Origin of the sequence: Promicromonospora sp. NPDC019610, from assembly GCF_044389365.1 — a bacterium.
GTDB lineage: Bacteria > Actinomycetota > Actinomycetes > Actinomycetales > Cellulomonadaceae > Promicromonospora.
On sequence record NZ_JBIRXX010000003.1, the window covers coordinates 730,723 to 846,065 of the forward strand.

General features: G+C 72.3%; 93 protein-coding genes (2 of these 93 only partly in view). 74 read left to right on the plus strand and 19 right to left on the minus strand.

The window, feature by feature from the left end:
- The 9 genes from atpA to ACH45N_RS24395 all read left to right on the plus strand — a co-directional run.
- On the plus strand, window positions 1-203 hold the final stretch of the coding sequence (atpA, locus tag ACH45N_RS24355; protein ID WP_397398524.1) for a F0F1 ATP synthase subunit alpha. The gene continues 1,423 nt to the left of window position 1, outside the view; the window shows 203 of its 1,626 coding nt (coding positions 1,424-1,626); its start codon lies off the left edge, out of view; the stop codon is at window positions 201-203.
- A 2-nt stretch (window positions 204-205) separates the two neighbouring features.
- Complete coding sequence (locus tag ACH45N_RS24360) at window positions 206-1,099, plus strand: F0F1 ATP synthase subunit gamma (protein ID WP_397398525.1); 894 nt, start codon at window positions 206-208, stop codon at window positions 1,097-1,099.
- Window positions 1,100-1,156: 57 nt separating this feature from the next.
- Window positions 1,157-2,641, plus strand: coding sequence for a F0F1 ATP synthase subunit beta (atpD, locus tag ACH45N_RS24365; RefSeq protein ID WP_397398526.1), 1,485 nt, complete (start codon window positions 1,157-1,159; stop codon window positions 2,639-2,641).
- 104 nt (window positions 2,642-2,745) lie between these two features.
- The gene (locus tag ACH45N_RS24370) at window positions 2,746-3,006 is read left to right on the plus strand and encodes a F0F1 ATP synthase subunit epsilon (protein ID WP_397398527.1); all 261 of its coding nucleotides are present in this window, start codon (window positions 2,746-2,748) and stop codon (window positions 3,004-3,006) included.
- A gap of 12 nt (window positions 3,007-3,018) precedes the next feature.
- Window positions 3,019-3,444, plus strand: coding sequence for a DUF2550 domain-containing protein (locus ACH45N_RS24375; RefSeq protein WP_020017630.1), 426 nt, complete (start codon window positions 3,019-3,021; stop codon window positions 3,442-3,444).
- Complete coding sequence (gene nucS / locus ACH45N_RS24380) at window positions 3,444-4,139, plus strand: endonuclease NucS (RefSeq protein ID WP_397398528.1); 696 nt, start codon at window positions 3,444-3,446, stop codon at window positions 4,137-4,139. Before ACH45N_RS24375 ends, nucS begins: the two co-directional genes overlap by 1 nt.
- A 114-nt stretch (window positions 4,140-4,253) precedes the next feature.
- On the plus strand, window positions 4,254-5,534 hold the full coding sequence (locus ACH45N_RS24385; RefSeq protein ID WP_397398529.1) for an N-acetylglucosamine-6-phosphate deacetylase: 1,281 nt from the start codon (window positions 4,254-4,256) through the stop codon (window positions 5,532-5,534).
- Between the two features lie 24 nt (window positions 5,535-5,558).
- Window positions 5,559-6,179: a DUF402 domain-containing protein gene (locus ACH45N_RS24390; protein WP_397398530.1), complete on the plus strand. Its 621-nt coding sequence runs from the start codon at window positions 5,559-5,561 to the stop codon at window positions 6,177-6,179.
- An 87-nt stretch (window positions 6,180-6,266) separates the two neighbouring features.
- On the plus strand, window positions 6,267-6,932 hold the full coding sequence (locus ACH45N_RS24395) for a GNAT family N-acetyltransferase (protein ID WP_397398532.1): 666 nt from the start codon (window positions 6,267-6,269) through the stop codon (window positions 6,930-6,932).
- Here ACH45N_RS24395 and ACH45N_RS24400 read toward each other — a convergent pair.
- Entirely contained in the window at window positions 6,925-9,402 is a 2,478-nt protein-coding gene (locus ACH45N_RS24400; protein ID WP_397398533.1) for a beta-glucosidase, read from the minus strand. The two genes, ACH45N_RS24395 and ACH45N_RS24400, sit on opposite strands and share 8 nt — an antisense overlap.
- Window positions 9,403-9,649: 247 nt before the next feature.
- Here ACH45N_RS24400 and ACH45N_RS24405 point away from each other — a divergent pair, with 247 nt between their 5' ends.
- From ACH45N_RS24405 to ACH45N_RS24415, 3 genes are read left to right on the plus strand one after another with little or no spacing between them, the layout of a single operon-like run.
- Window positions 9,650-11,302, plus strand: coding sequence for an extracellular solute-binding protein (locus ACH45N_RS24405; RefSeq protein WP_397398534.1), 1,653 nt, complete (start codon window positions 9,650-9,652; stop codon window positions 11,300-11,302).
- Window positions 11,299-12,264: an ABC transporter permease gene (locus ACH45N_RS24410; RefSeq protein ID WP_397398535.1), complete on the plus strand. Its 966-nt coding sequence runs from the start codon at window positions 11,299-11,301 to the stop codon at window positions 12,262-12,264. The genes ACH45N_RS24405 and ACH45N_RS24410 overlap by 4 nt, the downstream gene beginning before the upstream one ends.
- Entirely contained in the window at window positions 12,261-13,298 is a 1,038-nt protein-coding gene (locus ACH45N_RS24415) for a carbohydrate ABC transporter permease (RefSeq protein ID WP_397398536.1), read from the plus strand. Before ACH45N_RS24410 ends, ACH45N_RS24415 begins: the two co-directional genes overlap by 4 nt.
- 20 nt (window positions 13,299-13,318) lie before the next feature.
- On the opposite strand, the gene ACH45N_RS24420 is transcribed toward ACH45N_RS24415, so the two are convergent.
- Complete coding sequence (locus tag ACH45N_RS24420; protein WP_377229602.1) at window positions 13,319-14,335, minus strand: LacI family DNA-binding transcriptional regulator; 1,017 nt, start codon at window positions 14,333-14,335, stop codon at window positions 13,319-13,321.
- Window positions 14,336-14,538: 203 nt separating this feature from the next.
- Here ACH45N_RS24420 and ACH45N_RS24425 point away from each other — a divergent pair, with 203 nt between their 5' ends.
- The 10 genes from ACH45N_RS24425 to nrdF all read left to right on the plus strand — a co-directional run bounded on the left by ACH45N_RS24425 (window position 14,539) and on the right by nrdF (window position 27,344).
- Window positions 14,539-15,843 (plus strand): ABC transporter substrate-binding protein, encoded by a 1,305-nt coding sequence (locus ACH45N_RS24425; RefSeq protein WP_397398537.1) that lies wholly within the window; start codon window positions 14,539-14,541, stop codon window positions 15,841-15,843.
- Entirely contained in the window at window positions 15,836-16,813 is a 978-nt protein-coding gene (locus tag ACH45N_RS24430; RefSeq protein WP_397398538.1) for a carbohydrate ABC transporter permease, read from the plus strand. Before ACH45N_RS24425 ends, ACH45N_RS24430 begins: the two co-directional genes overlap by 8 nt.
- Window position 16,814: 1 nt before the next feature.
- Window positions 16,815-17,711, plus strand: a complete 897-nt coding sequence (locus tag ACH45N_RS24435; protein WP_397398539.1) for a carbohydrate ABC transporter permease — start codon at window positions 16,815-16,817, stop codon at window positions 17,709-17,711.
- Between the two features lie 46 nt (window positions 17,712-17,757).
- Window positions 17,758-20,034 (plus strand): alpha-xylosidase, encoded by a 2,277-nt coding sequence (gene yicI, locus ACH45N_RS24440; protein ID WP_397398540.1) that lies wholly within the window; start codon window positions 17,758-17,760, stop codon window positions 20,032-20,034.
- Entirely contained in the window at window positions 20,031-21,467 is a 1,437-nt protein-coding gene (locus ACH45N_RS24445) for a GH1 family beta-glucosidase (protein ID WP_397398541.1), read from the plus strand. The genes yicI and ACH45N_RS24445 overlap by 4 nt, the downstream gene beginning before the upstream one ends.
- A gap of 114 nt (window positions 21,468-21,581) precedes the next feature.
- Entirely contained in the window at window positions 21,582-23,024 is a 1,443-nt protein-coding gene (locus ACH45N_RS24450) for a serine hydrolase domain-containing protein (protein ID WP_397398542.1), read from the plus strand.
- A gap of 414 nt (window positions 23,025-23,438) precedes the next feature.
- Window positions 23,439-23,681 carry a glutaredoxin-like protein NrdH gene (nrdH, locus tag ACH45N_RS24455; RefSeq protein ID WP_020017613.1) on the plus strand — a complete coding sequence of 81 codons (243 nt, stop codon included), beginning with the start codon at window positions 23,439-23,441 and terminating at the stop codon, window positions 23,679-23,681.
- 35 nt (window positions 23,682-23,716) lie between these two features.
- Complete coding sequence (gene nrdI, locus ACH45N_RS24460; protein WP_377229609.1) at window positions 23,717-24,151, plus strand: class Ib ribonucleoside-diphosphate reductase assembly flavoprotein NrdI; 435 nt, start codon at window positions 23,717-23,719, stop codon at window positions 24,149-24,151.
- Window positions 24,152-24,189: 38 nt separating this feature from the next.
- Window positions 24,190-26,295, plus strand: coding sequence for a class 1b ribonucleoside-diphosphate reductase subunit alpha (nrdE, locus tag ACH45N_RS24465; RefSeq protein WP_397398543.1), 2,106 nt, complete (start codon window positions 24,190-24,192; stop codon window positions 26,293-26,295).
- Between the two features lie 68 nt (window positions 26,296-26,363).
- On the plus strand, window positions 26,364-27,344 hold the full coding sequence (gene nrdF, locus ACH45N_RS24470) for a class 1b ribonucleoside-diphosphate reductase subunit beta (RefSeq protein ID WP_285108366.1): 981 nt from the start codon (window positions 26,364-26,366) through the stop codon (window positions 27,342-27,344).
- A gap of 630 nt (window positions 27,345-27,974) precedes the next feature.
- Here the strand turns inward: nrdF and ACH45N_RS24475 are convergent.
- The gene (locus tag ACH45N_RS24475) at window positions 27,975-28,928 is read right to left on the minus strand and encodes an NmrA/HSCARG family protein (RefSeq protein ID WP_397398544.1); all 954 of its coding nucleotides are present in this window, start codon (window positions 28,926-28,928) and stop codon (window positions 27,975-27,977) included.
- 181 nt (window positions 28,929-29,109) lie between these two features.
- Here ACH45N_RS24475 and ACH45N_RS24480 point away from each other — a divergent pair, with 181 nt between their 5' ends.
- The 3 genes from ACH45N_RS24480 (at window position 29,110) to ACH45N_RS24490 (ending at window position 31,025) form a co-directional block, all read left to right on the plus strand.
- Entirely contained in the window at window positions 29,110-29,466 is a 357-nt protein-coding gene (locus tag ACH45N_RS24480; RefSeq protein WP_397398545.1) for an ArsR/SmtB family transcription factor, read from the plus strand.
- Window positions 29,467-29,800: 334 nt separating this feature from the next.
- Window positions 29,801-29,941, plus strand: coding sequence for a hypothetical protein (locus tag ACH45N_RS24485; RefSeq protein ID WP_397398546.1), 141 nt, complete (start codon window positions 29,801-29,803; stop codon window positions 29,939-29,941).
- 157 nt (window positions 29,942-30,098) lie between these two features.
- On the plus strand, window positions 30,099-31,025 hold the full coding sequence (locus ACH45N_RS24490) for a DUF6891 domain-containing protein (protein ID WP_397398641.1): 927 nt from the start codon (window positions 30,099-30,101) through the stop codon (window positions 31,023-31,025).
- An 82-nt stretch (window positions 31,026-31,107) separates the two neighbouring features.
- Here ACH45N_RS24490 and ACH45N_RS24495 read toward each other — a convergent pair whose 3' ends face one another.
- Both ACH45N_RS24495 and ACH45N_RS24500 read right to left on the minus strand, forming a co-directional pair.
- A complete protein-coding gene (locus tag ACH45N_RS24495) occupies window positions 31,108-31,785 on the minus strand; it encodes a response regulator (protein WP_397398547.1) in 678 nt (225 codons plus the stop codon).
- On the minus strand, window positions 31,782-33,527 hold the full coding sequence (locus tag ACH45N_RS24500) for a sensor histidine kinase (RefSeq protein ID WP_397398548.1): 1,746 nt from the start codon (window positions 33,525-33,527) through the stop codon (window positions 31,782-31,784). Before ACH45N_RS24500 ends, ACH45N_RS24495 begins: the two co-directional genes overlap by 4 nt.
- Window positions 33,528-33,668: 141 nt before the next feature.
- On the opposite strand from ACH45N_RS24500, the gene ACH45N_RS24505 reads away from it, so the two are divergent.
- Window positions 33,669-34,382 (plus strand): phosphatase PAP2 family protein, encoded by a 714-nt coding sequence (locus ACH45N_RS24505; RefSeq protein WP_397398549.1) that lies wholly within the window; start codon window positions 33,669-33,671, stop codon window positions 34,380-34,382.
- Here ACH45N_RS24505 and ACH45N_RS24510 read toward each other — a convergent pair.
- Both ACH45N_RS24510 and ACH45N_RS24515 read right to left on the minus strand, forming a co-directional pair.
- The gene (locus tag ACH45N_RS24510) at window positions 34,324-34,848 is read right to left on the minus strand and encodes a phosphoribosyltransferase (protein WP_397398550.1); all 525 of its coding nucleotides are present in this window, start codon (window positions 34,846-34,848) and stop codon (window positions 34,324-34,326) included. The two genes, ACH45N_RS24505 and ACH45N_RS24510, sit on opposite strands and share 59 nt — an antisense overlap.
- A 126-nt stretch (window positions 34,849-34,974) precedes the next feature.
- Window positions 34,975-35,952 (minus strand): FKBP-type peptidyl-prolyl cis-trans isomerase, encoded by a 978-nt coding sequence (locus ACH45N_RS24515; RefSeq protein WP_397398551.1) that lies wholly within the window; start codon window positions 35,950-35,952, stop codon window positions 34,975-34,977.
- Window positions 35,953-36,104: 152 nt separating this feature from the next.
- Here ACH45N_RS24515 and ACH45N_RS24520 point away from each other — a divergent pair, with 152 nt between their 5' ends.
- The 3 genes from ACH45N_RS24520 (at window position 36,105) to ACH45N_RS24530 (ending at window position 38,144) form a co-directional block, all read left to right on the plus strand.
- Window positions 36,105-36,404 carry a hypothetical protein gene (locus tag ACH45N_RS24520; protein WP_397398552.1) on the plus strand — a complete coding sequence of 100 codons (300 nt, stop codon included), beginning with the start codon at window positions 36,105-36,107 and terminating at the stop codon, window positions 36,402-36,404.
- Window positions 36,405-36,495: 91 nt separating this feature from the next.
- Window positions 36,496-37,269: an alpha/beta hydrolase gene (locus ACH45N_RS24525; RefSeq protein ID WP_397398553.1), complete on the plus strand. Its 774-nt coding sequence runs from the start codon at window positions 36,496-36,498 to the stop codon at window positions 37,267-37,269.
- A 47-nt stretch (window positions 37,270-37,316) separates the two neighbouring features.
- Window positions 37,317-38,144 carry an alpha/beta fold hydrolase gene (locus tag ACH45N_RS24530; RefSeq protein WP_397398554.1) on the plus strand — a complete coding sequence of 276 codons (828 nt, stop codon included), beginning with the start codon at window positions 37,317-37,319 and terminating at the stop codon, window positions 38,142-38,144.
- A 75-nt stretch (window positions 38,145-38,219) separates the two neighbouring features.
- On the opposite strand, the gene ACH45N_RS24535 is transcribed toward ACH45N_RS24530, so the two are convergent.
- Window positions 38,220-39,773 carry a DivIVA domain-containing protein gene (locus ACH45N_RS24535; protein WP_397398555.1) on the minus strand — a complete coding sequence of 518 codons (1,554 nt, stop codon included), beginning with the start codon at window positions 39,771-39,773 and terminating at the stop codon, window positions 38,220-38,222.
- A gap of 338 nt (window positions 39,774-40,111) precedes the next feature.
- On the opposite strand from ACH45N_RS24535, the gene ACH45N_RS24540 reads away from it, so the two are divergent.
- The 4 genes from ACH45N_RS24540 to ACH45N_RS24555 all read left to right on the plus strand — a co-directional run bounded on the left by ACH45N_RS24540 (window position 40,112) and on the right by ACH45N_RS24555 (window position 44,659).
- Complete coding sequence (locus ACH45N_RS24540; RefSeq protein ID WP_397398556.1) at window positions 40,112-41,557, plus strand: hypothetical protein; 1,446 nt, start codon at window positions 40,112-40,114, stop codon at window positions 41,555-41,557.
- Window positions 41,554-42,561: a hypothetical protein gene (locus ACH45N_RS24545; protein ID WP_397398557.1), complete on the plus strand. Its 1,008-nt coding sequence runs from the start codon at window positions 41,554-41,556 to the stop codon at window positions 42,559-42,561. Before ACH45N_RS24540 ends, ACH45N_RS24545 begins: the two co-directional genes overlap by 4 nt.
- 43 nt (window positions 42,562-42,604) lie before the next feature.
- The gene (locus tag ACH45N_RS24550; protein WP_397398558.1) at window positions 42,605-43,633 is read left to right on the plus strand and encodes a hypothetical protein; all 1,029 of its coding nucleotides are present in this window, start codon (window positions 42,605-42,607) and stop codon (window positions 43,631-43,633) included.
- A gap of 63 nt (window positions 43,634-43,696) precedes the next feature.
- Window positions 43,697-44,659: a tetratricopeptide repeat protein gene (locus tag ACH45N_RS24555; RefSeq protein WP_397398559.1), complete on the plus strand. Its 963-nt coding sequence runs from the start codon at window positions 43,697-43,699 to the stop codon at window positions 44,657-44,659.
- 117 nt (window positions 44,660-44,776) lie between these two features.
- Here the strand turns inward: ACH45N_RS24555 and glgB are convergent, their stop codons facing one another.
- The 5 genes from glgB to ACH45N_RS24580 all read right to left on the minus strand — a co-directional run bounded on the left by glgB (window position 44,777) and on the right by ACH45N_RS24580 (window position 53,904).
- Window positions 44,777-47,140: a 1,4-alpha-glucan branching protein GlgB gene (gene glgB / locus ACH45N_RS24560; RefSeq protein ID WP_397398560.1), complete on the minus strand. Its 2,364-nt coding sequence runs from the start codon at window positions 47,138-47,140 to the stop codon at window positions 44,777-44,779.
- 144 nt (window positions 47,141-47,284) lie between these two features.
- Window positions 47,285-48,106: a hypothetical protein gene (locus ACH45N_RS24565; protein ID WP_397398561.1), complete on the minus strand. Its 822-nt coding sequence runs from the start codon at window positions 48,104-48,106 to the stop codon at window positions 47,285-47,287.
- Between the two features lie 301 nt (window positions 48,107-48,407).
- Complete coding sequence (locus ACH45N_RS24570; RefSeq protein ID WP_397398562.1) at window positions 48,408-49,901, minus strand: aminoglycoside phosphotransferase; 1,494 nt, start codon at window positions 49,899-49,901, stop codon at window positions 48,408-48,410.
- Entirely contained in the window at window positions 49,898-51,802 is a 1,905-nt protein-coding gene (treS, locus tag ACH45N_RS24575; protein WP_397398563.1) for a maltose alpha-D-glucosyltransferase, read from the minus strand. The genes ACH45N_RS24570 and treS overlap by 4 nt, the downstream gene beginning before the upstream one ends.
- Entirely contained in the window at window positions 51,799-53,904 is a 2,106-nt protein-coding gene (locus ACH45N_RS24580) for an alpha-1,4-glucan--maltose-1-phosphate maltosyltransferase (protein ID WP_397398564.1), read from the minus strand. The genes treS and ACH45N_RS24580 overlap by 4 nt, the downstream gene beginning before the upstream one ends.
- Before the next feature lie 133 nt (window positions 53,905-54,037).
- On the opposite strand from ACH45N_RS24580, the gene glgP reads away from it, so the two are divergent.
- Both glgP and ACH45N_RS24590 read left to right on the plus strand, forming a co-directional pair.
- The gene (glgP, locus tag ACH45N_RS24585; protein WP_397398565.1) at window positions 54,038-56,623 is read left to right on the plus strand and encodes an alpha-glucan family phosphorylase; all 2,586 of its coding nucleotides are present in this window, start codon (window positions 54,038-54,040) and stop codon (window positions 56,621-56,623) included.
- Window positions 56,624-56,715: 92 nt separating this feature from the next.
- Entirely contained in the window at window positions 56,716-56,913 is a 198-nt protein-coding gene (locus ACH45N_RS24590) for a ferredoxin (RefSeq protein WP_397398566.1), read from the plus strand.
- Here ACH45N_RS24590 and ACH45N_RS24595 read toward each other — a convergent pair.
- Window positions 56,888-57,187, minus strand: a complete 300-nt coding sequence (locus ACH45N_RS24595; protein ID WP_397398567.1) for a hypothetical protein — start codon at window positions 57,185-57,187, stop codon at window positions 56,888-56,890. The genes ACH45N_RS24590 and ACH45N_RS24595 overlap by 26 nt on opposite strands.
- Window positions 57,188-57,324: 137 nt before the next feature.
- On the opposite strand from ACH45N_RS24595, the gene fdxA reads away from it, so the two are divergent.
- The 18 genes from fdxA to ACH45N_RS24685 all read left to right on the plus strand — a co-directional run bounded on the left by fdxA (window position 57,325) and on the right by ACH45N_RS24685 (window position 79,890).
- Window positions 57,325-57,642 (plus strand): ferredoxin, encoded by a 318-nt coding sequence (gene fdxA, locus ACH45N_RS24600; RefSeq protein ID WP_020017584.1) that lies wholly within the window; start codon window positions 57,325-57,327, stop codon window positions 57,640-57,642.
- A 1-nt stretch (window position 57,643) separates the two neighbouring features.
- Complete coding sequence (dapC, locus tag ACH45N_RS24605) at window positions 57,644-58,774, plus strand: succinyldiaminopimelate transaminase (RefSeq protein ID WP_397398568.1); 1,131 nt, start codon at window positions 57,644-57,646, stop codon at window positions 58,772-58,774.
- 115 nt (window positions 58,775-58,889) lie between these two features.
- Window positions 58,890-60,197 (plus strand): citrate synthase, encoded by a 1,308-nt coding sequence (locus ACH45N_RS24610; RefSeq protein WP_397398569.1) that lies wholly within the window; start codon window positions 58,890-58,892, stop codon window positions 60,195-60,197.
- Window positions 60,198-60,323: 126 nt separating this feature from the next.
- Entirely contained in the window at window positions 60,324-60,740 is a 417-nt protein-coding gene (locus tag ACH45N_RS24615; RefSeq protein ID WP_397398570.1) for a MarR family transcriptional regulator, read from the plus strand.
- 123 nt (window positions 60,741-60,863) lie between these two features.
- A complete protein-coding gene (locus tag ACH45N_RS24620) occupies window positions 60,864-61,343 on the plus strand; it encodes a hypothetical protein (RefSeq protein ID WP_397398571.1) in 480 nt (159 codons plus the stop codon).
- A gap of 14 nt (window positions 61,344-61,357) precedes the next feature.
- Complete coding sequence (locus ACH45N_RS24625; protein ID WP_397398572.1) at window positions 61,358-61,621, plus strand: hypothetical protein; 264 nt, start codon at window positions 61,358-61,360, stop codon at window positions 61,619-61,621.
- Window positions 61,618-61,959, plus strand: coding sequence for a rhodanese-like domain-containing protein (locus ACH45N_RS24630; protein ID WP_397398573.1), 342 nt, complete (start codon window positions 61,618-61,620; stop codon window positions 61,957-61,959). Before ACH45N_RS24625 ends, ACH45N_RS24630 begins: the two co-directional genes overlap by 4 nt.
- Window positions 61,960-62,037: 78 nt before the next feature.
- Complete coding sequence (locus ACH45N_RS24635; RefSeq protein ID WP_397398574.1) at window positions 62,038-65,286, plus strand: hypothetical protein; 3,249 nt, start codon at window positions 62,038-62,040, stop codon at window positions 65,284-65,286.
- On the plus strand, window positions 65,286-68,141 hold the full coding sequence (locus ACH45N_RS24640; RefSeq protein ID WP_397398575.1) for an FtsX-like permease family protein: 2,856 nt from the start codon (window positions 65,286-65,288) through the stop codon (window positions 68,139-68,141). The genes ACH45N_RS24635 and ACH45N_RS24640 overlap by 1 nt, the downstream gene beginning before the upstream one ends.
- Window positions 68,142-68,156: 15 nt before the next feature.
- Window positions 68,157-69,173: an ABC transporter ATP-binding protein gene (locus ACH45N_RS24645; protein ID WP_397398576.1), complete on the plus strand. Its 1,017-nt coding sequence runs from the start codon at window positions 68,157-68,159 to the stop codon at window positions 69,171-69,173.
- Window positions 69,170-69,871 (plus strand): ABC transporter ATP-binding protein, encoded by a 702-nt coding sequence (locus ACH45N_RS24650; RefSeq protein ID WP_397398577.1) that lies wholly within the window; start codon window positions 69,170-69,172, stop codon window positions 69,869-69,871. Before ACH45N_RS24645 ends, ACH45N_RS24650 begins: the two co-directional genes overlap by 4 nt.
- A gap of 94 nt (window positions 69,872-69,965) precedes the next feature.
- Complete coding sequence (locus ACH45N_RS24655; RefSeq protein WP_397398578.1) at window positions 69,966-70,466, plus strand: hypothetical protein; 501 nt, start codon at window positions 69,966-69,968, stop codon at window positions 70,464-70,466.
- Between the two features lie 389 nt (window positions 70,467-70,855).
- Window positions 70,856-72,547, plus strand: a complete 1,692-nt coding sequence (locus ACH45N_RS24660; RefSeq protein WP_397398579.1) for an ABC transporter substrate-binding protein — start codon at window positions 70,856-70,858, stop codon at window positions 72,545-72,547.
- A gap of 153 nt (window positions 72,548-72,700) precedes the next feature.
- A complete protein-coding gene (locus ACH45N_RS24665; protein ID WP_397398580.1) occupies window positions 72,701-73,627 on the plus strand; it encodes an ABC transporter permease in 927 nt (308 codons plus the stop codon).
- Window positions 73,620-74,579 carry an ABC transporter permease gene (locus tag ACH45N_RS24670; RefSeq protein ID WP_397398581.1) on the plus strand — a complete coding sequence of 320 codons (960 nt, stop codon included), beginning with the start codon at window positions 73,620-73,622 and terminating at the stop codon, window positions 74,577-74,579. The genes ACH45N_RS24665 and ACH45N_RS24670 overlap by 8 nt, the downstream gene beginning before the upstream one ends.
- Window positions 74,576-76,321, plus strand: a complete 1,746-nt coding sequence (locus ACH45N_RS24675; RefSeq protein ID WP_397398582.1) for a dipeptide ABC transporter ATP-binding protein — start codon at window positions 74,576-74,578, stop codon at window positions 76,319-76,321. Before ACH45N_RS24670 ends, ACH45N_RS24675 begins: the two co-directional genes overlap by 4 nt.
- A 205-nt stretch (window positions 76,322-76,526) precedes the next feature.
- On the plus strand, window positions 76,527-78,470 hold the full coding sequence (gene typA / locus ACH45N_RS24680; protein WP_397398583.1) for a translational GTPase TypA: 1,944 nt from the start codon (window positions 76,527-76,529) through the stop codon (window positions 78,468-78,470).
- 34 nt (window positions 78,471-78,504) lie between these two features.
- On the plus strand, window positions 78,505-79,890 hold the full coding sequence (locus ACH45N_RS24685; protein WP_397398584.1) for a PIG-L family deacetylase: 1,386 nt from the start codon (window positions 78,505-78,507) through the stop codon (window positions 79,888-79,890).
- Between the two features lie 132 nt (window positions 79,891-80,022).
- Here the strand turns inward: ACH45N_RS24685 and ACH45N_RS24690 are convergent, their stop codons facing one another.
- Window positions 80,023-80,592 carry a hypothetical protein gene (locus ACH45N_RS24690; protein WP_397398585.1) on the minus strand — a complete coding sequence of 190 codons (570 nt, stop codon included), beginning with the start codon at window positions 80,590-80,592 and terminating at the stop codon, window positions 80,023-80,025.
- Window positions 80,593-80,685: 93 nt separating this feature from the next.
- On the opposite strand from ACH45N_RS24690, the gene ACH45N_RS24695 reads away from it, so the two are divergent.
- The 5 genes from ACH45N_RS24695 to ACH45N_RS24715 all read left to right on the plus strand — a co-directional run bounded on the left by ACH45N_RS24695 (window position 80,686) and on the right by ACH45N_RS24715 (window position 87,741).
- On the plus strand, window positions 80,686-81,048 hold the full coding sequence (locus ACH45N_RS24695; protein WP_397398586.1) for a hypothetical protein: 363 nt from the start codon (window positions 80,686-80,688) through the stop codon (window positions 81,046-81,048).
- A 448-nt stretch (window positions 81,049-81,496) separates the two neighbouring features.
- Window positions 81,497-84,868: a VanW family protein gene (locus ACH45N_RS24700; protein ID WP_397398587.1), complete on the plus strand. Its 3,372-nt coding sequence runs from the start codon at window positions 81,497-81,499 to the stop codon at window positions 84,866-84,868.
- Window positions 84,869-84,908: 40 nt separating this feature from the next.
- On the plus strand, window positions 84,909-85,748 hold the full coding sequence (locus ACH45N_RS24705) for a hypothetical protein (protein ID WP_397398588.1): 840 nt from the start codon (window positions 84,909-84,911) through the stop codon (window positions 85,746-85,748).
- On the plus strand, window positions 85,745-86,728 hold the full coding sequence (locus ACH45N_RS24710; protein ID WP_397398589.1) for a prephenate dehydratase: 984 nt from the start codon (window positions 85,745-85,747) through the stop codon (window positions 86,726-86,728). Before ACH45N_RS24705 ends, ACH45N_RS24710 begins: the two co-directional genes overlap by 4 nt.
- Complete coding sequence (locus ACH45N_RS24715; RefSeq protein ID WP_397398590.1) at window positions 86,725-87,741, plus strand: prephenate dehydrogenase; 1,017 nt, start codon at window positions 86,725-86,727, stop codon at window positions 87,739-87,741. The genes ACH45N_RS24710 and ACH45N_RS24715 overlap by 4 nt, the downstream gene beginning before the upstream one ends.
- A 202-nt stretch (window positions 87,742-87,943) precedes the next feature.
- On the opposite strand, the gene ACH45N_RS24720 is transcribed toward ACH45N_RS24715, so the two are convergent.
- Entirely contained in the window at window positions 87,944-89,659 is a 1,716-nt protein-coding gene (locus ACH45N_RS24720) for an FAD-binding dehydrogenase (protein ID WP_397398591.1), read from the minus strand.
- A 46-nt stretch (window positions 89,660-89,705) separates the two neighbouring features.
- Window positions 89,706-92,024 (minus strand): glycogen debranching protein GlgX, encoded by a 2,319-nt coding sequence (glgX, locus tag ACH45N_RS24725; protein WP_397398592.1) that lies wholly within the window; start codon window positions 92,022-92,024, stop codon window positions 89,706-89,708.
- 71 nt (window positions 92,025-92,095) lie between these two features.
- On the opposite strand from glgX, the gene ACH45N_RS24730 reads away from it, so the two are divergent.
- The 10 genes from ACH45N_RS24730 (at window position 92,096) to ACH45N_RS24775 (ending at window position 105,525) form a co-directional block, all read left to right on the plus strand.
- Window positions 92,096-92,926, plus strand: coding sequence for an electron transfer flavoprotein subunit beta/FixA family protein (locus ACH45N_RS24730; RefSeq protein WP_397398593.1), 831 nt, complete (start codon window positions 92,096-92,098; stop codon window positions 92,924-92,926).
- Between the two features lie 57 nt (window positions 92,927-92,983).
- The gene (locus tag ACH45N_RS24735) at window positions 92,984-93,961 is read left to right on the plus strand and encodes an electron transfer flavoprotein subunit alpha/FixB family protein (RefSeq protein ID WP_397398594.1); all 978 of its coding nucleotides are present in this window, start codon (window positions 92,984-92,986) and stop codon (window positions 93,959-93,961) included.
- A gap of 206 nt (window positions 93,962-94,167) precedes the next feature.
- Entirely contained in the window at window positions 94,168-95,364 is a 1,197-nt protein-coding gene (locus ACH45N_RS24740; RefSeq protein ID WP_397398595.1) for a ThiF family adenylyltransferase, read from the plus strand.
- A gap of 224 nt (window positions 95,365-95,588) precedes the next feature.
- On the plus strand, window positions 95,589-97,754 hold the full coding sequence (locus tag ACH45N_RS24745; protein WP_397398596.1) for a PhoX family protein: 2,166 nt from the start codon (window positions 95,589-95,591) through the stop codon (window positions 97,752-97,754).
- A 152-nt stretch (window positions 97,755-97,906) separates the two neighbouring features.
- Window positions 97,907-98,935, plus strand: a complete 1,029-nt coding sequence (locus tag ACH45N_RS24750) for a hypothetical protein (RefSeq protein ID WP_397398597.1) — start codon at window positions 97,907-97,909, stop codon at window positions 98,933-98,935.
- The gene (locus ACH45N_RS24755; RefSeq protein WP_397398598.1) at window positions 98,932-100,512 is read left to right on the plus strand and encodes a CoF synthetase; all 1,581 of its coding nucleotides are present in this window, start codon (window positions 98,932-98,934) and stop codon (window positions 100,510-100,512) included. Before ACH45N_RS24750 ends, ACH45N_RS24755 begins: the two co-directional genes overlap by 4 nt.
- A 58-nt stretch (window positions 100,513-100,570) precedes the next feature.
- On the plus strand, window positions 100,571-101,857 hold the full coding sequence (locus tag ACH45N_RS24760) for a cysteine desulfurase family protein (RefSeq protein ID WP_397398599.1): 1,287 nt from the start codon (window positions 100,571-100,573) through the stop codon (window positions 101,855-101,857).
- On the plus strand, window positions 101,854-103,038 hold the full coding sequence (mnmA, locus tag ACH45N_RS24765) for a tRNA 2-thiouridine(34) synthase MnmA (RefSeq protein ID WP_397398600.1): 1,185 nt from the start codon (window positions 101,854-101,856) through the stop codon (window positions 103,036-103,038). Before ACH45N_RS24760 ends, mnmA begins: the two co-directional genes overlap by 4 nt.
- 143 nt (window positions 103,039-103,181) lie before the next feature.
- A complete protein-coding gene (locus ACH45N_RS24770) occupies window positions 103,182-104,219 on the plus strand; it encodes a hypothetical protein (RefSeq protein ID WP_397398601.1) in 1,038 nt (345 codons plus the stop codon).
- 262 nt (window positions 104,220-104,481) lie between these two features.
- Window positions 104,482-105,525 (plus strand): hypothetical protein, encoded by a 1,044-nt coding sequence (locus ACH45N_RS24775; RefSeq protein WP_397398602.1) that lies wholly within the window; start codon window positions 104,482-104,484, stop codon window positions 105,523-105,525.
- 75 nt (window positions 105,526-105,600) lie between these two features.
- Here the strand turns inward: ACH45N_RS24775 and ACH45N_RS24780 are convergent, their stop codons facing one another.
- A complete protein-coding gene (locus ACH45N_RS24780) occupies window positions 105,601-107,760 on the minus strand; it encodes a prolyl oligopeptidase family protein (protein ID WP_397398603.1) in 2,160 nt (719 codons plus the stop codon).
- 324 nt (window positions 107,761-108,084) lie between these two features.
- On the opposite strand from ACH45N_RS24780, the gene ACH45N_RS24785 reads away from it, so the two are divergent.
- The 5 genes from ACH45N_RS24785 (at window position 108,085) to ACH45N_RS24805 (ending at window position 112,465) form a co-directional block, all read left to right on the plus strand.
- Window positions 108,085-109,761, plus strand: a complete 1,677-nt coding sequence (locus ACH45N_RS24785) for an ATP-binding protein (RefSeq protein WP_397398604.1) — start codon at window positions 108,085-108,087, stop codon at window positions 109,759-109,761.
- 17 nt (window positions 109,762-109,778) lie between these two features.
- A complete protein-coding gene (locus ACH45N_RS24790; RefSeq protein WP_397398605.1) occupies window positions 109,779-110,171 on the plus strand; it encodes a roadblock/LC7 domain-containing protein in 393 nt (130 codons plus the stop codon).
- Window positions 110,172-110,281: 110 nt separating this feature from the next.
- Window positions 110,282-110,635: a DUF742 domain-containing protein gene (locus tag ACH45N_RS24795; protein WP_285107739.1), complete on the plus strand. Its 354-nt coding sequence runs from the start codon at window positions 110,282-110,284 to the stop codon at window positions 110,633-110,635.
- Window positions 110,616-111,227: a GTP-binding protein gene (locus ACH45N_RS24800; protein ID WP_397398606.1), complete on the plus strand. Its 612-nt coding sequence runs from the start codon at window positions 110,616-110,618 to the stop codon at window positions 111,225-111,227. The genes ACH45N_RS24795 and ACH45N_RS24800 overlap by 20 nt, the downstream gene beginning before the upstream one ends.
- Window positions 111,228-111,274: 47 nt before the next feature.
- Window positions 111,275-112,465: a cytochrome P450 gene (locus tag ACH45N_RS24805; protein ID WP_397398607.1), complete on the plus strand. Its 1,191-nt coding sequence runs from the start codon at window positions 111,275-111,277 to the stop codon at window positions 112,463-112,465.
- 187 nt (window positions 112,466-112,652) lie between these two features.
- Here ACH45N_RS24805 and ACH45N_RS24810 read toward each other — a convergent pair whose 3' ends face one another.
- Window positions 112,653-114,182, minus strand: a complete 1,530-nt coding sequence (locus tag ACH45N_RS24810; protein WP_397398608.1) for a flavin-containing monooxygenase — start codon at window positions 114,180-114,182, stop codon at window positions 112,653-112,655.
- Between the two features lie 157 nt (window positions 114,183-114,339).
- Between ACH45N_RS24810 and ligA the strand changes: the two genes are divergently transcribed.
- Window positions 114,340-115,343, plus strand: the beginning of a protein-coding gene (gene ligA / locus ACH45N_RS24815) for an NAD-dependent DNA ligase LigA (RefSeq protein WP_397398609.1). The gene runs 1,405 nt beyond the window's last position; 1,004 of the gene's 2,409 nt are visible here — the first part of the coding sequence; its start codon is at window positions 114,340-114,342; the stop codon falls past the right edge of the window.

The following is a 115,343-nucleotide window of genomic DNA, read 5'->3' on the forward strand; positions in this document are numbered from 1 at the left end:
ACCTGCGCCGCAAGACGGACGTGCTCTCCACGATCCGCGAGACCGGCAAGCTGGAGTCCGACACGGAGGAGGCGCTCAGCGCCGCCGTGGACGACTTCCGTGCCGGCTTCCAGCGGGCCGACGGCACCGCGCTCGTCGGTGGTGAGGTCGAGGGCGACGTGGACGTCCAGCAGGAGCAGATCGTCGTCAAGAAGAAGGCCTGACCGTGGCCGGTGGAGCTCAGCGCATCTACAAGGCGCGGATCAAGTCGACGCAGTCGCTGAAGAAGATCTTCCGCGCGCGTGAGCTGATCGCCGCGTCCCGCATCGGCAAGGCCCGGGCGGCGGCAGCGGCGGCGGCGCCGTATGCACAGGCGATCACCCGCGCGGTGTCGGCTGTCGCGTCGCACACCGACGTCGACCACCCGCTCACGCGGGAGGAGGGCGGCAACCGCGTCGCCGTCCTCGTGGTCTCCTCCGACGCAGGCATGGCCGGCTCCTACCCGATGGCGATCGTCCGCGAGGCCGAGAAGCTCATCGGGCAGCTGACGGCCGAGGGCAAGGAGGTCGTGCTCTATGTGGCCGGCCGCCGCGCGATCGCGTACTACACGTTCCGCGGGCGGGAGATCGCCAAGAGCTGGTCGTACGGTTCGGAGAAGCCGACGCGCGAGGCGGCCGAGGACATCGCGGAGACGCTGCTCGAGGTGTTCCTCGCGGAGGAGCCCGACGGCGGTGTCAGCGAGCTGCACGTGGTCTCCACGCTGTTCGTCAACATGGTGACGCAGCGCGCCCGCGTGGTGCGCATGCTGCCGCTCGAGGTGGTCGAGGGCGTCTCCGAGGCCGACGAGCACGAGGCCCTGCCGCTCTACGACTTCGAGCCGTCGCCCGAGGCCGTGCTGGACGAGCTGCTCCCGCGCTACGTGCAGCAGCGCATCTACGCGATGCTGCTCGACGCCGCCGCGTCCGAGCTCGCCGCGCGGCAGCGGGCCATGCACACGGCGACCGACAACGCCGAGGACCTGATCCGCACGTACACCCGACTGGCCAACCAGGCCCGCCAGGCCGACATCACCCAGGAGATCAGCGAGATCGTCTCCGGTGCTGACGCCCTGGCGTCCTGAACCAACCGAAAAGACTCCCCGCCGGAGGACCCTCCGGCCCACCGAAGCGAGGCAACCATGACCGCCACCACCGTGGAATCACCTCACGGCGCGGCCCCGACCGAGCCGGCAACTGGCCGGGTCGCTCGGGTGATCGGCCCCGTCGTGGACATCGAGTTCCCCGAGGACGCGATCCCCGACATCTACAACGCGCTGACCGTCCAGATCGACCTGTCCGGCCAGGGCGAGGACGAGAACACGTTCACCCTGACCCTCGAGGTCGAGCAGCACCTGGGCGACTCCCTGGTGCGTGCCATCGCGCTCAAGCCGACCGACGGCCTGGTCCGCGGCGCCGTGGTGACCGACACGGGCGAGCCCATCAGCGTGCCCGTCGGCGACATCACCAAGGGCCGCGTCTTCAACGTCACCGGCGAGGTCCTGAACCTCGCCGAGGGCGAGAAGTTCGAGGTCACCGAGCGCTGGCCGATCCACCGCAAGGCGCCGGCCTTCGACCAGCTCGAGTCGAAGACCACGATGTTCGAGACGGGCATCAAGTCCATCGACCTGCTGACCCCGTACGTGCAGGGTGGCAAGATCGGTCTCTTCGGTGGTGCGGGCGTCGGCAAGACGGTCCTCATCCAGGAGATGATCCAGCGTGTGGCCCAGGACCACGGTGGTGTGTCGGTGTTCGCCGGTGTCGGCGAGCGCACCCGTGAGGGCAACGACCTGATCGCCGAGATGGACGAGGCGGGTGTCTTCGACAAGACCGCCCTCGTCTTCGGCCAGATGGACGAGCCGCCGGGCACGCGTCTGCGCGTGGCCCTGTCGGCGCTGACGATGGCGGAGTACTTCCGTGACGTGCAGCAGCAGGACGTGCTGCTCTTCATCGACAACATCTTCCGCTTCACGCAGGCCGGTTCCGAGGTCTCCACGCTGCTCGGCCGTATGCCGTCCGCCGTGGGCTACCAGCCGAACCTGGCCGACGAGATGGGCCTCCTCCAGGAGCGCATCACCTCGACGCGTGGTCACTCCATCACGTCGCTGCAGGCCATCTACGTGCCGGCTGACGACTACACAGACCCGGCCCCGGCCACGACGTTCGCCCACCTGGACGCGACGACCGAGCTCTCCCGTGAGATCGCGTCGAAGGGTCTGTACCCGGCGATCGACCCGCTGGCCTCCACCTCGCGCATCCTCGACCCGCGGTACGTGGGCCAGGAGCACTACGATGTGGCCACCGAGGTCAAGTCGATCCTGCAGCGCAACAAGGAGCTGCAGGACATCATCGCCATCCTCGGTGTGGACGAGCTCTCGGAGGAGGACAAGACGGTCGTCGCGCGTGCGCGTCGCATCCAGCAGTTCCTCTCCCAGAACACCTACATGGCCGAGAAGTTCACGGGCGTGGTGGGCTCGACGGTGCCGCTGTCGGAGACCATCGAGGCGTTCAAGAAGATCTGCGCCGGTGAGTTCGACCACATCGCCGAGCAGGCCTTCTACAACATCGGCGGGCTTGAGATGCTCGAGGAGAACTGGGCACGGATCCAGAAGGAGTACGGGGCCTGAGGTCTCGTCCGTCCCCCCGTGCGTGATGCCGCCCCGCCGGACCCCTTAGAATCGGGCAACCCGGCAGGGGTGGCAGCACGCCCGCTACATCGGAAGGAGCTCTCGTGGCAGAGCTGAGCGTGGACCTCGTGTCCCTGGACCGCAAGGTCTGGAGCGGCGCGGCGACGCAGGTGAGTGCGCCGTCCGCCGACGGCCAGATCGGCATCCTGGCGAACCACACGCCGCTGCTGGCGGTGCTTCGCCCCGGTACCGTCAAGGTGCAGACGGCGTCGGGCCCGGCCGTGGAGGCCCAGGTCACCGGCGGCTTCGTGTCCGTGGACAACAACCTCGTCACCCTCGTGGTCGACGAGATCTCCCTGGTCTGAGGGAGAGCGCGCGTGCCGGGCGTCGTATGGATCGCGATTGCGGTACTCGGGGCGCTCGCGCTCGTGATCGCGGCCGGGATCTCCCGGCTGCGGACCCTCTCCCGGAGGGTCGGATCGTTCGACTGCAGTGCCCGGGCGACCGGTAACCCCGAGGGTTCCTGGACGCCGGGCATCGCGCAGTACGCGGTGGGCCGGATCGAGTGGTGGCGGTGCTGGTCGCTGTCACCCCGTCCGGCCCGCACGTGGTACCGGGAGCGGCTCACCGTGACGAGCCGCACCCCGCTGGACCCGGACGAGCGTGGTCAGGGCGACCACTACCTCGTCCAGTGCCGGTACGACGGGCTCGACTTCGAGCTCGACCTCGCTGCCGGCGACTACTTCGGCCTCGCCTCCTGGCTCGAGGCCGCCCCTCCCGGACGACAGGATCTGGTTCTCTGATGCGGCTGGTCGTGGCAGACTGCTCCGCCCTCTACACGGGCCGCCTGACCGCGATGCTCCCGCCGGCGACGCGGCTGCTCGTGGTCAAGGCTGACGGCAGCGTGCTGATCCACTCGGACGGCGGCTCGTACAAGCCGCTGAACTGGATGAGCCCCCCGTGCACCCTGACGGTGCGCGAGCCTTCCGCTGAGGCCGCCGAGCGCGGGGTCACCGAGGTGTGGACCGTCCAGCACGCCAAGTCGGACGACCGGCTCGAGGTCGAGCTGTTCACCGTGCACAGCGACTCCGCCCACGACCTGGGCATCGACCCGGGCCTCGTGAAGGACGGTGTGGAGGCGCACCTGCAGGAGCTGCTCGCCGAGCAGATCGCGCTGCTGGGCGCCGGGCACACCCTGGTCCGGCGCGAGTACCCCACGGCCATCGGCCCGGTGGACATCCTCGCGCGGGACGGCTCCGGCTCCACCGTCGCGGTGGAGATCAAGCGCCGCGGCGACATCGACGGCGTCGAGCAGCTCACGCGGTACCTGGAGCTGCTCAACCGTGACCCCCTGCTGGCCCCGGTCCAGGGGGTCTACGCGGCCCAGGAGATCAAGCCGCAGGCCCGCGTCCTGGCGAAGGACCGCGGCATCAAGACGCTTCTGCTGGACTACGACGCCATGCGCGGCGTCGACGACCCGACGTCCCGCCTCTTCTAGGACTCACCCCTTCCGCTGAGTGCGGGCTATCTGCGGCTACGAAACGATTCGATGCCGCAGATATCCCGCACTCAGCGGGGCAGGGTGGGGTGTGGTGGGTGGCAGGATGTCCGTGTGTCTGAATCCCTTGTCGTGCGTGGGCGGTTGGTGCTGAGTTCTTCCGTGGTGGACGACGGCGTGCTCGTCGCCCACGGCGGGCGCGTCGCGTTCGCGGGGTCGGTGGTCGACGCCCTCGAGGCCGGCCACGGACCCGCCCTCGACGGTGTGCCGCCCGCACCCGGGACGTTCGTGCTGCCGGGGCTCGTGGACCTGCACAACCACGGCGGGGGCGGCGCCTCGTTCCCGGACGCCACCTCGGCCGACGAGGCGATGGTCGGGGTGCTGGAGCACCGCGCCCACGGCACCACCACCCTGCTCGCGTCGCTCGTGACGGCCCGGCCGGAGGTGCTGCTGCGGCAGGCCGCGGTGCTGGCCGAGCTCGCCGAGGCGGGCGAGATCGAGGGCCTGCACGCGGAGGGGCCGTTCCTCTCGTACCGGCGCCGGGGCGCCCACAACCCGGCTGACCTGCAAGAAGGCAGCGTCGAGCTGGTCCGTGACCTGGCCGCGGCCGCCCGGGGACACCTGCGCACCATGACCGTCGCGCCGGAGGTGCCCGGCGTGACGGGACCCGGGGGCGTCGCCGAGGCGCTGGTCGAGGCGGGCGTGCTGCCCTCCCTGGGCCACACCGACGGCAGCACCGAGCAGGCCGAGGCGCTGATCGAGCAGGTCACGGCGGCGCTGCGGGCGGCGGGCCACACGGCGGACCACCCGGCGGGCCGGACACCCGGACCCATGACCGCCACCCACCTCTTCAACGGCATGCGCCCGCTGCACCACCGCAAGCCGGGTCCGATCGCGGCCTGCCTGGCGGCGGCGTCCCGCGGCGACATGGTCGTCGAGCTCGTCGGCGACGGCGTGCACCTCGACCCCGCGACCGTCCGCTCGGTGTTCGACACGGTGGGCCCGGACCACGTGGTGCTCGTGACCGACGCGATGGCGGCGGCCGGCGTGGCCGACGGCCGCTACGAGCTGGGCCCGATGTCGGTGGTGGTGCACGACGGCGTCGCCCGGATCGCCGCTCCCCGGGCCGCCCCCGGCGAGCCGGAGGAGGAGGGGCCCATCGCCGGCGGCACGGCGCACCTGATCGACGTCGTGCGGCACGCCGTGCGCGGCGGCGTCCCCCTGGTCGACGCCGTGCGCTCGGCGACGGCGGTGCCCGCCCGGGTGCTGGGGCTGGCCGGCGAGGTCGGCACCCTGGCGCCCGGTGCCCGCGCCGACGTGCTGGTCACGGACGCCGACCTGCGGCCCGTCCGCGTGCTGCGCCACGGTGTTGACGTCGATGTCGCCGGGGCGTAACTCGTCGCTGTTAGCGTTCCGGCCATGACGTCTCCCGTTTTCCGGCCCGGTCAGACGGTGGTACGCCGCGAGATCATGCGCGGCGAGCCCTGGATCGCGATCCCGCAGGTCTGCGTGCAGGACGACGGCGACCTGCTCGTCACCTACACGCCCGGCGGCACACCGCTGGCGTACCCGGCCTCGGGCACCTTCCCGGTGGGGGAGCACCCCTGGAAGCTGGCGGGCAGCACGCGCTGGCGCGGCCACGGGCGCCTCGAGCTGCACTGGGCCGGCGTGGAGCACTCCCTCTTCCTGTTCTGGGACGGCCCCGAGCGTGCGTTCCAGGGCTGGTACTTCAACCTGGAGGACGCGCCGCGCCGCACCGCGATGGGGTTCGACACGCTCGACCACGAGCTGGACGTGTGGTGGGCGGCCGACGCCGAGACCTACGAGTTCAAGGACGTCGTCGAGTTCGAGGAGACCGGCCCCGACCGGTACCCCGGCCGGATGGAGCAGATCCGCGCCGAGGGCGCCCGGATCGCCGGGCTGCTCGACGCCGGCGAGCTCTGGTGGGACAAGGCCTGGGCCGACTGGACGCCCGACACCTCGTGGGAGCCCCGCGAGGTGCCGGCCGGCTGGGAGGGCGTGCCGTTCGAGGCGCGCTGACCGACGACCTGCCGGCACGGCCGAATCGCCCGGAGATACCACCCCAATTCCGGTGGCAACCCGGGTCGCGGGCGCTACGGTCGGACCGTGCCCTCTTCCGTCCCGCCCGCCTCCACGCCCCGACCCGCCGCACCGCCGCCCGGCCCGGGCTCCGCCGGCCCGGCCGACGGCCTGCCCGACCGCCTCCCGCGCGCCTACCGCGCCGACCCCCGCTGGCCGGTGGTCACCTCACGCCTCACGCTCCGTCCAGTCGCCCCGGACGACGCGGAGGCGTTCTTCGCCTGGCGCTCCCGCCCCGACGTGGTGCGGTTCATGTACCAGCCGCCCTGGGACCGCCAGACGGCGGACGTGAAGCTCCGCACCTGGTCGAGCGCACCGTTCGAGGAGCCGGGCGACGTGCTGGTGCTCGCCGTCGAGTCGGACGGCGACGTCATCGGCGAGACCATGCTCAAGTGGGCGGTCGGTCCCCGGCAGGCCGAGGTCGGCTATGCCCTGCACCCCGACGTCGGCGGCCACGGGCTGGCCACCGAGGCCGTGCGGGCCACCCTGCGGCTGGCCTTCGAGTCCTACGGCTTCCACCGCGTGTTCGCGCGCATCGACGAGGAGAACCTCCCGTCCGTCCGCGTGGTCCAGCGGCTGGGCCTGCGGCAGGAGGCCCGCCTCGTGGAGAGCGACGTGCGCGACGGCGGATGGTCCACCGAGCTGGTCTTCGCCATCCTCGACCGGGAGCACGCCGAGCGCGAGCTCAGCTGAGGGCCAGCTCGGCCCGCACCCGCAGGTCCCCGGCCGACGGCCCGGACGCCACCGTGTACGTGCCCGGCTGCAGCACCATGGCGCCGTCGTGCCGGACGGCGAGCGCGCCCAGGTCCAGCGGCACCGGCACCTCGGCGGTCGCGCCCGGGGCGAGCCGCACGCGCGCGTGGCCCAGGAGCTGGCGCCGGGCGGCAGGCACCGGCAGGTCGGGCGACAGGCCGTGCACGGCGACGAGCTCGTCCACAGGGCGCTCGCCGGTGTTGCGCACCGCGACCACGGCGGTGATCCCGTCGCCCTGCTCCGGCCCGGCCCCGCCGGTGGCGCCGGTCCCGCCGGCCCCGCGTTCCAGCCGCAGGCCCTCGTAGGCGACGGTCGTGTAGCTCAGCCCGTGCCCGAACCAGTACGCGGGCTCGCCCGCCAGGTGCCGGTAGGTGACGCCCTGGCGGGCCACGTCGTAGTCGAACAGGTCGCCCACCTGGGCCTCGGTGGCCGGCCAGGTCTGCGCGAGCCGCCCGTACGGCTCCGCATCGCCGGACAGCACGTCCACCAGGCCGTTCCCGGCCTCCTGCCCGCCGTGCGCGGCCCACACCAGCGCCCCGGTGCCCGCGCCGTCCTCCCCAGCCGGCGCGTCGGGCACCCCCGGTCCCAGCACGTACGGGTACGACGACGTGATGACCAGCACCGCCGCCGGGCACGCCTCGCGCGCGACCCGCCAGGTCTCGGCCATCTGCTCCGGCAGCGCGAGCGACGTCCGGTCCTCGGTCTCGCGCCCGCCCAGGTGCGGGTCGTTGCCCACGGCCACGAGCACGACGTCGGCGGCCGCCGCGACCCGGGCCACCTCGGCGTGCCCCGCGACGACGGTGCGCCACGCGAACCGCTCGGCGTCCGCGAGCCGTGTCGCCTCGGCCACGAGCAGCCCGGACCCGAGCTGCACCCGGACCCACCGCCCGCTCGCGACGTGCAGCAGCGACCACGTCCCGTCGGCGTGGTGGTGCCGCCGGAACGACTCCTGCACCACCCAGCCGCCGACCCGTTCGGCGTCGGCGGCCAGGATCCAGCCCGCGCCCGTCAGGAGCCGGCCCGAGGCGACCGACCGGAGCGTCAGCAGGCCGTCGCCCCAGTCGGTCATGTCCAGGTGGGTCGCCGGCCCGGCGTCCGGCGCGGACACGCTCACCTCGCCGTCGGCGGTGACCGTCACGTACCGGCCGGAGGACGTGGCGCGCAGTGCCACCCGGTCCGCGCCGTCGACGACGTCCACGACGGCGCCGGGGTAGCGCTCCGCGACGGCCCGGGCGAGCGGGACGGCGTACGGCGGGGTGCCGGAGTACCAGTCGGTGAGCACCCGGTCGGCCAGGGGGCCGACGACGGCGATGCGGCCGGGCGCGCCCAGCGGCAGCGTCCCGTCGTTGCGCAGCAGCACCACGGACTTCGCCGCCGCCTCGCGCGCCAGCACCCGGTGCTCGGGCAGGTCGATCGCGTCGGGGCCGATGCCCGCGTACGGGTCCGCGCCGCTGTCGAGCTCGCCCGTGCGCAGCCGCAGCTCCAGCAGGCGCAGCGCAGCGGTGTCGACGTCGTCCTGGGTCAGCAGCCCGGCCGCCAGGGCCTCGCGCAGCCGGTCCAGCGTGAGCGACGGGTCGGTGTCGTTGTCCGTGAACGAGTCGAGGCCCGCGCGCACGGCCGCGGCGTGGGCCTGGGCGTGGGAGTCGAAGGCCCGCTGGACGGTGACCAGGAAGGTGGGCGCGCCGGCGTCCGACACCACGGCCACCGACCCGGGCGCCCACGAGCGCAGCTCGGCCAGCAGGTCGCCCGACGTGTGTGCCGGAACTCCGTTGACCAGGTTGTACGACGGCATCACGGCGCCGGCGACACCCGCCTCGACCGGGCCGCGGTAGGCGGGCAGCTCGTACTCGTACAGGGTGCGCTCCGACAGGTTGGACGACGTCGCCGAGCGGTCGGTCTCGTTGCCGTACCCGAGGAAGTGCTTGAGCGCCGGGACCGTCTTCCAGACCGTCGGGTGGTCCCCGCGCAGCCCGGAGCAGTACGCCGTCGCGAGCTGCGAGACGAGCCGCGGCTCCTCGCTGTACCCCTCCTCGCCGCGGCCCCACGCGGGGTGCCGCAGCGGGTTCACCACGGGCGCCCAGACGTTCAGGGAGACCGCCGGGTCGGCGGCGTGCTTGGCCCGCAGCTCGGTGGCGACCAGGTCACCGAGGCGGCGGAGCAGGTCGGTGTCCCACGTGGCCCCCAGACCCACGGGCTGGGGCAGCACGGTGGCGCGGCCGAGCCACGCGACGCCGTGCAGCGCCTCGGCGCCCGTGTGGAAGGGGGCGAGGCCGAGCCGCTCGATCGCGGGCTGGTGCTGGTGCAGCAGGGTCAGCCGTTCGTCGGGCGTGAGGCGGTCCAGCAGGTCGCGGGCCCGGTCGGTGAGCTGCGCGGCGGGGTCGCGGAAGAGGGGGTGCATCTGGTTCGGCACGTCGTCGTGCTCCCTTGGCGTCGGGGTGGCGCGGGCGGTCTGCGTCCGGTCGAAGAGTAGGCCCGGTCCTCGAAACGGTTCAATGGTCAATTGCCCAATTCTGGGCGAATCATTGCCTCGACTTCTGCGTTTGCCCTACTGTTCTGGCAACGATGGAGGTCGAAGCGCTTCGACGTCGAGGTGTCCGAATCTCCAACGTGTCCGGGCACACAGACGTGCCGCGCTGTCCACAAAGGAGTGAAGAGCCATGACAGGACCCCACCTGACCGGCGGGCTCAGCCGCCGGTCGTTCCTCGGTTTCCTCGCGGTCGGCGCCGGCGTCGTCGGCGTCCCGTCCCTGCTCACCGCCTGCACCACGGGCGCGGCGGGTCCCGCGCAGGGCGGCGCCACCGTGAGCTCGGGCGTGCTGCCCACCTACGTGCCGGTCGAGTACGTCAAGCCGGACTTCCCCTCGGTCAACGGCTCCACCGCCGGTTATGCCGCGATCCCGGACGAGCTGGTCACGGCCTTCGAGACGCCGCCCGGGTCGGGCGGCAGCTACACCGCGATGACGCCGCTGTGGAGCGCCATCCCCAAGACGTCCGGCAACCCCTACTTCGACGCCGTGAGCGAGGCGATGGGCACCACCGTCGAGTTCCAGATCTCCGACGGCAACACCTACGGCGACAAGCTCGCGGCCGTGCTCGCCTCCGCGAAGGACGTGCCGGACTGGGTCTGCGTGCCCACCTGGAACTTCCCGCCGCGGTTCGCGCAGGCCGTCGACGCCCTCTTCGAGGACCTCACGCCATACCTGTCCGGCGACAACGTCACGAAGTACAAGAACCTCGCCAACATCCCCACGGACGCCTGGCGCTACGGCGTCTTCAACGACAAGCTCTACGGCCTGCCGTTCCCCGGGGAGCTGGTCCACCTCGCGACGTTCTACCGGGCCGACCTCTTCGCCGAGCTCGGCATCACCGAGCAGCCGCGGGACGCCGACGAGTTCATCGAGCTCGCCAAGGAGCTGACCGACCCGGGCAGGAAGCGCTGGGGCTCGGCCGACCAGTGGATCACGGCGAACATGATGTTCGCGGTGCCCCCGGAGAAGGGCTGGAAGCTGGCCGACGACGGTTCGCTGGTCAGCCGCGTCGAGTCCGAGGAGTACCGGGCGGCGCTGGACTGGCAGGCCCGGCTGTACAGGTCGGGCGCGGTGCACCCGACGGCCGTGGCCGACAAGCCCGAGGAGATGAAGCCCCTCTTCGAGTCGGGCGAGATCCTGATCGTCAACGACGGCGTGGGCGGCTGGCACGAGTCCCTGGGCCGCGTGCTGCCGAGCAACCCGGGCTTCGACCCGCGGCCGTTCGACCCGTTCGCCCACGACGGCGGCACGCCGCGGATCTGGAAGGGCGCCCCGGCGGACATGTTCTCGTTCCTGAAGAAGCGGGACGACAAGGCGCAGATCGAGGAGCTCCTGGCCGCCGCCGACTTCCTCGCCTCGCCGTTCGGCACCACGGAGTTCCAGCTCGTCAACTTCGGCGTCGAGGGCGAGCACTACGAGATCGACGGCGACGGCCTGCCCCGCGCGACGGACGCCGCGGCCGACGACGTCGCGCCGTCGTACATCTTCCTCGTGGACCCGCCGAAGGTGAACGCGCAGGTGCAGTTCGAGGGCTACGTCGAGGCCTACTGCACGTGGATGGCCGCCGCCTCCGAGTACGTCGAGGAGCCCCTCTTCTACGGCCGGCAGATCACGGAGCCGTCGCAGTTCGCGTCACTCGGCACGCCGTTCGTCGACCTGGAGAAGGACATCGCGCGCGGCCGTAAGACCCTCGCGGACCTGGACGACGCCGTGGAGACGTGGCGCAGCAGCGGCGGTGAGGAGCTGCGCGCGTTCTACCAGGACATCCTGGACGAGCAGTGAGCACCTCGACCTCACCGGCGTCCGGCCCGCCGGCCGCGGCGCCGCGGCGCAGGGTCCCCTGGACCGTCCGGGCGCGGCGCGACCGCACGCTGCTGATCATGGTGGCCCCGGCCGTGCTGCTGCTGGCCGTGTTCGCCTACGTGCCGATGCTCGGCAACGTGGTGGCCTGGCAGGACTACTCGCCGTACGTCGGCATCCGGGAGAGCCCGTTCATCGGGTGGGCCAACTTCGCGCGTGTGCTCACCAACCCGCTGTTCCTCGACGCCGTGGCGAACACGCTGGTCATCACCGCGGTCCAGCTCGTGTTCTTCTTCCCGGTGCCGATCGTGCTCGCGCTGCTCCTGAACAGCGTGCTGTCACCGGGGCTGCGCACGACCATCCAGTCGATCGTGTACCTGCCGCACTTCTTCTCCTGGGTGATCGTCGTGACGATCTTCCAGCAGATCTTCGGCGGGGCCGGGATGGTGGCGAGCCGGCTGCGGGAGGCGGGGTACACGGGCTTCGACCTGATGACCAACCCCGACACGTTCCTGCTGCTGCTCACGGCGCAGTCCGTCTGGAAGGACGCGGGCTGGGGCATCATCATCTTCCTCGCGGCGCTGGCCACCGTGGACCCCCAGCTCTACGAGGCGTCCGTGGTCGACGGCGCGGGCCGGTGGCGGCGGATGTGGCACGTGACCCTCCCCGCGCTGCGGCCGGTGATCATCCTGCTGCTCATCCTGCGGCTGGGCGACGCGCTCACCGTCGGGTTCGAGCAGCTCATCCTCCAGCGCGGTGCCGTCGGCACCGACGTCGCGGAGGTGCTCGACACGTTCGTGTACTACCAGGGCGTCGTGAACGGCGACTGGGCCTTCGCGGCGGCCGCGGGGCTCGTCAAGGGCCTGGTGTCGCTCGCCCTGGTGCTCGGGGCCAACAAGCTCGCCCACCTGGTGGGCGAGGCGGGGGTGTATCAGCGCGCATGAGTGCCGAGACCGACAACGAGAACGAGACCCGGACGACGCCGACGCCGGCGCGGCCGGCGCCGTCGTCCACCACACCTGGAACGAGCCGGCCCCGGCAGCCGACGAGCGGCCCGAGCCGGTACCGCGCCCTGTTGCGCGGCCGGAACCGGCCGGTCTGGGAGGAGGACCCCAACCCGCTGGGGCTCCTGGTCAAGGGGGCGGCGCTGCTGCTCATCGTGGCCACGGTCGTCTATCCCCTCTACACGGTGGTGCTCACCAGCCTGTCGACCCAGGCGGACATCACCCGGTCCGGCGGCCTGGTCACGGTGCCGGGCGGCCTGACGTTCGCGGCCTACGAGCAGATCCTGTCCGGCGGGATCGTCACGCGGGCCACGGTCGTGAGCATCGGCATCACCGTCGTCGGCACCGTGCTCTCGACCACGGTGTCCGTGCTCGCGGCGTACGGCCTGAGCCGGCCGGGCTCCTTCGCCCACCGGCCCATCCTGTTCGTCTTCCTCATCACCATGTTCTTCGGCGCGGGGATGATCCCGACGTACCTGCTGGTGAGCAACCTGGGGCTGATCGACAGCTACTGGTCGCTCATCCTCCCGGGGGCCGTGAGCGCGTTCAACGTGCTCATCCTGCGGGCGTTCTTCATGGGGATCGACCGGTCCATCACGGACGCGGCCAAGATCGACGGCGCGGGGGACTGGCGCATCCTCGGGCAGATCGTGCTGCCCATGTCCAAGGCCGTGGTGGCGGTGGTCGCGCTGTTCTACGGCGTCGGCTACTGGAACGCGTTCTTCAACGCGATGCTCTACATCAACGACAACGCGAAGTGGCCGCTGCAGCTCGTGCTGCGGTCCTACGTGCTGCAGGGCGTGACGCTGCCGGGCAGCGGCGTCGGCCAGGTCGACGTGGCCGACGGCGCCGTGACCGGCCTGCCGGTCAAGATGGCCGTGATGGTGCTGGCGATCGTGCCGATCCTGGTCGTGTACCCGCTGGTGCAGCGGCACTTCACGAAGGGCGTGATCTTCGGGGCCATCAAGGGATGAGCGGCGGCCCGCTCCCGCCGTCAGCCGTCCTCGGCGGCGGGGCCGGGCGCCGAGCTCTCGCGTTCGGTCAGCACGGGGGCGAGCAGCCGGGTCTCGGACGGCTGCTCGCCCTCGAGGCGCGCCATCACCATGTCCACGGCCACCTTGCCGATGCCCTCGGCGGGCAGGTCGATGCTGGTCATCGGGATGCGCTGGGACAGCGCCACGTCGGTGGGGCAGACCGCGACCACCGACATGTCCCGGCCGACCACCAGGCCGCGCTCGGTCAGCCGGGACAGCACGTGGGGCAGGGCGCCCTCGTTGTGCACCACGATGCCGGTCGTGTCCGGGGCGGTGGCCAGCAGGGTGTCGACGGCGGTCGAGGCGCCCGACGGCGACGAGTCGCACGCCTCCACCTTGACCGTCACGCCGGAGCTGCGGGCCTGTTCGCGCAGGCCCCGCATCATCCGCTCGGCGTAGGAGGTGTGCCGCCGCAGCACCTCGGGCGGCGAGCCGATGAGCGCCACGTCGGTGTGGCCCGTCTGCGCGAGGTGCCGCACGGCGAGCCGGCCCGCGGCCTCGAAGTCGAGGTCCACGCAGCTCAGGCCCTCCGGGTCCTGCGGCAGGCCGATGAGCACCGTGGGCTGCTTGGCGGCGGCCACCAGGGGTACGCGCGGGTCGTCGGCCTCGATGTCCATCATGACCAGCGCGTCCACCATCGATCCGCCGGTCACGCGGTCCAGGCCGCTCACGTCGTCCTGGGTCAGCAGCAGCACGTCGTGGTCGAAGTCGCGCGCCCGCGTGACCACGCCCGCCACGAACTGCATGATGACCGGCACGTTCACGCCCACGCGGAGCGGCGCCATCAGCGCGATGACGTTGGTGCGCGCGGACGCCAGCGCCCGGGCGCCGGCGTGGGGGCGGTAGCCGAGCTTCTCGATCGCGCGCTCCACCCGGGCCCGGGTGGGTGCGGAGATGGGGCGCTTGCCGGACAGCACGTAGGACACGGTCGAGGTCGACACCCCTGCCGTCCTCGCGACGTCGTCGATCGTAGCCACGGTGCTCCCTTCGGGTCGGTGCCGGTGCAGGTAGCGCGCGGTGCCGGCACACCAGTGTGCCGCATGCTGGGGAAGCGCTTCGACAGAAGACTAGCGTTCTGCACTGAAAGAGCCACTGGACATGTGTGAGAGTCTGGGTTTAGCGTGTTGAAACGCTTCGACGATCCGGACGCGGCAGTCCGGACGTGGACCAAGGAGATGCAATGAGGCACAAGCGGACGATGACGGTCGTGGCGGCGGCGATGGCCGGCGCCATGGCACTGGCCGGATGCACCGGCCAGGGCGGCGGCGGTGGCGACACCGACGACAGCACGCTCACCATCTGGCACTACGAGAACGAGGACTCGGCCATGGGCAAGGCCTGGGCCAAGGCCATCGAGATCTTCGAGGAGGAGAACCCGGACGTCACGGTCGACGTCGAGAAGCAGACGTTCGAGCAGATCCAGAAGAACGCCAAGATCGTGCTCACGGGCGACGACGTGCCCGACGTCATGGAGTTCAACAAGGGCAACGCGACCGCGGGCCAGCTCGCGGCCCAGGGCCTGCTGACCCCGCTGACCGACGCGGCCACCGAGCGCGGCTGGGACGAGAAGCTGTCCGGCTCGCTCGCGACCACGGCGACGTACGACGAGCAGGGCCTCATGGGCTCCGGCGAGTGGTACGGCGTGCCGAACTACGGCGAGTTCGTGGGCGTCTACTACAACAAGGAGATGCTGGCCGACCTCGGGCTGGAGGTGCCGACCACGCTCGACGAGTTCGAGGACGTGCTGGCCGCCTTCAAGAAGGAGGGCATCACGCCGCTGGCCGAGGCCGGCGCCGAGTACCCGCTGGGCCAGCTCTGGTACGAGCTCGTGCTCGCCTACGGCGACCGCCAGCTCGTGGACGACTACCAGCTCTTCGCGAACGACGTCGACTTCCACAACGACGCGATGACGCAGGCCACCGAGAAGCTCGACGAGTGGATCGACAAGGGCTACATCGCCTCCGACTCCGCGGCCCTGACCGCCGAGGACATGGGCGTCTCGTTCATCGACGGCACGTACCCGCTCATGGTCAGCGGCTCCTGGTGGTTCGGCCGCCTGGTGACCGAGACCAAGGCCGACTGGGGCCAGTTCAACTTCCCGGGCAACTCGCTGCACACCGGCTCGTCCGGCAACCTCTGGGTGGTCCCCGCCAACGCCGACTCCCCGAGCCTGGCCGAGGAGTTCATCGACATCACGCTGCGCCCCGAGGTGCAGGACGTGCTGGCCACCGAGGGCGGCCTGCCCGTGGCCGGCGACCCGTCCGTGATCGAGGACGAGCGTACGCGCGAGCTCACCGAGAACTTCCAGGCGATCCTCGACGAGGACGGCCTGGCGTACTACCCCGACTGGCCCGTGGCCGGCTACTACGACGTGATCGTCAGCGAGCTGCAGTCCCTGGTCAACCGGTCCAAGACGCCGGCCGAGGTGCTGGACGGGCTGCAGAGCTCGTACGACGAGGGCAAGGCCGACCTGCTCGATGGCTGACACCGCCGTGACCGACCGGCGCGCACGGGCGGACCAGCGCCCGCGCGCGCCGCGCGGAACGCGCCGTCGTCGGGCGCAGTGGGTGGCGTACCTGCCCTACCTGCTGCCCGGCGCGGTCGCGTTCGTCGTGGTCATCGGCTACCCGCTGGTGACCAACGTGTACTTCAGCCTGTTCAAGTGGCGCGGTGGGATGGCGCCGCTGCGCTGGAACGGGCTGGGCAACTACGTCGACCTGCTGGGCGACGACAAGTTCTGGACGTCGTTCGGCAACTCGCTCGCGATGATCGTCGCCATGGTGCTGGTGCCCACGCTGCTGGGCCTGGTGCTGGCGGCGGTGCTGTTCGACTACCTCGGACGGCGGTTCGGCGAGCGCGTCTCGTCGGTGCTGCGGGCCACGTACTACCTGCCCCAGATCCTGCCCGTCGCCGTGGCGGGCGTGCTGTGGAACTGGATCCTGAACTCCCAGACGGGCGCGCTCAACGTGATCCTGCGGGGTATCGGCATCGAGTCCCCGCCGAACTGGCTGGGCGAACCGACGACGGCCCTGCCGTCGGTGATGCTCGTGCTGATCTGGGTCCAGATGGGCTACCCCGTGGTCATCTTCATGGCGGCGCTCCAGCGCGTGGACCCCGAGCTGTACGAGGCGGCGGAGCTCGACGGCGCCGGCTGGTGGGACCGGTTCCGGGCCATCACCGTGCCCCAGATCCGCCCCGAGACGTTCGTGGTGACGCTGACCTGCACCGTGGCGGCCCTGAAGGTGTTCGGGCCCATCTACGTGCTGACGCGCGGCGGGCCCGAGAGCTCGACACTGGTGCCCAGCTACTACTCGTACCTGAACTTCTTCGACAAGTCCCAGGTCGGCTACGGGTCCGCGATCGCCACGGTGCTCACGCTCGTGATCGTCGCCGTGGCCCTGATCATCCTCGGCCTGCAGAACCGGGCCGAACGACGTGAGAGGGAGGGGGTCTGACATGGCCGTCGCCACAGACCTGCGACCCGCCGCCCGATCGCCCCGGGCGCGGGCCGCCGCGATCGACTCCCGCTACCGCCGCGGGACGGGCCGCTGGCTCGTGCTGGCCGCCGCCGTCCTGGTGGGCCTCGCCGTGCTCGCGCCGTTCGGGATCATGCTGCTCAACGCGTTCAAGTCGCCGCAGGACTACGCGGCCAACGGGCCGCTGTCCCTGCCGTCGGGCCTGTTCCTCGACGGCGTGGTGGCCTTCTGGGAGCGCACCGACTTCCCGGTCAAGCTGTGGAACTCGGTGTTCATCTCGGCCGTCGTGGCCGTGCTGGGCGCGCTGCTGTCGCTGCTGAACGCGTACGCGATCGGCATCGGCCGGGTGAAGGGGCGGCTGTGGATCGTCGCCCTGTTCCTGCTGGCGAACATGCTGCCGCAGGAGGCGCTGATCTACCCGCTGTTCACCATGGCGCAGTCCGTGGGCCTGTCGAACTCGCAGTGGTCGGTGATCATCATCTTCACCGTCATCCAGTCGGCGTTCGGCACGTACCTGCTGTCGTCCGTGCTCGGCACGTTCCCGCCCGCGCTGCTGGAGGCGGCCGCCCTGGACGGCGCGAGCCGCTGGCGCATCCTCTGGCAGGTCGTGTTCCCGATCGTGCGGCCCACGCTCTCGGTGCTGATGATCTTCTTCTTCATCTGGACCTGGAACGAGTTCTTCATCCCGCTGGTCATGCTGACCAGCAACGACACCCAGACCATCCCCATCGCCCTGGCCTCCCTGCAGGGCGACCGGATGATGGACGCGCCCACGATCAACGCGGGCTCGCTCGTGTCGCTGGTACCGGCCGTCATCTTCTTCCTGATCTTCCAGCGCACCCTGACGCGCGGCGTGACCGCCGGGGCGGTCAAGTGACCGCGCTCCACCACGAAGCCACCCAGACACGAGTGAGGCCCCAGCCATGAGATTCACCGACGGCTACTGGCAGCTGCGCCCCGGCGTGGACGTGCTCCGACCCCGCGACGTCGACGCGGTCGAGGCCGGCGACGACACCCTGACCGTGTACGCGCCCACCGCGCCCATCACCAAGCGCGGCGACACGCTGAACCGCCCGGTCGTGACCGTCACGTTCGACGCCCCGGCCGACGACGTCATCGGCGTGCGCATCGAGCACCACCAGGGCCGCCGCGACCCCGGCCCGCACTTCGCGGTGAACCGGGAGCCGGGCGTGGTCAAGGTGGTGGCACCCGCCGCTCCGGGCGAGGGCCCCGCCGAGCTGACGTCGGGCGGCCTCACGGCCCGCGTCTCGACCGACGGCGAGTGGCAGGTCGACTTCGTGGCCGGCGGCACGGTGCTCACCACCTCGTCGGCGCGGAGCGTCGGGCTGGCCAGCACGCCCGAGGGCGACTTCGTGCACGAGCAGCTCGGGCTCTCCGTGGGCGAGCACGTCTACGGACTGGGCGAGCGGTTCGGGGCGTTCGTGAAGAACGGCCAGAGCGTCGACGTCTGGAACGAGGACGGCGGCACCGCGAGCGAGCAGGCCTACAAGAACGTGCCGTTCTACCTGACCGACCGCGGCTACGGCGTGTTCGTGGCCCACCCCGAGAAGGTCTCGTTCGAGGTCGGCTCCGAGGTGGTCAGCCGCACCCAGTTCTCCGTGCCGGGGCAGTCGCTGCAGTACTACGTGATCCACGGGCCCACCCCGGCCGAGATCCTGCGCCGGTACACGGCGCTGACAGGGCGGCCCGCCGTCGTCCCCGCCTGGTCGTACGGGCTGTGGCTCTCCACGTCGTTCACCACGGACTACTCCGAGTCCACGGTCATGAGCTTCGTCGACGGCATGGCCGAGCGGGACATCCCGCTGTCCGTGTTCCACTTCGACTGCTTCTGGATGCGCCAGTTCCACTGGTGCGACTTCGTGTGGGACCCCGCCACGTTCCCGGACCCCGAGGGCATGCTGGCCCGGCTGCACGAGCGCGGCCTGAAGGTCTGCGTCTGGATCAACCCGTACATCGCGCAGCGCTCCCACCTGTTCCGCGAGGGCGCCGAGAAGGGCTACCTGGTGACCACGGCCGACGGCGACGTCTGGCAGTGGGACAAGTGGCAGGCCGGCATGGCGCTGGTCGACTTCACCAACCCCGAGGCCGCCGCCTGGTACCAGGACAAGCTGCGCGTGCTGCTGGACCAGGGCGTCGACTGCTTCAAGACCGACTTCGGGGAGCGCATCCCCACCGACGTCGTCTGGCACGACGGGTCCGACCCGCAGCGGATGCACAACTTCTACGCCTCGCTCTACAACAAGACGGTGTTCGACCTGCTGGAGCAGGAGCGCGGCACCGGCGAGGCCGTGCTGTTCGCCCGGTCCGCCACGGCGGGCACCCAGGCCTTCCCGGTGCACTGGGGCGGCGACTGCGAGTCCACGTTCGTGTCCATGGCCGAGTCCCTGCGCGGCGGCCTGTCGCTGTCGCTCTCCGGGTTCGGCTACTGGAGCCACGACATCGGCGGCTTCGAGGGCACGCCCGACCCGGCCGTCTTCAAGCGGTGGACGGCGTTCGGCCTGCTGTCCTCGCACTCGCGCCTGCACGGGTCGAGCTCGTACCGCGTGCCGTGGGCGTTCGACGACGAGGCCGTCGACGTGACGCGCAAGTTCACCCGGCTGAAGATGCGGCTCATGCCGTACCTCGGTGGGGCCGGTGCCGAGGCCGCCGGGGCGGGGCTGCCCGTGATGCGCCCGATGGTGCTGGAGTTCCCGTCCGACCGGAGCGCCGCCACCGTGGACACCCAGTACATGCTGGGGTCGTCGCTGCTGGTCGCGCCCGTGTTCGGCGAGTCCCGCGCCGAGTACTACGTGCCCGAGGGGGAGTGGACGCGCCTGCCCGAGGTGGCGGCGTCCGACCTGGCCCTGACCGTCCCAGGGTCCCGCTGGGTCACGGAGGAGCACGGCTTCGACACCCTGCCGGTGCTCGTGCGGCCGGGCACGGTGCTGCCCGTCGGCGCGCGCGACGACCGCCCGGACTACGCGTGGGCCGAGGGCGTGACGTTACGCTGCACCCGTCTGCCCGAAGGGTTCGACGAAGAGATCCTGGTCCCCGGTGGCACCGGCGCCCCGGCGACGTTCCGTGTGCGGTACGAGTCCGGCGTCGTGCACGTGACCAGTGCTGACGCTCCTGGCGAATGGAGCGTCGAGAACGAAGGCAAGACCGTTCGGGCCACCGGCCCGGGAGAGGTGGCACTGTGAGTGCACGGAAGTTCCCCACGGATTTCCTCTGGGGATCGGCGACCGCGTCGTACCAGATCGAGGGCGGCGCGACCGAGGGCGGGCGCGGCCCGTCCATCTGGGACACGTTCTCGCACACGCCGGGCCGGACGCTGAACGGCGACACGGGTGACGTCGCCGACGACCACTTCCACCGCTGGCAGGAGGACGTCGAGCACATCAAGAACCTGGGCCTGGGCGCCTACCGGTTCTCGATCGCGTGGCCGCGGGTACAGCCGGGCGGCTCCGGCGAGTTCAACGCCGAGGGCATCCGGTTCTACTCGGACCTCGTGGACGGCCTGATCGCCGCGGGCGTCAAGCCCGTCGTCACGCTCTACCACTGGGACCTCCCGCAGGAGCTGGAGGACGCCGGCGGCTGGACCAACCGCGAGACCGCCTACGCCTTCGCGCGGTACGCCCGCAAGATGGCCGAGGAGCTGGGCGACCGCATCGACGTCTGGACCACGCTCAACGAGCCGTGGTGCACGGCCTACCTGGGCTACGGCTCGGGCGTGCACGCGCCGGGCCGCACCGAGCCCCTCGCCGCGCTGCAGGCGGTGCACCACCTCAACCTGGCGCACGGCCTCGCCGTCCAGCAGATCCGCGAGGTGCTCGGCGACTCCGCCAAGACGTCGATCACGCTGAACCTGCACGTGTTCCGGCCGGACGACCCGTCGTCCGCGGTGGACCAGGGCGCCGTCCGCACGGTGGACGCGCTGGCCAACCGGGCCTTCCTCGGGCCGGTCCTGGAGGGCGCCTACCCCGCGGACCTGCTGGAGAACACCGCGTCGGTGACCGACTGGTCGTTCGTGCAGGACGGCGACCTGGAGGCCATCGCGCAGCCGCTCGACGTGCTGGGCGTCAACTACTACTCGACGGCGCGCGTGCGGCACTTCTCCGGCGAGGGGGAGCGGCAGCAGGCCGACGGGCACAAGGACTCGGCGGGCACGCCGTGGATCGCGGCCGACGACGTCGAGTTCCTGCCGCAACCCGGCCCGTACACCGCCATGGGCTGGAACATCGAGCCGGCGGGTCTTACGGACCTGTTGGTCTCGCTGCGCGACACCTACCCGGACCAGCCGCTCATGGTCACCGAGAACGGCGCCGCGTTCGCTGACACCGTCGTGGTCGAGGACGGCGTGGCGCGCGTGCACGACGTCGAGCGCGTCGCCTACCTGCACGACCACGTCGAGGCCCTGGGCCTCGCCCGTGACCAGGGCGTGGACGTGCGCGGGTACTTCGCGTGGTCGCTGCTCGACAACTTCGAGTGGGCCTACGGGTACGACCGCCGGTTCGGCATCATCCGCGTCGACTACGAGACGCTGGAGCGCACCTGGAAGGACTCGGCGCACTGGTACCGCCGTCTGGCCACCACCAGCACGCTGCCGTCGGTGGACGAGGTCTCGCCGGCCTGACCTCCTGGCGGGGTAGGTGCTGACTTCGGTCGGTTGCCTTGAGATCGGTCCATCGACCGACCGATCTCAGGGCAACCGACCGATCTCGTTCCGGTCCTTGGGTACCTTCTGGGGATGATCCAGTCCCAGGTGACCAGCACCGCACCCGGCAGCGCGCTGAGCGGGCTGCTCCTCGAGCTGCGTGACGCCGCCCGCGTGCCCGCCCTCTCCGCCGCCGTCGGACGCGGGGGCGAGGTGGTCTGGGCAGACGTCGCGGCCGCCCCCTGGGCAGGCGAGCCGACGGCGGAGCACGCCTTCCGGATCGGATCCGTCACCAAGCCGATGGTCGCCGTGGCCGTGCTGCGCCTGGTGTCCGAGGGTGCCGTGGCGCTCGCGGACCCGATCGGGCGGCACCTGCCGGACGCCCCGGCCCCGGACGCCACGATCCGGCACCTGCTGACGCACACCAGCGGCCTGCAGGCCGAGTTCCCGGGCCCGTGGTGGGAACGGCACGGCGGGCCGACCTGGGACGAGCTGGCCGGGTCCGGCATCGAGCAGCTCTGGGACCCGGGCGAGCGGTACCACTACAGCAACCCCGGGTTCGCCGTGCTGGGCCGTCTGGTCGAGGTGGTCCGCGGCAGCGCGTGGGACAAGGTGCTGCGCGACGAGCTGTGGGAGCCGCTGGGCATGACCGCCACCGGCCGGGTCCCCGTCGGCCCGGCCGTCCACGGGTACGCCGTGCACCCGGACGCCGACCTCGTGCACCACGAGCCCGTCCCCGACTACCGCGCGGCGGGTCCCGCGGGCGAGGTGTGGTCCACACCGTCGGACCTGGTGCGGTTCGGCATGTGGCTCGTCAGCCGAGAGGCGGACCGTGACGCCGGCGAAGCGGTTCTCCCCCTGGAGCTGCGCCGGCACCTGGCGGTCCCGCGCGTGGTGGTCGACGACGCCGGACCCGAGGGCGGCCCGTGGGCCACCGCCCACGGCCTCGGCGTGCGCGTGCGCCAGGACGGCACGGTCCGCACGGTCGGGCACGGCGGCTCGGTCCCGGGGTTCACCGCGGACCTCCGCGCCGACGTCGCCACCGGGGACGTGGTGGCGGTGTGCGGCTCGTCCACGGGCGGGTTCGGCGACGGCACGACGCTGCTGGCGGCGTTCCAGGGCGACGGGGCGCCCACGGTGCCGCCGGTGGCGCCCACGGCTCCGCCGGTGTCCGACGACGGCCCCGCGGGGCGGCAGGCGGGTGCGAGCGGGGGCGTGCCGGCCGGGATCGCCGGCACGTGGTACTGGGGGCCGGTCCCGTTCGTCGTGCAGGTCGACGCCGCGGGACGGGTCGACCTGCGGTCCGCGCGCAGCGGGGGCCGCGGCACGCTGTTCGACGTCGTGGGCGGCGAGCTGCGCGGCGTCGAGGGCGGTTACTGGCTGGGCGAGCGGCTCCGGGCGGTCGAGGCGGACGGCGCGCCCGTCGCGCTGGACATCGGCACCTTCCACTTCACGCGGGCCCCGTACGACCCCGGTACCGCCGTGCCCGGCGGCGTCGACGAGGCCGGCTGGCACCGCCCCGGAGCGACCGGGTAGCCGCCCCGCGGCGAGGTATTCCCGGCGGGGACTGTCCGTCGTGTGGCGAGCCCGACAAACTCCGTCCCGGTGACACGCCGAAGGCGCGCGACACGCCGTGGACTCAGATTTTTTTCGGGCCCCGAGAGGCCGTCGAGGTGCCCGTTCGCGCGGTCCTGACAGCTCCCCCGACGACGCCCCGGGAACCCGTGCGCGCGGCCTCCCTGGCGGTGTCAGAGGCTCGTGGCAGCATGGTCCATGAGCGTCACGAGTGTTCCCGACGTCGTGCCTACCACGTCCCGAACCACTACATGTCGTGACCGAGCGAGTGTCAGACCCTAGGTGTAGTGTTTGGTGCAGCGGGAGACGCAGACCCGCGAACAAAGCACACCGACGTAAGTTCACGGGTGTTCTTCGAGGTCAGAGGAGGCGGACATGAGCGTCACGGTCTACAGCAAGCCGGCATGCGTCCAGTGCGACGCGACGTACCGGGCACTGGATCGCAAGGGTGTCGAGTACACGGTCGTCGACATCACGCAGGACGCTGAGGCGCTGGAGATGGTCCGCGGCCTCGGTTACCTCCAGGCACCGGTCGTGGTGGCCGGTGACACCCACTGGTCGGGCTTTCGCCCCGACCAGATCAGCGCGGTCGCCGCGCTTCAGGCCGCTTCGGCCTGACCTGCACCACCGCTACGTCGGCAAGGAGGCGTGACGTGGGCTCTCTCGTCTATTTCTCCAGCGTGTCCGAGAACACGCACAGGTTCGTCGAGAAGCTCGCTCTCGAAGAGCTGGGGATGTCCGTGCACCGGATCCCGCTCCGCCCGGCCGACGGGTTCCTGCGCGTGGACGAGCCCTACGTCCTCCTGGCCCCCACCTACGGTGGCGGTAACGAGGGCGGGGCCGTCCCGCGGCAGGTGAGGAAGTTCCTCAACGACGAACACAACCGGTCGCTCATCCGCGGCGTCATCGCCGCGGGGAACACCAACTTCGGGGCTGCGTACTGCATCACCGGCGACATCATCTCGGCGAAGTGTGATGTCCCGTACCTGTACGCCTTCGAGCTTCTGGGAACGGCGCAGGACGTCACGCGCGTCCGCAACGGATTGGGACGATTTTGGCAGCAACAACCACTGAGCCTCTCAGCCTGACTGAGGGCCTGAGCGAGATCCCCCTGGAGAGCATCCAGATGGATTACCACGCGCTCAACGCCATGCTGAACCTGTACGGGCCGGACGGGAAGATCCAGTTCGAGAAGGACCGCGAGGCGGCCCGTCAGTACTTCCTGCAGCACGTGAACCCGAACACCGTCGAGTTCGACACTCTTGAGGCGAAGCTCGAGCACCTCGTCGAGGCCAAGTACTACGACCCGACCGTGCTGGCCAAGTACTCGGGCTCGTTCGTCAAGGAGCTGTTCCAGCTCGCGTACTCCAAGAAGTTCCGCTTCGAGACGTTCCTGGGCGCGTTCAAGTACTACACCTCGTACACGCTGAAGACGTTCGACGGCAAGAAGTACCTGGAGCGCTTCGAGGACCGCGTCGCCATGGTCGCGCTCGGCCTGGCCGACGGCAGCGAGCAGACGGCCCGCGACATCGTCGAGGAGGTCATCTCCGGGCGGTTCCAGCCGGCGACGCCCACGTTCCTCAACGTCGGCAAGGCGCAGCGCGGCGAGCCCGTGTCCTGCTTCCTGCTGCGCATCGAGGACAACATGGAGTCGATCGCGCGCGGCATCAACTCCGCGCTGCAGCTCTCCAAGCGTGGCGGCGGCGTGGCCCTGCTCCTGAGCAACATCCGCGAGCACGGCGCACCGATCAAGCACATCGAGAACCAGTCCTCGGGCGTCATCCCCGTGATGAAGCTCCTGGAGGACTCCTTCTCCTACGCGAACCAGCTCGGCGCGCGTCAGGGTGCCGGCGCCGTGTACCTGCACGCGCACCACCCCGACATCATGCGGTTCCTCGACACCAAGCGGGAGAACGCGGACGAGAAGATCCGCATCAAGACGCTCTCGCTCGGCGTGGTCATCCCGGACATCACGTTCGAGCTGGCCAAGAAGAACGCGGACATGCACCTGTTCAGCCCGTACGACGTCGAGCGGGTCTACGGCAAGCCGTTCGCCGACATCTCCATCTCGGAGAAGTACGACGAGCTCGTCGCCGACGACCGCATCCGCAAGACCACGATCAGCGCGCGCGACTTCTTCCAGACGCTCGCGGAGCTGCAGTTCGAGTCCGGGTACCCGTACATCATGTTCGAGGACACGGTGAACAAGGCGAACCCGATCAAGGGCCGCATCACCCACTCGAACCTGTGCTCCGAGATCCTGCAGGTCTCCACGCCGTCGACGTTCAACGAGGACCTCTCGTACGACGAGGTCGGCCGTGACATCTCCTGCAACCTGGGCTCGCTGAACATCGCCAAGGCGATGGACTCGCCGAACTTCGGCCGCACCATCGACACCGCGATCCGCGCGCTGACCGCGGTGAGCGACCAGACCTCGATCGAGTCCGTCCCGTCGATCAAGCTGGCCAACGAGCGTGGCCACGCGATCGGCCTGGGCCAGATGAACCTGCACGGCTACCTCGCCCGGGAGCGCATCTACTACGGCTCCGAGGAGGGCATCGACTTCACGAACATCTACTTCTACACCGTGGCCTACCACGCGATCGCGGCGTCGAACCGCCTGTCGATCGAGCGGAAGCAGAAGTTCGGCGGGTTCGAGGACTCCAAGTACGCCACGGGCGAGTACTTCGACAAGTACGTCGAGCAGGAGTGGAAGCCGGCCACGGAGCGGGTCACGCGCCTGTTCGCCGACGCCGGCGTGACGATCCCGACGCAGGACGACTGGCGCGCGCTCAAGGCCTCGGTCATGGAGCACGGGCTGTACAACCAGAACCTGCAGGCCGTGCCGCCCACGGGTTCGATCAGCTACATCAACAACTCGACGTCGTCGATCCACCCGGTCCCGGCCAAGATCGAGATCCGCAAGGAAGGCAAGCTCGGCCGCGTCTACTACCCGGCGCCGTACATGACGAACGACAACCTGGACTACTACCAGGACGCGTACGAGATCGGCTACGAGAAGATCATCGACACGTACGCCGCGGCGACGCAGCACGTGGACCAGGGCCTCTCGCTGACCCTGTTCTTCCCGGACACGGTGACCACGCGCGACGTCAACAAGGCGCAGATCTACGCGTGGCGCAAGGGCATCAAGACCCTCTACTACATCCGCCTGCGCCAGATGGCACTGGAGGGTACGGAGGTCGAGAACTGCGTCAGCTGCATGCTGTGACAGCAGCGCGCTGACCGGTCCGCACCGCCAGGCTCATCCGTACCACCGTCGCTCCTGAAGGAACTCCCATGTCGCCAACTGGCAAGCTCAAGCTCATCGATCGCGTGACGGCGATCAACTGGAACCGCCTCGAGGACGAGAAGGACCTCGAGGTCTGGGACCGCCTGGTCGGCAACTTCTGGCTGCCCGAGAAGGTGCCGGTTTCCAACGACATCCAGTCGTGGAACACGCTCTCCGAGCACGAGAAGACCATGACGTCGCGGGTGTTCACCGGCCTGACCCTCCTGGACACCATCCAGGGCACGGTCGGCGCGGTGTCGCTCATCCCGGACGCGCTCACCCCGCACGAGGAGGCCGTGTACACCAACATCGCCTTCATGGAGAGCGTGCACGCGAAGAGCTACTCCTCGATCTTCTCCACGCTGCTGTCCACGCCGGAGATCGACGACGCGTTCGAGTGGTCCGAGAGCAACGAGCACCTGCAGAAGAAGGCGGAGATCGTCCTCGACTACTACCGGGGCGACGACCCGCTGAAGCGCAAGGTCGCCTCGACGATGCTCGAGTCGTTCCTGTTCTACTCCGGCTTCTACGCGCCGATGTACTGGTCCTCGCGGGCGAAGCTCACGAACACGGCCGACCTGATCCGCCTCATCATCCGCGACGAGGCCGTGCACGGGTACTACATCGGCTACAAGTACCAGAAGGGCCTCGCCAAGCTGACGCAGCCCGAGCAGGACGACCTGAAGGCGTACACGTTCGACCTGCTCTTCGAGCTGTACGAGAACGAGGTCGAGTACACCGACTCGCTCTACGGCGAGCTGGGGCTGACCGAGGACGTCAAGAAGTTCCTGCGGTACAACGGCAACAAGGCCCTGATGAACCTGGGCTACGAGGCGCTGTTCCCCAAGGAGGACACCGACGTCAACCCCGCGATCCTCGCGGCGCTGTCGCCCAACGCGGACGAGAACCACGACTTCTTCTCGGGGTCGGGCTCGTCGTACGTGATCGGCAAGGCCGTGGAGACCGAGGACGACGACTGGGACTTCTGACACCACGTCGGAAGCCCGTCGCGCACAGCGGCTGATCAGAGGCCCGGAACCGCAGATTCCTGCGGTTCCGGGCCTCTTTGCGTGCCGACTCTCCGTGGACACAGGAGGAGAACGCCGGAATCTAGCGGATCCGAGCACTCTCGGGGACTGTCTGGCACGCGATGGCACGGCAGTCCGTCAGCGTCCATCCGAGAGCACGCGAGGCCACGATGAGTACGACGACGCGAGAGAACTGGGGAGCCTGCGCAAGCTCCCTCGGGCCGATGGCAGGTGCGCTACCCGGCGCCGGGCGGCAAGACCTGCACCGCTGGCCTCGCGCGATCGTGGTGTGCATCCTGGCCAGCCACTCGCGGGCGTCCCTCTTGGCGGTAGCCAAGCGTCGAGAGGCAGAGTCGGTTGCCCTGCAGGCGAAGCCGATCCCGTACCGTACCGGCTTCTGCGCGGGGGTCTTGATGTCCGGCGTGTTCGGGATCCTGCGGCAAGCCGCGAGACGGGATCATGGACACCAACGCATGAGCAGGACTGGACCACTGCCGACTATGTCGTGGTCGATGTCGAAGGAAACGGGGTGCAACCGCCCCAGTTGGTCGGGGAGCCGTGGCGCCTGTCTGATCTCGTCGATGATTGGATCTAGTTTCCGAAGGCGACCCGCTCCCCGCGCCAGCCGGTGTTGCGGACGAACTGCTCCCAGGTCAGCGTGTTGGGATCGATGCGTCGGCTCCACTGGAGGTCGCGGTCGCCGCGGAAGTATCCGTACTCCACCGCGTACTCGACCATGCCGATGGTCTCGTCGGCTGCCAAAGGGTTCACGCCCAGGAACGGGAAGTACTCCAGAAGACCTTCGCGCGTGTAAGCGTTGCGGTACTCGGCCTTGAGTCCAGTAACACGGGAGAACGTCTCGACCATCTCGGCCGGGGAGATCAGATCACCGACGACCGGTAGCCAGGCGCCGCGGTAGTTGTCGGGGTTGGAGAACACCTCCAGAACGGCGGGGCCGGCCGCGGTGAGCGGGTCCACGAACGGGACGCGGAAGTCCTCGGGGAAGTAGAAGGGCATGACCACCGTGTCACCGTCGACGTGCGGGACGTAGTACTCCAGCGCATTGGTGTAGTAGAACGAGAGCGAGACGAAGGTGTGCGCCATCGGCAGAGTCCGAATGTGCTCGGCGACGAGCGCCTTGTCGGTGAAGTGCGGCGCCCATTTTGTGCCCGACGTCCTCTCCTCGACGTTCTCCAGGGTGCTGAAGACGACGTGACCTACTCCGGCCTCGCCTGCGGCATCGGCAAGTTGGCTCCCGATGAGGTACTCCTCGGAGTCGGGCGGCAGGAGGGGCGGCGTCATCAGGAAGGCCCCCTCGGCCGATCGGAACGCGTCGACGAGCTCGCGCTGGTGACCCAGCGCGAGAGGAACCTCGGCGATCTCCGCTCCCAGTCCTGCCAGGCCCCGGGCCTGGGCGGAGCCGGCGTCTCGGGTCAGGGCTCGCACTCGGAACCTGCCGCTCTCAAGCAAGGAGGTGGTGACACTCCTTCCCTGCTTGCTGGTGGCACCCGCGACGACGATCAACGGCTTGCTGCTCTCAGACATCGTGTACTTCCTCTTGTGTATCCCCGGTGTTCGCGGCGGACGGCAGTTGCGCGCCCGGTACCGGAGGGGCCAGAACGCAACGACCATATCGCGATATCGCGATGTGTCAATGTGTTACCCGGGGGTGAACTCGGTTCGTCACATCGAGATATGATGGTGTGTGAGAGGCGAGGAGGCGACCGTGGCGACGTCACAGGCAACGAACTCAGGAGGTGGCGCGGAGAACGAGCCCCCTCTGGCTGCGGTCGAGGCCTTGAAGGCGCTGGCGAACCCTGCACGGCTGCAGATCATGGACTGGCTGCGGGACCCTCACGGCGAGTTCGCTCAGTGGGAGCCAATAGCCGACCGGGACGAGGTCGGAGTCTGCGTCAGCCATCTGCAGGCCAAGTCGGGGCTGGCGCAATCGACAGTCTCCTCGTACATGGCAATCCTCGAGCGGGCAGGCCTGGTACAGGCCACACGGGTCGGCAAGTGGATCCACTACAAACGCAACGAGGGCACGCTGGCGCGACTCGCGGAGATGCTCCGCGGCGCATAGCGGCGATCACGAAAGGGCGGCACGAGGCGACCAACGGCGCACGGCACACCAGACTCCTCGCGACATCGCGGGCGTGACTGAGGCAGGAACCAATCCCTGCCTCCGCGATCCTCGAAGCCTCGCTTTCCACGCTGGATGCCGATCTCCACTCCCGGTCGGCTCGCTCGAAGGACGACGGCTCTCGCCCTGGCGGTAACCCTGAGTGCCACGGTGGGTACTGCCGCCGTGACGACCACGCAATCCGCCGGCGCGGCAGACAGCGCCGTCGACGAGGTCCCCAGCTACGCGATGGGTCTCGTGGGCAGGCCCTGGACGATCGAGGACCCCACCCTGTGTGGTCCTGGGATCGGCGACGGCGGCAACCTCGTCGAGAACGGACAAGGACTATCAGCCGGGCGCGACGTTCCGGTCCGACTTCCGGAACGTGCGGATCGGCGCCGGCAAGGCGGAGGTGCAGCCCTACTACCGCGACTGACCGTCGCACCCTTCCCGCACGAGCGGACCTGAAGTGACCGAACGGCCCGGAGCCGCAGCATGCTGTGGTTCCGGGCCGTTCGCGCGGGTGTCCTCGCGCGACACGTCACCGGCCTTCGCTGTCGGTGACGACGGCTACTGTGACCGGCGTGACCGACATGGATGTGGCGCCGTTGGCCGGCGGCAATGAGCTGAAGTACGTGCGAGAACAGGCCCGTGCCATGGTTCGCGCGGGATTCACCCCGTTCGACAGGGTGCTCCAAGCCGCTGACGACATGCTTGAGCCGGATGTAGCTGACAGCCTGCGGACGGCAGCTGCCGAAGCGGTTCGCGAGGAGTGGCAGGCGCGCGTCGCCGAGCAGGCGAGCTGGGCCGACGAGGGCGACTACTCGGCGCTGGCCGCCGCGTTCGCGGACCTGGAGAGCCAGGGCGTGGTGGCGAGGATGTGCTTCGCCTGCTGCACCACCTGCGGGGTCAGCGAGATCCGTGACGAGGCGGACCGGAAGGGCAGAGAGCCGCTCGGGTACGTCTTCTTCCACAGCCAGGATGCAGACCGGATCGCCGATGCTCCGGGCGACCTCTTCCTGTCGTTCGGCGGGTTCGGCGATCTGCCTGCCGTCGCGGTCGGGGAGATCCTCACGACGACCGTCACCCGTCACGGTCTTGAGGTCGAATGGACGGGGGACCCCAGGTCAAAGGTCCGGGTGCGGGTGACCGACTGGCGCAAGCGACTACCCGCCGATGTGTCGACGGCCGCACCCGCCCGATGGAGGGTGCGGCCCGAACGGGGCGCGGCGACCCTTGATCCGACGCCGTACGACCTGCTCATGCTCTTCCATCAGGTACGGAGTGGGCGCCAGCAGTTCTTCGCCGTCGAGGACACGGCGAACGAGTACAGGTTCGCTCAGGCCACTGTCGACGGCGAGGGGCCGGCCTTCGTCGTGGAGTATCGCGAAGGCTCCGACACCCCGATCTATCAGGCGACCTGCCCTGACCTCATGGTCGCGCACCAGGTCTTGGTCGGCTGGGCGACCGATGTCGCCGGCTGGCGAGACCTGGCCGGCTGGACTCAGTTCGAGCTGTAGCGGCCGGGCCGCGGGGGCGGTGTGCCATCGCTACACCTGGCGAGTTGGGTGCTGCCGACGCGTGGACGTGTGCGGGACCCCGCTACGGCGGCCTGACGTCGGCGTTCGCCGCGATGAGCGCCGCCTCGACGCGGTTGCGGGCACCGGTGGTGCGCAGGATCGAGGTGACGTGCACCTTGACCGTGCCCTCGGCGAGGTGGAGTCGCGCCGCGATCTCCGGGTTCGCCAGTCCTTCGCCCAGCAGGGCCAACACCTCCTGTTCTCGCGATGTGAGGCGATCGAATCGCCTCCTTGCCTCCTGTTGAGCGATGAAGCGCGTGCCCAGTCCTGTCTGCAGCAGTCGCCTCGACACGGCGGGCGAGAAGAACGCGCCCCCCGACGCCGCGGCACGCACCGCGAGCAACAGCTCGCGGGGGTCGCCCGACTTCAGCACGAACCCGTCGGCGCCCAGCCGGACGGCCTCCGCGATGTACTCGTCCTCGCCGAACGTCGTAACCATGAGGCACGGCAGGGACCCGGCGGTGCGCCGGATCTCCCTCAAGGTTTCCAGGCCACCCATCGTGCCCATGCGCACGTCGAGAAGCACGACGTCGGGCCGGTGCGCACGCACCGCGGACAGCGCCTCCTCACCCGAGCCGCCCTGTGCGACGACTCGGATCCCGTCGTCGGTCTCGAGGATCCCGGCCAGCCCGGCGCGCACGAGCGGCTCGTCATCCGCGAGCACGACACGGAGCGGAGCGGCAACGCCCGGGCGGCTCATGACGCGCCGCCGACCACGAGGTCCGTCGATGTCACGCGATCGCCCGACCAGCAGATCCGGTAAGCGTCCCCGGAGGCGTCCGCGAGCGGATCGGCCGTGACCGCGTAGTGGTCGCACGCCGGATCGGCTCCGCGGGGTGGTTCGAGCGGGGCCCCGGGCAGCAAGGGGGCGACGTCGGAGCGGGCGTCGCCCACCGCGATGCGGACGAAGTCGGTCGGATCGAGCAGCGCGCGCCTGGCCGCGAGATGGTCCGCGAGCTGGATCCCGCCCGCGACCACGACCAGGGCGGCGGCCGGCACGAGCACCGCGGCCAGCAGCAAGACCCCGCCCCGGCGCCGCGCACGAGTCAATCCGTCGGTGACGGCATTCCCGCCCTGTGGCGCTGGCGTCGGCTCCACGCCGGCAGCCCGAGCGGGTGCTGCACCCGGACCGCCGTGCCGATCGGCGGGGGTGCGCCCAGACGACGGAACCACCGCCGCGTGCAGTGCCGGGTGCAGTGCCGCACGCAGCACGTAACCAGAACCGGCCGGCCCGGCCTCGATCGATCCGCCCGCAGCACGTACCTGCCGCTCGAGCGCCCGTACCCCGGTGCCCCCACCGGTGGTTGCCAGATCACCGCGCGCCAGGTCGTCACGTGCCGGACCAGCGCCCGTCGGCCCTGCCGACGGGCGCCCGACGTCCGCCGCGGGCAGCGGGTTGCGCACGACCACGACGAGGCGCTCGCCGTCCTCCTGCAGCACGATACGGACCGGCTGACCGGGCGCGTGCTTGAGCGCGTTCGTCAGACCCTCCTGGACCACGCGGAAGACGGTGGGCCCGAAACGGGCGAGGCGCCCGGGGCCAGGCGACCTGCTGAGCTCCACGTCCGCCCCGGCGCGGCGGGCCTCCTCGACGAGCGCGTCCAGGCCGACCTCGTCGAGGGAGCCCGTCGTGGCCCCCGTGGCAGGCGGACCGTCGGGCAGTCCGGTGCGCAGCGTCTGGACGGACGCGCCCAGGCGGACCACCGCGTCCGAGATCTGCCGCCGTGCCAGCGCGACGGACTCCCGTGCCAACACCTCCGACGGTCGACAGCGCTCGGACTCCAGGCCGACGGCGGTTCCGGGGTCAGCCTCGGTGTCCCGACCACGTTCGAGCTCGAGCTCCAGCCGGCCCAGGTTGAGGGCGACGAGGCTGAGGGCGTGGCCCAGGTCGTCGTGGAGGCTCTCGGCGAGGTGCAGCCGCTGCCGCGCCAGCTCGGTCTCGGCGCGCAGCCGCCGCGCGTCCTGCTCGCGGACGAGCGCCGTCGCGGCGTCGGCCTCGGCAGCGCGGCGGGTACGCCAGGCCATCGCCACCGACCAGGGCAGCACACCGGTGACGACACCGCGGGACGTCGCGACGAGCACGTCACGCAGGTCGGCCCAGCCCGCCAGGACGGCGACGGCGCCGGCCGCCGCAGCGACGGCCAGGACGAGCACGCCCCGGCGCGCCCCGCGGTCGGACAGACCGAGGGGTGCGGCGACCGCAGCGAGCGGGATCATCCACCAGGGGTCGACGCCGGCGAGCACGAGCAGCACCATGAACACGGCCGCGAGGGACAGTCCGGCGGCAGGCGCTCCGGCGCGCACAGGAGTGGCCTCGGCAACGGTCTGAGCCGCGATCTGAGCAGCGCCTGGGGCGGCGGCCGGGGCTGCAGCCTCAGGGATCGGTTCGGTCGGCCACTCGCTGTCGGTGGCGGTCTCGGTGTCGGTGGACGGCTGGGTCACCGGACCATCGTCGTCGACGCGGTGGGCGCACGCTTCCAGCCCGGGTCTGATCTTCGGGCGGGCGACGTAGGACCAGGGTCATAGGTCACTCCTGACCCACGTCAGATCCGCACGGGCTCGGCGCTTTCTAGCGTTCTCGGCATGACCACCACACGCCACGCACCGGCAGCGCACCGTCCCGGCGGACGGGTCGCCGGCCCCGTGCCGCGCGCCGTCGTCCCTGCGGCCCTCAGCGTCCTGCTCGTCCTGTCCACCGTTGCGCTCCTGGCCTGGCCCGGTCGCGGGACCCTCTTCGAGGGCATCGCCGGCGCAACCGCCGCGTCACCCCTGGCGGGCCTCGCGGGTCTCGTCGCGGACAAGGGCCTGCTGGCGCTCGTCGCGATCACGGCCGGCCTGGTGCTCAGCACCTGGGTCCGCGACCGCCCCCGGTTCTGGCTGCTCGCCGCTGCCGGGGCGGGTGCTGCCGCGGCGTACGGCACGAGCGAGGTGGTGAAGCTGCTGGTCACCGAGGAGCGGCCGTGCCGGGCGGTCGACGTCGCCACCGTGCTCGCGTGCCCGCTCCCGGGGGACTGGTCCTGGCCGAGCAACCACTCGACCATCGCGGGAGCGCTGGCCGTGGCCTGCCTCCTGGTCGCACCCCGGCTCTGGCCCGTCGTCGTGCCGCTCGCACTGGCTGTGGCGGGCGCCCGCGTCGCCGCGGGCGTCCACTACGTGCACGACGTCGCCTCCGGACTGGCCCTCGGCGTGCTGGTCACGTGCCTCGTGGGCCTGACCGTGCACGCCGGGGCTCAGCGCCTCACGCGTCGATCGACCGCGCGCCCGTCACCGGTGGCTCGGCCGACCAGGGGAAGGTGATCCACAGGTCGGTGTCCTTCCACGAGTAGTCCGGCTGGATGATCGTGCGCGGCTTCGTGAAGAGAACGGCGGACCGGGCCTCCGCGCCCTTCTTCTCCAGCATGTCCATGACCAGCGCGAGGGTGCGGCCGGAGTCGGCGACGTCGTCGACCACGAGCACCTTGGCGCCCGGGAGCTCGGACGTGTCCATGAGGGGCGGCAGCACCCGGGGGTCGTCGAGCGTCTTGCCGATGTCCGTGTAGAACTCGACGTTCAGGGTGCCGACACCCTTGGTGCCGAGCGCGTACGCCATGGCGCCGCCGGGCACCAGACCGCCCCGCGCGACGGCGATCACGACCTCGGGCACGAACCCGCTGTCCACCACCTTGTGGGCCAGGTCGCGCACCGCGACGGGGAAGGTCTCCCACGTGAGAACTTCGCGTTCCACGGGAGCGGGCTCAGTGGCCGGCAGGTCGGTCGAGGTCATGGGAAGACCCTACGAGACGTGGCGGGCACCCGGCTCGGGTGCCCGCCACGTCTGTGCCGTGATCAGCGGCGATGCGCACGGTACGTGCGCGAGATCTCAGGCCGGCCCGCGTGCGGGCCGATCGGGTCAGGCCGCCTTGGCCTCGAGGATGTCGACCACGAACACCAGCGTCGAGTTCGCCGGGATCGCGCCGTTCTCCTGGTCGCCGTAGCCCTGGTCCGCCGGGACGACCAGCAGCACCTGGCTGCCGACCTTCTGGCCGGCGATGCCGTTGGTCCAGCCGGGGATCACACCGCTGAGCGGGAACGACGTCGGCGTGCCACGGCTCCACGAGGAGTCGAAGGACGTGCCGTCGAGCAGGCAGCCCGCGTACTGCACGGTGACCGTCTGGTCCTTGGTGACCTCGGCGCCGTCACCCTCGACGAGAGGCTGCACCACGAGCTCGGTGGGTGCCTCGTAGTCCTTGGGGATCGTCACGGTCGGCTGGCCGTCCTCGGCGAGCTCGACGGTGGGCAGACCCTCCTCGGGGGCCACCTCGGTGCCCTCGGCACGCGTCGGGATCTCCTTGGACTCGGTCACCTCGACCATCGTCACCTGGATGGTCTGGTCCATCGCGGTGCTCGCCATGAGGAGGCGCGTACCGACCTTCTGGCCGATCAGGCGGTCGTTCAGGAGGTCGTACTGCGGGTCGCCCAGCGTGAACGACTCCGGCTTCTTGGTCTCCCAGGTCGAGCCGCTGGTCGAACCGTCCTTGCCCGCGATGACCACGTAGTTGATGGTCACCTGGGCGCCCTCGACGAGCTCGGCGCCGGTGCCCTCGTCCACGACGCGGGACGTCGGGGACGTGACCTTGAGCGGCGCCTTGAACGTCACCTTCGGTTCCTTGCCGACCGGGCCGGAGACCTCGATCGCATCGACCGCCTTGACGTCCTCCTCGGACGGGCTGGGCATGGGCGACGGCTCCGCGGCGGCCGCAACCTCGCAGACGTTGCCGTCGGAGGCGGCGGCGTTGTCGCTCCCGGAGTCGTCGGCGCTCGCGCAGCCGGTGAGCGCGATGGATGCCAGCGCGACGGCTGCCAGGGCGGCAGTGGTGCGGTGCTTCACGAGTAGTCCTTCGGTAGGTGTGCGCCTTGCTGGGGACCGCCACACTCTAGCGGGCGGAGATGAGTGCGGCTCCCAGGCAGTGTGGTGCGCGATGCGGGCTGTTCCCGAACAGCCTTGAGCCATCCGCTCCGCCCTGCGGAAGAATAGATGGCATGCCGTCGAACCGCCGCTCCAGCAAGCGTCCCTACGCCGCGGGCCACGTACCCCTCGACGTGGACCGGGCCACGGGCGGGCGGCGCAGCGAGTCGGCGGCGGACGGCGAGTGGGTGGTGCAGCGCATCCGGTCGTCCGACAAGACGTACGTCTGCCCCGCCTGCCGCCAGGAGGTCACGCCGGGCACGGCACACGTCGTCGCGTGGCGGACGGACGGGTTCGGCGGGCCCGAGGCCGGGCTGGACGCACGGCGGCACTGGCACACGAGCTGCTGGCAGCGCCGGACCAACCTGCGCTGAGGCGACCGGCCTGCCGGAAGCGCGGCCAGGGTGCTGCGACACACACCCGACGCCGGCGCGTCCCCCCGCGTGCGGGAGGACAATGGTGCCGATGACCACTGCAGCGACGCCGGACGCGGCCTCCGGCCAGACGACCCACCAGATCCGCTCGCTCACCGTCCTGCCCGCGCAGCGGGAGGACGTCGAGCTGCACACCGCCGACGGCCTCACGCTCGTGGGCGAGCTCGCCCTGCCGGCGGACGCCGAGCCGGCGGCCAGCCTGCTGACGCTCCACCCGCTGCCCACGCATGGCGGCTTCATGGACTCCCACGTGTACCGCAAGGCCGCGTGGCGACTGCCCGCGCTGGCCGACCTGGCGGTGCTGCGGTTCAACACCCGGGGCACCTCCTCCCCGCGCGGCACGAGCGAGGGCACGTTCGACGGCGGCGAGGCGGAGAGGTATGACGTCGCGGCCGCGATCGAGTTCGCCGAGTTCCGCGGGCTGCCGCGGCCCTGGCTGGTGGGCTGGTCGTTCGGCACCGAGCTGGTCCTCAAGCACGGCGCCGACCCGAGCGTCGAGGGCGCGATCCTGCTCTCGCCGCCGCTGCACCGCGCGACGGACGAGGACCTGGACCGCTGGGCGGCGTTCGGCAAGCCGCTCGTCGTCCTGGTGCCGGAGCTCGACGACTATCTCCGGCCCGACGAGGCCCGCCGGCGTTTCGCGCGCGTGCCGCAGGCCGAGGTGATCGGCGTCGACGGCGCGAAGCACCTCTGGGTCGGCGAGCCCGCCGTCGCCCGTGCGCTGAACGAGATCGTCGCCCACGTCCTGCCCGACCACCCGCTCCCGCTGCCGACCCACTGGGACGGGCCGCTGGGCAGCTCCTGAAAGACACCACCAGGCACCAACCACAGCACCTCCGGAGGAGGACGACGATGACCCCTCGAGCCACCAGGAACCTGGCGACCTTCACGCTGCGCGACGGCGGGGGCGTGCCGCTCGTGCTGCTGCACGGCTTCCCGCTCGACCACCGGATGTGGGTGGCGTGCGCGGAGCACCTCCCGCCGGGCGTCCGGGCCATCGCGGTCGACCTGCCCGGTGCGGGGCACAGCGACCTGGACGGGTTCCCGCCGAGCATCGAGCACATCGCCGACGCGGTGTACCTGACGATGACCGACGCGGGGGAGGGCAACGCCGTCGTCGTCGGGCACTCGATGGGCGGGTACGTCGCGCTCGCGCTGGCCGAGCGGCACCCGGGCTTCGTGGCAGGGCTGGGCCTGGTGAACACGAAGTCGACGGCGGACTCCGAGGAGGCGCGCGCCAAGCGGCTGCGGATCGCCGCCGCGGTCGACGCCAGCCAGACCGTGGACGCGGTGCTCGGGATGCCCGCCGACCTGGTCGGCGCCACGAGCACCGAGCACCGCCGGAACCTGTTCCCCGTCCTGGACTCGTGGATCCGCGCCCAGTCGCCGGCGGGCGTCGCCTGGTCGCAGCGCGCGATGGCGTCCCGGCCCGACCGGACCTACGTGCTCGACCGCCTGGACGCGCCGGTCGCCGTCGTGGTGGGGGCCGAGGACTCGATCACGCCCCTGACCGAGGCCGAGCACATGGTCCGGGCGGCGGGCTCGCCCCTGGGCCCCGCGATGGGCGACGCCGCGCTCACGCTGGTGCCCGGCGCGGGGCACCTGAGCGTCGTCGAGGAACCGCAGGCGGTCGCCGCGGCCCTCGGCCTGCTGCACACGCACGTGGTGGCGCACCACTGAACGGAACGAGGGGCGTGACCCACCATGCGGTGGGTCACGCCCCTCGTTCCGTCCCGGTCCGGCCGGGGGAGCGGATCAGCTCGACGCGCCGGCCTTCTCGGAGACGGGCGCCTCGGCGTCGTCGCTCTCCGCGGGGGAGGACGCCGAGTCGGAGGCCGCCTGGCCGGCCTTCGTGCTGGCCTTGGTGCCCTTGACCGACGGGATGACGACGGTCGCGGTGCCGACGGGCACGGGCGTCGGGTTGCTCGGCGGGATCGAGGCCGGCATCGACCCGTCCGCGTCGGGCACCTCGGGCTCGGCCTCGGTGCCGTCGCCGACGACCGCGAAGCGTGCCTGCTGCGCCGGGGTGGCCCCCGCCATGCTCGCGGCCTTGGCGGCCGGGGCGGGTGTCGCGGCGGGAGCAGCCGGGGCGGCCGGCGTCCCGAGCATGCCGCGCAGCTCCTCGAGGTAGGAGTTGATCGAGTCGTGCTGACGCGTGAGGTCCTCGAGCTGGTGCTGTGCGGCGGACCGGCTCGACTCGGCCTCGGCACGGGCGTCGTCGATGGTCTGCTCCGCGAACTCGCGGGCGTCGGCCACGATCCGGTCCGCGGACTTGCGGGCGTCGGCCACGAGGTCCTTGACGTAGACGTCGGACTCGGAGCGGATCTTCTCGGACTGCTCCAGCGCGACGGCGACACGCTTCTCGGCCTCGGCCGCGTGCTCCTCGGCCGTCTTGACGAGCTTGGCGGTCTCGGCCTTGGCCGTCTCGTGGCGCTCGGCGAGCTCCTTCTCCACGGCCTCCTTGCGGGTGGCGATGTCGAGCTCGGCCTGGGCGAGCGCCGCGCGGGCCTGCTCGCGCAGGTCCTCCATCTCGGTGGTGACGGCGTTGGACGCCTCGGCGGCCTGGCGGCGGGCCTCGGAGAGGATCTGCTCGGACTCGGCGCGGGCGCTGGCGAGCATCGCGGACGAGTCGCGCTCGGCGGTCTCGCGCTGCTCCGTGGTCTCGGCGTTCACCTGGGCGCGGAGCTTGGCGGTCTCGCGCTCGGTGTTGACGCGCAGCTCCGTGGTCTCCCGCTCGACCGTCGAGCGCAGGGTGCCGAGCTCGCGCTCCAGGCTGGCCCGGCGCTCGCTCTCCTCGGCGTTGATCGCGCTGGCGATCTGCGCGGACTCGCGCTCGGCGGAGCCGACGAGCTCCTCGGCGCGGCGCTGCGCGGCGAGGAGGTGGCCCTCGGCCTCGGCGGCCATCGTCGTGCGGATCTCCTCGGCCTCGCGGCGAGCGCTGGCGAGCATCTCCGCCACCTCGGACTCGGCGCGGGAGCGCACCTGCCCGGCCGACAGCTTGGCGCGTGCCATGATGTCCGCGGCCTGCTGGTTGGCCTGGTTGATGATGTCCGTCGACTGGTCCTCGGCGGAGCGCAGGAGGAGCTCGATGCGGGAACCGAGGCCGGCGTACGACGGCTTCTCGGTCTCGCGCAGGTTGCGCTTGGCATCGTTGAGATCCTGCGTGAGCTGCATGGCACGACCGTCGGAGGCCTCGACCTGCCGGCGTGCTTCTTCGAGCGCGTGGTTCAGGCGGTCCAGGTGTGCGTGCACCTGGTCGCGGTCGTACCCACGCATGGCAGTCGGGAAGAGCGAGCGCTCGTCGGACACGGTGCAGACCTCCAGTGTCGGAACTTGGTGAGGCGCGGGTCAGGCTCCCCCCTGGGACGCCGTTTATCGGCTCGTCCGGCGCCCAGGATACGTGCCTTGTGCGGATGTGGATACTCCGCAGTGGGATGCAATCTACGCAATGCGTGGAATACTGCCCGCTGGTCCGGGACCCCTCTCCCGCCGTGGCGGTTCAGGCACACCTCGGTGAAGGAAGAGTGAGAGTCCCGGCCGAACCTCACAAGCACACCCGTCATTGGACAGTGCTCTGTGTTCGGTCCCTATGCTGGAACATCCACCTGATCGACGGGCTCGCGCCCTCACTTCGAAGGGAATCGGTGGTGCAACGCTTTTTGGCGATCCTCCTGATCCTGGCCGGCCTCGGCGGGATCGGTTTCGGGATCGCGACGGCAACCGTCCTGCGCGATTCCGACACCGTCGTCGCGACCGCGACCCCCAGCGGTGACGGAACCATGGTCGTGACGGAGCCCGGAGTCCTCGGCCTCGTCGACGACCAGGTGACCGTGCGGGCCACTGTCCCCGAGGGACAGAAGGTCACGCTCGCGCTCGGGTCCGACGTCGACGTGCTCGGCTGGGTCGGCAGCGACCCCTACGACTCGGTCACCGGCCTGTCCTCGTGGGAGACGCTCAGCGTCGCACCCGGCACCCCCACCGCCACGGACGACGAGGAGACGGAGGAGACCCCGGCTGAGAAGCCGAGCACCGGTCCCGACCCCGCCGGGTCCGACATGTGGATCTCCGAGGTGACCGGCGAGACCACCGTTCAGCTGCGCTGGACCGAGCAGCCCGGCCGCGTCGTGCTGCTGGCCGCCGGTGTCGGCAAGGGCGCCGAGGCGCCCACGCTCGAGCTCACCTGGCCGCGCCCGGTCAACACGCCGTACCTGTGGCCCGGCGTGCTGGGCGGTGGCTTCGTCCTGATCCTCGGCGTCTTCATGCTCCTCGGCTCCCGGCGCAAGAAGCGCAACGGCAAGGGCGGGTCGACGTCCGCGGTCCGCACGCGCCAGTCGTCCCCGGAGCTGCCGCGTCGTGACGCGGTCTTCGGGGTGGACGGCGCCGAGCCGGAGCAGCACCCCGAGGAGACCCGCGGCGGATTCCCGCCCGCACCGCCCGGAGCGCCCGGCGGAGCACCCGGTGACGCGCCCGACGGCGGCACGGCGGTCTTCCCGCCGGCGGCCCCGGAGCGTCCGGGCCGCGCTCGTCCCGAGCCGGGTTCCTCGCGTCCGGGCACGCCGCGACCGGGCGGACCCCGGCCGGGCCGGCCCGAGCCGGGCACGCCCGAGCCCCACGAGGACCGCACCCAGGCCTGGGGGGCGCCCGCCCCCTTCGGCGGTGCCGCCCCGATCGTCCCGGCACCGGAGCCCGAGCCGGCTCCCGCGCCGGTCGCCGCCCCCGCGGCCTCCATCCGCGGTATGCGGCGCAGCCGGCGCAGCCAGGCCCCGGGAGCGCCCGCACCGGCCGCGCCCGCGCAGCCCGCGCCCGCACAGTTCGGCGGCGCCGTCCCCGAGCACACGCAGCCCGCTCCCGCGCGGCCCGCGGCACCGGCTCCCGCCGAGGCCGCCCCGGCGTCGGGCAAGCCGATGACCCGGCGCGAGATGCGCATGCGCGAGCAGGCGCAGCGCCGGGCGGCGACGGGCGCCATGCCGGCCGTCCCGGCCGCCGAACCGCAGCCCGAACCCGAACCCGAGCAGGAGACCCCGAGCAGCCGCGCCGCTGCGTGGCGCCAGACCTGGGGCGTCACGGGGAACGACGACGGAGGTAACCGATGAGACGCACCACGACCCGCACCATGGCCGTGGTGGCGACCGTGCTCGCCACGGGCCTGCTGGCCGGCTGCGCCGAGGAGCTCCCCGTCCCCAAGCCGGAGGCGCCCGTCGCGGCGGCCGTGGTCTCGCAGTCGCAGGAGCGCAAGATCCTGGACAAGGTCTCCGGCGTGGTCGAGGGCGTGACCAAGTCCAGCGACGCCGACTCGCTCGCCGCGCGCCTGTCCGGGCCGGCCCTCGCGATCCGCGAGACCCAGCTCAAGGTCGCCGCCGCGCGCAACGACAAGGAACCGCTGACGGACCTGGCGATGGAGATGCAGCAGGTGATCCTGCCCTCCGACCAGGAGTGGCCGCGCACCAGCTTCGCCATCACGGTCCAGCCCAAGGACCTCACCACTCCCGTGCTCATGGCCTTCAACCAGTCCAGCGCGCGCGAGCAGTACAAGATGTGGGGCTGGGTCCGCCTGCTGCCCGGCGTCACGATGCCGCAGTTCGCGGAGGCCGACCTCGGCAGCGCCGCGGTCCCGGCGAACGACGAGAGCCTGAAGATGACGCCCCAGTCCGCCGTGGAGCAGTACGCGTCCGTGCTCACGGTGGACAAGGACTCGAAGTACGCCGGCAACTTCGCCGACGACGACCTGCGCCAGTTCTTCCGGGACTACGGCAAGCTGCAGGTCGACGCGATCAACAAGGAGGACTGCAAGGGAGCCTTCGAGGTCGCGTACGAGCCTACGAAGGACCCGGTCAAGTCGGTCCGGACAGCGGACGGCGGCGCCCTCGTGATGGCGGCGATGATCAGCAAGGAGACCATCACCGCCAAGGAGGAGGGCTGCGAGATCGGCCCGCCGACCAAGACGACCCAGGCCCTGTGGGGCGATGCCGACGTGACCAACGTGGTCGAGGTCAACTACAAGGACATGGTGGCGATGTACGTGCCGCCCAAGGACTCCGAGGACCAGGTCAGCCTGGTCGGGTACGAGCACGTGCCGTGGTCGGTCTCGAACGGCTGATCTTTCGCTGACCAGCGCGTCAGCCATGGTTAGGGTGGCCCCCGTGAACTCACGGAGGCCACCCTTTCCACGTTCCGGGCTCGTCCCGCCCGCGGCGCTCGCGATCACGTCGCTCCTGCTCGCGGGGTGCACGGCGGAGCTCCCCGTCCCGGTCGCCGAGGCCCCGGTCGTCGCCGCGGTCGTCACCGAGACGCAGGAGCGCAAGATCCTGGACCAGGTGACGGGGGTGGTCGACCGCGCGAAGGGCGCCGACGGCGCGGAGGCGCTGGCCGCGCGGCTGACCGGTCCCGCGCTCGAGCTGCGCCGGGCCGAGCTGCGGATCGCCTCGGCCCGTGGCGGCGAGGGGCTGACCGGCATGCCGATGGAGACGCAGCAGCTCATCCTGCCGTCCGAGCAGGGCTGGCCGCGCAGCAGCTTCGTCATCACGGAGCAGCCGGCCAAGGGCACGCCGATGCTCGCGGCGTTCGAGCAGCCCGCGCCTCGCGACCAGTACAAGATGTGGGGCTTCGTCTACCTGGCATCCGGGGTGACGATGCCACAGTTCGCAGAGGCCGCGCTGGGCAGCCCGGCCGTGCCGGCCGACGACCCGAGCCTCAAGGTGACGCCGCAGGACGCCGTCACGCAGTACGTGTCGGTCCTGAACGCCGGCGAGAAGTCAAAGTACGCCGCGAACTTCGGCGCCGCCGCGGACGACAAGCTGCGGACGACGCTGCGCGCGACCGGCGACGGCCAGCTCGCGGCGATCAAGAAGGAGGACAAGGAGGCCAAGGGCACCTTCAAGGTCGCGTACGAGGCGACGAGGGACCCGGTCAAGGCGGTCCGCACGTCCGACGGCGGCGCCGTCGTGCTGGCCGCGCTGCTCAGCCAGGAGACCCTGACGGCGGAGAAGGGGTGGCGGCTCTCACCGAGCACGCCCTCGGCCAAGGCGCTGTGGGGCGACGCGAAGGGCACCGAGGTGATGAAGGTGGCCTACCGCGACATGGTCGCGCTGTACGTCCCGCCGGCCGACTCGGCGGAGCAGATGAGCCTGCTGGGCTTCCACCGGGTGCCCTACGCGGTGTCGAACAAGTAGGCGGATGATCGCCGAGAGCGGAGTCGACGGGTATCGATCGCGTGGTTCATTAGGATTGCCCCCATGAGCAGTACCTCCCCTCAGCCCGGCCCCGCCCGGAGCGCGCAGCCCGAGTTCGCGGTGCGCGGCGCCGTCGACCTGTCCGCCCTCAACCGTCCCCAGGCGCCGCCGCCCGGAGAACCCGGTGGCGCACCCGAAGCCGGTGGTTTCGTGGTGGACGTCAGCGAGGCGAACTTCGAGCAGCTGGTCCGCGACTCGGCCACGTACCCGGTGGTGATCCTGCTGTGGATCCCGACGGACCAGGCGAACGCCGAGCTCGGCGCCACGATGGGCCGTCTCGCCCAGGAGTACGGCGGCCGGTTCCTGCTGGGCCGCGTCGATGCGCAGGCCTCGCCGCAGGTCGCCGCCGCGTTCCAGGTGCAGGGCGTGCCGACCGTCGTCGCCGTGCTGCAGGGCCAGCCCCTGCCCCTGTTCCAGGGCGCGGCCGACGAGCAGCAGATCCGCGGCGTGCTCGACCAGGTGCTGGCCGCCGCCGAGCAGAACGGCGTCACGGGCCGGGCCCCGGGCGGCGCTCCCGCGACCGACGAGCCGGAGCCCGAGGTGGAGCCGCCGCTGCCGCCGCTGCACCAGGAGGCGTACGACGCGATCGAGCGCGACGACCTGGAGAGCGCCGCGGCCGCCTACGAGAAGGCGCTGCGCCAGGACCCGAAGGACGCGGACGCCACGGCCGGCCTCGCCCAGGTGCACCTCATGCAGCGCACGCGCGACTCCGACCTCGCCGCCGTCCGGCAGGCCGCCGCGTCGGCGCCGTCCGACGTCGACGCCGCGCTCGCCGTGGCGGACATGGACATGCTGGGCGGCAAGGTGGACGACGCGTTCGCGCGCCTGCTCGACCTGCTGCCCGAGACGGACGCCGACGGCAAGGAGAAGATCCGGGTGCGGCTCCTGGAGCTCTTCGAGGTGGCCGGCACCGCGGACCCGCGGGTGAGCAAGGCCCGCAAGCGCCTGGCGATCAGCCTGTACTGACGGGGCGTGCCGTCGGTCGGACGGTTTGCGCGCCTCGCTGGATCACCTTTGAGGCCCGGCTTTCTTCGCTTTGAGTCCCCTCAAAGCGAAGAAAGCCGGGCCTCAAAGGCGATCGTGTTACTCCGGGACGGCCGAACGCTCCGGAACCAGGACGAGGGCGCCCAGCGGGGGGACCCGCAGGGTCGCCGACCAGGCGCGGCCGTGGTGCGGGACCGGTTCGGCCTGGACGCTGCCCATGTTGCCCACGCCCGAGCCGCCGTAGACGGTCGCGTCGGTGTTCAGCACCTCGCGCCACACGGGACCGGAGCGGTGCTCGACGGTGTCGACCAGCGGTCCTGTCACGGCCGGCCCCGGCCGGAGCGCCGTCTCGACCGGCTCGGCGGGCGGCACCACCTCGACCGGGTCGCCGGCCACGCCCGCCGGATCGGCCCCGGCCGCGGGAGCCGCCGGCCACGGCACCTCCGGCAGCGGCAGCCGGTACCCCTCGTGCGGCACACCCGCGAAGTTCACCACCACGACCACCGGGTCCCCGGAGCGCGACCGGCGCACGTAGGCGAGCACGTTGTGGTCGGCGTCGTCGGACTCGAGCCACTCGAAGCCCGCCGGGTCGAAGTCGAGCTCCCACAGCGCGGGCGTCGCGCGGTAGAGCGCGTTCAGGTCCCGGACGAGGTGCTGCACGCCGGAGTGCCCGGCGTCGCCGAGCAGGTCCCAGCGCAGCCCCTCGGACTCGGCCCACTCCGTGTCCTGCGCGAACTCGCACCCCATGAACAGCAGCTGCTTGCCGGGGTGGCTCCACTGGTAGGCCAGGAACGAGCGGACGCCCGCGAGCTGCTGCCACCGGTCGCCGGGCATCTTGTGCAGCAGCGACCCCTTGCCGTGCACCACCTCGTCATGACTGATCGGCAGCACGAACTGCTCCGTGAACGCATATACCAGCGAGAAGGTCAGCTCGCCGTGGTGGTAGCGCCGGTTGTACGGGTCCTCCGCGAGGTAGCGGAGGGTGTCGTTCATCCAGCCCATGTTCCACTTCAGGCCGAAGCCCAGTCCTCCGCTCGACGTCGGGCCCGTGACCTGGGGGAACGCCGTGGACTCCTCGGCGATCATCATCACGCCGGGCGTGCGCCGGTACGCGGTCGCGTTCGCCTCCTGGAGGAACGCGATGGCCTCCAGGTTCTCCCGCCCGCCGTGCACGTTGGGCGTCCACTCGCCCTCCTTGCGCGAGTAGTCGAGGTAGAGCATCGAGGCGACGGCGTCCACGCGCAGCGCGTCGACGTGGAACTCCTCGAACCAGTACGTGGCGTTGGCGACCAGGAAGTTGCGCACCTCGCGGCGGCCGAAGTCGAAGATCAGCGTGCCCCAGTCCTGCTGCTCGCCGCGCCGCGGGTCCGGGTGCTCGTACAGGGGCGTCCCGTCGAACCGGGCCAGCGCGAACTCGTCCCGCGGGAAGTGCGCGGGCACCCAGTCCAGGATGATGCCGACGCCGGCCTGGTGCAGCCGGTCCACCAGGTACCGGAAGTCGTCCGGCGAGCCGAACCGCGACGTCGGCGCGTAGTAGCTGGTGACCTGGTAGCCCCACGAACCGCCGTACGGGTGCTCCGCGACGGGCAGCAGCTCGACGTGCGTGAAGCCCTGCTCCACGACGTAGCCGGTGAGCTGCTCCGCGAGCTCGCGGTAGCCGAGGCCGGGCCGCCACGAGCCCAGGTGCACCTCGTAGACGCTCAGCGGCGCGGAGTGCGGGTCGGACGACGACCGGGCGGCGAGCCACGCGTCGTCCTCCCACTCGTACGTCGAGGTGGTCACCACGCTCGCGGTGGCGGGCGGCTGCTCGGTCGCCTTGGCGAGGGGGTCGGCCTTGGCACGCCAGACGCCGTCGGCCCCCAGGATCTCGAACTTGTAGCGCAGGCCGGGCCCGACGTCGGGGACGAACAGCTCCCAGACGCCCGTGGCGCCGAGCGACCGCATGGGGTGCGTGCCGCCCCAGCCGTTGTGGTCGCCCACGAGCCGCACGCCGCGTGCGTTCGGCGCCCACACCGCGAAGGCGACGCCGGCGATGTCGCCGGCCGTGCTCGGGTACCGGTGGACGTTGGCGCCGAGCACCTGCCAGAGCTGCTCGTGCCGGCCCTCGCCGATCAGGTGCAGGTCCACCTCGCCGAGGGTCGGCAGGAACCGGTACGGGTCGTCGGAGGACCAGGCGTCCGTGCCGGACCGGGTGCGGATCCGGTAATCGGGCGCGTGCCGGGAGCCGTCATCCTCCTCGGCCGCCGGCACGACGGCGGCCCACACACCCGCACCCTGGTGCGTGGCGGACACCTCGGCGCTCGCCGTGACGACGACCACCTCGTCGGCGAGCGGGCGCAGGGCGCGCACCACGGTCCAGGGCCCGTCCAGCAGGTGAGGGCCGAGCACGGTGTGCGGGTCGTGGTGGGTTCCGGACGCGACAGCGGTCAGGACCTCGAGGTCGACGTCGGGCAGGTCAGCCATGGGTTCACCTTTCCACGTCGGGCGCGTGGCGTGCGACACGTACGGGGGCAGATCGCGCGTCGACCTGGTGTTCTGTTCGAGCCACGAGCTTGCAACGTTTCAGACCGAGCGCGGCGGGCAAAGGCTCGTGGGCTGAACAGAATGTCAGGACCGGCCCGAGGGGAGATTCCGTGCAGGGTGCCAGCCGGAGCGGTTCAATACTCGACCGATCCGGTCCGTCAGCCCCTGCGGCTGCCTGAGGTGTGCGCTACGGAATCGGAACACGATCAGGCTGCCGTCCTCGAGCAGGTCGTTCTGCCGGACGGCATCCCTGCCGAGCTGGTCGTCGGAGGAGTGAAAGGCACCACCGTCGATCTCGACGATCAGCCAGCGCCCCCCGCCGAGGTGCCACGCCAGGTCGGCCCGCCCCAGGAGCTTCCCGTCGTCATCCCGGAACTCGCGCTGCAGGTCGTCCGGTGGAAAGCCGGCATCGATGCACCGCAGCCGTGCTTCGGTCTCCAGGGGCGACTCAGCTCGCCCGTCGACGAGGCCGACCCAGTGGAGCCGGGCGACGAGTCCCGCTCGGCGTGCGAGCGACCGCACCTCCACGAGGTCCTGCGCACGGATGACCCTCTTGTTCATCAGGCTGTCCGCACACTTGACCCAGCTGTCCCGTGAGAGCGTCCGCATCGCCTGGACCAGGGCCAGCGGAGCTCGGGCCACCTGGCGGCCGTGCACCTTGACCGTGTGGCCGCGCAGGTCGACCTGGCGTACCCGTACACCGGCGCGCGGACGGGCGTACGTGCCACCCGGCAGTGCCACCACTGGGTTGAGCCGCCGAGGTAGCCCTTCGGCACCGTGCATCATGAGGGCGATCTCGCCGACGGCCGCAGACCTGGGATACGTCTTCAGGGCGAGCCAGACGGCGCGCCAACGTTCCTGGTCGAACACGTGCATGGCGGCATCGCGTTCGTGCGTGTCGTACACGCCACGAGCCGGTCGCGTCCAGGTGCCGGCGGCGACGAGTCGACTGCGCCGGCTCGTCAGCACTGCGTGCTCCTCGCACTGCGCCGTGGACACCAGGCCGCCCTCTCCCCGGGCGACCTTGAGGAGAGGTGGGGGAAGGTCCGCTCCAGATCTCATCGCCCTATTGCAGCCGACGCCACATCGTGGTGCCCCGTGTCCACAGGGTTTGCTGTGTTGCCGCGCGGGAGTTCTGTTCAGGCCACGAGGTTGCAACGGTTCAAACCCGCGGATGCGGGCAGAGCCTCGTGGGCTGAACAGAACCTCAGGTCAGCACGCGGTCCACGGCGGCGAGCGGGATATGGGTCCACGCGGGGCGGTGCCGGAACTCGTAGACCACCTCGTACAGCGCCTTGTCCACGGTCAGGGAACGCAGCAGGAGCTCGGCGGTGCCGACGTCGAGCGGGCTGCCCGTCGCCGTCGCCCCGCCGACCACCCTGCTCTGCACTTCGCGGTACCCCTCGAGAAAACTGATCTGCGCGTGCGACACCCAGTGCGGGTCCGTGGCCTGCCCGACGGCGGCGGCGTAGTCCAGCGACCGGAGCAGCCCGGCGACGTCGCGCAGCGGCAGGTCGGGCGCCGTGCGCTCGGACACGGGACGCTGCGGCTCGCCCTCGAAGTCGAGGACCTTCCAGCCGTCCGGCGACCAGAGCGCCTGCCCGAGGTGCAGGTCGCCGTGGATCGGCTGCAGCGGCACGACGTCGCCGTGCTCGACGACCGCCGACAGTCGCGCGCTCAGCGCGTCGTACAGGGCGGCGACGCCCGCGCGGTGCGGGGCCAGGACGGGGACGTCGGCGAAGGCCTCGGCGGCCCGGCGGCGCAGCACGCCCATGAACCCGGCCGGTTCGAGCGCCGGCCCGGGGCCCAGGGCCTCGCGCAGGGCGGCGTGCAGGTGCGCGACGACGGCGCCCAGCTCGGCGGCCCGCTCCCCGAAGTCCTCGTCCCGGGCCGCATAGGCGCAGGCCAGCTCGAACCCGTCGGTCGCCTCGTGCACGAGCTCGGACAGCACCGCGAGGTGCGCGACGGGTCCGGAGGCGCCGCTCCGGGAGTCACCGGGCGAGCCGGCGGGACCGGCGCTCGGGGCGGGGCCGGCATCCGGCCCGGGACCGGCGCCCGGCGCGGGCAGCTCCACCGCACCGAGGAACCGCGGCACGCCGTCCCAGCCGGCCCGCGTCAGGGCCTCCGGGATCACGACGTCGGGGTGCGGCCCGAGGGCGACCGTCCGCAGGATCTTGAGCATCCCGCCGCGCCCGGTCGCGTGCGGCAGGGCGGGGAGCACCACCGACGTGTTCGACTGCTCCCCGGAGATGCGCCGCGCGCCGCGGAGCTCTGCGCAGTCCTCCGGCTCGCACGCGGCGGGCAGGGCGGCGGTGAAGTAGGCGTGCCAGGCCGCGGGGTGGACCCCGCCGTCGTGCACGGTCGCGGTGCCCGACGCCGTGGTGACGGTGCCGATGAGGCCGGCCGCCTCGGTGTCGGGGGTGTCGGCCTCCGGCTCCGCCGTGGGGGTCAGCACGAGCGGGACCTGGATCACCAGCGACTCGTCGCCCGCCGCCAGGCCGGGGCCGACCAGCCGCAGGAGCGCGACGACGACGTCGGCCACGCCGCCGAACGTGACCGTGAGCCACGGCTCGTGGGTCACGCCCTCGGCGGGCACCGGGTACCAGCGCTGCGCGGGCAGCCACGTGTCCAGGAGCCGCAGCACCTCCGGCGGGAGGTGCGCGGCTCCGGGGGAGACGTGGACGGGTCGCGCCGGGCTCACCCCTCTCGCGCCTGCCCGACGGGTTCGCTGGTCTCCGCGGCGCCGTTCGTTCCGGCCGGCGCGGGCGGGGCCAGCACCAGCCAGTAGAAGTCGCGTGCGCCCCACGTCATCGTCAGGATGCCGTCGTCGCCGACGCTCGGGAACGCGGCGCCGCCGAACACGTCCGTCAGCGTCCAGCCCGCGTACCCGGGCAGCTTGATCGTGGACGAGCGTGCCGTGGCCGACAGGTTCGCGGCGATCAGCAGCGTCTCCTCGGCCGACGACCGGGTGAACGCGATGACCGACTCGTCGTTGCAGTCGAGCGCGGTGAAGTCGCCGGTCCCGAACGTCGGGTGCAGGCGCCGGAACGCCAGCATGTTGTGCATCCAGTGCAGCAGCGACGTCGGCTGCGCGAGCTGCGCCTCGACGTTGGTGTGCTGGTAGTGGTGCACCAGCGACTGCACGAGCGGCAGGTACAGCTTGCCCGGGTCCGCCGTGGAGAAGCCCGCGTTGCGGTCCGGCGTCCACTGCATCGGCGTGCGCACCGCGTCGCGGTCGGGCAGCCAGATGTTGTCGCCCATCCCGATCTCGTCGCCGTAGTAGAGGCAGGGGGTGCCGGGCATCGACAGCAGCAGCGCGTTGGCCAGCTCGATCTCCTTGCGCGCGTTGTCCAGCAGCGGCGCGAGCCGCCGCCGGATACCCACGTTGGCCCGCATCCGCGGGTCGGGGGCGTACCAGCCGTACATGCTGGCGCGCTCCTCGGTCGAGACCATCTCCAGGGTGAGCTCGTCGTGGTTGCGCAGGAACGTGCTCCACTGGCCGCTCGCGGGGATCGCGGGGGTGTCCGCCAGGATCTCCAGGAGCTGGCGGGCCCGCTGGTCCCGGATCGCGTAGAAGATGCGGGGCATCACGGGGAAGTGGAAGCACATGTGGCACTCGGGGTCGTCGTCCGTGCCGAAGTACTCCACGACGTCCGCCGGCCACTGGTTCGCCTCGGCCAGCATGATGCGGCCCGGGAACTCCGTGTCGATCATGCGCCGGACCTTGCGCAGGAACCCGTGCGTCTCGGGCAGGTTCTCGCAGTTGGTGCCCTCGGCCTCGAACAGGTACGGCACGGCGTCGAGCCGGAACCCGTCCACGCCGAGCTGCAGCCAGAACCGGGCGACGTCGAGCATGGCCTCCACGACGCGCGGGTTCTCGAAGTTGAGGTCCGGCTGGTGGCTGAAGAACCGGTGCCAGAAGTACTGCCGGCGTACCGGGTCGAACGTCCAGTTCGACGTCTCGGTGTCCACGAAGATGATGCGCGCGTCCTGGTACTGCGAGGCGTCGTCGCTCCACACGTAGAAGTCGCCGTACGGCCCGTCCGGGTCGGCGCGGGACGCCTGGAACCACGGGTGGGCGTCGCTCGTGTGGTTCATGACCAGGTCGATCACCACGCGGATGCCGCGCTCGTGGGCCGCCGCGACCAGGTCGCTGAAGTCCGACATCGTGCCGAACTGCGGCGAGACGGCGGTGAAGTCGGCGACGTCGTAGCCGCCGTCGCGCAGCGGCGACGGGAAGAACGGCGGCAGCCACAGGCAGTCGATGCCGAGCCACTCCAGGTAGTCGAGCCGCTCCACGAGGCCGCGCAGGTCGCCGGTCCCGTTGTCGCCCGAGTCGGAGAACGACCGGATCATGACCTCGTAGAAGACGGCCTTCTTGTACCACTCCGGGTCGTCGGACAGCCCCTTGCGGCGGGCGTCGACCTGCGGCTGGCGGCGGGGCGGCAGGGCCTGGACGGGCACCGGCACCGACGGCGGGTTGGGCACGGACACGGACGGCCGGGGCGCGGCCGGCTGCGCCGGCGACGCAGGCGGCGTCGGCTGTGCGGGGTATCCCTCCGGCGGCCCGACGGCGGGGCCACCCGGCCCGAACGTCGTCATGCCGGCCCCACCTGGAGGACGTGGGCCACCCGGACCTGCGGGTCGAGCCGCACCCAGGGATGCGCCCCCCAGCCGTAGGTCTCGCCGGACAGCAGGTCGTGTGCCACGTAGAACGGGGCGTTGGCGTCGCCGTCGGGGGCGCTGAGGCCGAGGGCGGAGAGATCCAGGTGCACTACAGACTCCTGCACGTTCCGGGGGTCCAGGTTCAGCACGACCACGATCACGTCGTCGTGCCGCGGGGCACGCCGATCGTTACCCCCTGCTCTCATGGTGCGGCCCGCCGCCGCCCCTGTCGCGCGCGACGCGTGATCGGCGCTGATCCGGCGGGAGTACGCGACCACCTGGTCGTTCGTCGTGGGGTGCACGGTCAGGTTGCGCAGCTGCTGCAGGGCCGGGTGCGCGCGGCGGATCGCGTTCAGCTCGCCCAGCAGCAGGGCGATCCCGTAGTCGTCCGCCCGTGCCCAGTCGCGCGGCCGGTACTCGTACTTCTCGTTGTCGATCTGCTCCTCGACGCCGGGACGGGGCACGTTCTCCACCAGCTCGTAGCCGGAGTAGATGCCCCACGTGGGCGAGCCCGTGGCGGCCAGCACCGCGCGCACCGCAAAAGCGGAGACGCCGCCCTCGATGAGGTAGGGCGGGAGGATGTCGTGCGTCGTGGGCCAGAACGACGGGCGGAGCACCGAGCCCTGCGGACCGCTCACCTCGGCCAGGTACTCCTCGACCTCCTCCTTGGTGTTGCGCCAGGTGAAGTAGGTGTACGACTGGTGGAAGCCGATCCGGGCCAGCGTCTGCATCATCGCGGGCTTGGTGAACGCCTCGGACAGGAAGATGACCTCGGGGTTGGTCGCGTGCACCTCCGCCAGCAGCCACTCCCAGAAGTCCAGCGGCTTGGTGTGCGGGTTGTCCACGCGGAACAGGGTGACGCCCCGGTCGATCCAGGTGCGGATCACGCCGAGCACCGCCGCGTACAGGCCGTCGGGGTCGGTGTCGAAGCTGAGCGGGTAGATGTCCTGGTACTTCTTGGGCGGGTTCTCCGCGTACGCGATCGACCCGTCCGCGCGCACCACGAACCACTCGGGGTGCTCGGTGACCCAGGGGTGGTCCGGCGAGCACTGCAGGGCGATGTCGAGCGCCACCTCCAGCCCCTCCGCCCGCGCGGCGGCGACGAAGCCCCGGAAGTCCGCCTCCGTGCCCAGGTCCGGGTGGATCGCGTCGTGCCCGCCGTCCGGCGACCCGATGGCGTACGGGCTGCCCGGGTCGCCGGGAGCGGCCTCCAGGGTGTTGTTGCGGCCCTTGCGGAACGTGGTGCCGATGGGGGAGACCGGCGTCAGGTAGACGACGTCGAACCCCATCGCCGCGATGGCGGGCAGGCGCCTCGCCGCCGTCGCGAACGTGCCCGACACCCACGTGCCGTCCTTCTTCTGGTACGCGCCCTCGGACCGGGGGAACATCTCGTACCAGGACCCCGCCAGCGCGAGCTTGCGGGAGACCCGGAGCGGGTACGTGTCCGACGCCGAGACCAGCTCGCGCAGCGGCGCGCGGCGCAGGGCCTCGACCACCTCGGGCGACGTCGCCGCCGCGAACCGCGCCCGGGCCGGACGGCGGGCGTCGGCCAGCGCCTTGGCGGCCGCCGTCAGCACCCGGGCGTCGCGTGCCGTGCGGCCGGCCGCGACCAGCGGGTCGCCCGGGACCAGGCGGCAGATCTTCTCGAAGAGGAGCACCCCCTCGGCGAGCATGAGCTCGGTGTCGATGTCCGCGGCGATCTTGATCCCGGCGTCGTGCGTCCACGTGGCGTACGGGTCCGACCACCCCTCGACCCGGAAGGACCAGTCGCCCTCGGCGTCGGGCTGCAGCTCACCGCGGAAGTGGTCCAGCCCCGGCGCGACGTCGGTCATGGGCGCCCACGAGTGGTCCGTCCCGTCCGGGGCGACGAGCACGGCCGTGGCGGCCACGGCGTCGTGCCCCTCGCGGAAGACGGTGGCCTCGACCGGCACGACCTCGCCGACCACCGCCTTCGCAGGCCAGCGGCCGCCCTCGACGACAGGAGCGACCTCGAGGACGGGGATGCGGCCGATCCGGCCGGGACTCGTGTGCGGGCTCACCGGAACACGCTATCGACCCTCGTGGGGGACTCGCCTGTGGGGCGCGCCGAGGTCCGGTGAACGTCGTCGGACGGGCCGGTGAAGCCCTCGGCAACAGGTGTGCTCGCCCCCACATGTGCGTAGTGTTCTGCCGGTGAGAGCGATCCGCAGATTCACCGTCCGCACGGTCCTCCCCGAGCAGCTCGCGGCGCTCGACGAGCTGGCCCAGAACCTTCGCTGGTCCTGGCACGCGCCGACGCGCGAGCTGTTCGCGAGCATCGACCCCGACCTCTGGTCCGACGTCCGGGGCGACCCCGTCGCCCTGCTCGCCGCGCTCGGCTCCGACCGCCTCGCGGCGCTCGCGGCCGACGAGGAGTTCACGGGCCGCGTCCGGGCGGCGTCCGACGACCTGCACCGCTATCTGCGGGACCCGCAGTGGTACCAGCGCCAGACCACGACGCCGGGCGGCGAGCTGCCGCGGGCGATCGCCTACTTCTCGCCGGAGTTCGGCATCACCTCCGTGCTGCCGCAGTACTCGGGCGGCCTCGGCATCCTGGCGGGCGACCACCTCAAGAGCGCGTCCGACATGGGCGTGCCGATCGTGGGCGTGGGCCTGCTGTACGGCGCCGGCTACTTCCGGCAGTCCCTGACGCGGGACGGCTGGCAGGTGGAGACCTACCCGCTGCTCGACCCGGACGGCCTGCCGCTGGCGGTCCTGCGCGAGGAGGACGGCACGCCCGCCGTCATCTCGCTCGCCCTGCCCGGCGGGCGCACCCTGCACGCGCACGTGTGGGTCGCCGCCGTCGGCCGGGTGCCGCTGCTGCTGCTCGACTCGAACGTGCCGGAGAACGACGACGCGGCCCGCAAGGTGACCGACCGCCTGTACGGCGGCGGGGGCGAGCACCGCCTCCAGCAGGAGCTGCTGCTCGGCGTGGGCGGCGTGCGCGCGTTGCGCGCCTGGTCGCGCCTCACGGGTGCGCCGGAGCCCGAGGTCTACCACACCAACGAGGGCCACGCGGGGTTCCTCGGCGTGGAGCGCATCCGCGAGCTCGTCGGGTCCGGCCTGAACATCGGCGAGGCCCACGAGGCGGTGCGCGCGGCCACGGTCTTCACCACCCACACGCCCGTGCCCGCGGGCATCGACCGGTTCCCCAAGGAGCTGGTCAGCGCCTACTTCGGCGGCGACAACACGATGCCCGGCGTGCCGCTGGAGACGGTGCTCGCGCTCGGCGCCGAGGACTACGACGGCGGCGACCCCACCGTGTTCAACATGGCGGTGATGGGCCTGCGGCTCGGCGGGCGGGCGAACGGCGTCTCGCTGCTGCACGGCCAGGTCTCACGCGAGATGTTCGAGGGCCTGTGGCCCGGGTTCGACTCGCGCGAGGTGCCGATCACGTCGGTCACCAACGGCGTGCACTCGCCCACCTGGGTGGCGCCGCGGCTGGCCGCCGTGGAGGCGGAGCGCATGGGCCTCGACGAGATCACGGCGCCCGAGGCGTCGGCCGGCTGGCTGGACCCGGGCAAGGTGTCGGACGCCGAGCTGTGGGCCCTGCGCGGCGAGATGCGCGGCGAGCTGGTGGCCGAGGCCCGGCGCCGGGTGCGCAAGTCCTGGCGCGAGCGCGGGGCGTCCCCGGCGGAGCTCGGCTGGGTGGACGACGTGCTGTCGCCCGACGTGCTCACGATCGGCTTCGCACGGCGCGTGCCCACCTACAAGCGGCTCACGCTCATGCTGCGCGACCAGGAGCGGCTCAAGGCGCTCCTGCTGCACCCCGAGCGGCCCGTGCAGCTCATCGTGGCCGGCAAGTCGCACCCGGCCGACGACTCCGGCAAGCGTCTCATCCAGCAGCTCGTCCGGTTCGCCGACGACCCCGAGGTGCGGCACCGCATCGTGTTCCTGCCGAACTACGACATCGGCATGGCGCAGTCGCTGTACCCGGGCTGCGACGTCTGGCTGAACAACCCGCTGCGGCCCCTGGAGGCATCCGGCACCTCGGGGATGAAGAGCGCGCTCAACGGCGGCCTGAACCTGTCCATCGAGGACGGCTGGTGGGCCGAGTGGTACGACGGCGAGAACGGCTGGGGCATCCCCACGGCGGACGGCGTCGAGGACGCCGACCGCCGCGACGACCTGGAGGCCGCCGCGCTCTACGACCTCGTGGAGTCCCAGGTGGCGCCCGCCTTCTACAACCGGTCCGCCGACGGCGTGCCGAGCCGCTGGCTGGAGCTGGTGCGGCACACGCTGGCCACGCTCGGCCCCAAGGTGCAGGCCACGCGCATGGTCGGCGAGTACGTGCACGGGCTGTACGCGCCCGCGGCGCAGGCCGGCCGGGTGCTCGCCGCCGACGGGTACGCCGCGGCGAAGGACCTCGCGGGCTGGAAGGCCCACGTGCGCGGCTCGTGGCCGCAGGTGCGCGTGGACCACGTCGAGTCGGCGGGCATCGGCGAGGCGGTGCGGGTCGGCGACCGGCTGACGGTGCGCGCCTACGTCTCGCTGGGGCCGCTGTCGCCGGACGACGTGGACGTGCAGGTGGTCCACGGGCGGGTCACCGAGGCCGACGTCATCGACGAGTTCACCGCCGAGTCCCTCGCGCTGGTGGAGTCCTACGAGGCGGGGCGGCACGCGTTCGGCGGCGAGGTGGGCCTGGACACCTCCGGGCCGTTCGGCTACACCGTCCGGATCGTGCCGCGCCACCAGCACCTGGCGAGCGTGGCGGAGCTGGGCCTCGTCGCGAACGCCTGAGCGCTCGTCCGGCGGTCGGGGGCGGCCCGGTGGTCGGGCGGTCGACGGCGGGTGATTAGGTGAACCGGGGCCTGGGTGGGAAGAGTGGCCCCATGAAGATCAACGTGGACCGCGACGCCTGCTGCGGCGCCGGCCAGTGCGCCCTGCTCGCACCCGACGTGTTCGGCCAGGACGAGGAGGGCATCGTCGTGCTGCTCGACGAGCGTCCGGCTCCCGAGCTCGACTTCGCGGTGCAGGAGGCCGTGAGCATGTGCCCGACCGGCGTCATCTGGGTGGACCGGAACGCCTGACGGGTCGCGGGGGGATCGGCCTGGCGGCCTCGATGTCGGCGGCCGCCACGTCGACCTCCTGCGGCTCGCCGCGGCCCGGGACCGGGTCGGTGCGCAGCCGCAGGCCGGCGTCGGACACCTCGACGACGAAGCCGATCAGGTCCGTCCAGCGGTGCTCCGTGCCGCCGTCCGACACGACGGGACCGCCCGGCGCCAGGCGGCGCCGGACCACCACCCGGGTGCCGGGGCGCAGGCCCCGCCACCCGCCGCGCGCGGCCGGTGTAGCGAATGTCACGTCGGTTCTCCTTCCGCTGCGTGAGACCGGTGGGGATCCGGGGGCGTCCCGAGAGATACTAGGATCGCCCCGCCGGGTCGTACCGCGGTCGGCATCGTGCATGATCCTCAGTCCGGAAGTGGAAGGACACCCTCCAAGTGACCTACGTGATCGCTCAGCCGTGTGTCGACGTCAAGGACCGGGCGTGCATCGAGGAGTGTCCCGTGGACTGCATCTACGAGGGCAGCCGCTCCCTGTACATCCACCCGGACGAGTGCGTGGACTGCGGCGCGTGCGAGCCGGTCTGCCCGGTCGAGGCCATCTACTACGAGGACGACGTCCCCGACGAGTGGAAGGACTACTACCGCGCGAACGTGGAGTTCTTCGACGACCTGGGCTCGCCCGGCGGCGCCGCCAAGATGGGCGTCATCGAGAAGGACGACCCGATGATCGCGGCCCTTCCGCCCCAGGCCTGACGTGGGTCTGCACGACCTCTCGGACCTGCCCTACCCCTGGGACTCGATCGCCGGCATCACGGCGACGGCGAAGGCCCACCCGGGCGGGCTGATCGATCTGTCCATGGGCACGCCCGTGGACCCGACGCCCGAGGTCGTGCGGCGGGCGCTCGAAGCCGCGTCGAACGCGCCGGGCTACCCGATGACCGCGGGCACGCCCGCGCTGCGCCAGGCCGTGGCCGACTGGTTCGCCCGGCGCCGCGGGGTGCCGGGCCTCGACCCCGCGGCCGTGGTCCCGACCGTCGGCTCCAAGGAGCTCGTGGGCCTGCTGCCCGCGCTGCTGCACCTGGGCCCCGGCGACGTGGTGGTGCACCCCGCCGTGGCCTATCCGACCTACCTCGCGGGCATCCGCGCGGCCGGCGCCACGCCGCTCGCGACGGACGACGTCGCCGACTGGGCCGGCCGCGACGACGTGAGGATGGTCTGGGTCAACAGCCCCGGCAACCCGACGGGACGAGTGCTGGACGTCGAGGCGCTGCGCGCCGTGGTCGCCGCCGCGCGCGAGATCGGCGCCGTCGTCGTCTCCGACGAGTGCTACGCGGAGCTGGTGTGGGATTCCCCCGACGACGCCGCGACGAGCACGGGCGGTGTCCCCTCGATCCTCGACCCACGCGTGTGCGGTGGCTCCCACGAGGGCCTGCTCGCCGCGTACTCCCTCTCCAAGCAGTCCAGCATCGCGGGCTACCGCGCCGCCTTCCTCGCGGGCGACGGCGCGCTGGTCGCCGACCTCACGCAGACCCGCAAGCACCTGGGCCTCATCGTGCCCGCGCCGGTGCAGGCCGCCATGACGGCGGCCCTGGCGGACGACGCGCACGTCGCCGCCCAGCGTGCGGCCTACGGCGCGCGGCGCCGGGCGCTGGCCGCCGCGGTCGTCGAGGCCGGGTTCGTCATCGACGGCTCGGAGGCCGGGTTGTACCTCTGGGTGGCGGCGCCGGACGGCCGCCCGGGCCTGGCGGTCGCCGAGTGGTTCGCGGCCCGGGGCATCCTGACCGCGCCGGGGCATCTGTACGGCGACGGCACGCACACGCGGGTGGCGCTGACCTCGACTGACGCGCAGATTGCCGATGCTGTGACACGCATCACGCAGCCTTGACCGATGGATTGGAAAAACTAAAGCAGGGCGCGATACTGTCGTGCCCCAGGTCGACGCTGTCCCGACACCTTTCTTTCACAGCAGCGTCCCTCGTGCGCCACTCAGGAAGGAAGACATGACCTCCACACCGCTGGACGGCTCGAGCCGCGTCGAGCTCGCCGTCGACGGAACCACTCACACCCTGCCTGTCGTCGCCGCCAGCGAGGGCAACGACGGCATCGTCGTGTCGTCGCTGCTCAAGGACACGGGTCTGGTCACGGTCGACCCCGGTTTCATGAACACGGCGTCGTGCGAGTCCTCGATCACCTACATCGACGGCGACGCCGGCATCCTCCGCTACCGCGGCTACCCCATCGACCAGCTCGCCGAGGCCTCCGGCTTCCTCGAGGTGGCCTACCTCCTCATCTACGGCGAGCTGCCGAGCCCCACGGAGCTGGACGCGTTCACCGAGCGCGTCAACCGGCACACGCTGGTGCACGAGGACTTCCGCACGTTCATGGGAACGTTCCCGCGCAACGCGCACCCGATGGCGGTGCTCGCCTCCGCGGTGAACGCGCTGTCCACGTTCTACCCGGAGTCGCTCGACCCGGCGGACGACGAGCAGGTCGACCTGGCCACCGTGCTGCTGCTCGCCAAGACGCGCACCATCACGTCCTACCTGCACCGGCGCCGGGTGGGCGAGCCGCTGCTGTACCCGGACTACTCGCGCGGCTACGTCGAGGACTTCCTGCGCATGACGTTCGCGACGCCGTACGAGGCCTACGAGGCCGACCCGGTGATCGTGGACGCGCTGGAGAAGCTGCTCGTGCTGCACGCGGACCACGAGCAGAACTGCTCCACGTCCACGGTGCGCGTGGTCGGCTCGTCCAACGCGACCCTGTACGCGTCGGTGGCCGCGGGCGTGAACGCGCTCTCGGGCCCGGCGCACGGCGGGGCCAACGAGGCCGTGCTGACCATGCTGGAGAAGATCCGCTCCGGCGGCGAGACCGTCGAGACCTTCATGGAGAAGGTCAAGAACAAGCAGGACGGCGTGCGCCTGATGGGCTTCGGCCACCGCGTGTACAAGTCCTACGACCCGCGCGCCGCGATCGTGAAGAAGTCGGCCGACGAGGTGCTCGACAAGCTCGGCGCCAAGGACGAGCTGCTCGACATCGCGCGCGGCCTGGAGGAGATCGCCCTCTCGGACGACTACTTCGTGGAGCGCAAGCTCTACCCGAACGTCGACTTCTACACCGGCCTCATCTACAAGGCCATGGGCTTCGAGCCGGCCATGTTCACGCCGCTGTTCGCGCTGGGCCGCATGCCCGGCTGGATCGCCCAGTGGCGCGAGATGATCAAGGACCCGCAGACCAAGATCGGGCGCCCGCGCCAGGTCTACACGGGCGCCACGGAGCGCCCGTACGTCCCGGCGAACCAGCGCTAGCGCGTACGACGGCGGCGTGACCGCCGTCGTGCTGTCACGAGGCCCCCTGGCCTGGTGGAGCCGTCCGGCCCACCACGGCGAGGGGGCCTGCGTCGTCCCCGGGCGGGCTCCGGTTAGCCTGCTGCCATGCCCGAGAAACCGCCGTTCAGCCCGACGGTCGCCCTGCTCACGATCAGCCGGGTCTGGGACGCCGCGTTCGCCGACGCGCTCAGGCCCCTCGGCCTGACGACCCGCAAGTACGGACTGCTCGGCCACATCCGCGCGACGCCCGGGGTCTCGTTCAGCGAGCTGGCGCGCCGGTCCCGCATCACCGTGCAGAGCGCCCACACCGCCGTCGCCGCGTTCGCCGCCGACGGTCTGGTCGAGGACGCCACCGCGCGCGCCGGTGCGGCGTCGCGGCTGCGGGTCACCGCGGCGGGGGAGCGGCTGCTCGGTCAGGCGGCGGAGCGGGTCGCCGTGCTCGACGCCCGGTTCGCCGAGGAGTATCCCGTGCTGACCGAAGGGCTGCGGGCGCAGATCGAGGAGCGCATGTCGCGGCCGTGACGGGGGCGGCGTCGCGGGCCGGGGGCCGCGCCGCCGGCCGAACGGAACGGGCCGTCCGTTCCTGGCGCCCCGCGGACCTTCAGGTGGTCTGAAGCATGGCGATCCTTCAGTTAGGCTGAAGGTATGGAGAATCTGCTGCTGTCCGCGCACGTGCTCGCGGGCATCCTCTTCGTCGGTCCGGTGGCGGTGACCACCAGCCTGTTCCCGCGCTTCGCCCCGGTGACCGCGGCCGCTGCCCCCGCGCCCGGAGCCGCCGGGGCGCACGCGCCGTCGGCACCGTCCGGGCGGAGCGCGTCGGTGGCGCGCATGCTGCACGGCGTGACGCGCGTCTACGGCGTCCTGGCCCTCGTGGTGCCCGTCCTCGGCCTCGTGCTCGCGGCCGTCCAGGGGCGCCTCGGCGAGATCTGGGTCGTCGTCGCGATGGTGCTCACCGCGGTGGCGGGCGGGCTGCTCGCGCTGCGCATCGCGCCGGGCCAGCGGGCCGTGCTGGAGACACCCGGCGACGGCGCCCGGCTGCGCGGGCTGAGCATGCTCACCGGCGCCTTCAACGTGCTGTGGGCCGCGGTCGTCGTGCTCATGGTCGTGCGCCCGGGGTCCGTGTGAGGCCCGGGGCCGGCATGAGGCCGGTGCTGCGCGCCCTCGAGGTGCTCTCGGTGCTGGAGCTGGTGAGCATCGTCGTCCTGCTGGTCAACCTGGCCACGGTGCACGTCGAGGGCGTCGCCTCGGCCCTCGGGCCCGCGCACGGCGCCCTGTACCTCGCGGTGGCGGTCACCGCGCTGCTCGGTCAGGGCCTGCTGCTGCGGACCCGGCTGCTGGCGCTCGTCCCGGTGCTCGGCGGCGTGTTCACGCTGGTGAACGTGCGGCGGGAGGCACGCCGATGAGCTGGCGCCACCACGTCCGCCGCCCGCGCGAGGTGAGTGTCGCCGAGGCGTTGCGGCTCGTCGACGAGGGCGCCCTGGTCGTGGACGTGCGCCGAGAGCGGGAGTGGCGCAACCACCACGTGCCGGGGTCGGTGCACCTGCCGCTGGACGTGCTGGCGGACCGCGCCGAGGAGCTGCCCGAGGACCGGGTGCTGATCGCGTTCTGCACGGGCGGACTGCTCTCCCGGGGCGCGGCCAACGTGCTCGCCGAGCTCGGGTTCGACGCCGTCAGCCTGGCGCGCGGGCTGCTCGCGTGGCGCGCCGCCGGCGGGCCGCTGGAGGGTGAGCGGGCGCACTGACCGCGACGTGACCGGATCGTTGCCCGGGGCGTCCCTAGTTTCGTCGTGCGTGTCACAGGGCCGGGCTACCTTGGCCCCGTGAGTCGAGCCACCCTCCTTGCCCGCCGGTCCACGGCGCACCGTGGGCTGCTCGCGCTCGTCTGGCTGCTGGTGGCCGTGCTGACCGGCGCCCTGGGCGTGACGGTCGGCTGGACGCAGGCCGCGGCGACGGCGGGAGCGCGCGACGGGCTGGCCGCGGCCGAGCCCTCGGGGCGGGCGGTGCAGCTCGCCACCCGGCTCGCGGACGGCGCCGCGGCCGACGCGCAGGATGCGCGCGTGCAGGAGGTGCTCGCGGACCTGCTGGACGGCGTGCCGCACCGGGTCACCTACGACGTGCGGACCGAGGCGCAGTACACGACGGACGCCGACGGGCAGGACCTCGGCCGCTGGTCGGTCGCGCTGCTGCCCGCGCCCTCGCGGCAGGAGGCCCTGTCGGGCGCGGGCGCGAGCGGCGTCACGCTGGTCGACGGCGCCTGGCCGGCCGCCGCGGACGAGGCGGCGGTCCAGGCCGACGCCGCCGAGGCCGCCGGGCTGGCGGTCGGCGACCGGATCCGGCTCGGCGTCGACCCCGAGGACCCCGCGGACACCGGTACGGCGGTCACGATCTCCGCGACCTGGCGGGTCACCCACCCCGACGACGCGGGCTGGCTCGGCGACCCGAGCGTGCTCACCGGGTCGGACGGCGCGTACCCCGGCCCCGTCGTGGTGAGCGAGCAGGTCGTCACCGGGCTCGACACCGACCCGTTCGCCCGCTGGACGGTGGTGCCCGACGGCGCGGCGCTCACGCCCGAGGACCTGCCCGCCCTGGCGGCGCTGACGCCCGAGGTCGACCGCGTCCTCGGCGAGGACACCGACGTCGCGCCCCGCGGGCTGACCGTCACCGGGACGCTCGACGTGATCGCGGCCGACCTGGACGCCGCGCTGCGCGCCGCGGACGCCGTCGCGCTCGTCCCCCTGTGCCTGCTGGCGCTCGTCGGCCTCGTCGCGCTGGTCCAGGTGGCCCGGCTGCTGGCGGCCACCCGGGAGGGCGAGGTCGCACTCCTCGTCTCCCGCGGTGCCGCGCCCGGCACCGTGACGGCCGCGGCCGCCGTGGAGGGCGCGCTGCTCGCGCTGACCGCCGCCGCGGCGGGCGGGGCCGCCGCGTGGGGCGCCCTGCGCGCGGTCGTGGGCTCCGAGGCCGGCGCGGCGGTCTCCGTCGGAACGCCGGTGGCCGTGGCCCTCGCGGTCACGGTGGCCGCGACCGCGACGCTCGTCCTGGTGGCGACGCTGCAGGTCCAGGCGGCGGTGCGGCGCCAGGTGACCGACCGCTCGGGGCGCGTGCGCCAGGTCGCCGCGCTCGGCACCGTGGTGCTGACGGTGGCCGCCGCCGCGGTCAGCGTGACCCAGCTGCTGCGCTACGGGTCGCCGCTCGTCTCCACGCCCGGCGGGCTGCGCACCGACCCCGCGGCGGCCGCGGCACCCGCGCTCGCGCTGGCGGCGCTCGCCGTGGCGGCGATGGCGGTGCTCGGCCCGGCCACGCGGCTGTGGGCGGGGCTGGCCGGGCGGTCGCGCGGCGTCGTCGGGCCGCTGGCCGCGCGGCAGGTGGCCCGCCGGATCGTCGTCTACGTGGTACCGGTGGTCCTGCTCGTGCTCGCGGGCGGGGCCGCGACCCTCGCCGGCGGCTACACCGGTACCGCCGAGCGACTGCGCGCCGACGTCGACGTGCTCGCCAACGGTGCCGACGTGCGCGTCACGTCGCCCGAGAGCGGGCGCCTGGACCCGGCGCCGTACCTGCCGGGAGCGACGGGTCCGGGCAGCACCGCCCGCGCCGCCGCGCCCGTGCTGTCCGGGACGGCCTACTCCGACGGCCTGCCGGTCGCGATGCTCGCGCTGCCCGCCGCGGCCGTACCGAAGGTGGTGCGCGCGCCGGAGGAGGTGCTCGACACCGCGGCGCTGGCCGACGACCTCGCGAACGACGCCTTCGCCGACGCGCCCACCCTCGCCGGCGACGCCCGGGACATCGGCGTCACCGTGCGCGGCCGGATCCACGAGACCGTCGAGACGGACCTGGCGAGCTGGGCGCCGCGGCACCAGCTCGACCTGTCGATCGTGCTCGCCGCCGCCGACGGGACCCTGGCCACCGTCGACCTCGGGCAGCTCACGGAGGGGGACGGCGGCGACGGCACCCTCGGCGAGCACGAGGTCGTGCAGGAGCTGCGGGGCGAGGTCCCCGCGCCGCCGTCGGGTCAGGCGTGGCGGATCGCGGCCCTCGACGTCGACACGCGGCCCGGCTGGTCCATGGCGGAGGTGACGCTGGCCGTCGACGGCATCACGGCCGGCGGGCTGCGCGTCGACCAGCCGGTGTGGACGCCGTCCGAGACGTTCGACGGCCCGACCGGCCTGGAGTTGACCGAGGGGGAGGCCGCGTTCAGCATGTCCCTCGGTGACGGCGTCTCGGGCGCGAACCGGCTGCGTCTCCTGACCACCCCGGCCGCCGGCCCCGTCCCGCTGCTGGCCTCGTCCTCGCTGGTCGACGCGCTCGGCGTCGCCACGGGAGACACCTTCGAGCTCACCCTCGGCGCGACACGCCTGCCCGTCGAGGTCGTGGCGTCGTCCGGCACCGTGCCCGGGGCGCTCGAACCGTACGCCGTCCTGGTGGACCGCGCGGCGCTCGCCGCCGTGCTCGTGCGCGACGTGAACGACCCCGCGCTCACCAACGAGGTCTGGCTCGCGGCCGGGCCGCCCGGCGCCGCCGCGCCGGCGGGGGCCGTGGCCGGTCTCGCCCGGCAGGCGGCGGACGCCGCGGACGCTGCCGGACGCAGCAGCCGGGAACGGCCCACCGTGACGACGCCGGGCTACGGCTCCACCGACACGGCCGTGCCGGTGCGCGTCTCGTTCTGGCTCGCCGCCGCCGGGGCGACCGTGCTCGCGCTGGCCGGCGTGCTCGCCGTCGCCGTGGCCACCCTCCGGGGACGGCGCGGCGAGGTCATCGTCCTGCGCGCCGTGGGGCTCGGCCCGACGGCCCAGGGCCGGGCACGGGCCGCGGAGCTCGTCACCGTCGGGATCGCGGCGCTCGCCGTCGGCGCGGTCGCCGGCTGGGGCGTGGCCCGGCTGGCCGCGGGCGGCCTGGCCGCCGCGACCCTGACCGGCATCGACGCGGCACCGCCCGCGCAGTTCGTGCTCGCGACCGCGGGCAGCGGCCTGGTGCTCGCCGCCGCCGTCGCCGGGCTGGTCCTGGTCGCGATCGGGGTGGGCGGGCGAGTCACCGCCCAGGCCCGCGACACCACCTACCGCGAGGAGGTCCGCTGATGGGGGCGCTGTCCGGGCTCGGCCTGCTCGCGCGGCGGCAGCTGCGCACCTCCTGGGGCGCGACGGCCGCGCTGGGCGTGGTCGCGTTCCTCGCCGCCGGGGTGCTGTCGACCGCGCCGCGTGCCGTCGCGACCATGCACGCCGACCAGGTGGTCTACGAGACCGCCACGGCCTCGGGCCCGGCCCGGGACGTGATCTCGGTGGCGGGCTCGATCCCGGGCCAGGCGCCGAGCGGGGGCTTCTACGACCCGGGCACCGTCGGGAGCGGCGTGCCGGACGAGCCGGACTGGACGCCGTTCGCCGAGAACCTGGACGCCGTGCGCACCGAGTCCCCCGAGCCGCTGCGCTCGGTGATGGGCGCGCCGCTCTTCCACGTGACCTCGGCCGACCCCGCGTACACCGAGCCGGAGCGCAGCTCCGAGCTGGCCGAGGCCAAGGTCTTCCTCCGCTCCGCCCCGGACCTGGCCGAGCACGCCGAGCTGGTCGAGGGGCGCTGGCCCACCGCGACCGCGGGGCCCGTGTTCGTGGGGGACGAGCAGTCCATCAGCCAGCCCACGGAGCGGGCGCCGGCGTTCGAGGTCGCCGTGTCGCGCGCCGTCGCCGAGACGTACGGCTGGGAGCTCGGCGGCCGGTACGACAACCTCTCGGGCTCGGGCGTGATCGCGCTGGCCGGCCGCTACCCGTCGCTCGTCGTGACCGGGATCTTCGAGACCGGCGACCCCGACGCCGACTACTGGCTGCACCACGCCCTGGGGGCCAGGGCCTCCGTGATCGCCGACCCGAACCGCGGCCTGCTCGGCACCGCGACCGCCTACGTGGACCCGGCCATGATCACGCCGCTGACCCTCGGCGTGGCCGAGACCCGCGTCTGGTACCCGGTGAGCACCGACGGTCTGACCGCCGCCGACGTGCCCGTGCTCCTGGCCCAGATGAACGGCCAGTCGGCAAGGACGTTCCTCGTCGCCGCCGGCCCCGACGACCCCACCCCGCTCCAGCTCCGGCCCACCAGCAGGCTCACCGAGATCCTGGAGAGCCTGCTCGCCCAGCGCACCGGGGTCGACGCGATCGTCGCCGTCCTCGCCGTCGGGCCGCTCGGTGCCACCGTGGCCGTGCTGGCCCTGGGCGCGCGGCTCGTCGTCGACCGGCGGCGGTCCGCGCTCGCGCTGCTGCGCGCCCGTGGCGCGTCCGGCACCCAGGTGCGCCTGCTCATGGGCGGCGAGGGACTCGTCGTCGGGCTCGGCTCGGCGGCCGTCGGGTTCACGGCAGGCCTCGTGCTCTCGGCCGCCCTCGGCGTCGACGCCCCCGTCACCGTCGCCCAGGTCCTGCTCGCGGTGGCCGCGGGCGTCGCGCCGGCGGTGGCCCTCGCGCTCGCCACGTCGCCCGCCGGACTGCGGACCACGCGCTCGGACCTCGCGCCCCGCTCACGGAGCCGGGTGCGCTGGGTGCTGGAGGTGCTCGTCGTCGCCGGCGCCGCGCTCGCCGCCTGGCTCCTCCTGTCGCGCGGGGTCGTCGCCGGCTCGGGCGCCGGCACCGGTGCCGGCGTCGACCCGCTCGTCGCCGCGGCGCCCCTGCTGGTCTCCCTGGCGCTCACGCTGCTCGCCGTCCGCGCCTACCCCTGGCTCGCGCTCGCGGCGGAGCGGGCGCTCGCACCGCGCCGCGACCTCGTCCCGTTCCTCGGCGCCGCCCGCGCCACGCGTGACCCCGCCGGCGGTCCCGTCCCGGCGGTCGCGCTCGTGCTCGCGGTGGCCGTCGCGGCGACCTCCGCGGTGCTGTACTCCACGGTCTCCGGCGGCGTGGTCCGCGAGGCCTGGCGCGCGACCGGCGCGGACCTTCGGGTCTCCGGCCCGGTCGTCGACGAGCCGGTCGCGGAGCAGCTCGGCGCGCTCGACGGCGTCGCCGCCGTGTCGCCGGTGGGCGACGTCGGCGACGGCCTGCTGCAGGGGGCGGGCTCCTCGCCCCGGGTCGAGGTGTGGACGGTGGACGCGGCGGAGCTCGTCGTGGCGCAGCGGGACGTCGAGGGGGCCCCCGAGACGCTCGACGCCCTGGCCGGGTCAGGCGGCGGGGACGGCGCGGACGGCGACGAGGCGCTGCCCGTGATCCTCACCCCCGGCGCGGCCGGCCCCGGCGTCGGACCGGGCAGCACCGGGATCACGCTCACGACGCAGGAGGGCGACGTACCCGTCCGGGTCGTCGACGTGGTCGACGAGCTCCCGGGCCTGCCCGCGGGCCGCGCGCTCGTGCTGGCCGACGCCGGCCGCCTCGCCGAGGCCACGGGTGACGTCAGCTACCCGCGCCTCGCGCTCGTGGGCCTGACCGACGACGCCGACCGCGCCGCCGTGACGGCGGAGATCTCGCGGCTGCTGCCGTCGTCCGTCGTGGAGGACCCGGACCAGGAGGCCGACGCCGTGCTGGCGGCGCCCGTCTCCGGCGGGCTGGCCGTCGCGTTCGTGCTGGCCGTTCTCCTCGCGGGGCTGCTCTGCGCGGGCGCCGTGGTGATGACGCTGATGCTCGCCGCGCCGGCGCGGGCCCGGCTGCTCGCCGTGCTGCAGACCCTCGGCCTCTCGCCCCGGCTCGGCCGCGGGCTCGTCGGCTGGGAGATCGGCCCCTGGGCGGTGGTGGCGCTCGTGGTGGGCGCCGTCCTCGGCGTGGTGGTGCCGGAGCTGGTGCTGGCCGCCGTGGACGTCACCGCCCTGACCGGCGGTCCCACCCAGCCCGACGCGCGGTACGACCCGCTGCTGCTGGGTGCGGCCGCCGCCGGCTTCGTGGTGGTGGTGCTGGCCGCGGTAGGCGTGGCGGCGGCGCTGAGCCGCCGCGGCGAGGTGGCGGCACAGCTCCGGATGGGGAGCAACGACTGACATGAGGGAGACCCGATGAGCACGACCATCGAGCTGACGGACGGCGGCGCGCCGGCCTCGGCGGGCCCGGCGGGCGGCGGCGAGATCCGCTGCGCCGACCTGGTGCGGATCTTCGCCACCGACGGCGTCGAGGTGCAGGCGCTGCAGGGCCTCACGCTGACGGTCGAGCCCGGCGAGATCGTCGCCGTCGTGGGCGCGTCCGGGTCGGGCAAGTCCACGCTGCTGACCATCCTCTCCGGCCTGGACACGCCGACCGGTGGCTCCGCCGTGGTGGCGGGCACCGACCTGCTGACGATGGGCCACACCGAGCGGGTGCGGTACCAGCGCTCGACGGTCGGCTTCGTGTGGCAGCAGACGTCGCGCAACCTGCTGCCGTACCTCACGGCGAGCGAGAACGTGCGGCTCCCGCTGGAGCTGGCCGGCGCACTCCCGCGGCGGGAGCGCGCGCGCCGCGTGGCGGACCTGCTCGACCTGCTGGAGGTCGGCCACGTGGCCGGGCGACGGCCCGGCGAGATGTCCGGCGGCGAGCAGCAGCGCACCGCCATCGCGGTGGCCGTGGCGAACAACCCTCGCGTGCTGCTGGCCGACGAGCCCACGGGCGAGCTCGACGAGACCACCTCGGTCGAGGTGCTGGAGGCGCTGCGCGGCGTGAACCGGGAGACCGGCGTGACGACGCTGATCGTGACGCACGACCCGACGGTGTCCGAGCACGTCGCGCGCACGGTCCAGATCCGCGACGGCCGCACGTCGACGGAGACGCTGCGCCGTACGGAGGTCGACGAGCACGGCGCCGAGCGGCACGTCGCGGAGGAGTTCGCGGTGGTCGACCGGGTCGGCCGGCTGCAGCTTCCGCAGGACTTCGTGCACGCGCTCGACCTGCGCGACCGGGTGCGCCTGGCACTCGAGCCGGACCATGTGGGCGTGTGGCCGGCGGCGCCCGGCCAGGCCGCGGAGCCGGCCGAGCCCGGCCGGCCCGCCGGACCCGCCGCGGCGCCCGCCGAACCCGAGGCCCCCACCGAGGAGGACCGATGACCACCACGACCCCGGCGCGCACCGTGCTGCGGGCCCAAGGCCTCACCCGCGTGTTCGGCACCGGCGCCGGCGAGGTGCGCGCCCTGTCGGACGCGACCCTGGAGGTCGCGGCGGGCGAGCTGCTCGTGGTGCGCGGCCCGTCCGGCTCGGGCAAGACGACGCTGCTGAACCTGCTCGGCGGCCTGGACCGGCCGACGTCGGGCAGCGTGTGGCTCGGCGACGCCGAGCTGACCGCGCTGGGGGAGCGAGCCGTGCTCGCGGCCCGGCGGGACCGCATCGGCTACGTGTTCCAGTCGTTCGGCCTGGTGCCGGTGCTGTCCGCGGCCGAGAACGTCGAGGTCCCGCTGCGCCTGCGGCGCACCCCGCCGGGCGAGCGGTCGCGGCGGGTGGCGGAGGCGCTGGACGCTGTCGGCCTGAGCGGCCACGCGAAGCAGCGGCCGTACGAGCTCTCGGGCGGGCAGCAGCAGCGGGTGGGCATCGCCCGCGCGCTCGTGGCCGACCCGGAGGTACTGCTCGCGGACGAGCCGACCGGGCAGCTCGACTCGGGCACGGCGGCCGTGGTGATGGACCTGCTGGCCCGGGTGGTGCACGAGCGCGGCGTGGCCGCCGTCGTCTCCACCCACGACCCGGAGCTCATGGCTCGCGCGGACCGCGTCGTGGAGCTGCGCGACGGACAGGTCGTCGCCGAGGCGTCCTAGCCGGCCACGCCCCTCACCTGGCGGACCAGGTTTCACCCCCTGAGACTTGTCGTGCGGTCGCTGGATCCTTTCCACCCACGCAAGGAGAAACGCCATGGCAAGCACTCCTCCCGTCCGGCCCGGCAGGCGACACCTCCGGGTGTTCCTCGCGGCGACCCTCGCCGTCCTCGCCTTCCTGGGGGCGGCGCAGCCCGCGTCGGCGGCCCTCGTGGTCCTCAAGAAGGTGGGCGGCCACACGTCGGTCTGGACCACCACGAGCTACGTCACCGCCACCGACTACAAGGTGACCGTCTCGGTCATACCTACCTTTACCCAGCACACGAGGCGGACGGTGAAGCTGACGACCTTCAAGGTCTGCTTCTCCACGACGTACGATCCGCGCCACGTGTCGGTCTCGATCTCGCCGATGATCACGGACAACGGCACGGGCTGGGCGAAGGACTGGGTCTACCGGACCTACTACAGCGGCGACTGCAAGACGTACAGCGTCAACCGGGTGTTCCGGAACAACAGCCATGACCACATGTTCCGGATCGAGCCGAGGATCACCCACCACCTGATCGGGGGCAGCACCACGGCGGCCTACGAGCGCTGACGACGCGCAGCGGTGCCCGGCCCCTCGGGCGGCCGGGCACCGCTTCGTCCCGCCTCCGGCCGGTTCGTCCCAGGTCGGCCGGGTGCCGCTCGATGGGCGGCCGGGCCTGGTCGGGCAGGTCATCGCCTCGGGCAACGGGTGAATTTCCTGCTCCGGGCCCTCACGGTGGTCGTGTTACGGCTGTGAGAACCACCTGGTCAGAACTGTTACTCGGTGTTACCCGTGCATACCGAGATGGTCACAACTCGGTGGAGTTTCTCGGGTGGTGGTCATCGACACGTCCGGGGAGCGGTTACGTTATTCCGTGATACCACGGGGCGCAACGAAGCGTCCGCATCGCTCCGGACGGCACCCGCCGTGCCGGGGTGTACTGCTACCCAGGAGGACACGTGACACCTCGAAAGCGACTTGTGGGGCTGGGCGCGTTCGCGCTCGCCTCGTCGCTCGTGCTGACCGCTTGCGGCGGTGGCAACAGTGGCGACGACGCGACCGGCGACGGCGCCAGCACCGGGATCGTGACGATCAGCAACGGTGAGCCCCAGAACCCGCTCGTCGGGTCGATGACCAACGAGACCGAGGGTGGACTCGTCGTCCAGCAGCTCTACTCGGGCCTCGTCTACTACGACGCCGAGGGTGTCGTGCACAACGAGATCGCCGAGTCGATCGAGTCGGACGACAACAAGACCTGGGACATCACGATCCAGGACGGCTGGGAGTGGTCCGACGGCACGCCCGTCACCGCGGCCAACTTCGTCGACGCCTGGAACTGGGCGGCGTACGGCCCCAACGGCGCCAAGGGTGCCGGCTTCTTCGACCCCATCGAGGGCTTCGCCGAGACCCAGGGCGTGCCCGAGTTCGACGAGGAGGGCAACGTCTCCGGCATGGCCGAGGAGCCGACCGCGGAGACGCTGTCGGGCCTCGAGGTCGTCAGCGACACCGAGTTCACGGTCACGCTGGGCCAGCCGGAGTCGGACTTCCCGATCCGCCTGGGCTACTCGGCGTACTTCCCGCTGCCTGACGCGTACTACGACGACACCGCGGCGTTCGGCGAGAAGCCGATCACCAACGGTCCGTACGTGCTGGAGAGCTGGGAGCACGAGTCCGAGATCAAGCTGGTCCCGAACGAGGCCTACAACGGCCCGCGCAAGGCCCAGAACGGTGGCCTGGACTTCATCGTCTACACCGACGAGAACACCTCGTACGCCGACCTGCAGGGCGGGAACCTCGACATCCTCGAGAACGTCCCCACCTCGGCGATGAGCACCTTCGAGGAGGACCTGGGTGACGGCGCCATCAGCGAGCCGTCCGCCAGCTTCGCGGCCCTGACCGTGCCCGAGTGGCTCCCCGAGTTCCAGGGCGAGGCCGGCCTCAAGCGCCGTCAGGCCCTCTCCATGGCGATCAACCGTGAGCAGATCACGGAGACGATCTTCGCCGGCACCCGTATCCCGGCCACCGACTTCACGTCGCCGGTCATCAACGGCTGGACCGGTGAGATCCCGGGCAACGAGGTCACCACGTACAACGCCGAGGAGGCCAAGGCCCTCTGGGACGAGGCCAACGCGGAGGACCCGCTGCCGGACGACTACGTCCTGACGATCCACACCAACACCGACTCGGACCACCAGGCGTGGGTCGAGGCCGTGTGCAACGGGTACATCAACGACCTCGACATCAAGTGCGAGATGACCGGTTACCCGACCTTCGACGAGGTCCTCAACGAGCGCGACAAGGGCCCGGACGGCAAGGTCGACGGCCTGTTCCGTGCCGGCTGGTCGGCTGACTACCCGTCGCTGCAGAACTACCTCGGCCCGCTCTACAGCAAGGCGGCGCTCGCGGGTTCGAACGACGGCCGGTACGAGAGCGACGAGTTCGACGCCGCGCTGAAGGAGGCCGCGGCCGCGCCCTCGCTGGACGAGGCCAACGTCCTCTACAACAAGGCGCAGGAGATCCTGTTCAAGGACCTCCCGGGTATCCCGCTGTGGTACTACTCCACGACCGCTGGGCACTCCGAGTACGTGGACAACGTGGAGTTCGGCTGGGACAGCATGCCGCTCCTGTACGAGGTCACCAAGACGGAGTGACTGTGATCACGTCCGGTCTTCCGGCGTGACTCATCACCCCAGGTGACGGGCGGGGCGCGTGAACTGCGCGCCCCGCCCTCCACTGTGCGGAGCAAGAACACCGGGTGACGTCCTGGAGAATGTTCCGCAGCCATCTACCAAGGAGACCTTCGAATGCTCTGGTACATCGGACGCCGGCTGCTGCAGGTGATCCCCGTGTTCCTCGGCGCCACGCTGTTGCTGTACGGGCTGGTGTTCCTGCGCCCCGGCGATCCCGTGGCTGCACTGGGCGGCGAACGCGGCCTGTCACCGGCGGCCGAGCTCGCCATCCGCGAGGCGTACCACCTGGATCAGCCGTTCTTCATGCAGTACCTCTACTTCCTCAAGGGTGTCTTCACCTTCGACATGGGCGTCACGTTCACCGGCCGCCCCGTCGTCGACGTGATCGCCCAGGCCTTCCCCGTGACGTTCCAGCTCGCCCTCATGGCGATCGTCATCGAGACCGTCTTCGGCATCGGCTTCGGCCTGTACGCGGGTATCCGTAAGGGCAAGCTCTTCGACTCGACGGTGCTGCTCTGGAGCCTGCTGCTCATCTCCCTGCCGACCTTCGTGATCGGCTTCGTGATGCAGGCCGTCGTCGGCGTGCAGCTCGGCTGGCTGCCCATCACCGCGGGCCGCGACCCTGATTTCATCAGTCTTCTGATGCCGGCGATCGTGCTGGCCACGACCTCGTTCGCCTACATCTTGCGCCTGACACGGACGTCAGTCGTCGAGAACGTCACAGCGGACTTCGTGCGGACCGCCCGGGCCAAGGGCCTGCCGCGGGAGAAGGTCATGACGCGCCACGTGCTGCGCAACTCGTTGATCCCGGTGGTCACCTTCATCGGCATCGACCTGGGCAACCTGATGGCCGGCTCGATCGTGACCGAGGGCATCTTCAACATCAACGGCGTCGGCGGAACCCTCTACCAGGCGATCATCCGCGGCGAGAACGTGACGGTGGTGTCGCTGGCCACCGTGCTCGTCATCGTCTACATCTTCGCCAACCTGCTCGTGGACGTCTTCTACGCCGTCCTGGACCCGAGGATCCGTTATGCCTGACAACCGCTACGAGAAGACCCCCCGTCCGGGGCAGGAGCACTTCGTCGCGCCTCCGGAGGTGGTCAAGGTCGGCGTGATCGACGCCGTCGACACGTCCGAGGCGCCGAGCAGCCTCTGGGCCGACGCCTGGCGCGACATGCGTCACCGGGCGCTGTTCTGGGTGTCCGCGGCGCTGATCGTGTTCGTCGTCCTCATGGCGGTGTTCCCGGGCCTGTTCACCTCGACCAGCCCCACGGAGTGCCACCTGGAGGACTCGCTGGGCGCGCCCACCGCGGGCCACATCTTCGGGTTCGACAAGCAGGGCTGCGACATCTACGCCCGCGCCGTCTACGGGGCGCGCGCGTCGGTCACGGTGGGCATCCTGTCCACACTGTTCGTCGTCGTGATCGGCACCCTGGTCGGTGCGATCGCCGGCTACTTCGGCGGCCTGCTCGACACCCTGCTGTCCCGGTTCACCGACATCTTCTTCGCCGTGCCGTTCGTGCTCGCCGCGATCGTCATCATGAGCCTGCTCGACGACCGCAACGCGTTCGTCGTCGCCGTCGTGCTGGCGGTGTTCGGGTGGACGTCCATCGCCCGCATCACGCGCGGTGCGGTGCTCGGGGTGAAGAACAACGAGTTCGTCACCGCCGCCAAGGCGCTCGGCATGGGCCGGGGCGCGATCCTCGGCAAGCACGTGCTGCCCAACTCGGCCGCGCCGATCATCGTCTACGCGACGGTCGCGCTCGGTACGTTCATCGTCGCGGAGGCCACGCTGAGCTTCCTCGGCATCGGTCTGCCGACGTCGACCGTCTCGTGGGGCGGCGACCTCGCCAAGGCGCAGACGTCGATCCGGGTCGCCCCGGAGATCATGATCTACCCGGCGACCGCGCTCGCGCTGACCGTGCTGAGCTTCATCATGATGGGCGACGTCGTGCGCGACGCCCTCGACCCGAAGGCGAGGAAGCGATGAGCACCACGATCACCCTCACCGACGGGACCACCGAGGACGCCCCGGTGCCCGTCGAGAAGCACGACGACACCACGCCGCTCCTCCAGATCAAGGACCTGCAGATCTCGTTCACCACGGCGACCGGCACCGTGGAGGCCGTCCGCGGTGTCGACCTCACCGTCTACCCGGGGCAGTCCGTGGCGATCGTGGGCGAGTCGGGCTCCGGCAAGTCGACGACGGCGCACGCGATCATCGACTTGCTGCCGGGCACCGGCAAGGTGACCGGCGGGTCCATCTCGTTCGGCGGGCGCGAGCTCGTCGGGCTGGGGCGCAAGCAGGTCGAGGACCTGCGCGGCCGGGAGATCGGCCTGGTTCCCCAGGACCCGATGTCCAACCTGAACCCGGTGTGGCGCATCGGCGCCCAGATCGACGAGGCGCTGGTGGCCAACGGCTTCCAGGGCAGCAAGGCGGAGCGCACCGCGCGCGTCGCCGAGCTGCTCAGCGAGGCCGGCCTGCCCGACGCGGACCGGCGCGCGCGCCAGTTCCCGCACGAGTTCTCGGGCGGCATGCGCCAGCGTGCGCTCATCGCGATCGGCCTGGCCTCGCGGCCCAAGCTGCTCATCGCGGACGAGCCGACGTCGGCCCTCGACGTGACGGTCCAGAAGAAGATCCTGGACCACCTGGAGGGGCTGACGGCGGAGCTCGGCACGGCCGTCCTGTTCATCACGCACGACCTGGGCCTCGCCGCCGAGCGCGCCGAGCACCTCATCGTGATGTACAAGGGCCGCGTCGTGGAGTCCGGCCCGGCGGCGCAGATCCTCAAGGACCCGCAGCACGAGTACACCAAGCGGCTCGTGTCCTCGGCCCCGTCGCTGGCCTCCCGCCGCATCCAGTCCGCGCACGAGCGCGGGCAGGAGTCGGACGACCTGCTCGCCGAGCACGCCGACGAGGCCGAGACGACGGCGCCCGACGTCGTCGTCGCGAAGGACCTGACCAAGGTGTTCCACATCCGTGGTTCCCGGCCGGGTTCGCACACCGACTTCACCGCGGTGGACGGCATCAACTTCACGCTGCCGAAGGGTCACACCCTGGCGCTGGTGGGGGAGTCGGGATCCGGCAAGTCGACGGCGGCCAACATGGTGCTGGGGCTGCTCGAACCGACGTCGGGCAGCGTCCTGTACGACGGCAAGGACGTCTCGAAGATGTCCGCGAAGGAGCAGTTCTCGCTGCGCCGCCGCGTGCAGCCGGTGTTCCAGAACCCGTACGGGTCGCTGGACCCGACCTACTCGATCTTCCGGTCGATCGAGGAGCCGCTCGTCCTGCACAAGGTGGGCGACCGCAAGTCCCGTGAGGCACGGGTGCGCGAGCTGCTCGACATGGTGTCGCTGCCGCAGGCGACGATGCGCCGGTTCCCGAACGAGCTGTCGGGCGGGCAGCGGCAGCGCATCGCGATCGCCCGTGCGCTGGCGCTCAAGCCCGAGGTGCTCGTGCTCGACGAGGCCGTCTCGGCGCTCGACGTGCTGGTCCAGGCGCAGATCCTGACGCTGCTCAACGACCTGCAGGCCGAGCTCGGGCTGTCCTTCCTGTTCATCACGCACGACCTGGCCGTGGTCCGGCAGATCGCCGACCTGGTGGCCGTGATGAAGGACGGCAGCATCGTGGAGCACGCGACCACCGACGAGGTGTTCGACAACCCGCAGCAGGAGTACACGCGGGACCTCCTGGCGGCGATCCCGGGCGCGAGCCTGGAGATCGGCGGCTGACGCTCCGCCGTCCCGCGCACGCGAGAGACCCTCGGACCACCCCGGTGGCCCGGGGGTCTCTCGCGTCGGGGGTGTGTTCACCGCACAGTGACACGGTCGACACCTGGGGATTTCGATTCGCGGGTAAGATGGGTGGTGCTGCGAGACCGGTCCCCTTCGGACCAGAGTCCGCGCCCCTGACCTCCCTTCTGGAAATGAGTGCTTCGTGACCGTGCCTGCAACCGCGCCGACCTCGGCCCGTGCGACCCGTTCCGACCTGCGTAACGTCGCGATCGTGGCCCACGTCGACCACGGCAAGACCACGCTCGTGGACGCCATGCTCAGGCAGGCCGGGGCGTTCGAAGCCCGTCAGCACCTCGAGGACCGCGTGATGGACTCCGGCGACCTCGAGCGCGAGAAGGGCATCACGATCCTCGCCAAGAACACCGCGATCCGGTACTCCGGTCCCGCGGCGGCGGCGAACGGTGAGGCCGACGGCATCACCATCAACGTCATCGACACCCCGGGCCACGCCGACTTCGGCGGCGAGGTCGAGCGCGGCCTGTCGATGGTCGACGGCGTCGTCCTGCTCGTCGACGCGTCCGAGGGCCCGCTGCCCCAGACCCGCTTCGTGCTGCGCAAGGCCCTGGCGGCCAAGCTGCCCGTCATCGTCGTCGTGAACAAGGTGGACCGGCCGGACGCCCGCATCAGCGAGGTCGTCGCGGAGACGACCGACCTGCTGCTCGGCCTCGCCGGCGACCTGTCGGACGAGGTCGAGGACCTCGACCTGGACGCGATCCTCGACGTGCCCGTCGTGTACGCGTCGGCCAAGGCCGGCCGCGCCTCCACCGACCAGCCCGCCGACGGCGGCCTGCCGGACAACGAGGACCTCGAGCCGCTGTTCGCGACCATCCTCGAGAAGATCCCGGCCCCGACCTACGAGGAGGGCGTGCCGCTGCAGGCGCACGTCACCAACCTCGACGCGTCGCCGTTCCTGGGCCGCCTCGCGCTGCTCCGCATCCACAACGGCACCCTGTCCAAGGGCCAGAGCGTCGCGTGGGCCCGCCACGACGGAACCCTGCAGAGCGTGAAGATCACCGAGCTGCTGGAGACCAAGGCGCTCGACCGCGTGCCGACCGACAAGGCCGGCCCCGGCGAGATCGTCGCCGTCGCGGGCATCGCCGACATCATGATCGGCGAGACCCTCACGGACCTCGACGACCCGCGCCCGCTGCCGCTCATCACGGTGGACGACCCCGCGATCTCGATGACCATCGGTATCAACACCTCCCCGCTCGCGGGCAAGGGCGGCAAGGGCCACAAGGTCACCGCCCGGCAGGTCAAGGACCGCCTCGACTCCGAGCTGATCGGTAACGTCTCGCTGAAGGTCCTCCCGACCGAGCGCCCCGACGCCTGGGAGGTGCAGGGCCGCGGCGAGCTGGCGCTGGCCATCCTGGTCGAGCAGATGCGTCGCGAGGGCTTCGAGCTCACGGTCGGCAAGCCGCAGGTCGTCACCAAGACGATCGACGGCAAGGTCAACGAGCCGATGGAGCGCATGACCATCGACGTGCCCGAGGAGTACCTCGGCTCGGTCACGCAGCTTCTCGCGCAGCGCAAGGGCCGCATGGAGACCATGACGAACCACGGCACCGGCTGGGTCCGCATGGAGTTCATGGTCCCGGCGCGCGGCCTCATCGGCTTCCGCACGCAGTTCCTCACGGACACCCGCGGTACCGGCATCGCGGCCTCGATCTCCGAGGGCTACGAGCCGTGGCACGGCCCCATCGAGTCGCGCAACACCGGCTCGCTCGTCGCCGACCGCGCCGGCAAGGTGACGCCGTTCGCCATGATCAACCTCCAGGAGCGCGGCTCCTTCTTCGTGGACCCCACGCAGGAGGTGTACGAGGGCATGATCGTCGGCGAGAACTCGCGCAACGAGGACATGGACGTCAACATCACCAAGGAGAAGAAGCTGACGAACATGCGGTCCTCGACCGCCGACAACTTCGAGAACCTGATCCCGCCGCGCAAGCTCACGCTCGAGGAGTCGCTGGAGTTCGCGCAGGAGGACGAGTGCGTCGAGGTGACCCCCGAGGTCGTGCGCATCCGCAAGGTGCTCCTGAACGCCACGGACCGGGCCCGCGCCACGGCTCGCGCCAAGCGCGGCTGACGCTCCCGCGTCGCTGAGTGCTGGATCTTCGCCCATGAACACGCGTTCCGGGGGCGAGGGTCCGGCACTCAGTGCTTTCCGGGGGCCTTTCGGGGAGCTCTCCGGGGGCGTGCTGGCCGTGCATGCCCATCCCGACGACGAGACCCTGTCGACCGGGGGGCTGCTGGCGGCCTTCGCCGCCGCCGGGCTGCCGGCCCGCGTGGTGACCTGCACGCGCGGGGAACGCGGCGAGGTCATCGCCCTGCCCGGCACGACGTCGGAGGGGCGGGCCGGCCTGGAGGGCGACGGCCCCGCGCTGGGCGCCTACCGCGAGACCGAGCTGGCGCGCGCGCTCCTGGCACTCGGCGGCGGGGTGGACGGGGCGGTCGAGCAGACGTTCCTCGACCGGCTGCCGCAGGTATCTCCGCAAGTCACCCGGGTTGTGGGCGCGGATTCCCGGCCCGCGGCCGAGCGGGACTCCGGGTCGGCGGACCGGCAAGGTCCGGGCCCGGCGGCCGATTCCGCTGTCGCGGTGCGGTACGAGGACTCCGGGATGGAGTGGGTGGCGCCCGGCGTCGCCGGCCCGGCGCCGGACTCCCCGCCGACGGCGTTCGCGCGGGTCCCGCTCGACGAGCCGGCCGGGCGGCTCGCGGCGCTGATCCGCACGACCCGCCCCGCCGTCGTCGCGACGTACGAGCCCGGCGGTGGGTACGGGCACCCCGACCACGTGCGGGCGCACGAGGTGACGGTCCGTGCGGTGCGGCTCGCGGCCGACCCGGCGTGGCAGCCGGGCGGGGTAGGGCCGGCGTCGCAGCAGGGCGGGGTAGGGCCGGCGTCGCAGCAGGGCGGGGTAGCGCCCGCGTCGCAGCAGGGCGGGGTAGCGCCCGCGTCGCGGGATGGGCAGCGCGACGGGGGTGAGCCGGTGCGCGGCGGCGGGCGTGGTCGCGGCGTCGGATCGCGGGACGAGCCCTGGGCGGGTGCCGAGCTGTGGCAGCTGGTCGCCCCGGCGGCCGAGGTGCGCACGGCGCGGGCGACGCTCGCCGGCCTGCCCGAGGCGACCGCGCTCGCCGCGACCGCCGGTCTCACGTTCGCCGATCCCGCGGAGGACCTGCCGCCGTTCGCAAGGGATGACCTCCCCGAGCGGTCGGCAGAACGTCAGGTGACCGGCAGCTCGGGCTACCGATCACCTGACGAACTACCGATCACGTCGGTGGGGCGCAGGAGCGGCCGAAGCGACGGGGAGCGGGTCGTGCGGGTGGACGTCGGGGGCGTGCTCGGGCGGGTCGTCGCGGCGATGCGGGCCCACGCCACGCAGGTGCAGCACGCGACGGCGCTGGCGCGACCCGAGGGGCCGGTCGCCGGCTGGTACGCCCTGTCCAACGGGGTGCTGGCGCCGATCCTCACGACCGAGACCTACGCCGTCGTCGACCCCCTCGCCTGACACACACCGCGACGCCCGCATCACCCTTGAGGCCCGGGTTTCTTCGCTTTGAGAGTGCTCAAAGCGAAGAAACCCGGGCCTCAAAGGTGAGGGCGGTGGTGCGGGCGGGCCGCTCCCGCCCGGCGTACCGGCTCAGCGCTCCTGGAGGGCGTCCAGGCCGATCGCCATGGCGGTCACGAGCCGGCGGTCGAGCCGCGGGTCCTGGATGTTCACGACGTACCGGTCGCGCAGGCCCCACTTCTTCTCCACGGTGAACGCGGGCCGCCCGTCGATCGTGAAGTCGAAGTGGTACGGCAGCCAGGCGATCTCGACGAGCCGCCGGATCACGGCGACGCCGAGGCTCCGTTCGGTCCCCGTGACCACACCGAGGCCGGGCTGCTCGACGTGCCAGGTGCTGCGCAGCAGCGACTTGGCGAAGTCCTTGCGGAACGTGCCGATCGGGGTGTCGCCCGCGTCGACGACGTCGTAGGTGGCGCCGAGGTCGACCACCTGACGCGCCTTGAAGCCGAGCACCGCCTCCTGCTTGGTGTCGTCGGTGTACAGCGTGACCTGCTCGCGGAAGGCCATGCGCTTCTGCTGGGCGAACGCGTAGAGGTCACCCTCGGAGCCGTCCGGCAGGGCGCCGTGTACCTCGTACTGGTTGACCAGCATGCGGATCCGCTGTCGAACGATGAGCTGCGTCTGATCCTGGAGCGTATTCACCCGCGGAGTGTTCCACACATGCAGAGTCCTCCCAGGTGGATGCTGGAGAATGGTCGGGTGAACTCCTCCCGACGCCCGCTCGGACGAACGATCGTGCGCACTCTTCTGGCCGTCGCGCTCGGCGTCGTGATGGGCGCGCTCGGGACGGTGGTGCACCGGTACGGGGCCGATTCCCTGTACCTCGGACTGATCCTCGCGTTCGGGCTGACGGCGGCGGCCGGCGTGCTCGCGCGCGCCTGGGCCGGTTATGGCACGCTGCTCGGGTTCGGCGTGGGCTGGGTCGGCATCGTGCAGGCCCTGTCGCTGCCGGGCTCCGGGGGCGACGTCGTGGTCCCGGCCGGCGTGCTCGGCATGGTCTGGTCGTACGCGGGGGTGGCGATCCTCGCCGTCGTCGCGTTCCTGCCGTCCTCGTGGTTCGCCGAGGTCCCGGCCCGCCGGGATCGCACCGCCGCCTGACCTCTGCGCATCTTCGCAGGGTGGTTCAGGATGGTGGGCAGGATTGATACGAAACCTCCACCTCGGGGCGTCCAGTACGCGGCCTTGGGCAGGATTCTCGCTGGATAGGATGCCCGGCAGGGCGACTCCGTCCAGCGGATTCGCCGCAGGTCCGGTGCGCCCTTGGGGACGCGGAGAGCCCGCGTCTCGGGTAGTTGCACGGAGCGTGCCGATGGGTCAGCCGACCGAGCGTGACGAACCGCTCGAGCCGACATCAGACGAGAACACCGGGGCTCAACCTGCCCCGGCCATTCCGCCTCGCTTGTACCAGAAACGCCCTGGCAGCGTGCCGCGACAGCCGTCGCAACCCCCGGCACGTCCGTCGGCCGCCCAGGCCGCGCAGCCCGCAGTACCGGCCGGTCGACCGACCGCTCAGCCGGTTCCCCGATCCGCAGACAAGGTCGAACCTGTGACCGCTCCGGAACACTCCGAGCCCACCAAGGCCCCGTCCGTCCCTGCCGCACCGCCGGCAGGGGTCCCCTCCGCGCCCGGCGACGCCGCGCCCGACACCACTCCGACCGACGCCTCGGAGGTCGAGGCGCCCGCCGTCGGTGCTGCTGAGCCCTCTGCCGGTGCGCCGGCCGCGGCTGCTCCCGCCGCGCCTGCTCCCGCCGCGCCTGCTCCCGCGCCCGCTGCGCCCGCTGCGCCCGCTGCGGCGAGCGTGCCCGGCGCCGGGTCCGCGCAGGAGCCGGCGAGCACGCCGAGCCCTGAGGCATCCGCGGCCGGTCGCCCGGGAGCTGCCGCGGGTGAGCCCGCGTCCCCGGCGCCCGCCCCAAGCGTGCCCGACGCCGAGCGGTCCGCCGTGGCCCCGCCCGTCGCGGCCCCGCCCGTCGTGCCGCCGGCGGCTTCGGCTGCCGGGGCACCTGCGGATGGCGCTCCGGCCCGTGCGGTTCCGGCAGCGGCCGCCGTCCCGCCGGTCGAGCCGGTCCGGTCCGCAGGCGCGAGCCGGCCGGACGCCGAGCGCGCGGCCGGCATCTCGGACGCCGAGCGCGCGGCCGGCACCTCGGACGCCTCCGCGGCGAGCCAGCCTGTCGCCGAGCGCCCGTCCGCCACCGACGGGAAGCCTGCCGCCACGCCGGAAGCCGAGCGCGCGACGGGCACCCCGACCGCCCCCGCGGCGAGCCAGCCTGCCGCGGCGCACCCGTCCGCCGCCCAGGGTGCGCCCGCCACGCCCGGTGCCTCGGACACCACGCGCCCGTCCGCCGCTTCGCCGAGCTCCGGCCCGGCGGCCCAGCCTGCGGCTTCGGCCCAGCCTGCCGGCCCGGCCCAGCCTGCGGCTTCGACCCAGCCCGCCGCTCCGGGCCAGCCTGTCGCCCAGGCCCGTCCCGGCGCCGCGGACGCCGCAGCCACGCCCGCACGCGACACCGCGGCCAAGCCCGCAGCTCCGAGCAGCGCCGCCCCCGCGGCCGGCGCCGCGACCAATGCCACTACCCCCGCGGCCTCGAAGCCCACTGCGGCCTCGAAGCCCGGCGCGGCCCCGAAGCCCGACGCCGCCGCCACCCCTGGCGCCGCGGCCACGTCCGACGCGCAGGCCGAGCCCGCCACGCCGGTCGAGGACGCCGACCAGGTCGCCGTGCTGCAGACCGTCGTCGCGGAGCTCGCGACCCCGCCGACCAAGGCCGCCAAGCCGCGGAGCGGGTACACCCCCCGCGTCTTCGCGTTCGACCGCCCGCCCAAGACCGGCGCGGGCGCGGCACCCGCTGGTGCCGCAGCAGCAGGTACCGCCGCCGCCGCAGCAGGCGCAGCAGGTGCAGCGACCGCGGGCACCCCTCCCACCGCACCCGACACCACGGCGGACACCACGACCAGCACCGAGCCGGCCCCCGCGCCGCCGTCGGTCCCGCCGTTCGCCCCGCGCCCCGGCGCGGCGGCGTCTGACCCGGGTGCCGTGCCCACGGCCGAAGCCGGCCAGATCCCCTTCCTCAAGCCGCTGACGGGCGCGATCCAGCGCGTCGCGCGTCCGTGGGCGCCGGTGCGTCCCGAGGCGACGCCGCTCGCGACGTCCGCGCCTCAGGGCCCCGGCGGTCCGGGCGCACCTGGCGGCCCGCACGGCCCCGCGGGCCCGAACGGTCCGGGCGCAGCGGGTCAGGACGGCTTCTTCGGCCTCGCCGGGGACGGCGCGCCGAGCCGCGGCCCCAAGATCGCCCTGCTCTCGGTGCTCGGCGCCGTCGTCCTGTTCGCGATCTACGCCTTCGCGGCGTGGGGCGTGAGCGACACGGTGCCCAAGGACACCACCGTGGCCGGTGTGAACGTCGGCGGCATGACGCAGACGGAGGCCGCCGCCGCGCTGACGGAGCAGCTCGGCCCGCGGCTCAAGGAGCCGATCGACCTCACGGCGGGCGAGGGCAAGGCGCAGCTCTCCCCGGAGCCGAGCGGCCTGGCAATCGACGCCGAGGCGACGACGGCGGAGCTCACGGGCTTCTCGCTGAGCCCGGCGCGCATGTGGGCGCACATGTTCGGCGGTGCCGAGCAGGAGCTGGTCCTGGCCGTCGACTCGGAGAAGTTCGACGCCGCGGTCGCGGGCCTGGAGGAGTCGCTCGCCGTGGAGCCCGTCGACGGCACCGTCGCGTTCGTCGACGGGCAGGCGGTCAAGACGGACGCGAAGGACGGCTCGCGCATCGTCGCGAGCGAGACCTCGCGCATCATCAAGGCGCGCTGGCTGCACCAGGACGGGCCGTTCGACCTGCCGGTCGAGCCGGTCGCCCCGGTCATCACGCAGGCGCAGACCGACAAGCAGTTCGCGGTCGCGCAGAAGATCGTCTCGGCGCCGGTCACGGTCTCGGTGGGCGGCCAGCGGCCGCAGCTCTCGCCGCAGGTGCTCTCCGGGCTCATCCGGTTCGAGCAGAAGGACGACCAGCTCGTCACCATCGTGGACCGGGAGGCGACCGTCGAGGCGATCGTCAACGCCACCACGAACCTGCTCGAGGTCCCGTCCGACGCCCACTTCGAGTTCGCGGGCGGCAAGCCGACCGTCGTCGCGGGCAAGACCGGCACCACGCTCGACCCCGCCGAGGCGGGCAAGGCGGTGCGGATCGCCGCGACGGGCGACGACCGCGAGACGTCGGTCGAGCTCGTCGAGCAGGACCCCAAGGACACCGTCGAGTCGCTGGAGGCCCTGGGCGTCAAGGAGGTCGTCTCCGAGTTCAGCACGCCGCTGACGGACGAGCCGGTGCGCACCCAGAACCTGATGCGTGGTGCCGACATGGTCACGGGCAACCTCATCAAGCCGGGCGAGACCTTCTCCCTGCTGGAGGCGCTGGCCCCGATCACGCTGGAGAACGGGTACTTCGACGCGGGCGTCGTCGAGAACGGCGAGCACGTCGAAGCGGTGGGTGGTGGTCTCTCGCAGATGGCCACGACGTCGTTCAACGCGGGCTTCTTCGCCGGGTTCGAGGACGTGGAGCACCACGCGCACTCCTACTGGTTCCCGCGCTACCCCGCGGGGCGCGAGGCCACGATCTACGTGGGCGCCAAGGACATGAAGTTCACGAACGACACCCCGTACGGCGCGGTCATGCAGGCCTACGTGTCGGGCGGCCGGCTGACGGTCCGGATCTGGAGCACCAAGTACTACACGGTGCAGGAGAACACGAGCGCGAAGCGGAACATCGTCCCCAAGACGACGATCCACGACTCGTCGGCCGACTGCCAGCCCTACCCGGGCGGCGAGGACGGGTTCTCCGTGACGATCTCCCGCAAGGTGCTCCATGACGGCAAGGTCGTCAAGGAGAACTCGTTCAACCACTCCTACAACCCCGACAACCCCGTGGTGTGCGACTGACGGTGCGGCTCTGAGGCCTCCGCGGCGGTAGGTTCGGCACATGCTTGGACGTAGCGAGCGGGAGTCTCCCGCGCACGCGGTGCTGGCCGCGCGGATGGCGGGATGGAACGACCCGGTCGAGCTGCTCGACCTCGGGACCACGGCGGACACCCTCGCCACGGTCGCGAGCATCGAGGCCCTGGCGGCCGTGGTGCACCTGGGACACCCGGAGCACCCGGCGCCGGGTCTCGAGCGCGCCCTCCTGGAGGGCGCGCCGTCGCTCATCGTGACGTCGGCGGTGGCCGTGCCCGGCCAGTGGGTCTGGGTCGGGGCGAACGCCACGGTGGGTCAGGTCGTGATCGACGAGGCGGGCATGCGGGACTGCGCGGGCGTGCTGCGCGGCCTCGGCGTGAGCCCGCGCCTGGTGCCGACCCGCACCAGCGTCGAGGAGCGCATCGCGCTCGCCGGGGAGGGCGGGTCCCTGGTGATCGAGCGCTCCCGCGTGCCCGCGGGCTTCGCGGAGCTCCCGGACAGCGCGGCCCTCGCCGAGGGCGGCCCCGTCTGGTACGGCCTGCTGGAGTCCCGCGACGACTGGCCCCCGTTCACCGAGCCCGCCCAGGTGTGGCTCGCGTTCGGCCCGGCCGACGACCACCTCGGCTCGCTGCAGCCCACTCTCGCGGTCATCGCGGACGCCGGGCTCGACCTGGACCACCTGCGCAGCCAGCCGTCGTCGGGCGGGCCGCACGTGTTCTTCGCGTCGTTCTCCTGCCCGACGTCGGACAAGCTGTCGCTGCTGGTCGGGGCCCTCACCGAGCGCGGCGTCGCGCACCGCACGCTGGCCGTGCTGCCGGGCGAGTCGTTCGTGCCCGGGCCGGACGCCCTGACCCCCCGATGGGCATGACGGCGCCGGGCGGCCGCCCGGCAGGCGGCACCCGGGTGGCCTACCTGGGCCCGGAGGGCACCTTCACGCACCAGGCGGCGCTGGAGTGGGCCCGCCGGAACGGCGCGCCCGACGACGGCGTGTCCGCCGAGCCGCTGGACACCGTCAAGGACGTGCACGACGTCGTGGCCGCGGGCGGCGCCGACGTCGGCGTGGTCGCGATCGAGTCCTCGGTCGAGGGCTACGTGGTGCCGTCCCTGGACGCGCTGCTGTCCAGCGCGGACGTCGTCGCCGTCGACGAGGTGGCGATCGACGTGTCGTTCGACGCGTTCGTCCGGCCCGGCCACGGCGACCTGACGGAGGTGTCGGCGCACCCGCACGGCCTGGCGCAGTGCTCCGGCTTCGTGACCGGTACGGGGCTGGCGACCGCCCCGGCGTCGTCCAACGCGGCGGCCTGCCGTGACGCCGGGCCCGGGACGATCGCCCTGGGGCCGACGATCTGCGGTGAGCTGTACGGGCTGCAGACGTATGCGAAGGCGGTGGAGGATTTCCGCGGCGGCCGGACCCGGTTCCTCGTCCTGACCCCGCGCAGCGTGGCCGCCGAGCACCTCGCGCGGTCGCGCGCCGCGGGCGCCACGGACTGGAAGACGATGCTGGCGATCACCCCCTCGGTGACCGGTCCGGGCGTGCTGGCGCGGATCACCGCGGCGTTCGGCGACCGGGGCGTGAACATGTCGAGCCTGATCACACGGCCGGTCAAGGCCCAGGAGAGCAAGTACGCGTTCGTGGTGACCTTCGACGAGGCGCCGTGGGACCGCGGCGCACGGGAGATGCTGAGCGACCTGCTGGCCGCCGGCGACTCCCTCAAGACGCTCGGCATGTTCCCGGCCGGGGCGGGCTTCCGGGCGCTCGACGGCGTGCTCGACCCGGACCACGCGCCGGTCGGCTCCGTGTCGGCGGCGGACTCCGCCGAGGACCGCGAGCGGGGCCTGCTGTGGTGAGCGTCGGCGTCGTCGGGCTGGGGCTGGTCGGGGGCTCGCTCGCCCGCGCCCTCCAGGCGGCGGGCGTACCCGTGGTCGCGACGGATCCCGTCTCGGGCGGCGAGGCGCGCGCGGCGGGCCTCACGGTGGCCGACGACGTCGCGCGGCTGGCCGCGAACCGGCCGGACCTCGTGGTGCTCGCCGCGCCGCTGCGCGCCATGCGGTCGGTGGCGGCGGAGCTCGCCGGGGCACTGGCGGACGAGCCGGGCTGGGACCCGACGGTGACCGACGTGGGGTCGGTGAAGGGCCCGGTCCGGGAGGCGGTCGCCGAGGCGGGGCTGGGGGAGCGGTACGTCGGGGCGCACCCGATGTCCGGCACCGAGCACAGCGGGTTCGCGGCGTCGTCGGCGGACCTGATGCAGGGCGTCCCGTGGGCGGTGACGGTGACGGGCGGGACCGGTCCGGACCGGCTGCTCCAGGTGCTGGGCCTGGTCACGGGTCCGCTGGGCGGGACGGCGGCGGTGCTGACCGACGAGCTGCACGACGAGGCCGTCGCCCTCGTGTCCCACGTGCCGCACGTGCTGGCCAACCAGCTCCTCGGCGCCGTGGCGGGCGCGCCCGTGCGGGACGTGGCGCTGCGGCTGGCCGCGGGCTCCTTCCGCGACGGGACCCGGGTGGGGTTCACGGACCCGCGGCGCACCGAGGCGATGGTGACCGAGAACGCCGCCTGGGTGGCCCCCGTGCTGCGGCTCGCGGCGCGGGACCTGGAGCGGCTCGCGGACGCGCTGGACTCCAACGCACCGACGCACTGGTTCTTCGACCGGCCCGACCCGGTCCGGGAGCGGCTGGGCCGGGGCGGGACGGCACGGGTGACGGGCCTGCGGCCCGGCGACGCGACCGCGGCCGCCGCCGGGGCGGACCGGGACGTCGAGGAGGTCCCGCTCACCGGCGACTGGCCCGCTGCGCTGCTCGCGCGCTGCGCGCAGGGCGCGGTCGTCATCGCCCTGACCCCGGAGTCGGCCCTGCTCCGCTAGCCGGCAGCCCGCGCGCATGTGTTACCACCCCCCTGACTCGGCCCTCTGGATCCGCCGAGTCAGGGGGTTGGTCGGACCACCCGGCTGACTCGGCGGTTCCGGCGTGCCGAGTCAGGGGGTTGGTCGGACCAGCCGGCTGACTCGGCGGATCAGGCGTGCCGAGTCAGTCAGGCGGGCACAGCCAGGCGGGTGGGTCGCGGCGTCACAGGGTCGCCGCCAGGGCGCGGCCCGTCGTGCGGCCCGTGAACAGGCAGCCGCCCAGGAACGTGCCCTCCAGGGCGCGGTGCCCGTGGGCTCCGCCCCCGCCGAAGCCCGCGGCCTCGCCCACGGCCCACAGGCCCTCCAGCACCTCGCCGTCCGGGGTCAGCGCCCGGCCGGTCTCGTCGCACCACAGGCCGCCGAGGGTCTTGCGGGTCAGCACCGACAGGCGCACGGCGAGCAGCGGCCCGTCCTGCGGGTCGGTGAGCGCGCGCGGCGGAGAGACCCGGATGGCCTTGTCCACGATGAAGTGCCGCGCGGCCGACGTCGCCACGACCTGCGGGTCCTTGCCGAGGCCGGTGGCGACCTGGGCGTCACGGGCCGCGATCAGCGCGGCCAGCGCGTCCCCGTCGACGTGCCCGTGCGACCCGTCGGTGGCCGACGTCAGCGCGTTCATCTTCGCGGCGAGCTCGGCCGGGGTGTCGGCCCAGAGGAACTCCTCCGACTGCTCCGCGAAGGTGCGCACCGGCACCGACCGGCCGCGCACCCGCTCCAGGAGCAGGGGCACGGACTTGCCGGTCAGATCGGGGTTCTGCTCGGAGCCCGACAGCGCGAACTCCTTCTCCATGATCGTCTTGTTCAGCACGAACCAGGAGTGGTCGTCGCCGCGGGTGGTCACGTGCTGCAGGGCGCCGAGCGCGTCGAACCCGGGGAACAACGGGCCGGGCAGCCGGTTGCCGTCGGCGTCGAGCCACAGCGACGACGGGCCGGGCAGGATCCGGATGCCGTGCTTCGACCAGACCGGCGAGTGGTTCGCGATGCCCTCCGGGTAGTGCCACATGCGGTCCTCGTGCACCAGCGTCGCGCCGGAGTCGGCGGCGACCCCGAGCATGAGACCGTCGGTGGAGTCAGGCACGCCCGAGAGCATCCGTTCCGGCAGGCGCCCGGCGCCCGCGGACCAGCGGGCGCGCGCCAGGTCGTGGTTCGCGCCGATGCCGCCGCTCGCGACCACGACGGCCTGGGCGGACAGCTCCACCTCACCGGTCACCGTGCGGCCGGACGGCTCGCCGCGGCCGGCGTCGTCGTCGGCCAGGATCTCCGCGCGCACGCCGGTGACGCGGCCGTCGGTGACGACCAGGGAGGTGACCCGGTGCCGGAAGCGCAGGTCGAGCAGCCCGGCCCGGTTGGCCTCGCGCGCCGCGACGACGAACGGCTCGACGACGGCGGGGCCGGTGCCCCACGTGACGTGGAAGCGCGGCACCGAGTTGCCGTGCCCGCCGGCGGGGTAGCCGCCGCGTTCCGCCCACTGCACCAGCGGGAACCAGCGCACCCCCTTGGCGTGCAGCCAGGGCCGCAGGTCGCCCGCGGCGAACTCGACGAATCCCTGGGCCCACCGGTACCCGAACCGGTCCGGGCCCTCGCCGCGCTCGGCGCCGGGATCGAACTGGGCGGAGCCCAGCCAGTCGGAGAACGCCAGCTCGGCGGAGTCGCGCACCTTGAGCCGGCGCTGCTCGGGGGAGTCGACCAGGAACAGCCCGCCGAACGACCACCAGGCCTGCCCGCCCAGCGACGCGGCCGGCTCCTGGTCGAGCAGGACGACGCGCTTGCCCGCGGCGGTCAGCTCGGTCGCGGTGACGAGCCCGGACAGGCCCGCACCGATGACGATGACGTCGGTGGTCCCCGCGGTGGCAACGTCGTTGTTGTGGACGGAGTCAGTCATGTGCGCACCTTAGCCAGGACCGTCCCCCCGCGGTGCCACCGGCCTCTCATTCCACGGGTGAAACACCCCGGGACAGCAGCACATTGATGTTCAGCGCCTCCAAGGTCACCGACGTCCGGGGCCCGGCCTCGTCGTCGGGCACCACGGGCGCGTCCCACGCGGAGTCCCAGACCAGCTCCCACGGCGCGGCGCCGTCACGCGGCGGGAGCGTCACCTCGACGTCGTCCAGGCCGCCGTTGATCACCAGCAGCACGTCCGCGTCGCCCGCGGCCGGGCCGGGCCGCAGCATCTGCAGCACACGGCGGCCGGGCTGGTTCCACGTGTCGACCTCCATGGCCGCGCCGGTCTCGGAGAACCACAGCAGGTCGGTGTCGGTCTCGTGCGGCCGGGGCGAGCCCAGGAAGAACGAGTCGGCCCGCAGCGCCGGGTGCTCGCGCCGCAGGCGCAACAGGTAGCGGGTGGTCTCCAGGAGGTCGGCGGCGGCGTCGTCCAGGGCCCAGTGCAGCCAGGACGTCTCGTTGTCCTGGACGTAGGCGTTGTTGTTGCCGCCCTGGGTGCGGCCCAGCTCGTCGCCCGCGGTGAGCATGGGCGTGCCCGCCGCCAGGAGCAGGGTGCCCAGCAGGTTGCGCTGCGACTTGCGGCGCGGCGGCACGATCGCCTGCCACGGCTCCGTCGTGGCGTCGTCGCCCGAGGTGGTGTGCCCCTCCAGCCCGTGGTTCCAGGACAGGTTGTTGTCCGACCCGTCGCGGTTGTCCTCGCCGTTGGCCTCGTTGTGCTTGTGGTCGTAGGCCACCAGGTCGGCGAGCGTGAAGCCGTCGTGCGCCGTCACGTAGTTGACCGACGCCACGGGGCCGCGTACCAGCGGCGGGTCGCCCGGCCCGAACAGGTCGGCGCTCCCGGCCAGCCGCGTGGCCAGCTCGCGCAGGCCGCGCATCTCCTGCCCGCGCACGCCCTGCTTGGGCGCGTCCAGCCAGAACCCGCGCGCGGCGTCGCGGAACCGGTCGTTCCACTCCGCCATGGGCGGCGGGAACGAGCCCGTCTGCCAGCCGCCCGGCCCCACGTCCCAGGGCTCCGCCACGAGCTTGAGCCCCGACAGCACCGGGTCCGTCTGCAGCGCCACCAGGAACGGGTGGTCCGGGTCGAACCCGACGTTGCCGCGGCCCAGCGTCACCGCGAGGTCGAACCGGTACCCGTCCACGCCCACGGTCTCGGCCCAGTAGCGCAGCGAGTCCAGGGCGAGCTGGATCACGCGCGGACGCCGGAAGTCCAGCGAGTTGCCCGTGCCCGTCACGTCCGCGAGCGCGGCCGGCGAGGCGCCGTCGTGCAGGTAGTAGACGGGGTTGTCGAGGCCGCGCCAGGCCAGGTGCAGGCTGTCGTCGCCGCCCTCGCAGGTGTGGTTGTAGACCACGTCGAGCAACACCTCGATGCCCGCCTCGTGCAGCAGGTGCACCATGCCGCGCACCTCGTCGAGCACCGCCTCCGCGCCCTGCTCCTGTGCGGCCCGGGTCGCGTACGCGGCGTTGGGCGCGAAGAAGCCGAGCGTGTTGTAGCCCCAGTAGTTCGACAGCCCGTGCGCGGCGAGGCGCGGCTCGGCCACGCTCTTGTGGATGGGCAGCAGCTCCAGCGTCGTGACGCCGAGGCTCTTCAGGTGCTCGACGACGGCCGGGTGCGCCGCGCCCGCGTACGTGCCCCGCAGCTCCTCGGGGATGTCCTCGCGCAGCATCGTCAGCCCGCGCACGTGCGCCTCGTAGACCACGGTCTCGGCCCACGGCACCCGCGGCCGGGACAGGGGAGCGGGCGGCGGCAGCGGCGCGACGACGACGGAGTGCGGCACGTACGCCAGGGAGTCGGTCGCGTCCGGCGGGCCGTACGGGTCGCTGAGCCACCAGCCGTCCTCGCGCTCCGTGCTCACCGCGCCGACCACCTCGGGCCCGTAGCGCAGCCGGCCCGCGAAGCCGCGCGCGTACGGGTCGACCAGGAGCTTGGCCGGGTTGTGCCGCATCCCCGCGCGCGGGTCCCACGGCCCGTACACGCGGAAGCCGTAGCGCTGACCGGGCGCGACGTCCGGCACGTGCGTGTGCCAGACGCCGTACACCGGCCCCACCATCTCGAACCGGCGCTCGGTGTACCGGCCCGGGTCGTGCTCGTCCAGGGCCGGGTCCGTGACGTCGATGAGGCACAGGTCCACCGCCGTCGCGTGGGACGCCAGCACGGCCGCGTCGATCCCGCCGTCCGGCGTCACGTACACGCCCAGCGGCGGCACGTGGCTGCGGCGGGCCGACGGCCGGATGAGCGGCCGGACGACCGGGCGGGGCACCGGGTCGCCCGGTGCACGTTGCGGTTCTGCACGTCGTGTCTGGGCCATATGCCCCATCGTCTCAGGCCCGCGGACGGACCCGATCCGTACCACGCCGCCCGACGTCGTACGGTTACCCCATGCGCATCGTGGTCACCGCCAAGTACGTCCCGGACATCAACACGGAGCGTGGTTTCTCCGACGGCCGGGTCGTGCGCACGGCCGGGGAGGGCACCCTCAACGAGCTGGACGAGAACGCGATCGAGGCGGCCCTGCAGATCGTCGAGGCCGAGCGCGCCTCCGGTCGGATCGGGGCGGACGAGGGCGAGGTGGTCGTGGTCACCATGGCCGGGCCCGACGGCGACGTCGCGCTGCGCAAGGCGTTCCAGCTCGGCGTGGACCGGGGCGTCCGCGTGTCCGACGACGCCCTGGCCGGCTCCGACTACTTCGGCACCGCCGCGGTGCTCGCCGCCGCCGTCCGCAAGCTGGGCGACGAGGCGCCGGTCGACCTCGTGGTGACCGGCATGGCCGCCCTGGACGGCCTGGGCTCCGTGGTCCCGACGCTGCTCGGCGCCGAGCTCGGCCTGCCCACGCTGAACCTCGCCAAGAAGGTCGAGCTGGCCGACCCGGACGGCTCGGGCGCGCGCGTGCTGACGATCACCCGCGAGATCGACGACGTCACCGAGTCGCTGGCCGCTCCGCTGCCCGCCGTCCTGTCCGTGACGGACGGCGCCAACCAGCCCCGGTTCCCGGGCTTCAAGCTGATCATGGCGGCCCGCAGCAAGGAGATCGAGGTGTGGTCCCCGGCCGACCTCGGGCTCGACCCCGCCGTGGCGGGCAGTGCGGGAGCCCGCACCGAGACGCTGTCGGCGGCCCCGCGCCCCGCGCGCCCGGAGGTGGAGCTCGTCACCGACAAGGGTGAGGGCGGCGTGGCGCTGGCCGACTTCCTGATCCGCAACGACCTGGTCTGAGCCGAACCGCAGGCTCGGACCAGTAAAGACAGAGCCTGAGCGCTCCGAGGAGAACTGATGACCAACCGCACCGTCCTGGTCCTGCTCGACCCCGCGACCGAGGTCCGCACCAGCACGCTGGAGCTGCTCACCATCGCCCGCGGCCTCGGCCGGGTCGAGGCAGTCGCCCTGGAGGCCCCCACCGTCGAGGTGCTGGCGCAGCTCGGCGCGTACGGCGTCGAGACCGTGCACCAGGCGGAGCCCGCCCGGGACGGCGCCTGCGTGAGCGGTGACGAGCGGCACCTGCCGGCCGTCGTCGCGGCCGCCCTGGCCGCCGCCGTGCGCCTCACCGATGCGGACACGGTGCTGCTGCCGACGTCGTTCGCCGCCAAGGAGGCCGCCGCGCTGGCCGCCCACGACCTGGGCGCGGGCCTGGTCATCGACGCCTCCTCGCTGCGCGACGTGCACGGCCGCGTCGTGGCCGGCAAGCGCGTCTTCGCGGGCTCGTGGGACACCGAGTGCGCGGTGACCGCCGACGTCGCCGTGGTGACGGTCCGGGCGAACTCCGCCGTCGCGCAGCCCGTCGAGGCGGCGGTCGAGCCGGTGACCGAGGGCTACGCGGTCGAGGTGCCGGCGTCGCCCGCGACGCTGCTGTCCCGCGAGGTCAAGGCCGACACGAGCGGCCGCCCGCCGCTGGACCAGGCGGCCGTGGTGGTCGCCGGGGGACGCGGAACCGACGGCGACTTCGGCCCCGTGGAGGACCTCGCGGACGCGCTCGGCGCGGCCGTGGGCGCGTCCCGCGACGCGGCGTTCGAGGGTTGGTGGGACTCGTACGTGGGGCAGACCGGTGTGACGATCGCGCCGCGCGTCTACATCGGCGCCGGCATCTCGGGCGCGCCGCACCACCGCGGCGGCATGCAGGCGTCCCAGGTGATCGTCGCCGTGAACAGCGACCCGGAGGCGCCGATCTTCGAGATCTGCGACTTCGCCGTCGTGGGGCAGCTCGCCGACGTGCTCCCGCAGGCCGCGGCGGAGATCCGCAAGCGCAAGGGCTGAGGCAGACAGGCGGAGGCCGGGTGGGCCGAGGCCGTGCTGGGGTGACGCCCGCCGGGCCGAGGCCGGATGACCGACGTCGTACCTCCCCTTTGAGGCCCGGGTTTCTTCGCTTTCAGCCGACTCAGAGCGAAGAAACCCGGGCCTCGAAGGGGAGGGTGGCGCAAGGACCCCGTCCGAGGTGGTGGAATGACGTGATGGAGCCGTTCGTGAACCCCACAGGCGGGCTTGGGCCCGCCGAGCGCCGCCGGGCCGCGAGGCACCTCCTGCTGGACGGCTTCGGCCTGGCCGCGCAGGAGCGCCTCGCCGCGTCGCGGGTCGTCGTGGTCGGCGCGGGCGGCCTCGGGTCGCCCGCGCTCCAGTACCTCGCGGCGGCGGGCGTGGGCACGCTCGGCATCATCGACGACGACGTCGTGGAGGCCTCCAACCTGCAGCGCCAGGTGCTGCACTCGGCGGCCGACGTCGGACGCGCCAAGCCGGAATCGGCGGCCGACACGCTGCGCGGGCTGGCCCCCGAGGTCGAGGTGATCGCGCACCGTGAGCGGCTGACCAGGGACAACGCGGCCGCGATCCTGGCCGGGTACCACCTGGTGGTCGACGGCTCCGACACGTTCGAGACGCGCTACGCCGTGTCCGACGCCGCGGCGCGGCTGGGGCTGCCGGTCGTCTGGGGCACGGTTCTGGGCTGGGACGGCCAGGTGAGCGTCTTCTGGTCGGCGGCGCCGGACGGGCGCGCGATCACGTACCCCGACGTGTTCGGCCCGCAGCCGCCCGAGGGGGAGTCGTGCGCGACCGTGGGCGTGCTCAGCCCGGCCTGCGGCGTCGTCGGCTCGACCATGGCGGTCGAGGCGGTCAAGGTCCTGACCGGCACGGGCGACCCGGCGCTCGGTCGCCTGCTCGCCTACGACGCGCGCACCTCCGGGTGGGACACGATCGCGCTGGCGGCGCCGCCGGCGTCGGCGCAGGACGAGGTCGACGGCGCGGAGGCGTCCCGCAGCACCGAGGAGTCGGTGACGTCCGGCGCTGTGGAGGTGCCGCCGTCGTCGTCCGACGAGGTGCCCGCAGCCGCGGCTGCGGCGGCCCTGGCCCCGGCGGCCACGGTCGTGACCGAGGCCCCGCACCCCGGGACGTTCCAGGAGCCCGGGCCGACGCCGTCCGCCGAGGCCCCGCCGTCCGCCCACGTCCTGCTCCTCGACGTCGGGTTGCGGCCGGGCGCCGTGCCCGGCGCCGTCTTCGCGCGACTGGAGGACCTCGCGGCCGGCCGCTTCCCGGCCGAGCTGCTGGACCATCCGGCCGACCGTCCGGTGGTCGTGGTGTGCGAGCGCGGCCTGCGCTCGCGCGGCGCCGAGCAGCTCCTCCGCGCCGAGGGCTGGCTGGACGTCACGAGCCGCGCGCTCGTCGGCTAGGACATCGGGTAAGTGACTTCGGTCGCCTGCATCGAGACCGGTCCATCGTGGGACCGGTCTCGATGCGGGCGACCGATCTCGGGGCGGGCCCCGGAGCCAGGGGGAGGACCCACCTGCTGGACACGTCCCGTTCACCTGGGCGTACCGGACCTTTCGTGGCGCAGACATCGCCTGCTCCTAGGTTGACGACGTCCTACCCCCCTTTTCGGACCGGAGAGCCTCCGATGACGATCGCCCCTGAGAACCGCCCGCTGCTGACGGTGCACACGCATGCGCGTGGCAAGCGCAGCCCCGTCACCTGTCGCCTCAAGTGCAATGACGCGTGCCTTCACCCCGCGCCGAACGAGAGCGCCAACGAGTACTTCAAGGACGTGGTGAGCTCGGTGCTGTCGCGCCGCGCGATGCTCGGCACGCTGGCCGTCGCGGCCGGCGCCGTGGTGATCGGCGCGCAGGGCGCGGCTGCGCCGTCGGCCGCCGCCGCCACGCTGCCCGAGGGCCGGTTCCCCGGCGGCGGGCACAGCAAGGGCCTCGCCTTCGGTGCCATCGACCCGCAGCCCGTCGACGTGGACGCGCTGGTGGTCCCCGAGGGCTACACCTGGGACCCGATCATCCGCTGGGGCGACCCGATCCTCCCGGGCGGCCGCACCTTCGACCCGGACAACCAGTCGCCGGAGCAGCAGGCCAAGCAGTTCGGCTACAACTGCGACTACCTCGACATCCTGCCGATCCAGCCCGGCGACAAGCACCGCGGGACGCGCGGCATCCTGGTCTCGAACCTGGAGTACACCAACGCCGAGATCATGTTCCCGCCCACCGAGAAGTACTGGGACGTCGCCGCGGACGGCAGCCGCACCAAGAACGCGTACTCCCGCGCGATCGAGCGGGCGGCGCACGGCATGGCCGTCGTCGAGGTGCGCCGCCGCGGCACGGGCAAGCCGTGGGACTACCAGCGCATCAGCGTGCTCAACCGTCGCATCCACCTGGGCACCGAGTTCGTGCTCGACGGCCCGGCCGCCGGCTCGGACCTGCTCAAGACCGCCGCGGACCGCACCGGCCGGCGCGTGCTGGGCACCATGAACAACTGCGCCGGCGGCACCACGCCGTGGGGCACCGTCCTGTCGGGCGAGGAGAACTTCAACGGCTACTTCGTGGCCGCCGGGGTGAACCCGACCGCCGACGCCCGCTACGGCATCGGCGCCTCCACCAGCTACGGCTGGGAGGCCGACGAGCCGCGCTTCGCGCAGTCCGCGGGCTACGAGAACGAGTCCCACCGCTTCGGCTGGATCGTGGAGCTCGACCCGTACGACCCGACCGCCAAGCCGGTCAAGCACACCGCGATGGGCCGGTTCAAGCACGAGGGCGCCAACGTCACGCTGTCGAGCAAGGGCCACGCCGTCGCGTACATGGGCGACGACCAGGCGTTCGACTACGTCTACAAGTTCGTCTCGAAGGACCGCGTGGCCAAGGGCGACTCCCGCGGGGCGCGCGCCCACAACAAGACGCTGCTGTCCGAGGGCGACCTGTTCGTCGCCAGGTTCACCGGCGACTCGCCGGCCGCCGAGATCGACGGTTCGGGCGCGGTCCCGGCCGACGGCGCCTTCGACGGCACCGGCGAGTGGCTCCCGCTCGTGAAGGACGGCCGCAGCAAGGTTCCGGGCATGTCGGTCGAGGAGGTGCTGGTCTACACGCGCCTCGCGGCGGACAAGGTGGGCGCCACCAAGATGGACCGCCCCGAGGACGTCGAGATCAGCCCCGTCACGGGCCGGATCTACGTGGCCTGCACCAACAACTCGGGCCGCACCCCGGGCAATGCGACCGAGGGCGCCACCGAGGCCAACCCGCGCACCCACAAGGTCGTCGGCGGCGTGACCACCAACGGCAACCGGGACGGCCACGTGGTCGAGATCATCCCGTCCGGCGACCAGACCTCCACGCGGTTCACGTGGAACCTGCTGCTCGTGGCCGGCGACCCCGCCGTCGAGGGCACGTACTTCTCGGGCTACCCGAAGGACCGGGTCTCCCCGATCTCGTGCCCCGACAACCTGGCGTTCGACGCCGAGGGCAACCTCTGGATCTCGACGGACGGCCAGCCCAGCTCGTCGGCGATCGCCCGGTGCGACGGCCTGTTCAAGGTGCCGGTCGCGGGCCGCGAGCGCGGCCACGTGCAGCAGTTCCTCTCGGTGCCCGCGGGCGCCGAGACCTGCGGGCCGCTGGTCGACTCCCGCGACTCCATGGTCTACGTGAACGTGCAGCACCCGGGCGAGAACGGCTCCTTCGAGGCGCCGGACTCGTACTTCCCGGACTACGTCGCCGCCGGCGCCACCGTCGAGGCGGGCGACTTCCGCGGCCCGCGCCCCACGGTCGTCCAGGTCTACCGCGACCGCGACTGACCCGACCGACCAACCCGACCCGCTGAGTGCGGGGTATTTGTGCTCCCAGCCGGTCCAGGAGCGCAAATACCCCGCACTCAGCATTCTGTGGGTGGGTAACGGTTCGACATCTTGCCGGTCGGTATGTGCCCTGGTCGCGCTAGGTTGCGCTCGTGTCGCACACCGAGCCGTGGCTGAGCATCGTCGAGGACGCCCGCCACTACCCGTCCCCCCACAACTCGCAGCCCATCAAGCTGCGGCCCGTGGACGAGGCCACCGCCGAGCTCTACTACGACCTCGACCTCGGGCTGCCCGCCGAGTCGTTCGGCATCCCGTTCGGGCACGTCTGCGCCGGCGTCTTCCTGGAGTCGCTCCGCACGGTCGCCGAGGGCCTCGGGTACGGCGTCGAGGAGAGCCTCGACCACGGCGAGATGGACTTCTCCGGCGCCGACCGGCTGCACAGCCTGGGCACGGTCCGGCTCGCCCCGCGCCCCGTGTCCGACGGCGCCCGGGCGCGGCTCGCGCTGTTCCGGTCCCGCCAGACGTCGCGCCGTCCCTACGACGCCCGGCTCGTGCCCGACGACGTCGTGGCCGCCGCGACTGCCGTCGCCGGCGAGGCGGGGCACACGTTCCGCACCACCGCCGAGCGGGGCACGGTGCGCCGGCTCGTGCACATCAACCAGGCCACGCTGTTCTCCGACCTGCGCAACGACGCCGTCTACGAGGAGATCATGACCTGGCTGCGCTTCAGCAAGGACGACGCCCGCGCCCGGGCCGACGGCCTGAGCGCCGAGGCCATGCTCATGCCCGGCGGACTGCTCCGGTTCGCCATGGGCCACCGCGGCCTCTGGGACGCGCCGGTGCTCGGCGGGGCGATCCGCGCGATGTACCTGAACACCATGCGCGGGGTGCGGCAGCTCGGCTGGCTGGAGGGCCCGTTCGCGCGGCCCGCCGACCATGTCGAGGCCGGCCGCACCTTCATGCGCCTCTGGCTGGAGCTCACCGCCCACGGCGTGCGGCTCCACCCGTTCGGCACGGTGATCACCAACCCCGGGTCGCACGAGGCCTTCGCCCGGGAGGTGGCCGCCGACGAGAGCGGCGACCGCATGGCCTGGATGCTGTTCCGGTTCGGGTACAGCAAGACCCCGCCGGTGGCGCACCGCCGTCCGGCCACCTCGATGCTGCTGGGAGCCGACCGATGAGACGTGTCCTCGCCTTCACCCTCGTGGCCCTGGTGGACGCCGTCGTCCGCCCCCTGACGTACAGCGTGCACAGGCACAAGCTGCTGCTCGGGCCGGGCATCGAGCCGCTGCGCTGGTGGCTCGGCCGGCTGCGCGCCTGGCGCACCTTCGACCTCGCGGCGCGCGAGGTGCCCGCCTACCGCGCGTTCCTCGCCGAGCACGGCCGCGACAGCCGGCTGCGCCACTCGGGCTCGCTGGCCGAGACGTTCCGGGGCATCCCGGAGATGGACAAGGAGTCGTACGTCAAGCGGTGGAGCATCCCCGAGCGCTGCATCGGGGGAGCGCTGCCGCGGCGCGGCGTCGTCGTGGACGAGTCGTCCGGCAGCTCCGGGACGCCCACGAGCTGGGTGCGCGGCAGCGAGGAGCGCGCGGCCACCCGCCAGCTCCTCCAGGTCGGCTTCGCGCGGACGGCGTCGACCCTGCGCAAGAAGCCGTTCGTGCTCAACGCGTTCTCGCTCGGGGCGTGGGCCACCGGCATGAACGTCACGGCCTCGCTCACCGAGGTCACGATGATCAAGTCCTGCGGGCCCGACAAGGACAAGATCATCGCCACGATGCAGGAGTTCGGGACCGACTACACCTACATCATCACCAGCTACCCGCCGTTCCTGAAGTCCCTGTTCGAGGACGACCGGCTGGACTGGGCCGCCTACGACATCGTCGCGGCGTTCGGCGGCGAGGGCATCAGCGAGAACATGCGCTCGCACATCCTGAAGTACGCCCACAGCGTCTTCGGCTCCTACGGGGCGAGCGACCTGGAGATCAACCTCAGCATCGAGACCGACTTCACCGTCGCCCTGCGCCGGGCCATCAGCGCCGACCCGCGCCTGTCCGAGCGGCTCACGCGGACCGGCGAGTACGGCGTGCTGCCGATGATCTTCCAGTTCAACCCCTTCGACTACCTGCTGGAGACCAACGACGACGGTGAGCTGGTCGTGACGATCGCCCGCGACCGCAACATCAACCCCCGGGTGCGCTACAACATCCACGACCGCGGCCACGTCATGCGCGTGCGCGACGTCCTGCCGGTGCTCAAGGAGCTCGGCCACCACGAGGTCGTGGCCGAGAAGTTCCTCGACCTGCCGCTGCTGTTCCACTACGGGCGCTCCGACCTGTCCGTCGACTACAACGGCGCCGTCATCGGGCCGGACGCGCTGCGCGACGTGGTGCACAGCGACCCCGAGCTCCTGGAGGCGGTCGAGAACCACCGCCTGATCAGCTACGAGGACGCCCGCGGCGACCGGCAGCTGCACATCGCGCTCCAGCTCGGCGCGAGCGCGACCGAGGCCGGCACCCTGGACCAGGACCGGCTGCGGGACTTCGTCGTCGAGGAGCTGAGGCGTCGCAACGGGGACTTCCACAACGGCGTCCGCACCGCGCCGGACGGCACGCTGCCCACCATCGCGTTCTACGCCCACCGCACCGGACCGTTCGCCACGGACAGCGGCAAGCTCAAGAACGAGTACGTCTGGCAGCTCCCCGCGGGCGCCCTGGACCGGTGGGAGACGGACCTGACCCACGTGTTCCCCCGGGAGTGAGCATCGCGCGGCTCACACCCCGGGAAGCGTTCCCGGCCCGGATGCGTTCGTAGACTTGATGATCGTGACCACTCCGCCCCCTGGCCCGGCGCGCACGCCCCTGACGGCGAGCGGCGCCCACGGCGAGCCCACCCGCGAGCCCGACGGGGCGTACCTGGACCACGCCGCGACCACGCCGATGTCGGCCGCGGCGCTCGCGGCGTACGTCGCCGAGGCGCAGCGCACGGGCAACGCGTCGTCCCTGCACTCGGCGGGCCGCACGTCGCGGCGCGCCGTCGAGGAGGCGCGGGAGACGCTCGCGAAGGCCCTGGGCGCGCGGCCCAGCGAGGTCATCTTCACGTCGGGCGGCACCGAGTCGGACAACCTGGCGATCAAGGGCATCTTCTGGGGCCGCCGAGCGCAGGACACGCGCCGCACCCGGGTGCTCGTCTCCGCTGTCGAGCACCACGCCGTGCTCGACCCCGCGTTCTGGCTGGCGGGCCACGCGGGCGCGGAGATCGTGCTGCTGCCCGTCGACGCCGAGGGCCGGCTCGACCTCGACGCCCTGCGCGCCGAGCTCGCCGCCCACGCCGCCGAGACGGCGCTGATCAGCGTCATGTGGGCCAACAACGAGGTGGGCACGCTCCAACCGGTCCGCGACGTGGTGCGCGCCGCGCGCCCCTACGGCATCCCCGTGCACACCGACGCGGTGCAGGCGGTCGGTCAGTGCGAGGTGGACTTCGCGGAGTCCGGCGTGGACGCCATGACCGTCTCCGCCCACAAGCTGGGCGGCCCCGTCGGCGTCGGCGCCCTGCTCGCCCGCCGCGACCTCGCGCTCGACGCCGTGCTGCACGGCGGCGGGCAGGAGCGCGGCGTGCGGTCCGGCACGCTCGACGCCGCCTCGATCGCGGCCTTCGGCGTCGCCGCCCGCCACGCCGTCGAGTGCCTGCCCCAGCGGGCCGCGCGCCTGCGCGCACTGCGCGACGCGCTCGTCGCCCGGGTGAGCGTCGCCGCGCCGTCCGCGGTGCTGCGCGGCCCCGACCCGGCGTCGGGCGACCGGCTGCCCGGGAACGCGCACTTCACGTTCCCCGGCGCCGAGGGCGACTCGCTGCTGTACCTGCTGGACTCCGCGGGCGTGCAGGCGTCCACCGGCTCGGCCTGCCAGGCGGGCGTGCCGCAGCCGTCGCACGTGCTGCTCGCGATGGGCGTCCCCGAGGCCGAGGCCCGCGGCGCGCTGCGCTTCACGCTCGGGGCGACGTCCACCGAGTCCGACGTCGACCGCCTCGTGGCCGCGCTGCCGCAGGTCGTCGCCCGGGCGCAGGCCGCGGGCCTGGTGTCGGGCCGCGCGCTGGGCGGTGCGTCATGAGGGTGCTGGCCGCCATGTCGGGCGGCGTGGACTCCGCGGTCGCGGCCGCGCTCGCCGTCGAGGCGGGGCACGACGTCGTGGGCGTGCACATGGCGCTGTCGCGCAACCGGGACCAGTTCCGCACGGGATCGCGCGGCTGCTGCTCCATCGAGGACGCCGGCGACGCCCGCCGGGCCGCCGACGTGCTGGGCATCCCGTACTACGTGTGGGACCTGTCCGAGCGGTTCGAGGACACGGTCGTGGCCGACTTCCTCTCGGAGTACGAGGCCGGCCGCACCCCCAACCCGTGCGTGCGCTGCAACGAGCACATCAAGTTCGAGGCCCTGCTCGACAAGGCGACGGCCCTCGGGTTCGACGCCGTCGCGACGGGCCACTACGCGCAGATCGTCACCCGGGAGGTCGCGGGACCGGACGGCGGTCCGCGCACCGTGCGCGAGCTGCACCGGTCGCCGAACGACGCCAAGGACCAGTCGTACGTGCTGGCCGTCGCCGGTCCGGAGCGGCTCGCCCGCGCGATGTTCCCGCTGGGCGGGTTCGCGTCCAAGGACGAGGTGCGGGCGGAGGCCGCGCGCCGCGGCCTCTCGGTCTCGGCGAAGCCCGACTCCTACGACATCTGCTTCGTCGCCGACGGCGACACCCGCGGGTTCCTCCAGTCCCGCCTCGGGTCGCGCCCAGGCGAGGTGGTGGACGTCGACGGCGCGGTGGTGGGCGAGCACGACGGCGCCTACGCGTTCACGGTGGGCCAGCGCAAGGGGCTCGGGCTGGGTCGTCCGGCCGCCGACGGGAAGGCGCGGTACGTCGTGGACGTGCAGCCCGCGACCAACACCGTGGTCGTGGGGCCGGCGGAGCTGCTGAGCGTGGACCGCATCGCGGGGGAGAAGGCCCTGTGGTTCGACGGCGTCCTGGAGCACGAGCCCGACGGGTGGTTCGACGCCGAGGTGCAGGTGCGCGCCCACGGGGCGCCGGTTCCGGCGCGGGTGCGGGCGGTCGAGGGCGGTCCGGACGGCTCCGGATCGGACGGCTCCGGATCGGATGGCTCCGGCCCGGCGCTGGAGGTCGAGCTGACCGGTACGCCCCTGCGCGGGGTCGCGGCCGGCCAGTCGATCGTGGTCTACCGCGGTACGCGGGTGCTGGGCCAGGCGACCGTCTCGCGCGCCTGGCGCGCGGCCGCGGCGAGGTAGCGGCCGGGCAGTCTGCCGAGGTGTACCGCGCACGACGCCGCGTCCGGGAGAATCAGTAGCACGGCGGACGGCGGCGCGGCGACGCGCCCCGGCCGCGGCCCGGCGTCGGACGACGCGGGGACCCCCCTGAACGAGGAGAGCCGATGACTGCGGTGAGCGGGCACGGGCCCTGGCCCGGCGGCGAGCGCGACGTGCTCGAGGCACAGCTGACGGCGCTGGGCGAGCTCGCGGAGCTCCCGACCGGCGTCGACGCGGTGCCGTTCCTGACACAGCTCACGCAGCGCGGCCCGGGTGCGGACCCGCTGGGGCGCACGGCGGCGATCCTGACCGAGATGCCCGTCGAGCTCGGCCCGCACGGCTGGAAGCTCACGGAGCGCCCCGGCGCGGACGCGCGGCGTGCGGAGGGGTTCTGGCGCGAGGACCTCGGCGCGCTCGCCATCGCGGCGCACGGCTACACCGGGGCGTTCACGGTCGAGGTGCTGGGGCCGTGGACGCTGGCGGCCCAGCTCTGGTCGGCCCGCGGTGACCGCGTCCTGGCGGACAGCGGGGCCCGTGCCGACCTGGCGCTCGGGCTCGCCGACGGCCTGCGCGCGCTGGTGTCCGACATCGTGGCCCAGGTGCCCGGCGCCGAGGTGACGGTGCAGCTCGCGGAGCCGCTGCTCGGCCAGGTGCACGCGGGCGTGCTGCCCACGTTCTCCGGGTTCTCGCGCCTGCGGGCCGTGGCAGGGCCCGAGATCGTGGGCGGGCTGGAGCCGGTGCTCGCGGCGGTGCGCGACGCCGGCGCGCGCTCCGTGGTGCACCTCGGCGGCACCTGGGTGGGGGTGCCGCCGGTCGTGCTCGCCGGGGCGGACGCGCTGGGGCTCGACCTGGCCGACGTCGGCCCGGCCGGCTGGAACGACAAGGCCTGGGAGCTGATCGCACGCGCCGTCGAGCGGGGCACCGGGCTGTGGGCGGGGCTGCCGCCCGCGCAGGTCTCGCAGTGCGCGGGTCCGGCGCTCGGCGAGCTCGCCGACATGGTCGGGGTGCCGTGGCGCCGCATCGGCCTGCCCGCCGCGCAGCTCGCGGATGTGACGCTGCTGGCCGCCCCGCGCCGTCAGCTCGGCTCGACGGACGCGCACCGCGCGGAGCTGGCCAACCTGGGCCGCGTCGCGGAGACCCTGGCGGAAAAAGCCGAGGCCTGACCGCCCCACGACCTCGCTGACCACCCGACACCACATGACTGACTCGCCCCCGCCAGTTCGTCGAGTCAGCCACCTGGTCGGACCGCCCGGCTGACTCGGCAACGGGCGGATGCCGAGTCAGTCGGTTGGTCCGACCAGGTGGCTGACTCGGCGATGTGAGGATGCGAGTCAGTGGGGTGGCTCGGGGCCGATGCGGTCGGGTTATCCACAGGTTGATCATTGGTGATCATCATTGCTGGCGGAAGACCGCAATGATGAGTCGGTGAAGCTGTCTGCTGAACTGACTCAGTCCCTGGAGCGCATAGCCCGCTGGCAGCGAGCCCAGCGCGACGGGACCGACCCGACCTCGCGCCTGTTCTCGGCGGACCGCGCGGAGGTCCCGGCCGTTCCCGAGGCGCTGCCGTTCCGGCGCGAGGAGCGCAGGGTGCTGGCCGAGGACGCCCGGGCGGGCCGGATCGAACGACTGCGGCGCGGCGTCTACCTGCCCCCGCACGTCCCGACCGGGCGTACTGCTCCTGATCGCGAGACCACGGCGCTGCGCCGGGTCCGCGGGGTCGTCGAGGCCTCGGACTCGAACCTGTGCTTCAGCCACACGACGGCGGCCCTGCTGCACGGGTGCTGGCTCTTCGACGTCCCCGACACGGTGCACGTCACCTACACCGGCAAGCCGCACATCGCCCGAGCGAAGGCCGATGACGTGCGCAAGCACTGGAAGAAGCTGGACCAACGCCACCGGACCGTCGTCGGGCAGGTCCCCGTGACGACGCTCGAGCGGACCGTCACCGACTGCGCCCGCTTGCTGCGCTTCGACAGCGGGCTGGTGCTGGCGACGTCCGCGTTCCGCCGCGGAGCCGACCCGGCCGTGGTCGGCGAGATCCTCCGCACGTCGGCCGGCGCGCGGGGCATCGTGACGGCGCGGGCGGTCGTCGAGGCCGTCGACCCCGGGTGCGCCTCGCCCGGCGAGGTGCTGGTCCACCAGGCGGCCCGGCGGCTCCGCCCCGAGGGGTTGGCGACACAGATCCCCGTGCCGACGCGGCGTGGCGTCTGCTGGGTGGACTCCGGCTGGACCGATCTCAAGATCGGCTTCGAGTTCAACGGAGCAGTGAAGTACTCCGGCGGAGAGTTCGGCGACCCGGAGGTCCGGAGGAGCGAGCAGTCGGCGCGCACCCAGGCGCTCGCGGAGGTCGGATGGTGGATGGTCGACCTCTCGTGGCCGGACGCGATCGACCAGGAGGCCCTCGACGTCACCCTCCGCCAGTCGCTGGTCGACGGCCGACGTCGACACATCCCGTCACCAACCCGCTGACTCGCCATGCCCGATCTGCCGAGTCAGCGGGTTGGTCCGTCCAACCCGCTGACTCGGCGACGTCCGACGGGTGAGTCAGTCGGACAGGCGGTTCCATAGGAACGTCCAGTGCGTCGCCGCCATGTATGCCGCCTGCGCGTTGTTGGCCGCGCCGCCGTGACCGCCCTCGATGTTCTCGTAGTACGTCACGTCCTTGCCCGCGGCCAGCATGAGCGCCGCCATCTTGCGGGCGTGGCCCGGGTGCACCCGGTCGTCCTTGGTCGACGTCGTGAACAGCACCGGCGGGTACTCCCGGGCGGCGTCGAACAGGTGGTACGGCGAGAACGTCCGCACGAACTCCCAGTCGGCGGTGTCCGGGTCGCCGTACTCGGCCATCCACGACGCGCCCGCCAGCAGGTGCGAGTACCGCTTCATGTCGAGCAGCGGCACGCCCACGATGATCGCGCCGAACAGCTCCGGGTACTGCGTGAGCATGTTGCCGGCCAGCAGCCCGCCGTTGGAGCGGCCCTCCATGCCGAGACGCTCCGGCACGGTGACGCCCCGGGCTACAAGGTCGCGCGCCACGGCCGCGAAGTCCTCGTAGGCCCGGTGCCGGTCGGCCTTCAGCGCGGCCTGGTGCCAGGCCGGGCCGTACTCGCCGCCGCCGCGGATGTTCGCCACGGCGTACACCCCGCCGCGGTCCAGCCACGCCCGCCCGATCGTGCCCGAGTACCCGGGCAGGATCGCGTGCTCGAACCCGCCGTAGCCCCACAGGAGCGTGGGCGCCGGACCGGCCTGCCCGGACACCAGGTCCGCCCGGCCGACGACGAAGTACGGGACGCGCGTGCCGTCGTCCGACACCGTGAACTCCTGCCGCACCTCCAGGCCCGCCGCCTCGAAGTACGACGGCGCGGACTTGAGCACCTCGGGCGCCTCCTGCCCCGCACCCACGGTCGTCAGGCCCAGGGTCGACGGCGTCAGGTACCCCGTGGTGACCACCCAGACGTCGTCGGAGTCGACGACGTCCACCGCGCCCACGCCCACCGTGAGCAGCTCGCCGCCCACGGGAAGCTCGGAGCGCACCCATTCGCCCGCGGCCGAGCCGCCGGCCAGGTCGGGCGGCGTCAGCACGTGCAACAGGTTCTTCACGTCGTCGAGCACGTTGACCACGAGGTGGTGCCGGGTCCACGTGGTCCCCGCGAGCGACGTCGTCGGCGTCGGCTCGAAGAGGACCGTCAGGTCGCGGGACCCGGCCATGAAGTCGTCGAACGGGGCGGCGAGCAGGGACCCGGCGCGGTACGTCGTGCCGGACGGCGTCCAGTCGTCGCGCAGCCGCACCAGCATCCACTCGCGGTGCAGGCCCACGTTCGCCGAGTCCGGGACGTCGATCTTCGTGAGGGTCTGCCCGTCCGTGCCGACGCCGGTGGCCAGGTACGTCTCGTTGGCGTAGAACCGCAGCGCGCGGTGCACCAGGTCGCGCTCGAAGCCCTCCGTGTGCGAACGGGACGCGCTGATGTACATGTCCTGCTCGGTGCCCTCGTACACGAGGGTCGCCTCGGCCAGCGGGGTGCCGCGCGTCCACCGCTTCACCTGCCGCGGGTAGCCCGACGGCGTCATGGTGCCCGCGCCGAAGTCGGTGAACACGTAGACCGTGTCGGCGTCGACCCAGGACAGCCCGCCCTTCGCCTCGGCCCGCACGAACCCGCCGTCCTCGGGCGCCACGAACTGCTTGGTCACCAGGTCGAACTCGCGGGTGACGTCCGAGTCGGAGCCGCCGGGCGACAGGTCGACGAGCGCGTGCCGGCGGGGCTCGCCCGCGGCGAGCTGCTCCGGCGTCGGGCGCAGGACGCTCGCGCCGTGCCAGACCCAGCTCTCGCCCTCCTGTTCGGCGAGCGCGTCGAGGTCGAGCACGACCTCCCACTCGGGGTCGTCGGTGCGGTAGGAGTCGAGCGTGGTGCGGCGCCACAGGCCGCGCTGGTGCTCGGCGTCCTGCCAGAAGTTGTAGTAGTGCTCGCCCACCTTCGAGACGTGCGGGATCTTGTCGTCCGAGTCGAGGACCTCGCGGACCTGACCCTCGATCGTCGTGAAGAGATCACCGCCGAGCGCGGCGGCGCTGTGCGCGTTGCGCTCGCGGACCCAGTCCAGGGCGGTGTCGCCCTCGACGTCCTCGAGCCAGGCGAACGGGTCGGTCGCGGGGTCCAGAGGAGTGTCGGGGAGAGCGGTTCGGGGGACGGTCTGGGTGGGCTCGGCGCTCATGACGAGCACCCTACGCGGCCGGTCGCGGGCGTCGTCGGCCTGCGGCCCGCTTGCCGTACGCCAGAAGCGAATGCGCCCGTTTTTTGCTGGTTTGGGGGGTTACCCGGCCAAGGGCTCTCCCCATTCCTCACTGGCACATATTTTCGCAGTTCGCACCACGGTCGTGCCCTTCCACGTGTGGGACGCCCTGTGGTAGAAACTGCACTCCAGGGGGTTGTTCGCCCCCTTCAGCCGAGTTCGAGGTCCAGGTCGCGGTATCCGCCCTGTCCGGACCACCCGAACTCTGACGACACAACTACTAGGGGGATCGGCTCGGTGAGCTCGATGTCTTCTTCTCCTCCGCCCAGCAGGCTGCGCCAGGTCGCGCCCTGGGTGTGCGTCGCCGGTGTGCTCGCCTACGTCCTCGTGGCACCCGTCCTGTTCACCGCCACCGGGGCCAGCTCCACGTGGCCCGCCTGGCTCGTCGGCGTCGCTGCCGTCGGCCTCGCGGTGGCGGCCGCGCTGATCGCCGCGCGGTCCTCCCGTGACGACCTCGCCTCCCACGAGGACCTGCTCCTCGCCTACCGCCGGGCCGAGGAGCGCGCCGACGCCGCCTCCGCGGCCCTCGACGCCCTGGCGAAGGAGCAGCTCCCCGCGTTCCTCGACAGCGAGCCCGCCCCGCCGCTGCCGCACCTGCCGGGCGACGCCCGGGCCCAGGCGCGCCTGGACGAGGCGGCCGGCATGCTGGCCCGCGTCCAGGAGGAGCGGGTCGCCCGCCGCGACGCGGTCCAGGTCGCCGTCGTGGCCCTGAGCCGCAAGGTCCAGGCCGCCGCCCACCGCATCCAGGAAGAGGCGGCGCGCATGGTGCAGCGCCACCCCACCGACGCGGACATCCTGCAGACCTCCATGCGCGTCGACCACGCGGCCGCCCAGCAGGCCCGCCAGGCCCAGAGCCTCGCGGCCCTGTGCGGCGAGTGGCCGGGTCAGCAGTGGAGCGAGCCGCTCCCGCTGCCCGACGTCGTCAAGGGCGCCGCCAGCCGCATCACCGCGTTCCACCGGGTCGAGGTGTCGGGCGACCCCGGTGTCGCCGTCTCGGCGCGTATCGTCGAGCCGCTCATCCACCTCGTGGCCGAGCTCCTGTCCAACGCCACGCAGTCCTCGCCGCCCACCACGCAGGTCCTCGTCGCCCTGCGCCAGGTGCAGCGCGGCGCGGTCGTCGAGATCGACGACTGCGGCGTGGGCCTCGACCTCAAGCAGCTCGAGCAGGCGCGCGACATCGCCTCCGGCAAGCGCGAGATCAGCATCACCGAGCTGGGCGAGATCCCGCAGACGGGCCTCGCGGTGGTCGGTACCTACGCCCGCCGCCACGGCTTCCGGGTCGACGTCACCGAGTCCGTCTACGGCGGTCTCCGCGCGATCGTCATGATCCCGGCCGAGCTCACCGAGGCCGTGGTGCCGTCGGGCATGCTGACGCCCGCCGCCACGCTGCCGAGCGCCAACGTCCCGTCCACCGGCGTCGCCGCGCTCGCGTCGAGCCGAGCCGCCACCGCCGTCGCGGAGGCGCCGCTCCCGCGCGAGCTGCCCACGGCGAAGCCCGCCGAGGACGACGAGTGGCCAGCCCCTGCGGCGCCCGACGCCGCGACCGTGCTACCCGTCGAGCCGCTGAGCGTGCCCGGCGACGTGGTCGAGGACGAGGAGGAGACGCCCGTGGCCGGTGCTCACGTGAAGGCCCCCGGTGAGCTTCCCCTACGCCCTGGGCGAGCCCGCCCTGAGGATGACGAGTTCCCTGAGCCGCACGCGCTCCCGCAGCGGCGGTCCCGCCGTGGAGAGGCGGGGACGTCGGACGACCGGACCGAGTCCAGGCCGGAGCCTCGTACCGAGGACACCGGTCCCGTCCAGTCGGCCGAGGAGGCCGGTGAGTGGATGGGCGCCTTCTTCAGCTCGAGCGAGGCGCGGTTCGGGGACTCACCAGACAGCAGCGAACCGTCGGCTGGCGCCGGCGGAACTTCGGAGGACCGATGACTACGCAGGCCGACGGCATGACGAGCACCGACGGCAACAGCTGGATGCTCGAGCTCATCAGTGGTGTACGGGGGGTCAGGCATGTAGTCGTGCTCACCTCGGACGGGCTGATGAAGGTTCGGACCGACCAGACCCCGCTCGACGTGGCCGACAAGGTCTCGGCCGCATGCGCCGGACTGGCGGCGCTGGGGATCGGAATGAGCCGGGAGTTCGGGAACAGCGACACGATCCGCCAGGTGATGGTGGAGTTCGACGGCGGCTTCCTGTTCGTCCGGGGGGCCGGCGACGGCTCCCGCCTGGCGGTCATCACGGACACGGTGATCGACCCGGCGCTGATTGCCCAGCAGATGCAGGCCCAGGTGCTCATGATCGGGGAGCGCACGCTGGGCACGGAGCGGATCAACAGCTGATCCCGTCTCCGGCGTCGTCATGGAAAGCAGTACCCGGGCCCACCGCGGCCCGGCCGTTTCAAGCACCACCAGCTCGACCGATACCTGATCGACCAACAGGGGGCGAGGGGATGGACTCCGAGGAGTACCGCGATCACCCGGTGCGCTCGTACGTGCTCACCTCGGGACGTGCACACCCGTCGCGCAACACGCTGCGACCGGAGACGCTCGTGCGCGCCGTCGAGAGCCGGCCTGTGCTCTCGACGGCGGGCCGGCTGGAGCGTGAGCTGGTGCAGCTGTGCCACGGCACGCTGGCGCTGGCCGAGGTGGCCGCGTACCTGCAGCTACCGGTGAGCCTCGTGGCGGTCATGGTCTCTGACCTGGTCGACGCGGGGAACCTGACGATTCGTTCCAACCATCAAGCGCACGTCCTGCCCGGCAAGGACATCCTGGAGAAGATTCTCGATGGACTCCGCAAGCTCTGACCGCACCGTGCCCGGACAGCACCTTGCGCCGACCGTGGCACGGTCGGTCAAGATCCTTGTCGTGGGTGCCTTCGGGGTGGGCAAGACGACACTGATCGGTGCGGTCAGCGAGATCGACCCGCTGCGTACCGAGGAACGCATCACGACGGCGAGCGTGGGCATCGACCCGGGGCAGCCGAACAAGGAGACGACGACGGTCGCGATGGACTTCGGTCGCATCACCGTGACCGAGGACATCGCGCTCTACCTGTTCGGCACCCCGGGCCAGCGCCGCTTCTGGGACCTGTGGTCGGGCCTGGCGGACGGCGCCGTCGGCGCGCTCGTCATGATCGACACCCGGCACCTCGAGGACAGCTTCGAGGTGCTGGACCAGCTGGAGCTGCGCACCAAGATCCCGTTCGCGGTGGTCGTCAACCAGTTCCCGGACTCGCCGGACTACCCGCTGGAGCGGGTCCGGGCGGCGCTGGACCTGCTGCCGGAGACGCCCATCGTCGAGTGCGACGCGCGGGACCGGCAGTCGGCCGTGCTGACGCTGATCACCCTGGTCGAGCACGCGATGACCTTCCCGGTCTTCCAGAAGGTCAACGCGTGACGTTGGCCAACAGACTGCATCGGCGGCTGGAAGACATTCCGGACCGGATGCAGCTGTCGGACATCACGACCGCGCGCGACCCGCACAAGCTCTACGAGCGGCTGCGGGACGAATGGGGCCCCGTGGCCCCCATGGACCTGGAGCCGGGGGTGCCCGCCTGGCTCGTCCTCGGGTACGACGAGGCGAGCAGCGTGATGCGCAACGAGCTGCTGTTCTCGCGCAACTCGCGCAACTGGCGGTACGTCCAGGAGCGCTCCCTGCCCGCCGACTCCGGCGTGTTCGCGGCGCTGGCGCCCCGCGAGAACGCGTACTTCCTGGACGGGATGCAGCAGCGCCGGCTGCGCGCCCCGCTCGACGACGCGCTCGGCGGCGTCGACGAGAAGCGCCTGGCCCGTACGGTCGCGGTGACGTGCGAGGCAATCATCGACCGCCTCATGCCGCGCGGCGAGGCGGACCTGGTGAAGGACTACGCGGTGGCGGTGCCCGTCATGGTCATGACCGAGATGTTCGGCATGAGCCTGTCCGACGGGAACAAGATGCACGAGCTCACCGAGGCCCTGTACGCGGGCAAGGAGAAGGCGCGTGCGGCGGCGACGGAGCAGGAGTCGCTGCTCGCGGTGCTCGTGGCGACCCACCGGGCCGAGCCCGGCGAGGACCTGACCACGGCCCTGGTGAACCACCCGAACCACGCGAACGACGTCGAGGTCATGGCCTCGATCGGCGTGATGTTCAGCCTGGGGCACGACGCCGAGATCGCCTGGATCGCGAGCACCCTGCACATGATCCTGACCGACCCGGCGTTCGCGGCCCGCGTGCGTCGTGGCCGGCTCGACCTCGACGACGCGCTGGACGAGGTCTCCCGGCGTCATCCGCCGGCGCCGCACGTGCTGCCCCGCTTCGCGCGGCAGGACTGCGAGCTGGGCGGACGCCGGATCGCGCTCGGCGACGCCCTCGTCCCCGCGGTGGCGGCGGCGAACGCCGACCGGGCCATCCGCACGGACGACCCGTGGGAGGAGCTGGGCAGCCGGTTCCACCTCACGTGGGGCGCGGGCGCGCACTCGTGCCCCGCGCACCGCATCGGCCCGCTCATCGGCCGCATCGCCGTGGACACCCTGCTGCGCCGCATCCTCGACATGGAGCTGACGGTGGCGTACGACTCGATCAAGATGTCGGTCTCGCCGTGGTCGCGCTACCCGCGCAGCCTGCCGGTCCGCTTCACGTCCCCGACGACCGGCTGACGACGACCGGCTGACGACGACCGGCTGACGACGACCGTCTGGCGATGCCGTCTGACGGCGTCGTACGCGGCGTCCGACGCTGCCGGACACCGCCGGACACACCACGGGCCCGGCCGGATCTCCCGGCCGGGCCCGCGGTGCGTCCTGACTGTGTCGCAGAAGGACGGACTCAGGGTGGAGCTGGTCGTCAGCCCACGGACGAGTCCGAGCTGACGCGGTCCTTGGGCGCCTGGGCGCGGATCTTCTCCTTCAGGCGCGGCACCACGTTCTTGTAGGCGGACGGGTCGATCGGCAGGAGCCACTGGATCGCCTGGGCGCGCTGGCTGATGTTCACGCCGGCCTCGTCCAGGGTCTCGTCGATCTGGTGCATCGAGAACGGGATGACGTTGGTGCCGCGGGCGTGCTTGCCGCCCGTGCGCTGCTCCATCCAGGCCACGCGCTCGGCGACGTGCTTGCGGCGCTCCTCGATCGAGGGCAGCTCGACGACGCCGGCCAGGTACGCGGCGATCCAGATCGCGCCGGCCTCGGCGGACAGCGGCGAGAACAGGGACGAGTTGTAGCCCGCGAAGGTCAGGTTCGGCACGCCGTCGGGCAGGATCTGGCGGTAGAGCTTGTAGTTGCCGTTCTCGTCCAGCAGGCGGGCGGACACGGCGTCGTCCAGGAACGGCACGCGCTGGTGGAAGCCGGTGCCGCAGACGACCAGGTCGGCGGGGATCCGGGCGCCGTCGCTGAGCACCGCGACCGGCCGGTCGCCGTCGGCCTCGAACCGCTGGATCTCGGTGTCGCGGTGCACCTTGATGGCGCCGCTCGCGACCTGCTCGTAGAACCCGTCGGTGGACAGCGACACGGTGCTGTTGGCGATGTCGGCGAACTCGCCCCGGGGCACGAGCCCGAGCTTCTTGAGCTTGAACTGCCAGGTCGCGACCGACCCGATGCTCGAGAGCATGCTCGCGCGCACCTTGTCGCCGGGGCCGTGCAGGAACCGCTCCATGCCGTTGTCCAGCTCCTGGTACTTGAACAGGGCCTCGCCGAGGCGGGACAGCAGCAGGTACTTCATGTTCAGGGAGTTGGCGATGCGCTTGGGCATCTTCCACAGGAGGCGCCGGGCCACGACGGTGGTGGTCTCGGCGACCACGCCGATCTCGGCGGCGACGTCGCACGCCGACTTGCCGTAGCCGACCACCACGACGTTCTTGCCGCGGGCGTCCTCCAGGTTGTTGAGCTGGCTGGAGGCGACGAGTTTGCCGCCGGCGCGGACCAGGTCGGCGTAGCCCTCGTACTGCGGGAAGACCGGGTCGGAGAAGATCCCGTTGGCGACCACGAGGTGGTCGAACCGCTCGGGTGCCGAGACGGGGGCGCCGATGCGGCGCGCCGTCACCATCCAGCCGTCCTCCGCGTCGGTGAGCTCGGCGCGCACGACCTCGGTGGCGAGGCGCAGGTAGGGGCGCAGCTCGAACTTCGCGACGTACCGCTCCAGGTAGGCCTGGACCTGCTCGCCCGTGGGCCACTCCGGGTAGTCGCGCGGCATCGGCAGGTCGGAGAACGCGTACGAATCCTTGTTGTTCTGCGTCCGCAGACCGGAGTACCGGCGGGTCGCGCTCCACACCCCGCCGACATCCGGCGCCTTTTCGAAGACAGTGACCTCGTGGTCGAACTCGCGGAGGGTTTTCGCGGTGGCGAGACCTGCGAACCCGGCACCGACGACGGCGATCTTCAAGGGACCCCTGCTCTCAGTAGATTTGCGGCATTTTGCTCGAATGGTAGCGGGACCCGCTCGTGCGCGATAGGGGGCGGATCCTGGCGAAAGGCCAGGTCGGCAGCATCTTCGGCGCAGGCGTCCACAGGTCACCGCTCGGATGTCAGTGGTTCACGCCATGATTGTGTCCGTGAGCGAGACGACAGGCATCCCGGGACCGGCCGACGCAGGCGACGAGGCGGCGGCGCAGCGCCGATGGGCGGAGCTGGTCGCCCAGATCGAGGAGGACCGGCGGGCCTACTACGAGAACGACTCGCCGGTGTCGTCCGACGCCGACTACGACGTGCGGATGCGCGAGCTCGAGGAGCTCGAGGCGGCGCACCCGGGCCTGGTGACGCCGGAGTCGCCCACGCAGAGCGTCGGTGGTGTCGCGACCGCGGGATTCGCCACCGTGGAGCACATCGAGCAGATGCTGTCGCTCGACAACGCGTTCAGCACCGAGGAGCTCGCGGTGTGGGCCGACAAGGTGCACCGCGACCTCGGCACGGACACCCCGGGCCTGCTGTGCGAGGTCAAGATCGACGGCCTGGCGATCTCGCTCGTGTACGAGAAGGGCCGGCTGGTGCGCGGCGTCACGCGCGGCGACGGGCGCGTGGGCGAGGACGTGACGCGGAACATCCTGCGGATCGCGGGCATCCCCCAGCAGCTCTCCGGCACAGGCCACCCCGACCTGGTCGAGGTACGCGGCGAGGTGTTCATCCCGGTGGCCACCTTCGCGAAGCTCAACGAGCTGCAGGGCGCCATCCGCGAGCGGCTCGTGGCCGAGGCGCAGGAGCGCGCCGAGCGGCAGCCGGGCGGCAAGGAGTTCGACGTGGAGAAGGCGCGCCTCGCCGCGCTGCGCCGCTTCCCGCAGTTCGCCAACCCGCGCAACGCGGCGGCGGGTGGGCTGCGGCAGCTCCTGGAGAACAAGGAGGGGCCCGAGCTGGAGGCCGGGATCGCCCGCGTCGAGGGCCTGCGCATGTACGCGCACGGCGTGGGCGCGCTGCAGTGGCAGGCGGGCGAGCACGAGGAGCTCGCGCGGCAGTCCGACGCGTACGCCCTGTTCGAGCAGTGGGGCATCCCCGTCTCGCCGCACAACCGGGTGGTCGACGGGCTGGACGGCGCGCTGGAGATGATCGAGTA

Bases quoted from the DNA above. Each gene is read 5' to 3' on its own strand.
- atpD (WP_397398526.1), top strand. From the start codon at position 1,157: ATGACCGCCACCACCGTGGAATCACCTCACGGCGCGGCCCCGACCGAG.
- nucS (WP_397398528.1), top strand. From the start codon at position 3,444: ATGCGGCTGGTCGTGGCAGACTGCTCCGCCCTCTACACGGGCCGCCTG.
- ACH45N_RS24390 (WP_397398530.1), top strand. From the start codon at position 5,559: ATGACGTCTCCCGTTTTCCGGCCCGGTCAGACGGTGGTACGCCGCGAG.
- ACH45N_RS24405 (WP_397398534.1), top strand. From the start codon at position 9,650: ATGACAGGACCCCACCTGACCGGCGGGCTCAGCCGCCGGTCGTTCCTC.
- ACH45N_RS24415 (WP_397398536.1), top strand. From the start codon at position 12,261: ATGAGTGCCGAGACCGACAACGAGAACGAGACCCGGACGACGCCGACG.
- ACH45N_RS24425 (WP_397398537.1), top strand. From the start codon at position 14,539: ATGAGGCACAAGCGGACGATGACGGTCGTGGCGGCGGCGATGGCCGGC.
- ACH45N_RS24430 (WP_397398538.1), top strand. From the start codon at position 15,836: ATGGCTGACACCGCCGTGACCGACCGGCGCGCACGGGCGGACCAGCGC.
- ACH45N_RS24435 (WP_397398539.1), top strand. From the start codon at position 16,815: ATGGCCGTCGCCACAGACCTGCGACCCGCCGCCCGATCGCCCCGGGCG.
- yicI (WP_397398540.1), top strand. From the start codon at position 17,758: ATGAGATTCACCGACGGCTACTGGCAGCTGCGCCCCGGCGTGGACGTG.
- ACH45N_RS24450 (WP_397398542.1), top strand. From the start codon at position 21,582: ATGATCCAGTCCCAGGTGACCAGCACCGCACCCGGCAGCGCGCTGAGC.
- nrdH (WP_020017613.1), top strand. From the start codon at position 23,439: ATGAGCGTCACGGTCTACAGCAAGCCGGCATGCGTCCAGTGCGACGCG.
- nrdE (WP_397398543.1), top strand. From the start codon at position 24,190: ATGGATTACCACGCGCTCAACGCCATGCTGAACCTGTACGGGCCGGAC.
- nrdF (WP_285108366.1), top strand. From the start codon at position 26,364: ATGTCGCCAACTGGCAAGCTCAAGCTCATCGATCGCGTGACGGCGATC.
- ACH45N_RS24475 (WP_397398544.1), bottom strand. From the start codon at position 28,928: ATGTCTGAGAGCAGCAAGCCGTTGATCGTCGTCGCGGGTGCCACCAGC.
- ACH45N_RS24490 (WP_397398641.1), top strand. From the start codon at position 30,099: ATGGATGTGGCGCCGTTGGCCGGCGGCAATGAGCTGAAGTACGTGCGA.
- ACH45N_RS24495 (WP_397398547.1), bottom strand. From the start codon at position 31,785: ATGAGCCGCCCGGGCGTTGCCGCTCCGCTCCGTGTCGTGCTCGCGGAT.
- ACH45N_RS24505 (WP_397398549.1), top strand. From the start codon at position 33,669: ATGACCACCACACGCCACGCACCGGCAGCGCACCGTCCCGGCGGACGG.
- ACH45N_RS24510 (WP_397398550.1), bottom strand. From the start codon at position 34,848: ATGACCTCGACCGACCTGCCGGCCACTGAGCCCGCTCCCGTGGAACGC.
- ACH45N_RS24520 (WP_397398552.1), top strand. From the start codon at position 36,105: ATGCCGTCGAACCGCCGCTCCAGCAAGCGTCCCTACGCCGCGGGCCAC.
- ACH45N_RS24525 (WP_397398553.1), top strand. From the start codon at position 36,496: ATGACCACTGCAGCGACGCCGGACGCGGCCTCCGGCCAGACGACCCAC.
- ACH45N_RS24530 (WP_397398554.1), top strand. From the start codon at position 37,317: ATGACCCCTCGAGCCACCAGGAACCTGGCGACCTTCACGCTGCGCGAC.
- ACH45N_RS24545 (WP_397398557.1), top strand. From the start codon at position 41,554: ATGAGACGCACCACGACCCGCACCATGGCCGTGGTGGCGACCGTGCTC.
- ACH45N_RS24555 (WP_397398559.1), top strand. From the start codon at position 43,697: ATGAGCAGTACCTCCCCTCAGCCCGGCCCCGCCCGGAGCGCGCAGCCC.
- glgB (WP_397398560.1), bottom strand. From the start codon at position 47,140: ATGGCTGACCTGCCCGACGTCGACCTCGAGGTCCTGACCGCTGTCGCG.
- treS (WP_397398563.1), bottom strand. From the start codon at position 51,802: ATGACGACGTTCGGGCCGGGTGGCCCCGCCGTCGGGCCGCCGGAGGGA.
- ACH45N_RS24590 (WP_397398566.1), top strand. From the start codon at position 56,716: ATGAAGATCAACGTGGACCGCGACGCCTGCTGCGGCGCCGGCCAGTGC.
- ACH45N_RS24610 (WP_397398569.1), top strand. From the start codon at position 58,890: ATGACCTCCACACCGCTGGACGGCTCGAGCCGCGTCGAGCTCGCCGTC.
- ACH45N_RS24615 (WP_397398570.1), top strand. From the start codon at position 60,324: ATGCCCGAGAAACCGCCGTTCAGCCCGACGGTCGCCCTGCTCACGATC.
- ACH45N_RS24620 (WP_397398571.1), top strand. From the start codon at position 60,864: ATGGAGAATCTGCTGCTGTCCGCGCACGTGCTCGCGGGCATCCTCTTC.
- ACH45N_RS24625 (WP_397398572.1), top strand. From the start codon at position 61,358: ATGAGGCCGGTGCTGCGCGCCCTCGAGGTGCTCTCGGTGCTGGAGCTG.
- ACH45N_RS24630 (WP_397398573.1), top strand. From the start codon at position 61,618: ATGAGCTGGCGCCACCACGTCCGCCGCCCGCGCGAGGTGAGTGTCGCC.
- ACH45N_RS24640 (WP_397398575.1), top strand. From the start codon at position 65,286: ATGGGGGCGCTGTCCGGGCTCGGCCTGCTCGCGCGGCGGCAGCTGCGC.
- ACH45N_RS24645 (WP_397398576.1), top strand. From the start codon at position 68,157: ATGAGCACGACCATCGAGCTGACGGACGGCGGCGCGCCGGCCTCGGCG.
- ACH45N_RS24650 (WP_397398577.1), top strand. From the start codon at position 69,170: ATGACCACCACGACCCCGGCGCGCACCGTGCTGCGGGCCCAAGGCCTC.
- ACH45N_RS24655 (WP_397398578.1), top strand. From the start codon at position 69,966: ATGGCAAGCACTCCTCCCGTCCGGCCCGGCAGGCGACACCTCCGGGTG.
- ACH45N_RS24665 (WP_397398580.1), top strand. From the start codon at position 72,701: ATGCTCTGGTACATCGGACGCCGGCTGCTGCAGGTGATCCCCGTGTTC.
- ACH45N_RS24670 (WP_397398581.1), top strand. From the start codon at position 73,620: ATGCCTGACAACCGCTACGAGAAGACCCCCCGTCCGGGGCAGGAGCAC.
- ACH45N_RS24675 (WP_397398582.1), top strand. From the start codon at position 74,576: ATGAGCACCACGATCACCCTCACCGACGGGACCACCGAGGACGCCCCG.
- ACH45N_RS24685 (WP_397398584.1), top strand. From the start codon at position 78,505: ATGAACACGCGTTCCGGGGGCGAGGGTCCGGCACTCAGTGCTTTCCGG.
- ACH45N_RS24705 (WP_397398588.1), top strand. From the start codon at position 84,909: ATGCTTGGACGTAGCGAGCGGGAGTCTCCCGCGCACGCGGTGCTGGCC.
- ACH45N_RS24710 (WP_397398589.1), top strand. From the start codon at position 85,745: ATGACGGCGCCGGGCGGCCGCCCGGCAGGCGGCACCCGGGTGGCCTAC.
- ACH45N_RS24720 (WP_397398591.1), bottom strand. From the start codon at position 89,659: ATGACTGACTCCGTCCACAACAACGACGTTGCCACCGCGGGGACCACC.
- glgX (WP_397398592.1), bottom strand. From the start codon at position 92,024: ATGGCCCAGACACGACGTGCAGAACCGCAACGTGCACCGGGCGACCCG.
- ACH45N_RS24730 (WP_397398593.1), top strand. From the start codon at position 92,096: ATGCGCATCGTGGTCACCGCCAAGTACGTCCCGGACATCAACACGGAG.
- ACH45N_RS24735 (WP_397398594.1), top strand. From the start codon at position 92,984: ATGACCAACCGCACCGTCCTGGTCCTGCTCGACCCCGCGACCGAGGTC.
- ACH45N_RS24745 (WP_397398596.1), top strand. From the start codon at position 95,589: ATGACGATCGCCCCTGAGAACCGCCCGCTGCTGACGGTGCACACGCAT.
- ACH45N_RS24755 (WP_397398598.1), top strand. From the start codon at position 98,932: ATGAGACGTGTCCTCGCCTTCACCCTCGTGGCCCTGGTGGACGCCGTC.
- ACH45N_RS24760 (WP_397398599.1), top strand. From the start codon at position 100,571: ATGATCGTGACCACTCCGCCCCCTGGCCCGGCGCGCACGCCCCTGACG.
- mnmA (WP_397398600.1), top strand. From the start codon at position 101,854: ATGAGGGTGCTGGCCGCCATGTCGGGCGGCGTGGACTCCGCGGTCGCG.
- ACH45N_RS24770 (WP_397398601.1), top strand. From the start codon at position 103,182: ATGACTGCGGTGAGCGGGCACGGGCCCTGGCCCGGCGGCGAGCGCGAC.
- ACH45N_RS24780 (WP_397398603.1), bottom strand. From the start codon at position 107,760: ATGAGCGCCGAGCCCACCCAGACCGTCCCCCGAACCGCTCTCCCCGAC.
- ACH45N_RS24785 (WP_397398604.1), top strand. From the start codon at position 108,085: ATGTCTTCTTCTCCTCCGCCCAGCAGGCTGCGCCAGGTCGCGCCCTGG.
- ACH45N_RS24790 (WP_397398605.1), top strand. From the start codon at position 109,779: ATGACGAGCACCGACGGCAACAGCTGGATGCTCGAGCTCATCAGTGGT.
- ACH45N_RS24795 (WP_285107739.1), top strand. From the start codon at position 110,282: ATGGACTCCGAGGAGTACCGCGATCACCCGGTGCGCTCGTACGTGCTC.
- ACH45N_RS24800 (WP_397398606.1), top strand. From the start codon at position 110,616: ATGGACTCCGCAAGCTCTGACCGCACCGTGCCCGGACAGCACCTTGCG.
- ACH45N_RS24805 (WP_397398607.1), top strand. From the start codon at position 111,275: ATGCAGCTGTCGGACATCACGACCGCGCGCGACCCGCACAAGCTCTAC.